We start from the raw sequence: 115,343 nt of genomic DNA, 5'->3' as shown, positions 1-115,343 counted from the left end.
CCAGTCCGACGTGCGCGTAACGCGAATCGGGCCGGGACCGGATGGCGGGTAGCCTCGGGACAGTGGGCGCCGACGACGACACCATCAAAGAACTGCTGGCCGACGCCGTGATGCCTACGGGGCTGAGCCTCGAGCTGTGAGCCAAGCGCATGCTGGGATCATTGGCAGATTGCCATCCACGGCCGAAAGAAACCGTAGATGGCAATCCCTGGTGCGTCCTAGACGCGGACTGGCTGATCGAAGCGCTGGCCAGCCGGGTTGGAGGGCAGAATAACGAGTACCAGCAGGGCCAGGCCGCCGGCGAATGGCACCAGCCCGAGAAGCAGGAGCCAGCCGCTAAAGTTGCCGTCGTGCAGACGGCGCACAGTCAGCGCCAGCGACGGAATGACGGTGGCCAGCGCAAAGATGACGAGCAGGATGGCTCCGATGATGGCTCCGGGGCCCATTTCCTGGCTGCTGCCGTAGCTTGAGGCCGCCGCCGATGCAGCGGAGCCTGCCGCGACGAAGATGTTTATGATGGCACTTACGGCGAAGGATACGAGGGCCCACCACCAGTATTCGCTGCGGCCGGCCCGACCCGAGAAGGTGGCGTACTTCTTGAAGAAGCGTGTCACGGCTGCCGGGAATGGGGCACCGTAATACGGGGCCCAGAGCGGCGGTTCGCCGCTATGGAAGGCCGGCGGCTGTGTCTGTGTCTGTGGGTATTGCGGATAGCTCAAGGTTTCCCCCATGGTTTCGGAATGACGAAACAGCTCATCGTATGGGCCGCACGGCCAATTAGCGCATTCGATGGATAAAGTCCCGTCTACTTCTTCTTGCGCCTCTTGGATCCGTGGCGCTGCCGGCGTGAGTAGACGGCAGCGCCCGCAATCACGAGAACACCGAGGCTGCCGGCGATGAATCCAAGTGCCGTCCCGTTGTCGCCCTTAGTGGTCAACTCGGTCTCGTCGAGCGGGTGGTTTGGGACCGGCTCCGCCGAAGCGGTCCTTGGCGGCGTGGGGGTGGCTGACGGCGAAGGGCTGGCGGTCGCGGCCGGTGTGATGGCGACGGGCGGCTCTGCGCTGGCAGTTTGGGGCGGGGGCTGGCGCGGACGGGGAGTCCACCGTGGCCGGGAACTCCAAAACCACAGGTCGGAAGGCGTCGTCACGGCAGACAACTGAACCGGTCGCGGGATCGGTCGCACAGACCTCGACGGCGTTGGCCGGCCTGGCGGCAAGGAGTACCCCGACCATGACGGTGCAGCCCTGTGCCGCCCTGAAAATTATGCGCATTGTTCCCCCGCTGCTGAGCCGGAGCTCACCGGCTCCGTCTCCGGGGTCCGAAGGCGGCCGGGTTGTCCGGCCGCCCTGGGTGACGCGCGCTACTTGGTGTTCAGCACATTCCAAAGGATCAGGTCATGGGCGTGCCTGGCCTTGTCATCACCGCGGAAGTCGGCTTCCTTAACTCCGCCACCGGTGTCGATACCGATGGTGGAGGTGGATGCGAACCGCCCCATCATCGACTTGTTGGACAGCATGGAGACGGACCGGATGTTCTTGTAAGGAATTGAGACCACAGCGAGTTTGTTGCCCACGAAACTCTTGTCCTGCAGGATGACTCGCATGCTCGTGATGCCGACGAAGCCGGTGCCGACACCTATGCAGTCATAGACCGCATAAACGATTTCGCCCTGCAGCAGGCCCGCGTTTATCTGTTCGAGTTGCTCTGTCTTGTCGTGAATGATCTGGGTCAAAGTCTCCCCTTGGTGTGTCGGTATTCGACTAATGGGCCGCCGGTCAGTCGCGCAGTGGGATGCCCTGGGCGTCGGTCCGGAAGTTGGCTGAGCCGGCGATGATCATGATCCCCTCGATGATCCCCCACAGGCCGACCAGGCCGAAGGTGAAGGCGCCCAGAACGATCGTGAGGACAAGCTGGATGACCGCGATCTTGGTGAAGCCCAAGTAGAAGCGGTGGATACCGAGCGGGCCCAGGAAGATACCCAGGAGACCGGCAACGACCTTGGATTTGGGCTGCGGGTAGCCGTAGACCGGGTTCGGCATCGGGGGCGGCGACTGATACTGCGGCTGCATCGGCGCCGTCGGGTGGGCCTGGTACTGCGGCTGCCCCGCGTACGGCTGGGCGGGACCGGCGGGGTAGCCCGGCTGCTGCCCCGCGGACGGCTGCGCGGGACCGGCCGGGTAGCCCGGCTGCTGCTGGGATCCAGGTGGGAACTGCTGCCCCGCGTACGGCTGCGGCTGCTGCGGGATGGGTTGCTGCTGGGACGCGGGCTGGAACTGCTGCCCCTGGTGCGGTGCAGCGGCAGGCTGGTCGTAGCCTTCGGGCGGAACCGCGTTCGGATCCGGGAGGGTCGGTGTCATGGGCATGCCTTTCGATGAGTGCTGATGCAGCCCACGGCTGACCGGGCGGCAGCACCGTCAAAGACGGCATTTCCCCCATGAGTCCATGTGCCGCTATCAGTCTGGCGCAACATTTCTAAAATTGCGCTGATTCACGAAATTAAGTCACACCCGAACGCCCCACAGCATTGGCGGCGGAACCCGTGATTGGAGCCCGCCGTGTGGGATGTTCGTCCTCGTGGGCGGCCAGCGGACCCTCCAAATACGAGTACTCGACGCGTGAAGGCGTGCCGTGCGGCGCCGTGGATTCCGCTAGGAGAAAAGCCCCCGCGGCGGTTACCGCGGGCACTTTTGCATTAAGATCCGGGCATGCCCGAGACGGCCGGACGCGCCCGCGTAACGCGAATCGGGCGGGCGGGCCGCTGGCGGGTAGCATCGGGGCCATGAGCGCCGACGACGACGACATCACCGAAGAACTCCTGGCCGAAGCCGACAAGCTGACCGGGCTGAGCCTGGAACTGCTGGGCCTCGACCCCCACCCGGAGGACATGACCCCGGAGCAGCGGCTCCAGTTCGATCCGGAAGACCTGGAAGACATGGCCGCGGTCTCACCGGAGGACCGGGAAAAAGCCGTGCGCCAGACCCGCCTGCTGGCCGGTCTGCTGTGGAATTCGTCCAGCGTCCTCCTCGACCAGCTCTTCCGCGACCTGGGCACGCTTAGCCAGCTGGCGGACATCACGACGTCCGACATCGCCGGATCCTCGGTGCTGTCCTCCCTGCCGCCGCAGTTTGCGTCCAACTACGACGCGAAGTTCACCCAGAAATTCATCGTGGTCGCCGCCGACGTCACGGCGTGCCTGGTCCGCGGGTGGACCGCCCCCGGATGCCTCGCCGCCGAACTCGCCGTCCGCTGCCTGCTCGATCAGGCGGAAATCACCGAGGACATCTACGAACTCGACCTCCCGGAGGACTGGCGGGACCAGGTCGGGGAAGTCCTGATGGAGGACGCGGACAGTGAAGCCCTCTACTCGGACCGTCTCGACGTCCTTGAGGACGACGCCGACAGGCTGGGCTTCGAGTACTGGTTCAAGCCCTACAACGCCTGGAAAACAGTTCCGCCCTACGCCTGCTCCTGAGTCCGAACCCAATACTTCGTACTGCAAACTCCCTAGCCTGCCGGGGCGGCAAGTCCCGCCAGGAAATCCTCGGTGAACTGCTTCACGCCATCCCACTCCGTGTAGACGTAGTCCCGGGATGTATCCAGGTCCGGGGACCCCTTGTCCTTGGTGATTTTCTTCATCATCTGGCGTTTGAGGAAGTTGTACTGGGTATAGAGCAGGGCGCCGCTGAAGATCCCGACATGGGCGGGATGCCAGCCGGTCTCCTCCTCGAATTTTGTCACGTACCCCTCGGCGTATTCCTCGTCCCCGTGGGCTGCCAGGCTGACCGAGATCAACGCGGACGGCAGACGCTCGAGTTCACCCCGGTTCTTCCGGACAAAATCGGTCACATACCCTTCGTGTTTGCCGATATGCACCGACGCCGCCACAATCACCCCGTCGTATCCGCCCGGAAGGGTGCCGCCGGAATGCTTGAGGTCGACCATTTCCGCTTCGTGCCCGTGCGCCTGGATCAACTCGGCGATGTACTCCGTAATCCGGGCTGTCTGTCCTTCGACGCTCCCGTAGGGGAGATAGATTTTGGCCATGATCCACTGTGTCGGCGCGGGTCCCTGACGAAGTAGTGCCAAACGTCCCCGTCGTCCCGAAAGCGCACCACGCCCTTGACGGCGACGGCCCGGCGGCATGTGATGTACGAAGGCCCCGGCCCCATTTACAGCGGACCGCCCGGTTCGGTTCGACGCATCCACACGAAAGGACAGGACATGTCCCTGCTCGACGCCTCTCTCTGGGAGGGCAAGATCTACCTCAACGGCTGGCGCCCGGGAGGCGGCGGAACTGCCGACGCCGTCGAGCCCGCCACCGGCGAAACGCTGGGCAGCTACGGCCTCGCCTCGGTGGACGATGTCCGTGCCGCCGCGACGGCGGCTGCGGCCGCCCAGAAGGCCTGGGCGAAACTCAATCCCGAGGACCGTGCCGCCGTGCTCCGCCGCGCCGGGATGCTCTGGGAGGAACACGCCGGCGAGATCCAGGGCTGGATTGTGCGCGAGTCCGGCGGCATTCCGCCCAAGGCGGGCCTGGAAACGCACATCGCCGCCAACGAATGCTACGACGCCTCGGCGCTGCCCTCGCTCCCGGCCGGGGACGTGCTGACGTCGAACGAAAACCGCTGGTCCTTCGCCCGGCGGAGGCCGGTCGGGGTGGTATCCGTGATCGCGCCGTTCAACTTCCCGCTGATCCTCTCAATCCGTGCCGTCGCCCCGGCGCTGGCCCTCGGCAACGCCGTGCTACTCAAGCCGGACCCGCGCACCGCGGTCTGCGGCGGCGTCACGCTGATGCGGATCTTCGAGGAGGCCGGGCTGCCGCCCGGGCTCCTGTCATTGCTGCCCGGCGGGGCAGACATCGGAGCCGCCGTCGTCGAGGCACCCGAGGTCAGCGTCATTGCCTTCACCGGCTCGACGGCGGCCGGGCGGAAGATCGGCGAGACCGCCGGGCGCCTGCTCAAGCGCGCGCACCTGGAACTCGGCGGGAACAACGCGCTCATCGCGCTGCCCGGCGCGGACCTGCCCAAGGCTGCCTCCGCCGCGGCGTTCGGGTCCTTTATGCACCAGGGCCAGATTTGCATGGCCGCCGGACGCCACATCGTCCACGAGGACATCTACGAGGACTATGTCAGCGCCCTCGCGGAGAAGGCCACGCATCTCCCGGTCGGGGATCCCAAGAGCGGGACGGTGGCGCTGGGTCCGATCATCGACGGGAAGCAACTGCACCGGATCGACGCAATCGTCCAGGACGCGGTACAGGGCGGGGCGCGGCTGGCCGCCGGCGGCACCCACGACGGCAGGTTCTACCGGCCCACCGTCCTCGCCGATCTGGACGTGGCCAGCCCGGCGTGGAAGGACGAGATCTTCGGCCCGGTGGCCCCGGTGATGAAGTTCTCCACCGTGGAGGAAGCCGTGGCGCTGGCCAACGGCAATGAATACGGACTCTCGATCGGCATCCTGGGCGACGTCGGCATGGCGATGACCATCGCGGACCAGCTGGACTCCGGCAAGGTCCACATCAACGAACAGACAGTGTCCGACGAGGCAAACTCACCGTTCGGCGGCGTGAAGAACTCGGGCAACGGCTCGCGGATCGGCGGACACCACGCGAACATGGAGTCCTTCACCGAAATCCAGTGGCTCACGGTCCGGCCGGACATCGCGCCCTACCCGTTCTGAGGTTCAGCGCCCCGCGGCGAGGTGCGTGGCGGGGTCGAAGGGCTCGAACACGGACGAGCCGATCATAAAGATGCCGCGCTGCGGAATCCAGAAGTCCCCGAGCCGGTCCTGGACGGGCAGCGCCGAGGCCTGTCCCAGGCTGTGCCCCTTCAGGGTCGCCATGCTCTCGCGGACAAACCACATCCGCCGCGGCCGCGCCCCAAAGACCTGGCCGTTGGGCACCCGGCCGGTCAGCCCGATGTGCCCGGCGCCGAGCACCGGTCCCGCGACCGTCCCCATGGTGCGCAGGAACGTCGGGTTGCGCCACAGCCGCACCGGGACCACCCCGGACACCGCCGACAGAAGCCGGGTGACCGGCGTGGCGGCCAGGGTCAGGTCCCAGCCCAGGTCCACCCCGTCTCCGACCTCCACGCTGAAGGAGTAGTCGTTCCGCCAGCGGATGGAGATCGCCCCCGTCGAGGCCGATCCGAGGGCGCTGCCGAAGTAGCGGGGGCAGGAGGACTCCGGAGCGGTGGTGCTGTGCATCGTCCAGGCGCCGGCAGGGTCGCGGATCCAGACCGAGCTGTAGCCCGGCCCCACCGACGAAGCCGGAAAATGCCGCAGGGCCAGGACGTAGCCGGAACTGAATGGCACACCCATCACGCCGTAGCCGGCGAAGCGTTCTTCGGGGCCGGAGGGCAGCGCCGGGTTGCGTTCCATGGACTCAACCAAGGTGCGGGGACTCTGCATGGCTACTGCCTCCGTTGTGGTTACATGTGGACGTGCAGCCTCCGGGCCGCTTCGGAAATTGAACCGCTCAGGGACGGGTACACCGTGAAGGTGCTGGCGACGTCGTCGACGTGCAGTTTCTGGGTGACCGCGAGGGAGATCGCGAAGATCAGCTCCGAGGCGTTCGGACCCACCACAACGCCGCCGATCACGGTTCCGGAACCCTTGCGGGCGAAGATCTTGACGAAGCCGTCGCGGTGGTTGCGCATCTTGGCGCGGGCGTTGCTGCGCAGCGAAAGCTTCACGACGTCGGCCTGGTACTTGCCGGAATCGATCTCGGCCTCGGAGACGCCCACGTTCGCGATCTCGGGCGAGGTGAAGATGTTGGACGCGACCTGGTGCAGCTTCAGCGGCATGACACTGTCGCCCAGGAAGTGCGCGATCGCGATCCGGCCCTGCATCGCGGCGACCGACGCGAGCGCCAGCACACCGGTGCAGTCGCCGGCGGCGTAGATGTTCGGTGCGGTGGTGCGGGACACGCCGTCGACCTTGATGTGGCCGCTCTCGGTGAGCGCCACGCCGGCCTCCTCGAGGCCGATCCCCGCGGTGTTCGGGATTGAACCGACGGCGACGAGGCAGTGGCTGCCGGTGACCTGGGAGCCATCGCCGAGGGTCACAATGACCCCGTCCTCGGTGCGCTCCACCGTCTCGGCACGGGCACGGGAGAGCACCTTGACGCCGCGGCGTTCGAAGACGCCCTCGAGGACCTCGGCGGCGTCGGCGTCCGAGCCGGGCAGCACGCGGTCGCGGCTGGAAATCAGGGTGACCCGGGAGCCGAGACCGTTGTAGGCGGAGGCGAACTCGGCGCCGGTCACGCCGGAACCCACCACGATCAGGTCCTCGGGCAGCTCGTCCAGGTTGTAGATCTGCGCCCAGTTCAGGATCCGGACGCCGTCCGGGCGGGCGGTGGGCAGCTCGCGCGGGTGGGCGCCGACGGCCAGCAGGATCGCGTCCGCTTCGATGATTTCGGTGCCGCCGGCGGTGACGACCTCGATCGTGTGGCTGTCCAGCATCCTGCCGGAGCCGAGCAGAATCCGGACGTCCTGGTTCTCCAGGCCCTTCTGGATGTCCGTGGACTGCTGCCGGGCCAGCCGGAGCAGACGGTCGTTGATGTGCTTCAGGTCAGCTCGCATCGTCGGGGTGCAGTCGCCGCCGTCGAGGTCGAACTTCACGCCGAGCTCGCCGGCTTCGCCGACGCGGGTCATCAGGTCAGCGGTCGCAATCAGGGTCTTGGAGGGGACGACGTCGGTCAGCACCGCGGAGCCGCCGAGCCCCGCCCGTTCGATGATGGTGACCGTCGCTCCCAGCGAGGCGGCGACCATGGCAGCTTCGTAGCCGCCGGGCCCTCCGCCCAGGATTGCGATGCGGGGTGAGCTGAAATCCGGATGCGTAGTCACAATGAGCCATTGTCCACCATCCGGACGGCACCGCCAAGAATTAGGGCCTGCACCACACAGCCTTCGGCGCTGGGCAGCACGCCGCCGGCAGGATAACTTGTACCGGTGAGTACAACAGATTCCCTGACCACGGACCCCTTCGACGCCGCCCGCGCCGCGGCCGCCTACATTGCCGCGCAGACCGGCGTCGACACGCACGACGTCGCCCTGGTTCTCGGCTCGGGCTGGGCCGACGCCGCCGACCTGATCGGTGAGACCACGGCCACCCTCTCCGCGGACGAGGTCCCCGGCTTCTCCTCCCCCTCGGTGGTGGGCCACGTCGGCACCATCCGCTCCGTGCTGACCCGGGAGGGCAAGCGCGCCCTCGTCCTGGGCGCCAGGACGCACTATTACGAGGGCAAGGGCGTCCGCGCCGTCGTCCACGGCGTGCGCACCGCGGCGGCCGCCGGCTGCAAGACCCTGGTCCTGACCAACGGCTGCGGCGGCCTCAACGAGGACTGGACGCCCGGCACCCCAGTGCTGATCAGCGACCACATTAACCTCACCGCCACCTCACCGCTCGAAGGGGCCACCTTCGTCGACCTCACCGACCTGTACTCAGCGCGCATCCGCGGCCTCGCCCGCGAAGTCGACCCCTCGCTGGCGGAAGGCATCTACGCCCAGTTCACCGGGCCGCACTACGAAACCCCCGCCGAGGTGCAGTACGCCAAGCGGATCGGCGCGAGCCTGGTGGGCATGTCCACCGCCCTCGAGGCCATCGCCGGGCGCCACGCGGGCATGGAGGTCTTCGGCATTTCGCTTGTGACCAACCTTGCCGCGGGCATCAGCCCGGTGCCGCTGAGCCATGAGGAAGTCCTCGAATCCGGCCAGGCCGCGGCCCCGCGCATCTCCAGGCTGCTTGCGGGGATCGTCGCAAAGCTCTGACCCCGCGGGCTCCGGCAGGCTCGGGCTCCCAGGCTCAGGCTCAGCGCCCGGGCGCGAGGTAGCGCACGGCCTTCACGCGGTCCTGCGGGAACCGCCGTTCCATCGAATCGGCGATCCCGGCAACGGTCTGCCGGGCCAGGGCCTGCCGCCAGGCGAGTTCGGCCTGCCGCATGGTCTGGGAAATCAGGCAGGTCCGGACGTAGTTCTGCTCGGTGTCGGCATCCGGGACGTTGCCCAGGATGCCTTCGCAGCGAAACACCGGGTCGGGGCCTTCCAGGGCCAGGACGATGTCGAGCACGGTGACGTGCTCCGGCCGGCGCGCCAGATGGAAACCGCCGCGCGGACCGGACACGGAGCCCAGGATCCCGGCACGGACCAGCGCCTGGAGCTGCTTGTTCAGATAGGCGCCCGGGAGCTTGTAGTACTCCGCAAGCCGGGCGCTGTTGACCGCTTCCCCGGCCGGCGTCCACGCCATGTTGACGCAACAGTGCACGGCCCACTCCACGCCACGGCCCAACTTCATATTCCAGACGCTACGTGTCCGGAAAATTGCCTGTCAAGGGTGGGAGGTCAGGACGGCCCTGCCCGACTCTAAAGCCGCGCTCCCGCTCGTCGGGGCAGGGATCCGCGGTGAATGGCACTAGTTTGGTTCCTATGACGTCTTCCGATGCCGAACTCACCCGCCTGCTGAGCGATGCCCGGGCCTGGGCCGCGCAGGATCCGGATCCCGCCACCGCCGCCGCCCTGACCGAGCTGGTCCGGCTCGCCGGCGACGGCTCCGCAGCGGCCCGCCAGGAGCTTGCCGACAGCTTCAGCGGCACCCTGCAGTTCGGCACCGCAGGCCTGCGGGCGGCCCTGGGCCCCGGCCCGAACCGGATGAACCGCGTCGTGGTGCGCCGCGCCGCCGCGGGGTTCACCGCCTTCCTGACCGGCGCCGTTGCCAAGGCCGCCCCCGGCACCCGGCCGCGCGCCGTCGTCGGCTATGACGCCCGGCACAATTCGGCCATTTTCGCGGAAGAGACCGCGGCAATCCTCACCGCCGCAGGCGTCGAGACCTTCCTGATGCCGGCCGCCCTGCCCACCCCGCTGCTCGCCTACGCGGTGCGCGCCCTGGCGTGCGACGGCGGTGTGATGGTCACCGCCAGCCACAACCCGCCGCAGGACAACGGGTACAAGGTCTACCTGGGCCGGCACGCCGTCGAGGAAAGCGGACGCGGCACGCAGATCGTGGCACCGTTCGATGCCCTGATCGCGGCGGAAATCGCCGCCGTCGGTGAGCTCTCCGGCGTGGCCCTGGCCACCGAGGGCTGGACCGTGCTGGAGCCGTCCATCGCCGGCGACTACGCGGCCGCCGTCGCGGCCCTGGCCCTCCCGGAGCGATTCCCGGCCCGCGACCTCAAGATTGTCCTGACCCCCATGCACGGCGTGGGCGGCGGGACCGCGGTGGCGGTCCTGCACGCAGCCGGCTTCGCGGACGTCACCTTGGTGGCCGAGCAGGCCGAACCGGACCCCGATTTCCCCACCGTGAACTTCCCGAACCCCGAAGAGCCCGGCGCCCTGGACCTGGCCCTCGAAACCGCCGCCCGGGTCGAGGCGGACATCGTGATCGCCAACGACCCCGACGCCGACCGCGCCGCGGTTGCCGCGAAGGATCCGGACACGGGCAACTGGCGGATGCTGCGCGGCGACGAGGTCGGCGCCCTGCTTGGCGCGCACATCGTGGCGCGGCTGGCGGCCGGCGGCAGCAGCAGCGGAGAAACAGGGGTGTTCGCGAATTCGATTGTGTCCTCGCGGCTGCTGGCCCGGATCGCCGCGGCGGCGGGCTATGCCCATGAGGAAACGTTGACCGGCTTCAAGTGGATCGCCCGGGTCCCCGGGCTGCTGTACGGCTACGAGGAGGCACTGGGCTATTGCGTCGCGCCCTCCCTGGTCCGGGACAAGGACGGGATCTCCGCGGCCGTGCTGATCGCGGAATTCGCCGCTGCGGCGAAGGCGGAGGGCAAGACCATCTTCGACACGCTCGACGAGTTGTCCCTGGTGCACGGGCTGCACGCAGGCGACCAGCTCAGCATCCGGGTCGCGGACCTGGGTCTGCTGGATGCCATGATGAACCGGCTGCGCGTCAGCCCGCCGGAATCCTTTGGCGGCTCCGCCGTCGAAACCGTCACGGACCTCGCCGCGGGCAGCGCGGCGCTGCCGCCCACCGACGGCATGCTGTACCTGACCAAGGATCTCAGCCGCATCATCATCCGCCCCAGCGGCACCGAGCCCAAGCTCAAGTGTTACCTGGAGGTCATCCGCAGCGTCGGCTCCGCTGCCGAACTTCCGGCCGCGCGGCAGGAAGCAAGGGCCGCGCTCGACGGCGTCCTCGCGGACGTCCGCGAGGCGCTGGGGCTCTAGCTTCCGGGAGCTTCCGGGCGTAGGCCGCTAGAGCTCAACCTCAATGTATCCGCCCACAATCCGGGTGCCGAAGGTCGGGAGGCGAAGTCCCGGCGAGCCCAGGCATTCCCCCGTCGCCAGGTCATAGACCTCCTTGTGCAGCGGCGAGGCAAGCGTCGGACGCGGGCCGCGGGAGCCGGTGATACCCCGGGCCATCACGTGCGCCCCGGTGGCCGGATCCTCCTGGGCGACGGCAAAAACGTCACCGGACACCGTGCGGAACAGCGCCACCTGGCGTCCGGCAATCAGCGCGACCTCGCCCCAGGCCGGCTCCAGGTCCGCCACGGCGCACACGCGGTGCCAGCCGGTCCCATAGCTCGGGTGTTCAACAAAGCTCCGTGCTGCGCTCTCAAGTACGGCAGTCATTTCGGCCCCTCTCTGATCCATCTGTTCCGGGCTCAACCGCTGCTGCGGCCACATACCCAAGCTAGGCGGGGGGTGTTTCGGCAGCGTGCAATGAATGTGTCCGGCGGGTAAAAGAGACCTCACGCCGCCGGAAACGCGTTCGTGATGCAGAAGTTAAGATCACGAAACATAAGGGAAACTGAAGCGAAACTGCGGCTGCCTAGTCTGGATGGACACCTCGATTGAGAAGGGCGCAGAGCAACCGACTGCGGCCATTGCGAAAGGCCCACCGTGACCGGACAGACTTCAAGCCCCCAGAACCAGGACGCAGCGCGCCGCACAGCACCGCGCCGCATCGTGGTTGCCGGCGGCGGCCCTGCCGCCCACCGTTTCGCCGACGCCATGCACGCCCGGGGCCTTGAGGGCTGGAACGTCACCGTCCTCACCGAGGAAGCGCACCTCCCCTACGACCGAGTCGCGCTGAGCAAGGCGCTCACCGATTCCGAGGTCGACCTCACCCTGGGCTCCGCCGCGATGTGGGACCACGAGGCGCTCACATTGCAGACCGGCGAGCGCGTCACCGGCATCGACATCGCCGGCAAAGCGGTGACCACCGCGGCCGGCACCGTGTATCCGTACGACGAGCTGGTCATCGCCACCGGCTCCGACGCCGCCCGCCTGCCGATCCCGGGATCCGAGCTCACGCACGTCTACCGCACGCTGGAAGATGTCCGGGCCATCAACAAGGCGATCGTCGCCCTGACGGAGAAACTGGGCCGCAAGGTCAACGCGGTCACCATCGGCGGCGGTCTGCTCGGCCTGGAATCCGCCGCCGGCACGGAGCAGCTCGGCGCCACCCCGATCGTCATCAACGGCTCCCCCTGGCTGATGAACACCCAGCTCGACGAGGGCGCCGGGCAGGCCCTGGGACGCCTGATCGAAGCCAAGGGTTTCACTGTTCACGGCGGGGTGTTCCCCTCCGAAGTTTTGTCCGACAACGACGGCCAGGTCACCGGGGTGCTGATGGCCGACGGCCGCACCGTCGACGCCGACCTGGTGATCGTCGCGATCGGCGTCAAGCCCCGCGACGAGCTGTTCCGCGGCGCCAACGGCGCGGCGGTTGAAGGCACGGCGGTTGAGGACACCGCTCCGCTGTTCCAGCTCGGTGCGCGCGGCGGCGTCGTCATCTCCGACGGCTGTGAGACGCAGGTTCCCGGCATCTGGGCGATCGGCGAGGTCGCCAACTTCGGCGGCATGTGCCTGGGCCTCGTGGCACCCGCCAACACCATGGCGGAGATCGTCGCGGACCGGCTGCACGGCGGCGACGCGACCTTCCCGGGCTTCGACACCGCCACCAAGCTCAAGCTCTCCGGCGTCGACGTTGCCAGCTTCGGTGACGCCTTCGCCCGGACCGAGCACGCGCTGGAAATCGTCTACGCCGACCCGGCACGCGGGGTGTACCAGAAGATCGTCACCACGGACGATGCCAAGACCCTGCTGGGCGGCATCTTCGTCGGGGACGCCACCCCGTACACCTCGCTGCGGCCCATGCTGGGCCGCGAACTGGCCGCCGAACCCGGCGCCTACCTCACCGCGGCCGGCGGCGGCGACGCACCGGAAACGGAACTCCCGGACGACGCCATCCTGTGCTCCTGCAACAACGTGTCCGCCGGAACCATCCGCGACACCGTCAACGGCTGCGGGGCCTGCGACGGCAACGCCCCCGTCCGGGAGCTCGGCGAGCTGAAGGGCTGCACCCGCGCCGGGACCAGCTGCGGTTCCTGTGTGCCGATGCTCAAGAAGCTGCTGGAAACCGAACTGACCAAGTCCGGCGTCGAGGTCTCCAAGGCCCTCTGCGAGCACATCGAACTGTCCCGCCAGGAACTCTTCGAGACCATCCGGGTCCTGGAGCTGGCCTCCTTCGAGGAGGTCATGGCCAAGTACGGAACCGGCGACGGCTGCGACATCTGCAAACCCACCATCGCCAACATCCTGGCCAGCCAGAACAGCGCCTACGTGCTCGACGCCGGCCGCGGCACCCTGCAGGACACCAACGACCGCGCCCTGGCCAACATGCAGAAGGACGGCACCTACTCCGTGGTCCCGCGGATCGCCGGCGGCGAGATCACGCCCAAGAAGCTCGGCGTCATTGCCGCGGTCGCCGGGAAGTACAACCTCTACACGAAGATCACCGGCGGCCAGCGGATCGACATGTTCGGCGCCCGGCTGGAGCAGCTCCCGGAAATCTGGAAGGAACTGGTCGACGCCGGGTTCGAGTCCGGCCAGGCCTACGGGAAGTCCCTGCGCACCGTGAAGTCCTGCGTCGGCTCCACCTGGTGCCGCTTTGGAGTCCAGGACGCCGTCGCCATGGCCATCGCGCTGGAGCTGCGCTACCGCGGCCTCCGCAGCCCGCACAAGCTGAAGATGGGCGTCTCCGGCTGCGCCCGCGAATGCGCCGAAGCCCGCGGCAAGGACGTCGGCGTCATCGCCACCGCGGACGGCTGGAACCTTTACGTCGGCGGCAACGGCGGCGCCACCCCGGCACATGCCCAGCTGCTGGCCAAGGACCTCGACGACGAAACGTTGATCAAGTACATCGACCGCTACTTCATGTACTACATCCGCACCGCCGACCGCCTGCAGCGCACGGCGCGGTGGCAGGAGGAACTCGCCGGCGGCATCAAGCACGTCGAGGATGTGGTGGTCCGTGACACCCTGGGCATCGCCGCGGACCTCGAAGCCGCGATGGCAAAGCACGTTGACACCTACGTGGACGAGTGGGCAGACACGCTGAAGGATCCCGAGCGGCTGCGGCGCTTCCGCTCCTTTGTCAACGCCCCGGACCAGAAGGACGATTCCATCACCTTCGTGCCCGACGAGCGCGGCCAGATGCGCCCCGCCACCGCAGAAGAAAAGGCCCAGCAGCCAGTCCTGATCGGTTCTTCCATCCCGGTCCGTGCCACCACCCCGGAACTGCTTGACGAGAACGAGGTATAGCCATGCAGCTCAACATTGATCTCACCGGCCGCGAGGTGCTCGTCACCGGCTCGGACGCCGCCGCACACCAGGCAGTCCGCCGCTACCGGGCCGCCGGCGCCGTCGTCTCGCGGCTCAGCGGCCCGGGCGGCGCCCGCCATGACGGGCCCCTGCCGGAGCGCCCCTTCCTGGTCGCCGCCGTCGACGACGGCCAGCCGGGCTGGGAGCCGCTGCTGGACCGCTGCCGGGAAACCGGCATCCCGGTCGCGGCCGAACCCGCAGCCGGCCCCGCCGGCCACGTCACCCTGGTCGGCGGCGGACCGGGAACCACCGAGCTGCTGACCGTCGCCGCCATCCAGGCCCTGCGGGACGCCGACGTGATCTTCTTCGACCGGCTGGCACCGCACCAGGAGCTGCCCGCACTGAGTACCGCCGAACTGGTGGATGTGGGCAAGCGCCCCGGCCACCACCCGGTCAGCCAGTCCGGCATCGAGGCACTTATGGTGGAGGCCGCGCTGGCCGGGAAGAACGTGGTCCGGCTCAAGGGCGGCGACCCGTACGTGTTCGGCCGCGGCGGCGAGGAAGTGGCCGCCTGTGTCAAGGCCGGCGTTCCGGTCCGGGTAATCTCCGGGGTGACCAGTGCAATTTCCGTCCCGGCCGCGGCCGGGATCCCGGTCACGCACCGCGAGGTCAGCCACCTGTTCACCGTCGTTTCGGGCCATGCCCCGCTGACCGAGAAGGAACACACCCATCTCGCCGGGCTGGGCGGGACCATCGTGGTGCTGATGGGCATCGGCACGCTGCACCAGCTCGCCGCCGGGCTGCGCCGGGCCGGGATGCGCGAGGACATGCCGATGGCCGTCGTCGAGCGCGGTTATCTGCCCGGCCAGCGGACCACCATCGCCGAGCTGGGCACCATCACGACGGCGGCCGCTGAGTGCAGCAATCCGGCCGTGCTGGTAATCGGCGACGTCGTCCGGGTGGCCGAGGCCAACCGGGGCTGCGCGGACGCGGAAGCCGAACTGGGCCGCCTGGCCGCCTCGCTGATGGGGGCGTGAGGGCCGTGAGCGCACTGAACGCCGCCGCTCCGGCGGCACCGCCCGCGGCCGGTCCCGCTTTTAGGGCCGCGGCGGAGTCGGTGGCTGCCACCATTGCGGGGGCTGCCCCGGACGCCATGCCGGAGACTGCGGAACTGCCGCTGGAGGGCTTCCGGATCGGCGTGACCTCGCACCGCCGTTCCCAGGACCTGATCGAGGCCCTGGAGCGGCGCGGCGCCGAGGTGCTGCACGCGCCGGCGCTCAAGATCGCCCCCGTGCAGGAGGACCTGACCCTGATCGAGGACACCCGCGCCATCATCGCCGCGCGCCCGGAGCTGTGCATCGCCACCACCGCCTACGGCATGCGCCGCTGGTGCGAGGCCGCGGACACGTTCGGGATCGGCGAGCAGCTGCTGGAAACCCTCGGCGCCACCCGGATGTTCGTCCGCGGGCCCAAGGCCCGCGGCGCGGTCCGCGCGGCCGGACTGGCCGACGTCGGGATCAGCTCCGACGAGACCACCGCCACGCTGGTGGACATGCTGCTGGCCGAAGGGGTGCGCGGCAAGACCGTCGCCGTGCAGCTGCATGGCTACACCGATGTCCGCCAGCTGGAGCGCCTCCGGATGTCCGGGGCCACGGTCCTGACGGTCACCCCGTACCGCTGGGTCAAGCCCGACGGCGCGGACCGGCTGCCGCGGCTGATCGAGGCCGCATGCAGCGGCAACCTGGACGTGCTGACGTTCACCAGCGCCCCCGCGGTGGATGCGATGTGGAGCACCGCGCACGAGATGGGACTGTACAAGGAGCTCGTGGCGAGCCTCAAGACCAACGTCGCCACCGCCGTCGTCGGCCCCATCACGGCGCAGCCGCTGATCGATGCCGGGCTGCAGCCGCTGGTCCCGGAGCGGTTCCGGATGGGCGCCCTGATCCGGCTCGTCGTCGAACACCTTGCCCTCAACCACGTCCGCCGCCTGGACACCGTGTCGGGCCGGGTGGAACTGCGTGGCCGCTCGCTGCGGATCGACGGCGGGGCGGTGGAGCTGGCGCCCGCCCCGCTGCTGCTGCTGCGGGCGCTGCTGGGCGCCGGCGGCGCCGTGCTGTCCCGCGAGGCACTGTCCGAACTGCTGGAACTCCGCGGCTCCGTGCATGCGCTGGACATGACGGTCAGCAGGCTGCGTTCCGCCCTGCCGGACGGCCGTCTGGTGGAAACCGTGGTGAAACGCGGCTACCGGATCCGCGTCTAACAAGACAACGCGGGGTCACTCCGCGCCCATCCCCAGGTGTTTTCTGGGCGCGGAGTGCCCCCGCGTTGGTTGGTGTTTGTTACCGGGGGGTAAACATTGGCGAACGGGCGGCCAAAATTTAGCAACACCGGGGAAACCTGCCGGAAAGATCACCCGCCTACGCTGGGGAACATCAAGCAGTCAGGCCACACCACGGGCCACCAGCGAAAGGGCTCACCATGTCCGCCACCCCCACCGTCCCCGCCGACTCCCAGACCCGGCCCCGGATCGTCATCGCCGGGGCCGGCCCGGCCGCGCAGGCCCTCGTCCGCCAGCTCGCCCGGACCCCGTTCGCGGGTGGCATCACGGTCCTCAGCAACCGGGACGACGCGCCCGCCGGGCTCCTGGAACTCGCCGCCCTCCCGCAGGTCTCGATCCGTTTCGGCCAGCCGGCCAGCTACATCGACCCCGACAGCCGTTGTGTCACGACCGCGGACGGCCTGGAATTCAGCTACGACCAGCTGGTCATCGCGACCGGCTCCACCCCCGCCGGCGCGCCGCTCGCCGGGGAAGGCCGGTGCCTGAGCTACTCCACGATCGACGACGCCGCCGGGCTGGGCGACGCGGTCAAGGACGTCACCCGGGTCCTTGGCCGGCGGCCGCTGGGGATCCTGGTCGGCACCGGGACCGCCGCCGGACAGGCCGAGGCTGTGCTGCGCGCCCGCGGTGTCCGCCCGATCCGCACCACGCAGCGGCCGGCCGCCGTCGTTCCCTCATTGGCCGGGTCCGCCCTCCCGGCCGCCGGGATTGTGTTCGAGGACGGCTCGAGCATGGCCGGGGACCTCGTCGTGCTGGCCGAGGAACCGATTGCCCGCGACGCGCTCGCGGTCAGCGCCGGGCTGAAGACGGCGCGCCAGGGCGGGATCGTGATCGGACGTGACTTCCGCACGTCCGTCCCGGGAATCTGGGCGATCGGGGACGCCGCCGTGTTCGACGGCGTCCGCCTCGGACTGCTCGTGGCCGCGTCCTCGGCTGCCTCCGTCTGCGCCTCCCAGTTGCTCCAGGCCGGCATCGCGGAGTCCCTCGCGGACGCCGCCTGACCCCCTGCCCGGTACCTCTCCGGCGGCCGGTCCGTTGTGGCAAGATGGACACCTGAGAAGCCACGAAGGGACCACCATGAGCAACGAAGCCGCCGCGACTGCCGGCACCGCCACCCCTGCCGCGCCGGACTCCGGGATCTCCCGCAGCTCCGAACATTCGGCAGACATTGCCTCCTACATCGACCACACGCTGCTCAAGCCGGAGGCCAGCGAGGCCGAGATCCTCAAGGTCTGCGCCGAGGCCGCCGAGTACCGGTTCAAGTCGGTGTGCGTCAACCCGCTCTGGGTCAAGACGGTCAAGACGGCCCTGAAGGGCTCCGGCGTGCTGACGTGCTCGGTGGTCGGTTTCCCGCTGGGTGCCACACCGAGCGACGTCAAGGCCTTCGAAGCCCGCGGCGCAGTGCTGGACGGCGCCGAGGAGGTCGACATGGTGATCAACATTGCCGCGGCCCGGGCCAACGACAAGGGCGCCCTCATCGATGACATCACAGCCGTCGCGGACGCCGTCCACGACGGCGGCGCCATCCTGAAGGTGATCATCGAAACGGCGCTGCTGGATGACGCCCAGAAAGTGCTGGCCTGCGAGGCCGCAGTGGCGGCGGGGGCCGATTTTGTGAAGACTTCCACCGGCTTCAACGGCGGCGGGGCGACCGCCGCGGACGTGGCGCTGATGCGCCGCACGGTGGGCCCGGACCTGGGCGTCAAAGCCTCGGGTGGCGTGCGTTCCCTCGCCGACGCACAGGCTATGATAGCTGCAGGTGCAACACGTATTGGCGCCAGTTCCGGCATCGCGATCGTCAAGGGTGAACAGGGTTCCTCCGCGTACTGATCCGCTCCGGCAGCCGCCACAGTTTTGAGCCCCACGGGGCCGAGGAGGAACGAATGTCCAGCAACAACACCACCACCGCCACGACGCCGCAGAACGAGAACAGCCGCGGCTCGAGCATCATCCTGTTCGCCCTGATGATGGTCCTGTTCTTCGCTTCCCTCTACTCGCTGAGCTTTCTGACGCTGGGTAACCCGTGGCCGATGGCCGCCTGCCTCGTCCTGTTCGCCCTGGCCTTCTGGATTCCGCAGACCGTCACCGGCCGCTCCGATTCCGCCGGCGAAGTCTAAGCACCAGTACTTCCCGAACTGAAGCTCCGGATCTCCGGAGCTTCAGTCATTTAACCGGCGGCCATTTAACCGACGAAGACGCCGGCGAGCAGCCCGTAGAGGCTGTGGACCCAACCGGCGCCGAGGGCGGCGGCGGCCGGCCAGTGCACCTCGGCCAGGGCAAGCACCGCACCGAACATGCCGATCATCGCGTAGGCACTGACCGGGATCAGCACGAACCACTCCCGTCGTGATCCGGCGCGGCCCAGCAGCGGGATGGAGAACGCCCCGTTGGCCCGCCAGACGTTCTTCAGCAGCGGCAGTTTCCGCAGGAACCTCGGCGGCTTGATCACCACCGGCCAGAGCAGCGGCACTCCCCCGGTGGTGATCATGTCCCCGACAATGTGCACCAGCACGCCGGTCAGCATGGAGACCGGCAGCCAGGTCCACTGGTGCGGCGCGAACCAGGTCACCAGCCCGGCCATGCTCAGGGCGAAGACCCAGTTGCTGACCCAGCCGTACTTCGGGAAAAGCTTGAGGGCCTTCGCGGCGATGTTGATCATGAACATGCACAGCAGCCCGGCGCCCACCGACAGCAGCCCCCAGTCGGTCTGCAGCTGAAGCTGCCCGGCCAGCGCCGCGAGCAGCACAAAGCAGGCCGCACCAACCAGCGAATGCGTCCCCTGCCGGTGCCCGCCCGAGACGTTCTCGATGCCGACGGCGATCACGTTCGACAGCGGCGGCAGCGAGTGCGCCACGGTGCTGGAGCGGTGGTCCCAGTCGCAGACCAGTGCCGTCCCCGCCGTCGCCATCCCGCCGATCACAATCCCGGTCGCGTCCAGCGGGTACCATCCGAGCGTGTACGGACCGGTCGAGGCAATAGCCACCCACGCCGCGGCTCCCGACGCGGCGTGGTGTCCGCCCATCATTCTTTATTTCACCGCCGGTGCGGCAGCCACCGCGGCGTCGGAGAAGATATTGCGGATGACGCCGTTGGCCCACTCGAGGATCTCGGCGTCCTGCAGGTCGCGGCCGCCGATCCGGGCGGTCTTCGGCTTCGGAATGAGTACCGCGTCCAGGGCGGGCTTGGACTGAGATCCGGGATACATCCGGGTGAGCCGCATGAGCTTGGACTCGGGCAGCTGCGCCGGGGAGAACTTGATGAAGTTGCCCTGCAGGGCAACGTCGCTGAGCCCGGCCTCGCGGGCGCCGACGCGGAAACGCGCGACGTCGATCAGGTTCTTCGCGGGCAGCGGCAGCTCGCCGTAGCGGTCCACGAGCTCGGCCAGGACCTCATCAATCGCCTCGTAGGTGACGGCCGAGGCAAGCTTGCGGTACGCCTCGAGGCGCAGCCGTTCGCCCGGCACGTAATCGTGCGGCAGATGGGCGTTGACCGGCAGCTCGATCTTCATCTCGGCGGCCTTCTCCTCCGCCTCGCCCCGGTACTCTGCCACGGCCTCGCCGACCAGCCGGATGTAGAGGTCGAAACCGACGCCCTGGATGTGGCCGGACTGCTCCCCGCCGAGCAGGTTGCCGGCGCCGCGGATCTCGAGGTCCTTCATGGCAAGCTGCATGCCCGCACCGAGCTCGTTGTGCGTGGCGACGGCCTTGAGCCGTTCCAGCGCCACTTCGCCCAGCGGCTTCTCGGACGGGTAAAGGAAGTAGGCGTACGCGCGTTCGCGGCCGCGACCCACCCGCCCGCGCAGCTGGTGCAGCTGGGAGAGCCCGTACTTCTCCGCACCGTCCACGATCAGCGTGTTGGCGTTTGAGATATCCAGCCCGGTCTCAATGATGGTGGTGCAGACCAGCACGTCGAAGCGCTTCTCCCAGAAGTCCACGATGATCTGCTCGAGCCGGCTCTCGGACATCTGCCCGTGCGCCACTTCCACCCGGGCCTCCGGGACGAGCTCGCGGATCTTCGCGGCGGTGCGGTCGATCGTGGAGACCCGGTTGTGCACGAAGAACACCTGGCCCTCGCGCATCAGTTCCCGGCGGATCGCCGCGGAAGTCTGCTTGTCGGTGTACGGGCCGACGTAGGTCAGCACCGGGTGGCGTTCCTCCGGCGGGGTCGCCAGCGTGGAGGTCTCGCGGATGCCGGTCAGCGACATTTCCAGGGTCCGCGGAATCGGGGTGGCGCTCATCGCGAGGACGTCCACGTTGGTGCGCATCTTCTTCAGCGCTTCCTTGTGTTCGACGCCGAAGCGCTGCTCCTCGTCCACGATCACCAGGCCGAGGTCCTTGAACGCGAAGTCCTTGGACAGCAGCCGGTGCGTGCCGATCACGACGTCGACGGAGCCGGCTTTGACCCCGGCGGCCGTCTCCTTCGCTTCCTTGGTGGCCTGGAAGCGGGACAGCGGCTTGACCACCAGCGGGAAGCCGGAGAACCGTTCGGTGAAGGTTTCGTAGTGCTGCTGGGCGAGCAGCGTGGTGGGCACCAGCACGGCGACCTGTTTGCCGTCCTGGACGGCTTTGAAGGCCGCCCGGACCGCGATCTCGGTCTTGCCGTAGCCGACGTCACCGGAAATCAGCCGGTCCATCGGGATCTCCCGCTCCATGTCCGCCTTGACCTCGTTGATGGTGGTCAGCTGGTCGGGGGTCTCCACATAGGGGAACGCCTCCTCCAGCTCGCGCTGCCAGGGTGTGTCGGGGCCGAAGGCGTAGCCGCGGGAGGCCATCCGGGCCGAGTACAGCCGGATCAGCTCCCCGGCGATTTCCTTGACGGCCTTCCGGGCTTTGGACTTGGTGCTTGACCAGTCCGCGCCGCCCATCTTGCTCAGCGCGGGGGTGTCGCCGCCGACGTACCGGGTCACCTGGTCCAGCTGGTCGGTGGGGACAAACAGCCGGTCGCCCGGGGCGCCGCGCTTGGACGGCGCGTACTCCAGCACGAGGTATTCGCGGACACCGTCCCCTCCCCCTGCCACCTTGCGCTGGATCAGTTCCACGAACCGGCCGATGCCGTGCTGTTCGTGCACCACAGAGTCGCCCGCGATGAGCTGCAGCGGATCCACGGCGTTCCGGCGCTTGGACGGCATCCGGCGCATGTCCTTGGTGGAGCCGGCGGAAGTCCGTCCCAGCAGGTCCGCCTCGGTCAGCAGGGCGAGCTTGAGCGGCTCCAGCACAAAACCCCGTCCCAGCGCGGCCGTGGTGATCTCGATCAGCCCGGCCTGCGGCGCGTCGTCGAGAGTGTCAACCCGGGCGCAGGGGATGTCGTTGTCGTGGAACAGCTCGGCCAGCCGCTGGGCCGGGCCGGGACCTCCGGTGACGACGACGATCCGCCACTGCTCCCTGACGTGGGACCCGATGAACGCCATCATCTCGGCGACGTCGCCCTGGTAGCCGCGGGGTTCCCGGGCATGCAGGTTCAGGACATCGACGTCGGGAAGCAGTTCCTCGTCGGTGGCCAGCGAGGTGATCGACCACCAGGACACCTCGTGCTCGAGGGCAGCGGTGCGGGTTTCAGTCAGCGAGCGGAAGCTGGCCGAGTGCAGGGCCGCCGACGCTGCGGAACTCAGGTCCAGCGGCGCGGTCCCGCCGTCGGACGCCGTGGACCAGGCCGCTTCGAGGAATTCCTCGTTCGTGGCGGCGAGGTCGTGCGCGCGGGTCCGGACCTTTTCCGGTTCGATGACGACTGCCATCGAGCCGGCCGGGAACTGGTCCAGGAACGGCACCATGGAATCCACCAGCACCGGGGCGAGGGACTCCATGCCCTCGACGGCGATGCCGCCGGCGATCTTCTCCAGCATGTCCGCGGCGGCCGGCAGCTGGGATTTCAGCGTCGCGGCGCGGGACATCACGGAGGGTGTGATCAGGATTTCGCGGCACGGCGGGGCGTGCAGTTCGGTGGGGTGGTGCACACCCGGCGCACTCAGCGAGCGCTGGTCCGCGACGGCGAACCAGCGCATCTGGTCCACTTCATCGCCAAAGAACTCGACCCGGATGGGGTGGTCCTCGGTCGGCGGGAAGACATCAAGCATCCCGCCGCGGACGGCGAATTCACCGCGGCGCGTGACCATGTCCACGCGGGCGTAGGCGGCGTCGGCGAGGCTTCTCACGACGTTGCTGAACGGGGCCTCCTGGCCGACCTTCAAGGTGACGGGGACGAGCTCGCCGAGTCCGGCGACGATCGGCTGCACGACGGCCCGGACCGGGGCGACGACGACGCGGAGCGCGCCGCTGGCGGATGTTTCGGGGTGGGCCAGCCGGCGCAGCACGGACAGCCGCCGGCCCACCGTGTCCGAGCGCGGTGACAGCCGCTCGTGCGGGAGCGTCTCCCAACTGGGGAACTCGGCGACTGAGTCGGCCGGGAGGAAGGCGCGCAGCGCTTCGGTCAGGTCCTCGGCTTCCCGGCCGGTGGCGGTGATGGCCAGCACGACCGGCGCCAGGCCGTTGCCGTTGGCCGTCTTTTCCACTGCGGCGGCTGCCCCTGCCGCGGCTCCGGCTGAGGCTGCCCCCGCTGCTCCGGCTGAGGCGGCTTCCGCTGTTTCCGCTGTTTCCGCGGCCAGCGTTGCCAGCCCGTCAGCCATTTCCGCGAGCAGCGCGGAGCGCAGCCCGGCGGGGGCGCTGATCTGGTAGTCCTCGCTGCGGTCGGCGAAACCGCGCGAGGCCGCGGCCCGGACACGGGCGTAATTCCGGTCGCCGGCGAGGACACGGCGCAAACCGGTAAGAGAGGGGCCGTTGAGGCTCATGGCTGAAGCTCCTGAAAGGGATCACGGGATGCAGGCAACACGAATAGCCGGAATTCGCGAGAATCCCGGGTCCCCCAAGCCTACCGCGCAGCCTGGACCCGGGGCCGCACAAGGGCCCCGGGTCTAGGCTGGCAGGATACGCGGCCCGTCCAAATGTCAAGGCGCTCCGAATGCCTGATAGACGATAAGGAGTCACCATGCCCAGCACCCCCGAGACCCCCCAGCCCACGCCCGCGCAGACCACCCCCGCGGCGACCGGTAGGCCGAAAACGGTGCTGGTCACCGGTGCCACCGGCTACATCGGCGGCCGGCTGGTGCCCCGGCTGCTGGAGGCAGGGCAAAAGGTCAAGGTCGTGGTCCGCACCCCGGCGAAGATCGCCGGCGTTCCGTGGCTGGCCGACGTCGAGGTCGTCCAGAGCAGCCTTGACGACGGCGATGCCCTGCGCGCCGCCCTGGACGGCGTCGACGTCCTGTATTACCTCGTCCACTCCATGGCCACCGGGGCGGGTTTCGAGTCCAAGGAAAAGACCATGGCCGAGACCGTCGCGCGGGCCGCGGCCGGCGCCGGCGTGGACCGGATCGTCTACCTGGGCGGGCTGCATCCCACGGACACCGAATTGTCCACCCATATGCGGTCCCGCGAGGCCGTGGGTAAGGTCTTCCTCGGCAGCCAGGTGGACGCAATCGTCTTCCAGGCCGGCGTTGTGATCGGCTCGGGGTCGGCGTCGTTCGAGATGATCAGGCACCTGTCCGAGACGCTCCCGGTGATGCCGGCCCCCAGCTGGGTGCGCAACAAGATCGAGGCGATTGCAGTGCGCGATGTGTTGCACTACCTCGTCGGGGCCGCCTCGCTGGAAGGCCCGATCAACCGCACCTTCGACATCGGTTGCCGCCAGGTCCTCAGCTACGCAGGAATGATGCAGGAATACGCTGCGGAGGCCGGGCTCCCGCACCGCGTGGTGCTGGCTCTCCCCGTTCCGGCGCCCAAGCTCGCGGGCATGTGGGTAGCATTGACCACCCCGATTCCGCTCTCGATGTCGCTGCCCCTGGTCGAGTCCCTGCAGCACGACGCGGTCTCGCGCGAACATGACATTGATTCCTACATCCCCCAGCCCGACGGCGGGCTCACCCCGTACCGCCGGGCCGTGGCGCTTGCCCTGGGCAAAGAGCGCGACGGCCAGGTCGAGACGACCTGGGCCAGTGCAGGGGCCGACGCCGATCCGCTGCCCAGCGACCCCGAGTGGGCCGGGCACCGGGTGTACGTCGACGAGCGAACCTACTCCAGCCAGGTGGACCCGAAGCACGTCTGGACCATCATCGAAGGGATCGGCGGCCGCAACGGATGGTATTCCCTCCCGCTTGCCTGGCGCGTCCGCGGCTGGCTGGACAAGCTCACGGGCGGGGCCGGGCTGCTGCGCGGCCGGCGGCACCCCCACCTGCTGGCCGAAGGGGAAGTGGTGGACTGGTGGCGGGCCGAGCGGATCGACCGCGGCCGGCTGCTCCGGTTGCGGGCCGAGATGCGGGCGCCGGGCCGGGCCTGGCTGGAGCTGTCGGTGGAGCCGGAGGGGACGGGCAGCCGTTACCGCCAGCGCGCGATCTTCTTCCCGAAGGGTCTCAGCGGGCGACTCTACTGGCTGGCCGTGCTGCCATTCCACAGCCTGATCTTTCCCGCCATGTCACGGAACATCACGGCCGCGGCCAAGAGTCTCCAGGACCTCGAATCGGATCCGGCCCGGCACACCACGTAGGATGTTTGGAGCCCAAAACGACCAGTTCCACCCACGGAGGACCCCCAATGGCATTGAGTGCATCCACCAACCTTCCGCACAGCGTCGACCGCGTCACCGCAGTCTTCGTGAACGAGGACTTCCTGCGCCACACCAGTGAACTCGTTGGCGGCACCCTGGAGTCCTTCACCGTCGACGGCGACACGGCCGGCGCTTTCAGCACCACCACGGTGCGGACCATCCCGACCAACCGGATGCCCGAAATGGCCCGGAAGTTCGTCGGCGAAAGCCTGAAGGTGACGCAGCTTGAGAACTGGGACGCCCCTGCCGCCGACGGCTCGCGGCAGAGCAACATCACCCTGAAGGTGTCCGGCGCGCCCCTGGATGTCAACGCCGTCCAGCGGCTGGTCTCCGATGGCGGCAGCACCCGGATCGAGCTTGAGGGCACCGTCACCTCCTCCGTGCCGTTCCTGGGCGGAAAGATCGCCGAAGCTGCCGAGCCGATGGTGGGCAAGGCCCTGAATATCCAGTCCACCCAGGCCCAGGCCTGGCTCGAAAGCCACTAGCACATGGAAATGCCGGCAATCCTGGCCGTCGTCCTGATCGTGGCCGGCGTCTGGTCCCTCGCCGTCTGGCCGCAGTTCCTGCGCCGGGTGATGAAGGACCCGCGGGCCCGCGACGGGAACGGCAAGGCCACGCGTTTCTTCACGGTCCACGTCGTCCTGGTCAGCATTTCCATGCTGCTGGGCGCGGCGACGGCGGCCATCGGAATCGCCGGGCTGTTCGCGTAGGCGGGCCGGTCGGCCAGGCCGGCCGCGTCCCGGCGCGCGGATCCCGGGTGCACCAACGGCGGCCAGGTCCCCGGGTCGCCAGCGAACCCGCGCGGCTGCCCCGGGTCCCGGGTGCGCTAATGGGCCGGCGTTCCCGGTGCCAGGGCCTGGGCCTGGGCCTGGGCCAGGGCGTCTTCGGCCGCCACCCAGGAGATCATGGCGCACTTGACCCGGGCAGCGTATTTGGACACGCCTTCGAAGGCCGAGGCGTCGCCCAGGATTTCGGGGTCGGCGGCGAGCTTCCCCCGGGACCGCAGGACCTCACGGAAGTTGTCGATGACGTGGGTGAAGCCGTCCACGTCCATGCCTTCGGCGAGGTCGGCGAGCACCGAGGCCGAGGCCATGGAAATCGAACAGCCAGCCCCGTCCCAGCGCAACTGGGAGACCTTGCCGTCAGCAACCGCGACCCGAACGGTGATCTCATCGCCGCAGACCGGGTTGAGCTGGTGGGACTGCCCCGACGAGGCCCCGTCCGGAACCGGGGTCTCCGTCAGTCCGCTGCCGGTCCGCAGTTTGGCGTGTTCCAGGATGATCTGCTGGTACAGCTGTTCAAGGCTCATGCGGGAATATCCTTAGGCTCCAAAGTAGGCGCGGACCCCGGTGACAGCAGCGAGGAAAGCGTCGACGTCGGATGTTGTGTTGTACAGGTAGGTACTGGCCCGGGTGCTGGCCGTCAGGCCCAGACGGCGGTGCAGCGGCTGCGCGCAGTGGTGGCCGACCCGGACCGCGATTCCCTTGCTGTCCAGGAACTGGCCGACGTCGTGTGCGTGCACCCCGGCGACGTCGAAGGAGGCGAGGCCGATCCGCTCCTGGCCGGCCGCCGGCCCGAGGACCCGGACGCCGGGAATCGATGCGAGGCCTTCGACGAGGCGCTGGCCGAGCAGGGACTCCCAGGCATGGACGCGGCCCATCCCCGTTTCGGTGAGGTAGTTTGCCGCCGCGGCAAGGGCGATGGCCTGTGAGACTTTCTGGGTGCCCGCTTCGAAGCGCTGCGGGGCCGGCAGGAACGCGGCGCGTTCCATCGTCACCGTGGTGATCATCGATCCCCCGGTGAGGAACGGCGGCAGCGCGTTCAGCAGTTCGGACCGGCCGTACAGCACGCCGATGCCGGTGGGCCCGAGCATCTTGTGTCCGGACAGCACCGCGAAGTCCACACCGAGGTCCTGCACATCCAGCGGCAGGTGCGGCGCGGACTGGCAGGCGTCCAGCACGGTCAGTGCCCCCGCTGCGCGGGCCATCGCCACCAGCGTCTTGACCGGGTTGATGGTGCCGAGGACATTTGAGGCGTGGCTGAAGGCGAGGACCCGGGTGGCCCCGGTGATGATGCCGGCGGCCGCCTGGAGGTCCAGGACGCCCGCGTCGTCGACGGGGATGTACCGCAGCGTCGCACCGGTCCGCTGCGCGAGCTGCTGCCACGGGATCAGGTTCGCGTGGTGCTCCATCTCGGTGACCACAATCTCGTCGCCGGCCCGGAGGGCGAAGCGATCCGCTTCCGCCCCAGCGCCCGGCAGGGACGAGTTGAGGAAGGCGTAGCTGAGCAGGTTCAGGCCCTCGGTGGCGTTGGAGGTCCAGATGATCTCATCGGCCCCGGCGCCCAGGAAGGCAGCGAGAGTCTCGCGGGCGTCCTCGAAGGACTCCGTGGCCTCGACAGCCAGCAGGTGGGCTCCGCGGTGGACCGCGGCGTTGCGCTGTTCGTAGAACTCCTGCTCGGCCTCGATGACGCTGATCGGGTTCTGCGAGGTCGCGCCGGAATCCAGATAGATCAGCGGGTGCCCGCCCATGGACCTGGCGAGGATGGGAAAGTCGTTGCGGATCCGCAACACCTCGTCGTCGCCCAGTGCGGGCAAGGTCCGGGACTCTGACGTCGCCGCAAAAGCCACGCTGGCCTCCTCAAATCGGATTAGATGGACTACAGTCCATCATCCCACGGAACGGCAGCCCCCGGTTTGGCCCTCAGGGCCGGTGCGAATCGCCGCCCGTGTCGATGAGATCCACCCGCCGGCTGACGCCGAGCTTGGCAAAGACCCGGTAGAGGTGTCCTTCCACGGTCCGCTGCGATACGCAGAGTCTGCTGGCGATCTCGGCGTTCGTGGCACCGCCGGACACCAGGTCCAGGATTTCGGTTTCCCGGGCAGTCAGTTCCGCGTCCTGCTCGGGTCGGACCAGGTCAATGTGCGCTGCCATCCCGGCGGCCGTCATCCGGTTCTGGATCTTGCGCTGGACGGCCAGCAGCTTCCGTTTGTCGGTCGTCTCGGCCAGGCAGCGTTCCGCCTGCTGCGCCGCTTCGAGGGCCAGCAACACGTAGCCGGCCCGCAGCGCCTTATCACTGATGTGGACGAGTTCGGCGTCGTCTGCATGCAGCACCGCGACCGCATAGTCGTGCAGCATGCCCGCTTCGCGCCCCTCGACCGCGAGGCTGCTGCGGGCGAGGCCGTCAGCGGCCTCGGTGTCCCCGCGGCGCACCGCAATCCGTCTGATGTCGGTCTCGACGCCCCGCAGTCCCTGCCGTTTGGCTTCCGCGGCGAGGCCGGTGAGCCTCCGGCTGACATCCCCGGCCCCGCCCGGGCCGCCGCCGGCCGCGGTTGAGTAGGCGTCGGCGAGCAGCGGAACCGCCCCCGGCCCGCGGTACCGGAAGAGCCGGAAAGCGGCCGCATGCTGCTCAGCCTCCTGACCGTGACCCAGCACGGAGTCGGCGTAGGCCGCGACCGCGTGCGCAAAGGGCAATAGCTCCCAGGGATCGGCAATGGTGAGTTCCTCGACGCCGAGAACGAGTTCGGCAATGCCCTCGGGCATGCGCCCCTGACGGACGCGGGCGAGGCCCCGCATCAGGTGCAGGATTCCGCCGCTGAGCAACAGCCTCGAGGGGTAGTGTGCTTCGTACTCATCGAGGGCGGCGGCGAGCGCCTCCCACTCCCCGGCCCAGTTCAGGCTCAGGCTGTAGCGCACCAGGAGGTCCTCATAGACGAGCGGCAAGGCCATGTCCCAGCCTTGCGCCCCCTGCCAGGCATCGCGGGCCAGCCCAACGCCCTCCGCCACCCTGCCCTGGGCGCAGAGCAGTTCGGCGAGCAGGGAGGCCGCCGGAAGTCTAAGCTCGGGCCGCTCCCCGGCCGCCACCACCAGCCTGCTTAGCCTTCCCACACTGTCTGTCGGGCTGGCCTGGCTGCCGGCGGTCCCCGTTGCAGCCGCGATCGGGGTCAGATCCAACCACGACGGCGTCACCGCCGCGTCCAGCCGGGAGGCCGGCTGGCCGTTCCGCAGCCGGCCGGACAACAGCGCCGCCAGATAGCGGGATCTTTCGTTTGTGAGCGGCTCTGCGAGCTGGAGGAATTTCGCGGACTGTTCGTGGTGGCCCAACAGATACCGGGCATAAGCGATCTGCAGCCGGGCCTCGGGAATCATCGCATCGTCCGTCACCGCCTCAGCGGTCATCAGCGCGGCCGGGGCGTCGAGTGCGGCATTTGCCGCGTACGCCGCCTTCAGCAGCTGATCCGCCGGGACGACGGCTCCGCAATCCAGTGCCCATCTGACCCGGTTCAGGAAGGCATCCGGCGGCACAGCCGCTCCCGACGGCAAGGACACGAAGCTGTTACGGAGTCCCGCGCTTCTGCCCGCCGGAACCCACCGGCGGATGATCTCGCCGATCAGGGGGCTTGCGGGGCGCACCGTGCGGTCGGCGCCTCGAGACACGCTGATAATCCCGGCCCGTTCCAGCGCGTCGACAGCCTTCGGACCACCAAACCCCAGCAGTTGGCCGAGCGGAAGCGGTCCCGCCAGGGCAACAATGCCGGCAGCGGTCCGTTCCTCGGGTGACATCGTGCGCAGTTCGTGGCCTATCAGGTCAGCGCCCGGGATCTCGGACAGGGCGGGACGCGAGAGCAGGAACCAGATCCCGTGGCGAAGCCCCAGGTCCCCGGATTTCCTGGCGTGTTCGATCAGGGACAGCAACATAAAGGGGTTCCCGGCGGAGGCGTCGGCAAGCACCGCGCTGGCCCAGGGCGACACGTCGGCCCGGAGTACTTGCTCGCAGAGCTGGTGCACTTCGGCCCGGGTCAGCGGCTCCAGGTCGAACTTCGCCAGGATCCCGTCATCCCAGAGGGCCAGGAATTCCTCGGGGATAAGCAAACCCGGCCGGCAGGTGGCCAGGACGTTGGCGGCACCGGTGGCTACTGCCTGCGCCACGAGCTGCGTCGTCCCGCGGTCCAGGCACTGGGCGTCGTCGATGACGAAGAGCGGTTTGCTGGGCTGCGCCTTGATGTTGTCCGTCACGGTCTTCACGACGGCGGAAAATGAGTCCAGATCCTGTGCGGGCAGCTGACCAAGATAGGGCGACAGGGCCCCGAATGGCACGGCCGAGAGTGCAGGAGTTGCGGCGAGGCGGATCACGGCCGCGCTCGGCCGGAGTTCCCGGAGCACCGCCCTGGAAACGGCAGTCTTCCCGGTGCCCGGGTTGCCGACGATGAGGGCGCCGGATTTCCCGCCGTCGCGCAGACATCTGACAATGTCCTTGACGATGGCAGTCCGGCCGACCAGTGCAGCAGACTCAGTCAGACTTTCCACCCCGGACCTCCCTGCGCCGGCAAAGCGGTACGCGGACTGGCCCGGAGAATAGCGGGCCAGGTCGGTCAGCCCAAGCGGGCGTGTTCCACTGGTCCGGAGATGACATCTTTGAGTTCCGACCTGCTCGCTACGTGGAGCTTCGCATACACCTGGTAGAGATGCCCCTCCACCGTGCGGACCGAAACGTGCATCTCGTCGGCGATCTTCCGATTGGAAGTACCGGCAGCAGCCCTCACCGCCACCTCGGATTCCCGGGCTGTCAGCGTCGAGGTCAGCAGCGAGAGCACGCCGTTTCTGGGGTTCCCGAACCGGTCCTCAAGGGATTGCTGCGTCCGCTGGGCCATCCTCAGGGAGATGCGGTTCCCGGCGTCGTTGGCGCAGCTCACGGCTTTTCTGGTGACGTCCCTGGCGAAGATTCCGTGGCCGGCCGCGTCTGCTTCCTTGGACGTTGCGAGCAATTCCTCACTGTCGGCATCCTTCAGCCCTTCGGCGAGCCGCGAGCACAGGCCGGCAAAGTGCCCCGTGACCTGGCCCGCAAGATCGCTGAGTTTCTGGCTGGCCTGACGGTCCCCCAGCCGGGCCACCGCTGAAAGAAACTGAAGCCCGGTAGCAAGCGCTGAGGCATCGGTGTCGATGTCGGCCTCGAGCTTCAGCGCGCGGAGGGCCTCGGTCTTCTGGCCGATCTCCGCCTTGGCGGACAGCTCGAAGTACCGCGTGATCCGGTTCACCAGCCACGATGCCCGGGGCATCGGCTCCTCGACGTTCATCAGCAAAGCCGCTGCTTTGTCCTCATCGCCCTGGATCGCGAAGGCATAGGCGCAGGCTGCGGCGGCGAGGCCGGCGACGGCATCCGGGTCATGCACGCTGAGCTGCCAGACCCCGGACTCCAGCCGCTCCAGGGCCTGGGTGAGCTGACCGCGGTGCAGGTCGACGATACCCTGGCCGATCTCAAACATGCCGCCAAGCCTGGCCTGTTCGTCCCAGGCCTCCGACGTGCCCGCAATGAAGTCAGCGGCCTCCCGGAACTTTGCCGAGAGCAGCAGGAGCAGCAGGAACCGGCCCCTGATTTCGCGGATCGCGGCGTCGGACAGATCCAGGCCGGCAGCGGCGAGAATCACTTGCCTGCCCAGCCCCACAGCGCCAAGGATCTCGCCGCTGACGGCCTTGGCTTCGCACAGCAGGCTCGCCGCCATGATTGTGGCTTCGCTGCTCAGGTCAAGGGAGTCCGCCTGCTGGAACATCTGCAGGACATCGCCGTACCGGCCTTCGAAAACGGCGAACTCGGCGTAGGCCAGGCGCACCCGCTCGGCCACGGCACCCAGCTCCGGGCCGGTGTCCCCGGACATCGCGAGTCGCAGTTCCACCTCCTGCAGCCTGGCCAGTGCACCGGCCGCCGCCGCGGGGCTGCGCCTGTCCAGCTCCGCCCACAGCAGTTGAAGTGAGGCCCACTCATCCAGTGCCAGAGCGTCACCGGCCCGCTGTTCAACGTCGGTCAGGATGCGGCGGGCTGCTTCGTCGTTGTGCTGGGAGATGAATGCCCTGGCAGATTCGACGGCCACTTCCGCCTGCTTCTGTCCGCCGGCAATTTCCCTGGTGAACCTCAGCGCGGACTGCGGATCGGATCCCTTGTTCGCAAGGCGGGCGGCTGCCAGGGCAAGCCGCGGATCCACCTCTTCGCCGCAGTCCAACGCCCAGGCGACCGCGGTGGAACCGGTGTATTCGTCCAGGTCCTGATCCTGGAGCACGGCCCCGAGCCGGCGTCGAAGCTCCGCACTGCGGCCTGGCGGTACAACGCTGGCGACGATTCCGGCAGTCACCGGGTTGGCGATGCTCACCAGGGGCGGATGCTCATGGCTCACATGGATGAGGGCCCGCTCCTGCAGGGTGTCGATGTCCTGCGCCTTGGACACGTTCATCAGGGTCTGCAGGGGCAGTGCTCCGGCAAGCGACAAGAGCTCAAACACATCCCGCTGGCCGGGGCTGAGCCGGTTGAGCCGTGCCTTCAGCACATCCCGGATCTCTCCGGCCAGAGCCACCGGGCGGTCCCCCAAAACCCAGGAATCCTCGTGGCGGACAATCGTCCCCAGCTTGATCTGCTCCCGCGCCAGGGAGTGCAGGAAGAGTGCGTTGCCGCCGCTGGCGTTCCAGAGGGCGCGCGCCGCCGCGTGGGAGAAGTGGCCACCGTACTCCTGGGCCAGGCTGTCCGCCGTCTCGCTGAAATCAAAGGGGCCGATGTCTACCCGGCGTAGAAGGTCGTCCTTCCACAGACCCATGATGTCGCTGCCCAGGTTGGGAAGGTCAACACAGGCCGCGAGCAGCAGGACGTGACCGCCGGCACAGAGCTGGGCAACCATCATCGTGGAAAGCTCATCCAGGTCATGGGCATTGTCGACAAAAAGTACGACGCTGCGGCCCTGGGCCCGGGTATGGAGCAGTTGGGTCAGGCCGCGCAGTACCATCAGCGGATGCTCGAGGTGGGAGGCATCGAGTTCGTTGAGCAGCACGCTGAGGGCGCCGTAGGGGAGCTTCGAGGAGATGGAACTGCCCCGGACCTGCACTACCAGGAACTCGTCACCAAGCTGTTCAAGTGCCCGTTGGGCAATAAAGGACTTTCCGGCGCCGTGTTCCCCCACAATCACCGCCCCGCAGCCCGATCCCGAGGTCAGGGCCGCGACGACGTCTTCGACGGTCTGGTGCCGGGTGTAGTGCTTTTCGTGCCACGCCTTCCCCAGATGGTGGGCTGGTGAAATCACATCTGTTCTGCCGCTGCCCGCAGACAGGCCGGCTTCTTGCTGAAACATGAGAGAGACCTTCGCAATCAAAGTATTGACTACCGATATGTCCAACCTAGGGAAAAGGTGAATTTTCGGGATGCGTAAGCGCTACTCGATTACGGCCGCAGTAGCGGACCCTGGGCTACGTAGGTGTACTCAGAATTTGACGGGCCCCATATCCCATAACCAAGTAGTGGGGATTGGCGGGCCGCGCAGGCGGCGGGATGCTGTTTCACGCCGGCGCGTCGGGGCTTTCGCGAGCCCTGGCGGGCCGCCGGTGCCGGACGAATGTTGCTCACCGGCGAAACAGTCCTGGCACGGCCGCCCGACCCGCGGGCGGCCGAGCCAGGACTGCGGCCACTGAAGCTTAGGGAGCCGACGGCGGCTGGGGGGAGGAACCTCGGTCTCAGAAGGTTCCGACGCCGTCGGCTCCGTCAAGGGGGTTCACGCACTCAGCGCGAACCATTCGGGAGACCATTTCAGACTGGAATTAGTATCTATGGCACCAGAGTGAGCCATCGTTCCCCACACCGGCGATCCTGGCAGCTTCAGCGGAGGGCCTGGGCCGTATCCGCGTTGATGGCTCCACGTTCACAATCCTTTGTCGGGTAGTTCCTGGTGCTGACTACAATCTAGCGAACCGGACGGCAACGGCGCACCGGTAGTCCATACTCGACTTCGTGGCGGGTTCCGGCCGGAACGCTGATCGAGGGTACTTGCCACTGCGGCGGGCATCCGACGCTGGCGCGGTCCGGCTACGCGTTCCCCATACCCGTCCGGCTGGGGGCCTACTTGCCGCACCCCGGGAGCTACGCACTCGGGCGGTGTGATGGGGCGCTGATTCCGCAGGGTGGCGGGACAATGTACGCGCGGGGCCAGCAGAAGGCTGGCCACTCGACGCGTACATCAGCTGCCGTTTCAGCTAGGAGGGGGACACACCGGGCAGCTGGTCCCGGCCTTTAATGTTGAGTTTCGCGTAGCTGCGGTACAGGTGGCCCTCGACCGTCCGAATGGATACCTGGAGTTCGGCGGCGATCTGGCGGTCGCTGAGGCCTCGCACCGCGAGCGCCACGATGTCGCGCTCCCGGCGGGTCAGCAAACCAAGGGAGTCGCTCGCGGTGTCCGGCTCCTGGCCATCGACACTGTCGGCGTGGTCCAGGCACCGTTTCCGCTGCGACATCGCCATCCGCTCCCGCAGCGTGTCCCCGGCAAGCCGGTATCCAGCAGCGGCCGCATCGTAGGCAAGGGCGGCGAAGCCCCAGAGTTCGGCATCCTCGCAGCTCCTGCCCGCTTCGAGGTGATCCGCGGGCAGGTCGGTGCTGACCGCAGCCGCATAGCGACAGATCGCCGCCGCCCGGGGACCCTCCAGCCCGTCCCGCAACTGCAGCAGTCGGGCAGCGGCGTCCCGGTCTCCCAGCGCGAGGCAGAAGGACAGCGAGTCAAACTCCAGACCGGGCGTGGAACCGTCGCCAATGGGCCGGCCAAGCGTCCGGAGCTCGCCGATGGCACCTGGGTAATTGCCTAGCCGGGCTTTCCCGTAGGTGACTGCCATCTTCGAGAGGGTGCGCAGGTAGCGTGATACCGACGGGGGGGCTGCGTTGTAGTCGGCAAGGAACGCCGCGGCCGCATCCTTGGCACCGACTTCGGCGGCGGCGGCGAAAGCCATCGAGGCTGTCAGGGCGAAGAGCTGTTGGGGGTCCGCGAGCCGCAGTGACTCCAGCGCCGCACTAAGTGTGGTCAGGGCCTGGGCAGCCTTGCCCTGGTAGGTCAGGATGATGCCGTGCGCGGCGTGGACTCCCCCGCCGAAGGCGGTGAGGGTTGGTCCGGGCCCGGCGGCGGCCTCGGACAGCAGTGCCTCCGCTGCGTCCCACTCGCCACTGTGAATCGCTGCCGCTGCCGCCCGAGCCACGAGGAATTCAGCAAGGTAATACAGTTCGTCGTGTCCAGTGCCCGCACTTGCCAGGCCTTGGGTCGCCGCCGCGAACGCCTGGACTGCTTTGCCCTGCACGAGGAGCCGTTCGGATTCCAGGGCAAGCCTGAACGCTGCCTCAAGGGAGTTGGCCGGCGGACGGGACGGGCCGGCCGGCGTGGCAGCCTCCGTGCCGGCATCATCAGGGTATTCGCCCGCCAGCGCGAAAACCATGGCCTGCAGGGTGGCGTACCGTTCCCGGACGGCTGCCAGGATCTCCTCGGCTTCTTCCGGGCTTTCCTTGGCCAGGCGGTCCCCTGCCTCCAGTAGGGCCCCGGCGCGGTCCATGATCTCAGTCGGCGTACGGCCGAGAGCGGCCTGTACCGCGGCCCACATCAACGTTCCCGTGAGGAGGACAGCGACACTGCGTCCCTTGGCGAAGTCGGCCTCCAGGATGTCACGGGCGGCGGCATAGTCGGAGGTGTTGAAGTAGGTCCGGGCCGCTACGGAGCGCGCAGCCACCTGCAATTCAGGGTCCTTGACCAGTGCGGCCGCCCTGCGTGCCAGCTCGTCCTGGTGGAGCCGGCTGGCCAGGACGGCCGCCCGCAGCAGTTGCCGGTCGTCTACCTCTGCGCCGCATTCCAACGACCAGCTCACCTGGCGCAGCAGGCCTTCCGCCGACGTCTGCTCGCTGTCCATGAGCTGCAGGAGGCTCTGCCGGAGTTGGAGGCTGCGCGCCGGCGAAATCAGGTTGCGCAGCGTGTCGGCGTAGATCGAATGCCACAGCCGCAGTTGCGGGTGGGGTGCGGGTGTGACCTTGATCAGCTCGTGTTCGATCAGGGCGGCCACCGGGACCTCGCCCACCGTTGCCTCAATTAACTCCCGTGACACCGGCTCGGCCAGGGCGATCAGGTTCAGTGCCTGTCGTTCTTCCGGCGAGCGCCGGAGCAACTGCCGGCGCACCAGGTCGGTCAACCGGTCCCCGTGGCTGTTGAGGGGGCGCGCAAGCAGCCACACCCCGTTGCGGTGCTGCAGTGAGCCGTCCCGCCGCGCGTCGTCGATCAGCCCGTGGAGCAGCAGCGGGTTGCCCTCTGACGCTTCCCAAAGGATTTCGGCGACGGACGGAAGGACCTGCCGTCCCAGCGTTTGTTCCAAAATCTCGGTCGTTTGCTGCTGGGTCAGTGGACGGAGGTCGAGGCGTTCCGCAATGCCTTCAAACCACAACTGCAGCAGCGGCTCCGGCAGGCCGGGCCGGGAGGCTGAGGCCACCAGCAGTTTCGCCCAACCAGCCGCCGCGAGCTCCACCAGGATCCCGGCGGTCGGCTCATCAAGGTCGTGGGCGTCGTCAACGATCAGCAGGAGGGGCTTCTGCGAAGCGCTTCGCTCCTCCTCCAACCGGGACCAGAACGTCCTGAGTACCGCCAGCTGCGAGGTGGCTTCATGCACAGGCAGCCCGACAATGAAAGGACCCAAAACGCCGTACGGGACGTTCGCCAGCGACGGGCTGCCGTGGATGCGGATGGGCGTGACCGCTGACTCCAGTTCGGACACTACGGCTTCGAGCAGCGTGGATTTCCCGATCCCGCTATCCCCAAGAAGGAGGACCGCCACGTGGGTACTTCCCTGGATGGTCTCCACTGCCGACTGCAGGTCCTCCATTCGGCCGGTCAGTATTCCGGATCCTTCTCCCGCGTCGGCTGCGGCTGTGCCGTTCCTAGATAAGTCCAAGCAGATCACTTCGCGACGAAACTCCCAGCTTCGTGAAGACCTGGTACAGGTGCCCTTCCACTGTTCTCACCGAAATACCGATGGACAGGGCAATGTCCTTGTTGGACACGCCGTTGCCGGCAAGGGCGGCAATCTGCCGCTCCCTGTCAGTGAGCAGCGGCCCCTTGTTCCTCGGCATGATCGGCAGGGCAGGCACGGCGTCCGAGAGGCTCTCGAGGATGGCGTGGGCGGCGCTGGCCTTACCGCTCAGACCCGCAGCCTTCGCAAAATCGAAGGCGAGGGCGGCGCATCGGGCCTGGACCGCGTCCAGCTCCATGGCCGCCGCCTGGGCGGCTGCCTCCAGCATGGTGCCAGCATCCTTCCTGCGGCTGCCGACGGCGACGGTCCGGGACAGCTCCGCAAGTGGCCCTTGCCGCAAGTTCGCGATGTCTTCCATGAACTGGAAGTCCTTGGTGGTGCCGTTGACGGTTGCACCGAACATGAAGATACCGGCGAGGGTATAGCGGCCGGCCCGGTAATGTTCCTCGGCTGTGTGCACCAACCGGTCTTTGGCCTCCGGGTCGCCGAGCCAGCGCGAGGCCATGTCCATGCAGAAGTCCGCGGAGCTGCTGACCGTGAAGCGGGCCGGGCCATCCGCTGACCGTGCCCGGTCCAGGTAGATGGAGGCCTGCACGGAGTTGCCGGTCTGCGCGTAGGCAAAGGCGGTGGCTGCGTAGGCCTGCCGCAGCGAATGCAGGCTCGCCCGGACTTCGAGCTGCGCAATCGCGGCCAGGAGTGGGTCGAGGGCCATGTAGCCGCGGCCCGCGTATACGTAGGCGAGGCCAACGGCCAGATCGGTGGCCGCGCTCCCGGAATGCAGGCCGTGGCCTGCCCTGCCGCTGGCGTCCTTGAGCATGTCGATGCTCTGCCGCCATTGTCCGGACAACAGCAGCACGTTGAAAGATCGCCACGCGAAATTTTCGCGGATCCGCGGAACGTTTGACCACTCACCCAGCTGACCGCCAATGTCGCGCATCAGCTTTCGGGCATCGATTTCCTTGCCCGTCATGCAAAGGGCTTCCATCAGGATGATGCCGGATCGGAGCCGGTGTACCGGGTTGTCATTCAGGTCCGGCGCCGCCGCAGCCCTGAGCTGGTCCATCATCGGCTCGTAGTCACCGATGAAGGACAGGTAGTTGAATTCGCACAGGTCCAGGCACAGACCGGCCCGGGTCAGCTCCTGCGCCGGTGCCGCCGGCCGCGCCTCACCGAGTTCGTGGAGCCGCAGCCGGGCCTGCCGGATCAGCTCCGGGACCTGGCCGGTGCGGTCCTCGAGCCACGACATGCCGTCCGCCTTCGCGGCGATCAGCTCGGCGTACGCCTCCGCGCCGAGGCTGCTGAGCTGGGCCGGAGAAACATCATCCAGGGCCGCCATGGCCTGGAGTGGCAGACCCAGCTGAAGGTAGGCGGCAGATTTCTGCAGCTGCCCCTCGCTCCATTCCGGGTCCTCAGGGCTCAGGCTGCCAGCGCACTTGAGCGCGAACTTCGGGTCGAAGAGTTTGACAGCGGCGGCGGCGGCCGCCACGGCGTGGGCGGGTGCCAGCGGGGCGTCGCAGTCGTGGGTCCAGGCTGCGTAGGCCAGCAGGTCCTCCACTGTCAGCTCATTCAATTCGTCCTGCTGGTGGCCCGGTACCTTGTCCCGAAGCTCCAGCCGGCGTTCCACACTGAGCCAGCCGCGGACGATGTCGCCCAGGTAGCGGTCCCCGAGCGACACCTGGTGCCGGTCGGTCCGGTCGATGACAATCTGGCCCGCGTCTTCCATGTCCGCTATCACTCCGGGACTGTACATCCGCGCAAGCCGGGCCAGAGGCAGGGTACGTGCGCAGGAAAGCACCTCGATGAGCTCCCGGGCCACCGGTGTTTCCCGGGCATAACGCGCCCGGACGATGTCTTCCAGCGCGGTGCGCCCGTCCAGCACCACCTCGTCCAGCAGAGTCCATACGGAGCCGGACAGCACCAGGTTGCCTCGTTCGATCTGCTCCGCAACCACGGCCTGCAGCAAGGTCGGGCTGCCGCCGACGAGCTGGTGCAGCTGACTTGCCAGCGCACTGGAAACCCTGCGCCCGAGCGCTGCCTTGAGCACCTCGAGCGTTTCGACTTCCGTGAGATTGGCGAGCCGGACCTCGGCGAGCTGCCCGGACGTGATGAGCCAGTAAAAGTCCGGCGGAAGGTCGGTTGTGCGCTGGGCGGTGGCGATGAGGCGTGCGGTTCGGGTCTGCAGAAGGTTGAGCAGGACGCCGGTGCTCAGTTCGTCCAAGGCTCCGGCGTTGTCCAGCAGGATGACACACTGGCGTCCGGCGGCGTCGTCGCGGATCAGGGAGGTGATGCCGTGCAGGATGGCCGTGGGCGATCCCAGGGAACTCTGTGGCAGGCGGGCGAGCGTGAATGCCAGGCATCCGTAGGGCGTCGCCGAGCCCGGACCCGAGCTGCGGAGCTGAAGGGTGTAAACATCGGGTCCGAAGCCCGCGATCGCAGTGCGGCCTACCTGGGTCTTGCCCACGCCACGGTCACCGGTGATGACCACACCCATCCGGTCCGCCGCGAGCAGGGCGCTGCGGACCCGGTCGGCGTCGGCATTGCGCGCGAGACCAGACCACCTGTGCCGGTCCAGCGGTCCGGTTGCAGGTTCTTCTGCGGCGGGTGGCAATGTTGTGGAAACATGCCCCCAGCCCAGCGATTCCCTCGACATCTTGTTTCCTTCGTACCGCTTAGCGGGCGGCAAAACCAAGACCGTCCGCCTAGAAGTAGCGTATCCCTATCCCCCGACATGAGAGTAGAGCGATCATATCCGCATTTCAGGGACCTTGAAAACAATTGGGCGGCGCGGGTCGCGGCGCGTCGCGCGTCACGCGGGCGGCTGACGGAGCTGATCTGTGACGACCATCTTGGCGCGGAGCGGACGTGTCGCCACCAGGCCCTCGGCGCGGTTAGGGTGCCTTGGCCGGGTGGAACTCTTGCTGGGCTGCCTGCAGGCCGTCGCGGACCAGGGCTTCCACGGCGTCGGCTGCGCTGTCGATCAGGAACGGCAATTCCTTTTTCTCGGGTCCGGAGAAATCCTTGAGGACATAGTCCGCGGTATCCATCCGGCCGGGCGGGCGGCCGACGCCGACCCGCACCCGCAGGTAATCCTTGGTTGCGAGGGCCTTGGAGATATCCCGCAGCCCGTTGTGGCCCCCCTCGCCGCCGCCGAGCTTTAGTTTCACCGTATTAAAGGGAATGTCGATTTCATCGTGCACGGCGATGACGTGGCCCGGCTCGATGTCATAAAACCTGGCCAGCGCCGAGACCGGACCGCCGGACACATTCATGTAGCCCAGCGGCTTGGCCAGCACCACCCGGGGTCCGCCAATGCCAAACCGGCCTTCCAGTACCTGGGACCGGGACTTGTGGGACTTGAATCCGCTGCCGATCCGCCCCGCAAGTTCGTCGAGGACCATCTGTCCGACGTTGTGCCGGTTGTGGGCGTACTCGGCGCCGGGGTTCCCGAGGCCTACGATCAGCCAGGTGTCAGTCATGGATCAGTCCTTTGGTGGGCAGTCCGGCCCGGGCGGCAGGATGGCAGGCTGGGCAGACGACGGCGGCCGGGCCCCACTGGGACCCGGCCACCGAAAATCGAGGGAACTACGCGGTTGCTTCCGCGACCGAAGAACCTTCGGTGACGTCGGCGGATGCTTCTTCCTCGGAGACCTCGGTGGCCTCGGAGATGTGCACGACGAGGGCCTCGGCGTCGGCCAGCAGGACGGCGCCCTTGGGCAGAACCAGGTCGGAAGCGTGGATGTGCTCGCCGGCCGTGCGGCCCTCGATGCTGACCTCAATGGCGGTCGGCAGGTGGGTTGCCTCGGCCTCGAGGGAGACGGTGGTCATTTCCTGGTTGAACACGTTGCCGGGGGCCAGCTCGCCGGTGAGGTGTACGGGAACGTCCACGGTGACCTTCTCGCCCAAACGGACGGTCAGGAGGTCGAGGTGCTCGATGATCTGCTTGATCGGGTTGCGCTGGATGTCCTTGACCAGGGCAAGGTGCTGTTCGCCGTTGATGTCAAGGGTCAGCAGCGCGTTGGCAACGCGGACAGCCAGGGTGGTGGCCTTGGACGGCAGGGTGATGTGGATCGGCTCGGCGCCGTGGCCGTAGATGACGGCCGGGATCAGGCCCTCCATGCGGGCGCGGCGGGCGAAGCCCTTGCCGAATTCGGTGCGTACTTCTGCTGCGAGCTTCTGCTCAGCCATGGTATCTCCTCGTGGGATTGCGGTGGATCAGCAAGGGCGGAGGTCTGTTTGCGACCTTCAACGCCGGGTGGCCGTGGGGCCGCCCTTCCGAAGGGAGATTCAGACCCAGTCGATAACGGAGACCAGCAACGGTTAGCCGTGAATACGGATTACCGGTGCTCTCCCTCGCCAAGGTTTCGGTTCAAGGCTACCAGTGCGGGGCCGGATTTCTGAAAACGGTCCCGCACTGGCGGACGGTTGAGCAGGCTCAACCGCGGGTTGGGCAGGTTAGGCGTTGCCGTCAAACAGGCTGGTGACGGAGCCGTCGTCGAAAACTTCGCGGATGGCGCGGGCGATCAGCGGTGCGATCGACAGCACGGTGAGCTGCGGGAAACGCTTGCTGGGGTCAATCGGCAGGGTGTTGGTCACGACGACCTCGCGGGCGCCGGATTCCGCCAGCCGCTGGGCCGCCGGGTCGGAGAAGACGGCGTGCGTTGCGGCGATGATGACATCCTTGGCGCCGGCGTTCATAAGCACCTGGACCGCGCCGGAAATAGTTCCACCGGTGTCGATCATGTCATCGATCAGGACGCAGGTGCGGCCCTCGATCTGGCCGACGACCGTCTTGGACATGGCCTGGTTCGGAACGGTCAGGTCGCGGCTCTTGTGCACGAAGGCCAGCGGAGCGCCGCCGAGGCGCTCGGCCCACTGCTCCGCGACCCGGACCCGGCCGGTGTCCGGGGAGACCACCGTGATGTTGTCTGCCGCCACGCGGGTGCGGATGTACTCGGCCAGCAGCGGGATGGCCATCAGGTGGTCCACGGGACCGTCGAAGAAGCCCTGGATCTGCGAGGTGTGCAGGTCAACGCTCATGATGCGGTCGGCGCCGGCGGTCTTGTACAGGTCGGCGATCAGGCGGGCGGAGATGGGCTCGCGGCCGCGGCCCTTCTTGTCCTGCCGGGCGTACGGGTAGAACGGCGACACGACGGTGATGCGCTTGGCGGAGGCCCGCTTGAGCGAATCGATCATGATGAGCTGTTCCATCAGCCAGTTGTTCAGCGGGGCCGGGTGCGCCTGGATGACGAAAGCGTCGGTACCCCGCACGCTCTCACCGGCCCGGACGTAAATCTCGCCGTTGGCGAAGTCGTAGGCGTCCAAGGGCAGCAGCTCGGTTCCGAGCTCCTTGGCGATTTCCTTCGCCAGCTCAGGATGCGCGCGCCCAGCGGCGAGCACCAGCTTCTTCTCGCCGCGTGCCGTAATTTCGCTCATATTTGCTAGCCCTCTTCTGTGGATGCCGGAGTACTGGAGGAAGTTGTGGTGGCGCCGGCGGCCTGGGCCAGGGACGCGGAAATCGAGCCGGGGCGGTTCGCGAGGACCCAGCCCTCGGAGTTCTGCTGCTGGGCCAGGGACAGGACCAGGGCACCCGGCGGCACATCGCGCCGGATCACGGCACCGGCACCGCTGTAGGCGCCGTCACCGACCTGGACGGGCGCGACGAAAACGGTGTTGGAGCCGGTACGGACGCCCGAGCCGATGACCGTGCGGTGCTTCTTCTCGCCGTCGTAGTTCGCAGTGATGTTGCCGCAGCCGATGTTGGTGTCTTCGCCGATCTCGGCGTCGCCCGCGTAGCCAAGGTGGGACAGCTTCGAGCCCCGGCCGATGGTGACGTTCTTGGTTTCGTAGAAGGCGCCGATCTTGCCGGTCTCGCCGAGGACGGTGCCTGGGCGCAGGTAGGTGAACGGCCCGACGCTCGCTTTGGCCCCGATCACGGCTCCGGAACCGTGCGTTCGGATAACCTTGGCGCCCTCGCCGACCCGGACATCCGTCAGGGTCGTGTCGGGGCCCACGACGGCGTCGCGCGCAACCGTCGTCGTCCCGTGCAGCTGGATATTGGGCAGCAGCCGCACGTCCTCGTCGAGGGTTACGGTGGCGTCGATCCACGTGGTTGCCGGGTCGACGACGGTGACGCCGGCGCGCATCCAGGCCTCGACGGTGCGCCGGTTGAGCTCGGCACCGAGAGCCGAGAGCTGGACTCTGTCGTTGGCGCCTTCGACCTGCCAGCGGTCTTCCGTAACGACGGCGGCGACGTGGCCGCCGGCGGCCCGGGCCAGGCCCAGCACGTCGGTGAGGTATTTTTCGCCCTGGGCGTTGTCGGTCGTGACGTGGGACAGCGAGTCGCGGAGCACGGCGGCGTCGAAGGCGTAGATGCCGGAGTTGATCTCGCGGATGGCCCGCTCGGTGTCGGTGGCGTCCTTGTGCTCGCGGATGCCGGTGACCGAACCGTCCGCAGCCCGGAGGATGCGGCCGTAGCCGGTGGCATCGTCGAGGACGGCCGTCAGGACGGTCACGGCGTGGTGTCCGGCCTCGTGGCTGGCGACAAGTTCGCCGAGCAGCTCGCCGGTGAGCAGCGGCACGTCGCCGTAGGTGACGACGACGGTTCCGCTGAGCTGCCGCTGGGGGTGGCGGGCGTCAAGTGCCTCGAGGGCGGCTTCGACGGCGCGGCCGGTGCCGGGAACATCGTCCTGGTCGACGATCAGGGCGTCCGGGTCGACGTCGGCGATGTGGGCGGCCACGAGGTCGCGTTCGTGGCGGACGACGAGGGCCAGTTCCTGCGGCCGGATCGTGCGCGCGGCGTGCAGGGCGTGGCCCACGAGGGAGCGGCCACCGATTTCATGGAGAATCTTGGGGGTACGGGACTTCATCCGGGTACCGGCACCTGCAGCTAGGACGATGACGGCGGCTGGGCCGGACTTCTCGGGGCTCACGTACGGGCTCTCCTTGCTCAGTGGCTTAGCTCATGCCGCTGTTCGGTGGATCTGGGTGGCCGGCGGCTGGGCCGACTGGTGCGGTACCGCGGTTGCCGGATCCGCGCGGCCGGGCCGGACAAGACTCCGGTAACGGCGCCAGATTCATCTTACTGGACTCACACGGAGCCACGCCCGCCGGGTACCGTTCCGGCGCCTCGACGCCAAGCTGTTCCGCCCATAGGACTCGAACCTATACTCCACGGCTCCAAAGGCCGGGGTGCTGCCATTACACCAGGGCGGACCATACCAAGGCGGTGAGCCTGTGGCACGAGAGTCAATTCTGCCACACTGCGTTGCCCCCGGGCGGCGACCCCGAAGTCAGGGCGCGGCCGCGCGCCCCGGTGGGAGAACTGGGGCATGATGGTGCTGTGAGCAACAGCACAGGGGCGCCCGGAGGTGCGGAGAGCCGCGCCGGCAGGCCGCTACGGCCCGCAGGCTACGTTCCCCGGATCCGGATGACGGGGCCCCAGCGCCGCAGCCAGCTGATCGGCATTGGCCGGGGGCTCTTCGCGCTCCGCGGACTGGACGGGACCACGATCGAGGAGATCGCCGCTGCCGCAGGCGTCTCGAAACCGGTGATCTATGAGCACTTCGGCTCGAAGGAAGGCCTGTACACGCAGGTCGTCGAATTCGAGTTCCGGATCCTGCTGGGCTCCATCAACGACGCCCTGTCCGAGGAAGCCAAGCCGCGTGTCCTGGTCGAGCGGGCCGCCCTGGCACTGCTGAGCTACATCGAGGACCGCGCCGAGGGATTCCGCATCCTCATGCGCGATGCCCCGCCGACGCAACCCGAAGGCGCCTTCTCCACCCTGCTCTCCCACGTCACTGCGCGGGTGGAGTACATCCTGGCCGACGAGTTCGCCCGCCGCGGCTTCACGTCCGCCGACGGCGCCATGTACGCGCAGATGCTGGTGGGAATGGTGGCAATGACGGGCCAGTGGTGGCAGGACAGCCGCAGCCCGGACAAACGCGAAGTGGCCGCCCACCTGGTCAACCTCGCCTGGAACGGCCTCACCGGCCTCCAAAAAGACCCCGAACTCCGCACCGGCGACTAGACCCCGTGCGCACCAGCTGCCCGGCCGGCCCGTTCTTGCTCTGAGCCCCCACCCAAGGGACATGCCCTCCCCTGGACTCAGAGAATGGACATAACACCAATATGTCCAACCGTCGCCAGCCCCGTGGGACATGTGCACAGGGATCGGAGTGGCCCAAGGGACATGTCCAGCCAGGGCCGGGAACTGTGGACAAACGAACCCGGCCCGGCGACGAAGTAACTCAGCGCCCCGCGGGACATGCCCTCTCCTGGTCTCGAAGACCCGCGGGACATGCCCTCCCACGGTCTCGAAGACCCGCGGGACATGCCCCCCCTGGTCTCAAGGGATGGGCATAACACCAACATGTCCAACCGTCGCCTGCTCCATGGGACATGTCCTGAGGGATTGGAGGCCACCATGGGACATGTCCTGAGGGATTGGAGGCCACCATGGGACATGTCCTGAGGGATTGGAGGCCACCGAGGGACATGTCCGGCCGTGCTGCAACACACTGGGCATGTCCCCCGGGTCCGCTGGACTACTCGCCGAGGACTTCGAGGGCTCCAAGCCACTCGAGCTCGAGGGCTTCGCGTTCGACCGCGAGGTCCTTGAGGTTTTTGTTGAGCTCGCCGAGTTTGCCGGCGCCGGAAGCGTCCGCGGCTGCGGCGGTCATCTGGGCGTGGATCTTGTCTTCCTGCTGCTTGAGCTTGCCCAGCTGGCGGTCGATCCGGTTCTTGGCCTTGCGGGCGTCCCGCTTTTCGCCCTCCGAGGCGCCGGCCGCGGCTGGTGCGGAACTGCCGCTGGCAGCGATGACTGGGTTGCCGCCACCGGTGATCGTTGACCCGGCCAGAGCCGCTTCGCGCAGTTCCAGATACTGGTCCACGCCTCGCGGCAGGGCACGGATCTTGCCGTCGCCGAGCAGGGCCATCTGGTGGTCCGTGACGCGCTCCAACAGGTAGCGGTCGTGGCTGACGACGATGAGGGTGCCCGGCCAGCCGTCCAGCACGTCCTCGACGGCGGCCAGCGTGTCGGTGTCCAGGTCGTTGGTGGGCTCATCGAGCATCAGCACGTTGGGTTCCCCCACCAGCAGGCGCAGGAGCTGGAGGCGACGGCGTTCGCCACCGGAAAGGTCCTTGACCGGGGTCCACTGCTTCTCGTTCGTGAAGCCAAGCTGCTCCACGAGCTGTCCGGCGGTGAATTCCTTGCCGCCGACATTGAAGGAACGCTTCTCCCGCTCGATCACTTCGATCACGCGCAGGTCCGAAACGTCGTCGAGCTCCTTGACTTCCTGGGACAGCACGGCGGTGACGACCGTCTTGCCGCGCTTGACCTTCCCGGAGCTGGGCTCGATCTGGCCGTTGAGGAGCTTCAGCAGGGTGGTCTTGCCGGCGCCGTTGACGCCGACCAGGCCCAGCCGTTCACCGGGCGCGAGCCGCAGGGTGATGTTGTCGAAGAGCTTCTGGCCGGGCTCGCCGCCGAGGAAGTCGAGGGAGACGTTCTCGAGGTCGAGAACGTCCTTGCCGAGCCGGGCAGCGGCCATCTTGCTCAGCGCCGTCGAGTCACGCGGCTCGGGGACGTCGGCGATCAGGGCGTTGGCTGCCTCGATCCGGAACTTCGGCTTGGCGGTGCGGGCCGGGGCGCCGCGGCGCAGCCAGGCGAGCTCCTTCTTGACGAGCATCTGGCGCTTGCTTTCCACCACGGAAGCAGAGCGGTCACGCTCGGCGCGGGCCAGCACGTACGCGGCATAGCCGCCGTCGAACGGGTCCATGATGCCGTCGTGGATTTCCCAGGTCTTGTTGCAGACTTCATCAAGGAACCAGCGGTCGTGGGTGACCACGAGGAAGGCGCCCTGGTTGGGCCGCCAGCGGGTCTTCAGGTGCCGGGACAACCAGGCGACGCCTTCGACGTCGAGGTGGTTGGTGGGCTCGTCGAGCATGATGACGTCGTGGTCCTCGATCAGCAGTTTGGCGAGCGCCACGCGCCGTTTCTGCCCGCCGGAGAGCGCGTGCACGTTGGCGTGCCAGTCGACGTCGGAGACGAGTCCGCCCATGACCTCGCGGATCTGGGGATTGCGGGCCCATTCATAGTCGGCCTGGTCACCGACGATTGCGGCGCCGACGGTGAGGTCGCCGTCGAGCACATCGCTCTGGTCAAGGTAGCCGATGTTGACCTCGCTGCGCTTGGTCACCCGGCCGGTGTCCGGGGTGGAGCGCATTGCCAGCAGGCGCATAAGGGTCGACTTGCCGTCGCCGTTGCGGCCGACCATGCCGATCCGGTCGCCCTCTTCAAGGCCGAGGGTGATGCCATCGAGGACGGTGCGGGTTGCATACGAGACCGTGAGGTTCTCGCCGCCGAGCAGGTGTGCCACTGGGAACTGCTTTCCTGGAGAAAATAAAGTCGGGCGAATTGGTCAGGCCGGATCGATCCGGGCCTGATACGTCGTGCGGACGACGACAATCCTATTAAAGGAGGGTATCGGAGATGATGCGCGCGCCGTGAACCGGGCCGTGGACCGCCATGGCATCGAGGCCGTGGTGCCGGAGGTCTTCGGCCAGTCCCTCAGCCGCCGCCGGGCTGTGGGCCAGCAGCGCCACGGTGGGTCCGGAGCCGGAGACGATGCCGGCGATGGCGCCCAGTGATTCACCGAGTCCGAGCGTGTCCCGGAGGCTGGGGGCCAGCTCAATCGAAGCGCGCTGGAGGTCGTTGACCAGCACCCTGCTCAAGGCATCGGCATCGCCGCTGCGCAGGGCCTGCAGAATCATCGGATCCACCGCAGCGGGCTCCTCGACCACCGCCCCTTCGGCCGCGCGCAGCCGGTCCAGGGTCCGGTAGACCTCGGGGGTGGGCAGGCCGAAGTCCGCGGCCACCAGGACCCAGTCGGTCTGGGCCTTGACGAGGGCCGGGGAAAGTTCGTCGCCCAGGCCGAGCCCGACGGCGGTTCCGCCCAGCAGGGAGAACGGCACGTCGGCGCCCAGTTCCGCGGCCAGATGGGCGAGTTCGTCGCGCGACAGCCCGCTGTTCCACAGCGCGTCGCAGGCAAGGAGCGTGGCTGCCGCGTCGGCCGAGCCGCCGCCCATACCGCCGGCCACGGGCACCCGCTTCGTGATCTCGAGGTGGACGCCGGTGGAGTGCTCCGAGACATCCGCCATGATGGCGGCGGCCTTGTAGGCCAGGTTTCTCTCGTCCAGGGGGATGTCGACGCCGTCGAGGTCGAGGGTGCTTGCCGGGCTGATACTGACGGTGATTTCACCGGTGTCCGTGCTGGTGGCGGCGACTTCTTCATAGAGGGAGACCGCGAGGTAGACGCTGGCCACCGAGTGGTAGCCGTCCGGGCGCAGCGGACCGACATCAAGTGAGACGTTAACCTTGCCGGGAGCCTTGACCCGGACAGTCCTCGCGGCAAAGCGCCCTCTCACTGCGTTCATGGCTCCACGCTATGGCATGGCATGGGCAGGCTCCAAGCAATGTGCCGGTCCGGCTCCGCGTTTTCCGTAACTGCCGCCGGGCTCAAGGATTCGGCTGCTCGTGGGCTTCTGCGATCCGGGAAAAGTCGGCAATGTCGATCACTTCGCCGCGCGCGGTGGGGTCAATACCGGCGGCCCGCAGGCAACGCTCAGCCTCCGCGGCGCTGCCGGCCCACCCTGCCAGGGCCGCGCGAAGCGTCTTGCGGCGCTGGGCGAACGCGGCATCGATAACGGCAAACACCTGTTCCCGGGTGGCCGTGGTGACGGGTGCTTCCCGCCGGGTGAACGCCACCAGGCCGGAGTGGATCTTGGGCGCGGGCCAGAAGACGTTCATGCCGATCACCCCGGCTTTGCGCATGCTGCTGTACCAGGCCGCCTTGACCGAGGGAACGCCGTAGGTCTTGGACCCGGGCCCGGCGGCAAGCCGGTCGGCTACCTCGTCCTGGACCATGACCAGGCCGTGGCGGAGGCTCGGGAAGTGCTGCAGCAGGTGCAGGACCACCGGGACGGCGACGTTGTAGGGCAGATTCGCCACCAGCGCGGTCGGCTCCACCGGAAGCTCGGTGACCCGCATCGCGTCGGCGAGGACCAGATGGAAATTTTCGACGGCGTCCGGCCGCCACTGGGCGACGGTGGCGGGAAGCTTGGCGGCGAGGACCGGATCGATCTCGACGGCGACGACCGAGCGGGCGGCGTCCAGCAGCCCGAGGGTGAGGGAGCCCAGACCGGGCCCCACCTCCAGGACCGTCTCCTCCGGGTGGATGTCCGCGGCGGCGACAATTCTGCGGATGGTGTTTCCGTCGATGACGAAGTTCTGGCCGAGGGTCTTCGTGGGACGGATCCCGATCTCCTCGGCCAGCCTGCGGATGTCGGAGGCGCCCATCAGGGATGGGGGCGCGCTTGCTGGCGTGCTGGCAGGGGCAGTCGCCGGCGTACTGCCCGGCGCGGAGGGGGTCGGTTCTGTCACCTAGGTATCCTATCCCGGCGCCCGGGCCGGCCATGGCACAGGCCGGGCCCGTGAACCGGACCGGGTCCGGAAACCGGGCCGGGCATGGCACCAGGCGGGGTCGAACCCAGACCCCCCCCTTGCCGGGGCCTCCGCCGCCGTGGTCAGCCGCTGCGGAAGCCGTACAAGTGAATTCGACCCTCAGGTCCCTTTGACGGGGACGGATGGCCTGGCGTGGCTGCCTAGCTTGAGGCTGCCCAGCCGCAGCCCCAGGGCTGCAGCCCGCGCTGTGCGTAAACGCGGTTCGCGATGTCGATCTGCTGGGCCTTGGTGGCCAGGCTGGCGTTCGGGGCGTAGGCGCCGCCGCCGGAACCGAGCCAGGTCCGAATGTCGAACTGCAGTCCGCCGTAGTAGCCGTTGCCGTTGTTGATCGACCAGTTGCCGGTGGACTCGCACTGCGCGATCTTGTCCCACATGGCTTCGTTCATCATGGCCGGGGCGCCGGCGCCGGTGTTGGCTCCGGCGGCCTGGGCTGCCGGTTTCGGCTTTTCCTTGGTGCCAACCGTGACCTTTTCGGTTACCGGCTGGGTGCTGACGGACTGCGACACCAGGGTGCGGGCGGCTTCGCGGCCGTCGACAAGGACCAGCCTGAAGCTCTTGTTGAGCGTGCCGGCCACCCCTGCCTGGGTCACTTTCTTCTCGCCCTTGGCCAGTGCGGCGTCCTCGGTGGTCAGGGTTTCGAAGGCCACGGTCTCGGTCGACTCGGCGGTCTGGCTGGCGTCAACGCGGGAAACCTTGATCACCATGTCGTTGACCACCGGGGCGTTGCCCGGCTGCGAGAGGCGGTCACCGGTACCCAGGGCGATGCCGGCGTCGGAAAGGAGCTGGGCGACGTTGGCGGCCGTCGTGGTGGTCTTGTCGGCCTTGCCGTCAGCGACGATGCTTACGGTCTTCGGCGTCGAGATGGAGACGAAGGAACCGGAAACCGCGAGCTGCGCGTGCTTGGGAACGGAGAGTTCCGAGGCGCCGGCCACGCCGAGTTCCGTCACGAGGCCCTCAACGGTGGGCGCGGTGGTGCTGATGGTGCGCTCCGCGCCGTCCAGGCTGACCGTGACGGCCTTGGCGAGGTTGACGTTGATGACGGAGCCGTCCTGTACATGGGAGTCAGCGGCAGGCGTGACCCGGTCGGAGGACTGGAGTTCAAGGCTGGCGCCCTTCACGACCTGGCCGACGGTACCGCCGAAGGTCTGGACCGAACTCACCTTGCCGTCCACGTTCAGGGTGACTGTCTTGTTGTTGCCGACGAAGGCGACCAGACCCAGCACGAGGGCCACGAGCACCACAAACTGTGTGCCGACCTTGACGAAGCTGAACTTGCCATCCGATGTAAAGAACTTGACCACGATTGCCCGTATCTTTTGGACCATCCGGGCACGGGGAAAAGTGCACAGATCCCTGCCGCAGACAGCCCTGAGGCAGCACCCGCAGGGGCGCGCGATGTCCGCGGCAGCTGGGTGCACTGCCACACTCACAAACGAGAGCGCGCCCATGGTTCGTTGGCCACGATGCGCGCCCTGCAGGAGTGAAATTATCCGAAGGCCTTCCCCGACCCCGGCTAATAGTTTTCCACTGTAACCGGAGCGTTATAAAGCAGCCAACAAATCGTGCATACGGGGTATCTATGCGGCGGGGTCGATTTTTGTCACATCAGTCCCAGGATCCGTACGCCTGCACCGAATTTCCGGCAATCCGGGCACACAGTTCCGAGAGTTCCCATCCAGTCAATTCGGCCATCGCCCGGACGGTATAAGGGACCATGTAGCTGGCGTTCGGACGCCCCCGGTGCGGGTGCGGCGTGAGGAACGGCGCGTCGGTCTCCACGAGGATCCGTTCCGGCTCCGCGATGGCCAGGGCCGCGCGAAGGTTAGCGGCGTTTTTGAAGGTCAGCGTCCCCGCGAAGGACATGTACCAGCCCGCCGCGTTGCAGATCCGGGCCAGCTCCTCCCCGCCGGAGAAACAGTGGAACACCACCTTCTCGGGGGCGCCTTCTTCCCGGAGCACCTGCACGACGTCGTCGTGGGCGTCGCGGTCATGGATTTGCAGCGTCAGCCCAAGGCGTTTGGCAATATCGATGTGGCGCCGGAAGGAATAGCGCTGATGGGCCAGGCCCTCTCCCTCGGTGCGGAAGAAGTCCAGCCCGGTTTCGCCGATGGCCCGGATTCTCGGGTGCGCCGCGAGGGCCTCGATCTCGGCCAGGGCGTCCTCCAGTTCGCCGCGGGCGGCGTAACCGGGGGCGTCATTGGGGTGCAGGGCAACGGCACCCAGCAGCCGCGGATCCTGCTCCACGGCCAGCACGGTGAATCTGGAGGATTCGAGGTCACATCCGACCTGGACGGCGCCCTGGACCCCCACGGACTCGGCGGCGTCGAGGGCGTCGGCGATGCTGACCTTCGGATCCTGGCTGGCGAAATCGAGATGCGTGTGGTTGTCCATTACCGGCACCGGAAGCGGTTCCGGTGCCGGCGGGTAGCCCTGCCGGCCGGTGCCATCAGTGCCGGGCGCGCGGAACGGAACGGGAGTCAGCGGGTTGATCATCTGTCAACCTTAACCGCGGTCCCCCGTCTGCCTGAACCGGAGGCCCGGGATTTAACCTGCCCGCGCCATCTCGTGGCTGCGGCGTGGCCCGCAGCGGAGCCACCGCCCGACGGGCGGCACGTCCCGCTAGCCGGCCTATCGGGCCGGACAGCGCGGCCGGGTGGCGCGGCCGGCAGTCGGGCCAGGTAGCGCGGCCGGACAGCCTGGCCGGGTAGCGCGGCCGGCTGTGTGCGCAGGAATTACCGGGAACTCTCTGTCAGGGCCGGCAGTTGTGTTAGTACTCTGATATCAACACCGGCTGCAGGACAACGGAACGTCGGGAACCCACCAGGGCTGAGAGGCTACCGATGGACTACCACCGCATCTCCCGAGACGACACTCTCCCCCAGGACCAGGGCCTCGGGGAAGATTCCGCCATGGCCGGGCTCCCGGCGACCCGGCGCCCCGCCCAGCCGCCCGCCGCTATGACCGCGGCGGAGTTCCGCTCCGCGAGCGAGCGCATCCTGGCGGCCATCAACACCGTGATCGACGGCAAAGCCGAAGCCGCGAAGCTGGCCCTCACCGTGCTGCTGGCCCAGGGCCATTTGCTCCTCGAGGACGTCCCCGGGGTCGGCAAGACCCTGCTCGCGAAGACTCTGGCCCGGACCATCGACTGTTCGGTGAGCCGAATCCAGTTCACCCCTGATTTGCTCCCCTCCGACGTCACCGGGGTGTCTGTCTACAACCAGGCCTCGAGGACCTTTCAGTTCCGGCCCGGCGCGGTGTTCGCCAACATCGTCATCGGAGACGAAATTAACCGCGCCTCGGCCAAGACACAGTCGGCCCTGCTGGAGTGCATGGAGGAACACCAGGTGACCGTGGATGGCACGTCCTACAAGCTGGACGAGCCCTTTATGGTGGTGGCCACGCAGAACCCGATCGAAATGGAGGGCACGTACCCGCTCCCGGAGGCTCAGCGCGACCGTTTTATGGCGCGGATCTCGATGGGGTATCCGGACAAGGAGGCCGAGATGGAAATGCTGGAGACCCACCAGTCGACGTCGCCGCTAACCAGGATCACCGCCGTCGTCACCGCAGCAGAGGTCGCCGCCATGATCGCCACGGTCCGGCAGGTCTACGTCTCCCAGTCGATCAAGGAATATACGGTGTCGCTGGGCCGGGCGACGCGGGACAGCGGGATGCTGCGGCTCGGCGCCAGCCCCCGGTCGATGCTCCAGCTGCTGCGGGCGGCCAAGGCCACGGCGGCCCTGGAGGGACGGGACTTCGTCCTCCCGGACGACGTCGTCAGCGTGGCTGAATCCGTCCTTGCGCACCGGATCATTCTGGACCGCAAGGCGGCGGGCACCGGCGAAACCGCCCAGAGCGTTATCCGCGGCATCCTGGCCAGGATCCCGGTCAGCCCGGACATGGCCGCGGCACCGGCCGCCACACTGCCGGACCGCCGCTAGGGGTGGCGCGGCCATGGCGCTGACTTCCCGGATCCCGCGGCACCTGTTCACCAGCCGCGGCTGGGGACTGCTGGGCGCCGGAGCGGTTTGCCTGCTGGCGGCCCAGGTGATGGGACGCCGTGATCTGCTGGCGCTCGCCATCCTGCTGTTGGTCCTGCCGCTGCTCTCCCTGACCGGCACCCGCATGCTCAAGCCGAATTTCCAGGTCTACCGCGAGTTCCACCCCGGCAGCGTCGAAACGTCGGCGACGACGACCGTCCGCCTGGCCGTCGCCAGGACCGGAACCGGCTCGGGCCACGCGCTGATGGAGGAGGGCCTGCCCGCCCGGTTCGGGGAATCCCCCGTGTTCCGGTTCCCGGCACGCTCGGCCACCGGCGGGACGAGCCGCTACGAATACCATTTGCGCTCTGCCAAGCGCGGGCAGTTCCTGATCGGGCCGGTCACCGCCGAGTTCAGTGACCCCTTCGGGCTGTCCCTGCACCGCCATGCCATCGACGACGGCGACCTCCTCACCGTGACACCCGCCGCCGTCGAGCTTCCCGCCACCGGGCTGGCCGGCGCCCGGGGGCACGACGGCGTGACCTCCACCCGCATCCGTGCCAACCCGAGCGACGACGAAGTGATGACCCGGGAGTACCGCCACGGCGACCCGATGCGCCGGGTGCACTGGGCGGCGACGGCACGGCACGGGGAGCTGATGGTCCGCCAGGAGGAGTCCGTCACCACTCCGGAGGCGACCATTGTCCTGGACCAGCGGTTCTCGGCCTTCACCCGCGGAGGCTTTGCCGCCGGCGCCAATGCGCGCTCCCTGCACGGCGCCGGCCCGCGCAGGACGGATGACGGCGGAACCGGCCACCGCGGCAGCTCGGGCCCGGACCACGAGCCCCTGACGAGCGACACCTTCGAGTGGGCCGTGACGGCCGCCATGTCCATCGGCACGCATCTCGCCGAGCGGAATTACGCGTTGCGTTTCCTCGATGCCGCCGGCGAGCCGGCGTTCCAGCATTCACCGTCCGCGCCCGAGCCGGACGCTGAAGAGTACGCCGGCGCGGCCGGGCTGCAGTCCGTCGCGGAGAGCCTGGCGGCGATCCAGCTGACCGGGTCACACCAGGGCCGCCGTGACCCGAAGGAGCCCGGGTCCCCCCGGACGCCTGGCCGTCACCCCTCCGTCGGCGAGGCCGGACAGCAGCCGTTTGACGACCGGCTCATGGACAAGCTGGCCGCCCACCGGCTGCGGGGGCCGGTCGTGGCGATCCTCGGCAACCTCACGCCGGCCGAGGCCCGGGCACTGTCCCCGGCTGCCGCTTTTGCCGCCAACGCGTTTGCCCTGGTCATTACGGAGCGGGCCCGGGACCTCGATGATGTGCTCGAGGCGCTGCGGCGCGGAGGCTGGCGGGCGGAGGCAGTCTCCCCCTCAACACCGCTGCCCGCAGCGTGGACGGCGTTCGACGAGGCCGGGACCGCGCCGCTGGCAGCCGCCGCCGACGTGCGGCGCGGGGCGGGGGTCCGGCGATGACGCTGACACCCCAGCGCCGCTCGGGCGTTCACTTAGGCCAGGCCGGTCCGGGCGAGGGTGCTGGCCCAGCCGTTCCTGCCACGGGCCCTGCCCCGGGCGGGCGGAAGGCCCGGGACAAGGCCGGCGCGCAGCCGTGGCTGATGGCGCTCGCGGTGGCGGTCGCCGTCGCCGGCGCGGCACTGAGCCTCAACGGCGTGCTGCGGGGATGGGCGTGGTACTCCCCCGTTCTCTCGACGGTCCTCACGGTGGCCTTCACCATGGCAGGGCTCCGGGCGCTCCGGTGGCGCAGTATCTTCGTGACTGCCGGTGCGTTTGCGGCGCTGGTGCTGATTCTGACCTTCACGTTCTTCCGCCCGCAAAGCATCCTGGGCTTCATTCCCTCCGGGGCCACCATGACGCAGCTGGGCCGGTTCCTGCGGCGGGCCAGTGAGACTGTGCTCGCGGAAAGCGCCCCGGTGGCCCCCAATGCGGGGATCGTCCTGCTGGTCTGCGCTGCCCTCGGGCTGCTGGTGATCCTCGTCGATGCGCTCGCCTATCCGCTGGCCCTGCCGGCGACGAGCGGCCTGGGGATCCTGGCCATCCTCATCGTTCCCGCCATGATCAAACCGCAGAGCGTCGGGGTGCTGGCCTTCGCGGTGGCCACCGCCGGCTACCTCCTGATCCTCGGCTGCAGCCACTGGTTCGCGCCCGATGCGCGGACCGGAGCGGACACCGCACGCAATCCGGGCCAGTTCCGCCGCGGCGCCCTGACGTGTGGCGCGGCCCTGACCCTCACTCTGTTGCTCCAGCTGGTGATCCCGGGATTTGACCAGGGAACCTTCCCGCAGGGCTCGCGGCTGAACCCCTTCGGCCCCGCCACGGGGCTCAACCCGATGATCAGCCTGGGCAACAGCCTGCGCAGCCCCACGGGGGACGGCCGGATCACCTTTGCCACCAACGCCGCCAGCACCCCTTACCTGCGCTCGGTGACCGTGGACAGTTTCAACGGCGACACCTGGGCGCCGGATGACCGCGACGGCACCCGCCGGCTGGGTACGGGCCGGATAGATCCCGGCTTCGAGTCCGCCGCCGCAGAAGTCCGGGTGGTCACCGCGGTCGACACCGGCCAGTTCACCAGCCCCTACCTGCCGGTTCCCTTCGCCCCGGAGGCCGTGAACGGCCTGACCGGCCGATGGAGCTGGGACCCGGCGACGCTAAGCATCAAGGGGGTTGACTCCAACTCCCGAAACCAGCAGTACGTTGTGCTTTCCGTGGCCCCGCAGCTCACTCCGGACCTGCTGGCTCAGGCCGCAGGACCGGTGCAGGGCGTCCCGGAACAGTTCACCCGGACGCCGGACAACGTCCCGGAGATCGTGCGCACCACTGCCGAGGCCGTGACCGCGGGCAGCGCCACCCCGTACGCGCGGGCCATGGCGATCCAGCGGTACCTGCGTTCCATCGAGTTCAGCTATTCGCTGCAGTCACCGGTGCAGGGAGGCTACGACGGCAACGGACTGTCCGTGCTGGCAGACTTCCTGAACCAGAAGAGCGGATACTGCATCCACTTCGCCTCGGCCATGGCCGTCATGGCCCGGCTCGAAGGCATTCCCAGCCGCATCGCCGTTGGCTACGCCCCCGGCCGACCCACCGGCGCCACGGTCTCGATCGGGGGCCAGGGGGCCCTGCCGGAATATGAGGTCGATGCCCGTGACGCCCATGCCTGGCCGGAACTGTATTTTCAGGGCCTGGGCTGGATTCCTTTCGAGCCCACCCCGTCGCGCGGGGTGGTGCCGTCCTACGCCACCGACGCCGTCACATCCGGCGGGGTGAGCACCAACGAAAACAACGATGGCCTCATTCCCAGTACCAGCCCCACCGTGCCGGTCCCCTCCGGTGCGCCGCTGCCGCTGCCGGGCACTGCCGTTCCGGTGGATCCGGCGGGCCGGTTGCTGCCCGTGCTGTCCGGCATCGGCGTCCTGCTGCTGCTCGGGCTGCTGCTGGCGTCACCGCACCTGGCGCGCAGCGCGCTGCGCCGCCGCCGGCTGAATTCCCCGGCCGGCGGGTCCGCTGCCTTGCAGGCCTGGGCGGAATTGCGCGACCTTGCCACCGATTTCGGTGTGGCGCCGCGGTCCAGCGAGACCTCCCGTCACTTCTCCGAACGGCTGCGCCATTCCGGCGCGCTCGGAGAGCCGGGGGGCATGGACGCGGTCGCCCACGGGGCTGTCCGGTCACTGACCGCGGATTTCGAACGGCGGCAATACGGCCGCCCTCCGGCCGGGCCCGAGGACGACGGCGTCGCTGACCGCGACAGCAGTTCCGCCGGCCGGATCGCGGCGGTCCGCAACTCGCTGCGCACCCACGCCGGGCCGGTCAGCCGGTTCCGCGCGGCATGGCTCCCGGCTTCCATCCTGGCCGCCTGGCGGCGTGCCGCCACGGCACCGTTCCGCGCCGCCGCCCGGGCAGCCGGGCGCGCCCGGCACACCCTCGCCGGGGCGCGGGCCAGTGCCCGCGGCGTGCTGCGCCGGCTGCGCCGCGGGCACTGGCTGCGCCGGAGCTGAGGTCAGCCGGCGTACGGGTCCGCGATGCCGATGTACTGCGTGTAGAGGTATTCCTCGATGCCTTCGAGACCGCCCTCCCGGCCCAGGCCGGACTGCTTGACCCCACCAAAGGGTGCCGCTGCGTTGGAGACCACGCCGGCGTTCAGGCCCAGCATGCCGGTTTCCAGTCGTTCTCCCATCCGGATGCCGCGGTTGAGATCCCTGGTGAACACGTAGGCCACCAGACCGTACTCGGTGTTGTTCGCCAGCCGGACCGCCTCGTCCTCGGAGGAGAAGGTGATAATCGGGGCGACCGGTCCGAAGATTTCCTCGGACAGGATCCGGGTGCCCTCGGTGACGCCCTTGAGGATCGTGGGCTGGTAGAAGTAGCCCGGGCCCTCGACGGCGGCGCCGCCGATCACCGCGACCGCACCGGCGGACACGGCATCGGACACCAGCTCGTGGACCTTGTCCCGGCTCTTCGCATCAATCAGCGGGCCGACCTTGGACTCGGCCTCGGTGCCGCGGGCGGTCGTCATGTCCGCCATTTTCGCGGCGAACTTTTCCGCGAATTCGTCCGCGACGGACTCGTGCACAATAAACCGGTTCGCGGCCGTGCAGGCCTCGCCCATGTTACGCAGCTTCGCGAGCATCGCCCCGGCGACGGCGGCATCGACGTCGGCGTCCTCAAACACCACAAACGGGGCGTTGCCGCCCAGTTCCATCGAGGTCCGCAGCACGTTTTCCGAGGCATCGGCGAGCAGCCTGCGGCCGACCTCGGTGGAACCGGTGAAGGAGAGCTTGCGGAGCCGGGAGTCCTTGATCAGCGGACCCGTGGTGGCCCCCGCGGTGGAGGTCGGGATTACGTTCAGGACGCCGGCCGGCAGCCCGGCCTCCATCATCACGGCGGCGAACAGCTGGGAGGTCAGCGGCGTCAGGTTCGCGGACTTCAGCACCATCGTGCAGCCCGCGGCGACGGCGGGGGCGACTTTGCGGGTGGCCATGGCCAGTGGGAAGTTCCACGGCGTGATCAGCAGGCACGGACCCACCGGCTTTTTCGTCACCAGCAGCCGGGACTTCCCGTCCGGGGACACCGAGTAACGGCCGAAAGCGCGGACGGCCTCCTCGGAGAACCAGCGCAGGAACTCCGCGCCGTAGGTGACCTCGCCACGGGCCTCGGCCAACGGTTTGCCCATTTCCAGCGTCATCAGCAACGCGAAATCCTCGGCCCGCCCGGTCACCAGTTCAAACGCCCGGCGCAGGATCTCACCGCGTTCCCGGGCCGGGACCTTCGCCCAGGACTCCTGCGCGGCGGCGGCCGCGTCCAGGGCCGCTGCCCCGTCAACAGGACCGGCGTCGGCGATGCTCAGCAGGACTTTGCCCGTCGAGGGGTCCTCCACGTCGAAGGTCTTGCCGGACGCGGCCGGCCGCCACTGGCCGCCGATCAGCAGGCCGGTGGGAACGGAGGCCAGCAGGGCGCTCTCGCGCTCCGCGGTAACAATGGGCTGGGCAGTTACAGTCACGGTTGACTCCCTCGTCAGCGATGGGGATGGGCAGGATCGGTACAGCGCTGTCCGCGTGACGATGCGAAGGCGCCGGATTTACTGCCACGGTACTGCCGTATTCTCCGGACTGTCTACGCATGTCCGCACTACGTCGAGCGGGGTCTGTTGTGCAGCTGCACAGCAAAGGATGATGGCGTGGCGGTGCCGGCTACCGGGCGGCGAGCACTGCCGAGTAGAGTTCCCGCTTGCTGACCTTGGCGTCCTCCGCCACGGCCGCGACGGCCTCCTTGAGCCGGATTCCCTGCGCCATGAGCGCGTTGACGTCGGCGACGTGGTCTTCCGGCTTGCCCGGCTCCCGTTCCGGGGCGCCGCCCACGACGACGGCGATCTCGCCGCGCACCTCGTTGGCCTCGGCCCATTCCAGCAGCTCGCGGAGGCTGCCGCGGATGACCTCTTCGTAGGTCTTCGTCAGCTCCCGGCAGATGGCGGCGCGCCGGTCGGCGCCGAACCGCTCACGCAGCGCACGGAGCATCGGTTCCAGCCGGTGCGGTGCCTCGAAGAACACCATGGTGCGTCGTTCCGCGTCGAGCTCGGCGAGCCGGGAGGACCGCTCGCCGGCCTTGCGGGGCAGGAAGCCCTCAAAGCAGAACCGGTCGGTCGGCAGGCCGGAGAGCGCGAGCGCGGTGAGGACGGCGGAAGGCCCGGGGGCGGCCGTGACGGTCAACCCGGCGGCCACTGCCCCCTCGACCAGACGGAAGCCGGGGTCCGAGACGGAGGGCATCCCGGCGTCGGTGACCATTACGAGGGTCTTGCCGGCGCGGACCTGGTCCAGGAGTTCACCGGTCTTCGCGGCCTCGTTGTGCTCGTGGTAGCTGATGATGCGGCCGGCCACGGTGATGCCGAGGTTCTGGACCAGGCGGTGCAGCCGGCGGGTGTCCTCGGCGGCGACGATGTCCGCCGTCGTGAGCAGTTCGATCAGCCGGTGGGTGGCGTCCCCGACGTTGCCGATCGGGGTTGCCGCCAGCACGATCCGGCCGGGTCCGCCGCTTGGCGCAGCCGCCGCCGTCCCGGGGCTCTCGCCGGGCCCGGGACCGGTGCCCTCCGCGACGTCGTCCGGCATGCCATCGCTTGGAAGATTCGGGGAAGTGCTGAGTTTAGGGTCCACCTAACCAGCCTACTGCCGGCGCGGCGCGCGGGCAGACGGACCGGGCTTGCGAAGCAGACCGCACACCAGCGAACCGGCAGCCAACCGGGCCGGCCTGGCGGATGGCGTTGCCGATGGTTTCGTCGATGGCGTGGCCTAAGGTTTGGTCGATGGCGTGACCAATCACCTGGTCGCCAGCCTGGCCGACGAGCACAGCCGCAAAAGGTAGCATGGGCAACGTGACGCAGACCCCCGCGCGGCCTGTCGAGGCCGGTTCCCCCGGCCCGGCGCCCGCAGCCACCAGCACCGGACGCAACCTGGCGGGACACCGCTGGGTCAGCCGCCCGGCGGAGGCGTTCACCCCCGAAGCCCTCGCCCGCCGTCTGATCGGCGGCATCCAGAGCTGGCGCGACTATCCACCCTCGCTCCGGCTGTGGTTCTGGCTCATTCCCGTCCTCACCGCGGCGCTGGGCGGAGTCCTCCGCTTCGTCCGGCTGGACACGCCCCACGGCCTGGTGTTCGACGAAACGTACTACGTCAAGGACGGCTACTCGTTTCTGGTCAGCGGCTACGAACGCGCCTGGCCGGACAAGGCCAACGACGCGTTTACCGCCGGCAATCCCGGGGTGCTGCTTCCCGGCCCCGAGTACGTCGTCCACCCCCCGGTCGGGAAGTGGATGATCGCCGGCGGGATGTGGCTCTTCGGTGCGGACAATCCGTTTGGCTGGCGGTTCGGAGCGGCCCTGACCGGCACGCTGTCCATTTTCCTGCTGGCCCTGATCGCCCAGAAGCTGTTCCGCTCCCTGACCCTCGGCGCGGTCGCCGGTCTGCTGCTGGCGGTGGACGGCCACCATCTGGTGATGTCCCGGACCTCCCTGCTCGACATCTTCCTGATGTTCTGGGTCCTGGCCGCGTTCGGCGCCCTGTTGATGGACCGCGACGACGGACGCCGCCGGCTGGCCCGCCGGCTCGGCCGGCGCGCGGCAGCTTCCCCGCACGGACGTCCCGGCCTGCTCCAGCTCGCCTCCGGTCCCTGGCTTGGGATCCGCTGGTGGCGGCTCGCAGCCGGCGTCTGCCTGGGGCTGGCCGTCGGCACAAAGTGGTCCGGACTGTTCTTTCTGGCCGGCTTCGGGCTGCTGACGGTCTTCTGGGACCTGAGCGCACGCCGGATCGCCGGCATCCACGGCTGGATCAGCGGCGGGATCCTCAAGGACGGAATTCCGGCCTTCCTCAGCATCGTTCCGGTCGCCGCCCTGGTGTATGCCGCGACCTGGACCGGCTGGTTCCGCTCCACGGACGCCTACTTCCGGAACTGGGCAGAGACGGTGCCCTCGGCGGACTGGGGCTGGCTGCCGAACGCCGTCCGGTCGCTGGCGCACTACCACCTGGAGGCCTACAAGTTCCACCAGGGACTCAGCTCGGAGCACCCGTACGAGGCCAGTGCCTGGAGCTGGCTGGTGCTCGGCAGGCCGACATCGTTCTTCTACGAATCGCCAAAGCAGGGCAGCCCGGGGTGCGATACGGCCAGCTGCACTACGGCGATCCTCTCCGTCGGGAACCCGCTGATCTGGTGGGCCGCAGCCGCCAGCCTTGGCATCCTGCTCTTCTGGTGGGCCGGACGGCGCGACTGGCGTGCCGGCGCAATCCTTGCCGCCGTGGCCGCCGGTTACCTCCCCTGGTTCCTGTACCCGGAACGCACCATGTTTTTCTTCTACGCCGTGTCCTTCGAGCCCTTCCTCGTGCTGGCCCTCGTGTACTGCCTGGGCCTCGTGCTGGGGCAGCGTTCCGATCCGCTGTGGCGGCGGCGGTCCGGAATTTACCTCGTGGCGCTCTTTGTGGTTACGGCCGTCGTGGTGTCCGCGTTCTTCTATCCGGTCTGGACCGCCGAGATCATTAGCTATCAGGATTGGCGGTTCCGGATGTGGATGCCGTCCTGGATCTAGGGCAGGATTGCAGGGGACGTCCGCCACCATGGCGCGGCCCGGAACGGAGAACGGCTGTGAGAGAAGCAAGCACCGGACTGCTCATCGGGCTCGACCCGGGCAGCAACGTGACGGACCTGCTCCTGGAGCAGCACGCCAAGGATCCCGTGCATGCGATCTACTCCCGGAAAGGCCCGGCCGGCTGGGCTGATGTGCCCGCACAGCTGTTCCTGGACCAGGTCCGGGCGCTCGCCAAGGGCCTGATTGCCGGCGGTATCTCCCCCGGTGAAACGGTCGCGGTCATGTCCGGCACCCGCTACGAGTGGACAGTGGTCGACTTTGCCATCTGGTTCGCCGGCGGAGTCCCGGTCCCCATCTATGAAACGTCCTCAGCCAGCCAGGTCGAATGGATCCTGCAGGACTCGGGGGCCCGGCGCATTTTCGCCGAGAACGAGGCCAAGGCGGCCCTGGTCCAGGAGGTCCTGGACGGCTCCGCTTTGCTCGGCGACGCCGCGCTTCCGGTCGTGCGGATGGATTACGCCGGGGCGGCACCCAACCTCACCAGCCTGGCCGCGGCGGGTGCCGGGGTCGGCGACGCCGAACTGGAACGGCACCGGTCCGCGGCCGGACTGGCGGACGTGGCCTCGCTTGTCTACACCTCGGGCACCACCGGCCGGCCCAAGGGCTGCGAAATCACGCACGGGAACTTCGCCCTGGTCGCCAAAAATGTGGTGCTGTTCCTGCCCGAGATCCTGCTGCAGCCCCGCTCCCGGACCCTGATGTTCCTCCCGCTGGCCCACGTCCTCGCCCGCGCCGTCCAGGTGATCTGCCTGAGCGCCGGGACCACCCTGGGCCACACGGCCAGTGCCAAGGAACTGTTGGAGGACCTGGCCAGCTTCAAGCCCACCTTCCTGCTCGCGGTGCCCCGGATCTTCGAGAAGGTTTACGCTGGCGCCGCCCACAAGGCGGCCCTGACCGGGAAGCGGCGTCTGTTCGAATCCGCCGCCGCAGTGGCCATCGCCTATTCGAAGGACGTCGACGCCGCCTCCCGGGGCGAAGGGACCGGCCCCGGACTGGCCACGCGCACCAAGCACGCCCTCTTCGACCGGCTGCTGTATCCCAAGTTGCGGCAGGCCTTCGGCGGCCAGCTGGGCTACGCGGTCTCCGGGGCGAGCCCGCTGAGCGCCCATGACGCGCACTTCTTCCGCGGCGCCGGGATCCCCGTCCTCGAAGGCTACGGCCTCACCGAAACCACGGCGCCCTGCACGGCCAACACCCCCACCCGGACCAGGGTCGGGACGGTCGGCATCCCTGTCCCCGGCACCACTGTTAGGGTCGCCGAGGACGGCGAGATTCTGGTCAAGGGCATCGGCGTATTCAAGGGGTACCACAACAACGCCGCGGCCAACGCCGGGGCGTTCGTGGACGGGTTCTTCCGCACCGGCGACCTGGGTTCCCTGGACCGGGACGGCTTCCTGACCATCACCGGACGGAAGAAGGACCTGCTCGTCACCGCCGGGGGCAAGAATGTCGCCCCAGGACCGCTCGAGGAAAAGATCCGGGAGCACGAACTCGTGCTGCAGGCTGTGGTGGTCGGCGACGGCAGGCCGTTCGTTTCGGCGCTGATCAACCTGGATCCCGAAGGCCTGGAGAACTGGTGCGGCGCGCACAAGGTTCCCGCGATGAGCCCGGCCGAAGCCGCCAGCCATGAGCTGGTCCGCAAGGCCCTGCAGGGCGCCGTGGACGGTGCCAACGCCCTCGTGTCCCAGGCCGAGTCAATCCGCAGCTTCGTGGTGCTGAACGCCGACTTCTCGGTGGAATCCGGGCATCTGACGCCGTCGCTCAAACTCAAGCGCGCCGCCGTCGTGCGTGACTTCGAGGCGCAGATCAACCGGATCTACGGCTGATCAACGGCTGACGCCGCTAGACCGGACTGGAGTAGCCGCGCGATTCGGTGCCGGCTGACCCGGTCCCGGGCGATCGCGGGTCCGCTGGTGCGGTGTTGTTGGTGTCAGTTGCGGCCGCGTCAGTTGCGCCTGCGTCAGTTGCGGCACCGTCAGCTGTGCCTGTGTGAGTTGCGCCGGGGCCCGCGGACCCGGAGCGCTCTGCGGCGGACGATCGTGGTGCGGGGCCCCCGACAGCGGGATCCGTGTCGGACCCGCCGCCGGCAGCCGCCTCGTTCGCCGTGTTCTCGCGGGCCCGCCGGAAGCGGGAACGCTTGGCCGGAACCGCGTCCGGGGTTTCGTTGGCCGGGACGGCGAGCCCGGCGTCGTCCCCGGCAGGAACAGCGCCGGCGGCTTCGTCGGCCGGGTCAGCTGCCGCGGCGCCGCGTTTCGGCAGCCCGCGCCGCTTGCGCGTCGGCCAGGTCAGAATAAGGGTCAGGAGCGAGGACAGCAGTACCAGGCCGGCGATCACGATCCCGCCGTCGACCCAGAACTGGGCTGGGAAGAGGCGGATCAGGGTGTCCTGCAGCGAGAACGTCCAGGTGCCGCTGGCGAAGAAGACGCTGTGGAACTGGGCGAAGAACCGTTCCCAGCCCAGCACGGCCAGCGCGCCGAGACTCAGGATGATGGTCAGGGCGATGATGGACCCGGCAAACAGTCCCCGCCGCACTCCCCCCGTACTGCGGCGGCGCAGGTAGATGACGGCGGTCAGGCTCAGCAGGATCAGCAGGACGCCCGCGCCGAAGGCGGACAGGATGACGAGCTTGACGTCGGCCATGTGGCTGACCTCGCCGGCCCCGAACAGCTTGTCTCCGTTGCGGTTGACGAGTTCGCCGAGGTACCGCGGTCCGGACCAGTTGCTGAGGTAGTCCACTGCATAGGAACCGTAGGTCATCCGGTCATCGGTGCTGAAACCGTAACCGTCGCCGGGAAATCCGGGGCGGTTGTACTCCACCCAGAGGAACAGGGGGCTGGCGACGGCCCGGACGGCGAGCACCAGCAGGATGACCGGGAAGCACACGGCCAGCAGGACCTGCATCACTCGCGGGGCCACCGGTTTGGCGTTCAGGGCGTGCTCACGCTCGGCGTTCCGGCGCTGCACCTCCTCCTCCGGAGGCCGGAGCTGCAGTGCGGAGGTGGGCAGCGGCTCGCTGTAGTGGGTGCCGGCGTCCCGGGAGGCCGGTTCGACGGCGGCTTCCGCAGCCTTGCGGTCGGCGCGCGACCGGGGTTCGGCACTGCTGCCGGCATGTGGTTCGGCACTGTTGCCGGCATCAGGTTCGGCTGACCAGTCGGACGCCGGGGCGGACTTCTCCGCGGAGCCCGGCCTCATCCAATCGAAGGCGGGTTCCTCGGCGTCGTCGGGCGGATCCAGCTGCGGATCCCGTCGGTTCGGAGGGGTGGGACTTGAGTCAGTCACTGCGGCTTCGCTTCCGTAGGCGTCTGCGCCGCCGGCCTGGGGCCTGGCAACGCTCCATATCTGCTTTCGAGCCTACCGTCAGAGCCTCGGGGTGGGCGAGATGCCACGCTCCAAAGGCACGGAGATACGGCACCGGGGATCAGGACCGGGAATCCGCCGACTGATTTCCGGCCGGTGTCGTGCGGCAGGCGGCCACGGGTCCCAGCCGGCTGGGACGGTCAGCGTTTGGCGTACTGGGCCCAGGGGATGTTCCAGTCGCCGTAGCCCTCGAGCGGTTCCACGGCGGGGGCTCCGGTGTTGAGTGTCTGGACAACGTCCCCGGTTCTCATGTTGTTGAAGAACCAGGCGGCGTCCGCCGGGAGCAGCCCGACGCAGCCGTGCGAGACGTTGACCCGGCCCACCGCACCCCACGCCGATTCCAGCGCCTGGTGGACGTACACTCCGGAGCTGGTCAGGCGGTTGGCGTATTCCACGGTCAGCGGCGGGTAGTAGCCCTTGTCGCCGGGCTTCAGCCCGATGCTGCCGGCGTTGAAGTCGGAGTGGCGTTCCTGCTCCATGATGACGGCGAAGCCGGTGGGCGAGAGCCACTCTTTGTTGCCCAGAGTGACCTTCGCGGTTTTGACCAGCTGGCCGTCGAAGTACACGTTCATGGTCTTGGTGATGTCGTCAACGACGGCGAGGCGCTGAGGTCCGACCTTGAAGGAGACCTTCGTATCGGAGTTGCCGATCATCTTGTTGCCGAAGTCGACCCCGAAAAGTTTCAGGTCCACGGTGATCTCGCTGTTGGAGGCCCAGAAGGCTTCGGGGCGGATCCGGACCCGGCGGTCCGAATACCAGCGCCACGCCACGGCCTGTCCGGACGACGCCGTGACGGTGACGGCTTTCTCCAGGGCCTCCTTGTTCAGTACCGGTTCGCTGAAGACAATCTCGATGGGCTGGCCGGCGCCGACAGTGGTGCCGGTGAGCGGATACACGGCGGCGTCTGCTTCGTTGGCCTTTGCCACGGTGGCGAAGGTCTGGGCTTTTTTGGTCTCGCGTCCGGCCTCATCAAGGATGGTGAAGCTGTACTTGTACCTCGTGTCGAAGTCCAGGGGATCCACGGCCGTCCAGGTCGAGCCGTCAGGGCTCGTGGTGCCCGGGACGGGGTCGCCTCCGGCGGCCGGGACCAGCACAACGTTCTTCACCACGCCGTTGACGGCCTTGACCGAAGGCGGCGCAGCCGGGTTGACCCCCTGGGCGCCGTCGGTCGGGGTCACTCCGAGTTCGACGAGTTTCACGACGGGAGCGGCGAGCCCGGACACGTTCCGCATCGGAGCCGAGGCCTCGGACGGCATTTCGGCTTCGGCCCGGCCTGGCGCCGTGGCGATGCCGATTCCGCCGGCACCGACTGCAGCGCAGAGAGCCAGCACCGCCAGCATCTTCCCGCTTCTCCTACGGCCCTTACGTCGTGGCGGTCGGCCTGCGGGAGCGCCGCCCCGGCCCCCCGTGCCGGGTTCCGTCATCGTGTCGTCCATTTTTCCCCCAAGTGAATGTTCCGCGCGTCGCGGAACTGTCCGCGGCCTAAGCTTAGTTGGCGTACTGCGCCCAGGGGATATTCCAGTCCCCGTAGCCGTCGTCCACTGCGGCGTAATCGCCTTCGGTGTTGACCACCTGGACCACGTCACCGCTCGTCATGTTCTCGAAGACCCATTTCGCCCCGTCCGGCCCCAGGCCAATGCAGCCGTGGGAGAGGTTTGCCCTGCCCAGATACGGCATCGCGGAGTCCGTTGCCTGGTGGATGAACTCCCCGCTCGGGGTCAAACGCGTGGCGTAATTGACATCGAGCTGGCCGTAGTAAGCCGGGTCACCCGGCTTGAGCCCGATCGTGGAGGCGTCCATATGTTCCACACGGTATTTTTCCATGAAGACGAGATACCCGCGGGCGGAGGGAAAGCGGGTGTCGCCCATGGTCGCCGGCCACTGGCCGACCTGCTGGTCGTTGACACTGGCCGTGAAGGTGTGCGCCGCCGCATCCGCGATGGCGACCTTTTTGTCGCCGATGTGGATGGTGACCTTTTTGTTGAAGTTGCCGATCTGCCCGTCACCAAGGTCGACTCCAAAGAGCTGAAGGTCCATGGTGATACTGCTGTTGGCCGTCCAGAAACTTTCAGGACGATACCTGACCATGGTGTCGCTGAACCAGTGGAAGTCGCCGGCCTGCCCGGCGCTGGAGCTGATCTTGATGGCCTTCTCGACGGCCTCCCGGTTCAGGACGGGCTCGCTGAAGGTGATCTGCAGCGGCTGCGCCACGCCGACCTTCATGCTGTCCAGCGGGTAGATGGCCGCGTCGGCTTCGTTGGCGGTGGAGACAGTAGTGAAGCTCCGGGTGGCACTGCTCTCGCGGCCGGCAGCGTCCAGCACTGCGAAGGTGAAGCTGTAGCGGGTGTTGAACTTCAGTGGTGCAGCCGCCGTCCAGCTGGAGGAATCAGCGCTGAGGGTTCCGTCCACGGAGTCACCGGAACCGCTGGTGAGCGCCACCCGGTCGATGCGGCCGTCCCTGGCCTTCAGGATGACGGGTCCGGCCGGGTTGACCTGGATGGAGCCGTCCGCCGGGACGACGTCGAGCTGAACCGGGGGCACCACCGGGAAGGCGAGTCCCGGCGTCGAGCGTTCCGGGGTGGTGGCCTCGGATGCGAACGAGGCGTGGGCCGTTCCGGGGCCCGCTGCGAACACTCCGCCGGCCGCGGCCAGGGCGCAGACCGCCCAGAGCAGGGCGGGTTTGCGGCCGCTGCGCTGGCTTTTCGGGGCGTTCACGATACTCAGGTCCTTTCAGACGTCACCTTGAAATCATAATTCAATTTCAGTGGGGGCCCGCTCCCTGGCCGACCACGGTCAGGTCACAAAGCGGGCCCCGGACCGGAGTCCGGGGCCCTATTCACTGCGGGAACGGCGGGAGCAGCGGCGGACGGGCCGCCGCGTACAGCGGCTCGTGGCGTCGGTCGTTCCTAGTAGCGGTAGTGGTCCGGCTTGTACGGGCCGGAGACCTCGAGGTCCAGGTACTGAGCCTGCTCCTTCGACAGCTCGGTCAGGTCGACGCCCAGGGCGTCGAGGTGCAGCCGGGCAACCTTCTCGTCGAGGATCTTCGGCAGCACGTAGACCTGCTTCTCGTACTCCCGCTCCCCTTCCGGCTGGTCGCGCTTGGTGAAGAGCTCAATCTGCGCGATCGTCTGGTTGGCGAAGGAGTTGCTCATGACGAAGGACGGGTGTCCGGTCGCGTTGCCGAGGTTCAGCAGGCGGCCTTCGGACAGCACGATGATGGACCGGCTGCCCTCACCCGTGGCCGGATCCGCTGCGAAGACCCATTCGTGCACCTGGGGCTTGATCTCGACCTTCTCGATGCCGGCGATCCGGGCCAGTCCGGCCATGTCGATCTCGTTGTCGAAGTGGCCGATGTTGCCCACAATCGCCTTGTCGCGCATCCCGGCCATGTGCTCGGCCATGATGACGTCCTTGTTGCCGGTGGTGGTGATGAAGATGTGGCCTTCACTGAGGACCGACTCCAGCTTCGCGACCTGGTAGCCGTCCATGGCTGCCTGCAGCGCGCAAATGGGGTCGATTTCGGTGACGATGACCCGCGAGCCCTGGCCGCGGAAGGCCTCCGCTGCGCCCTTGCCCACGTCTCCGTAGCCGCAGACGACGGCGACCTTGCCGCCCATCAGGACGTCGGTGGCGCGGTTGATCCCGTCCGGCAGGGAGTGGCGGATGCCGTACTTATTGTCGAACTTGCTCTTGGTGACGGAGTCGTTGACGTTGATGGCCGGGAACAGCAGCTTGCCCTGCTCCGCGAGCTGGTACAGCCGGTGCACGCCGGTGGTGGTTTCCTCGGTGACGCCCAGCAGGCGGGAGCCGATCCGGGTCCACTTCTGCGGATCCGCCTGCAGCGAGGCGCGCAGCACCTCGAGGAAGACCGTGCCTTCCTCGGACTCGTCATCGGAGGTGGCCGGAACCGAGCCCAGGGCCTCGAATTCCACGCCTTTGTGGACCAGCATGGTGGCATCGCCGCCGTCGTCGAGGATCATGTTCGGGCCGAGATCCGGGTTGCTGTCCGCACCGGGCCAGGTCAGGATCTGCTCGGCGGTCCACCAGTATTCCGCCAGCGTCTCGCCCTTCCAGGCGAACACGGGAACACCCTGGGGGTCCTCGACGGTGCCCGTCCCGACCACAACGGCCGCGGCCGCCTCGTCCTGGGTGGAGAAGATGTTGCAGGAGGCCCAGCGGACCTCGGCGCCCAGTGCCGTGAGCGTCTCGATCAGCACCGCGGTCTGCACCGTCATGTGCAGGGAGCCAGCGATCCGGGCGCCCTTGAGCGGCTGGCTGGGGCCAAACTCCTCGCGCAGGGACATCAGTCCGGGCATTTCGTGCTCGGCGAGGCGGATCTGGTGTCGGCCCGCCTCGGCCAGGGAGAGGTCCGCAATCTTGTAGTCGAGAGTCATCAGAATCCTTTGCTGTGGCCGGCGGGCAGGTCCGGGACCCGGTTGCCTGGAACGCCGGTAAACGTGCTTATCGGTGGCTGGAAAGTACTTCGGTGCCGATCGGCGAAGCGATGGGCCGGCAGCCTAGCCGGCGGTGTGCCCGGCGCTGGCACCGTCGGAGTGCTGGCCCGAATCCGGCTCCCCGGCGTCGTGCTGGAAAGCGGGCGCCGCGGCGGCGGCGGGCAGGAGCTCCGGCGGCAGCAGCAGCGGGATACCGTCCTCGATGGGGTAGCGCAGCTTCACGCCGGCGGGGCCGGCCGCGGTGGTGACGAGTTCCTCGCCGTCCTGCACCAGCGGCAAACCGGTCACGGGGCATCTCAGGACAGACAACAGTTCGGGACTGATCTTCGGCATGGTGAACGCTCCCTGGTGGACGCCGCAGCAGGCGCCGGTGGCTTACGGATTTTTTCAGTTCCCAGCCTACCGCCAGTTGCCGCTTAGGACGGTTCGCGCAGGACGCGCAGGTGCCCCCGCCGGGTGCCCTCGGCCGCGGCCGGTGCTGCCAGCGACGGATGGACCCCGCGTTGGCCCTGTCCGGAGTCCGGTGCGGCGGGCCTTACCGCCGCCTCGCGGACAGCGTCGGCAAGGGCGACGAGGTCATCGGGCCCGGGACCAGCGGGGGTGGCCGGCATGGCCAGCCGCAGCACTTCCCAGCCGCGCGGGACGGTCAGGGATCCGGCGTGCTGCTCACATAGGTCGTAACAGTGCGGCTCGGCGTAGGTCGCCAGCGGGCCCAGGACTGCGGTGGAGTCTGCGTAGACGTACGTCAAAGTCGCCACCGCCGAATTGCGGCAGGCTGACCTTGAACAAAGACGAATGGCACCCACGACACCACAGACTACTCCTCCGGGCCGCCCCCCGCTGCCCGACGCGCTGGCGGCGGGTCGCGCGGCCCGTATCGCGTTAACCTTTCGCCGGGTTTAGAGTCGAGTTATGCAGTCACCGCACCTCGATCCGGGTTTTACGGTCCGCTTGGCTGACGCCGATGCCGGACGCGACGACGCCGGTGCCGCTCCGGCCGGTCCCGAACGCGCCGCGGCACCCCGGGGCTTCCGCCAGAGGCGGCGGAACCGTCACGGCCGCGGACTCCGCGGCGAGCTGATGCTGCCCACGCTGCCGGGTTATCGCACCCGCTCGGATCGCTTCGACGATTTTGTGCTGGACTCTGCTGAGCGGCTGCACGATATTTGGGGCAAGACGCTGGACGGCGTCCGGTTCGCCGTCGACGAAATCCCGCCCGGGCTCGAGCAGCTCGTGGCTGACCGCGGTGCCGCCCCAATGGGCTCCTACTCCCCCGCGACGCCGGGCGAGGGACCCGTGATCACGCTGTACCGACGCGTCGTCGAGCAGGCCTGCGGTAGCCGCGAGGAACTCCAGGATCTGGTCCATGACGTTGTGGTCGAATACACGGCCGAGATGCTCGGTGTGCCGCCCGAGTCACTGGACCCGGTCTACCGCCGCCGCTACTAGGGCTGCGTCAGTATCCGAGCGTGACCGGGACCCGTTCCTGGCCCGCTGCCCCGGGGGCAACCGCCATGGTCGCGACGTCCGACCTGCCGTCCTGCTGCAGCAGGACCGCGCCGTACGCCTGATCCCCGGCGGCGGATACCAGGTAGCCGACGAGCGGTGAGCCGTCAACGTCGCCCGGCACCTTAATGGAGGCTGTGGTACCGCCAGCGATGTCGGCGGCCGCGGCCGCGCGGACCTTGCCGTCTGCCGTGATCGGCGTGTAGGAAATAGTGGCCCGGCCCTCGGGCGCACCGAAAACAAGGTAGCGGTCCCCCGAGCCGGGGACCGGAACGACGTGCTGGCTGCCCAGCCTCGATGAGGCCGCCGACCAGGCGAAGTCGGAGGCCTCGTCGGCCTTGAGCCCGCGCGTCACGCGGGCCGCGGCCGTGAGGGAAACGTCCGAACTGACAGCCACGGTGTAGAGGCCGGCCGGCACGCCGTCGAGGGGGACCTGGGTGACGGATCCTGCCTTCGCCGTGACCACGCCACCGCCGGGCAGGGCCTTCTCGCCGTCCCGCCCGTACAGCTTGATCGCCACGACGGCGTCGGCGGGCCCGGGCACGGTGATCTGCAGGGCCGGTCCGGCGTCGCCGAAACCGGATTGCCGGGTGAGATCCGCCAGCGGGGAAGGATCCTGGGTATCGACGCCGGTGATCACCTGGCGGAGGGCCGGTGCCGCGGCGGGGGCGATGAACTCCACGCCGCCGGGGGTCAGGCCACGCAGCACACTCTGCTGGATGACCGCGGCGACCGGCCCGCCGGCGCTGCGCACCCGGACGCTGAGCCGCTCCTGTCCGGGGGCGAGGCCGGCCAGGATGACGGAGCGGGTGGTGCCGGGCGCGACGAGGAGCCCGCGGCTGCCGGGGGCCTGGATCTGTCCCTCGGCCCCGAAAAGTTCGAGGCTGACCGTGGCCGGGCTGCTGGAGGCGTTGCTGAGGTTCAGCACGGCGGTCCGGCCCAGTGCGGTATTCGCACCGACGAGCCACAGATCGTTGCCGGGCTGCTGGCAGGCTGCGGCCGCCGAACCACGGAGGTCCCCGTCCTCGGCCTGGTAGTGCAGAACTGCCGCTGCGGAGGCCTGGCGGTCCGCCCGCGCATCGGCGCTCAGGACGGATACGGCGTCGACGCCGCGCTGGGAGACCACGCCTGCCTGCGGGGCGGCGTTTGCGGGTGCGGTGCCGGGGCTCTCGGACGCGGGGGCAGCCGGGGCAATGTCGACCAGGGTGCCGCCGGTGAGCGCGGCCAGCCTGCTGCCGGGCAGGACCCCGGCGGTGGAGCCCAGTACGAGCGCTGTGACGTCGCTCCGGGCGGACGCGGACTCCGGGCTGAATTGCGGATCGGTGCCGACGGGGGAACCTTCGAGCAGCCGGGCCGGTCCCGGGCAGACGCCAACGCTGCTGCCCGCGGGGACAGCCGCCAGCGGGGCTGCGATGGGACGGCTGCTGCCGGGGCCCTGTGGAGTGAGTGCGGTGGCGGCTGCGAGTCCGCCGCCGGCCGCGACGAGGACGACGGCCGCCAGGACGCCGGCCAGCCGCCGGGTTCGCGGATGGGACGCCGGGCGCGGCGGCAGCTCCCCGGCGCCGTCGCCGGTCACGGGGCCGTCGCCGGGCGCGGGGCCGCCGCCGGTCACGTCGCCGGGCGCAGCGTCGTCGGGCACGGCACTCTCGCCGGGCAGTACGCCGTCGTGGTCGTTGGCGGGGGTGTCGTCCCTAGGCATGTTGATGTTCCTTACGCAGGGAGCCCTCGTCCCGGGAGAGGCCGGTGTTCGGCCGGCGGGCGGGCATGGGGATGGCAAGCAGGGCGGTCAGGCCAATAATGACTGCCTGGGCAACGCCCGCCCAGATGGCCCAGTGCGCTTCGTACCGCAGGCTGAGCTGTCCGCCCTCCGCGGGCAGGGTGAAGGCCTGCGCCCAGCCGGAGGTGGTGGCGGTGAGGCGGCGGCCGTCGAGCCAGGCGCTCCAGCCCGGATCGGCGCGCTCGGCGAGCACGACGAGCCGCCCGTCCGGTCCGGCGGGCACCGCGGCATCGGCGGAAACCGCCTGCGACGGGACGAGCCCGACGGTGGCGCCAGCGCCGTCGACGATCCGGACGCGGTGCGCGACGTCGGCGGCCTGGATAACCGGTTGGTTGAGCGGGCTGATCCGCCAGAGCCAGCCGACGTCGGTCTTGCCGACGGCGACGAGGCCGGGGACGGCGTCCATCCGGCTCGCTGTCAGCTGCGCCGCCGTGTCGGCGGACCGCAGGACCACGAACCCGACGCCGAGACGCTCGAGTTCGGTGCGGGGATCAACGCCCTGGCCGGCCACGATGGTGGCCACGACGCTGCGCAGGGATGCCACGACGGCGTCATCGTCACGGACCGTTTCCTCCCCCGGCCCGCCCATGATTGGCCGGGCGGCGGCAATGGTGGACAGGGCGTCCAGGGTGGTCCCGGCGCCGCGCATCAGCGAGGCGTCAAAGGTTCCGTTGTCGCCGGTGGCGATGACGAGCGTGCGGGCCTGTTCCGGCCCCTCACCGCGGTCGATGGCGGTGGCCGGGAGAGTCCGGGCCTCGACCGGCTGCACAAGTTTCCGGGCACCGAGGGAACCGGTGCCGGCAGCATCGGGCCCGGAAGGCCCGGCGCCGGTCACTGCGGTGCCGGCTGGTTCGGTGACCGCCATGTCGGCGGCGGGTGCGGGCTGCAGGATATTGTGCGCAGCCCACACGGTCAGACCGGCAAACGGCCCGGCCAGCAGGAGGATCACGGCCGTGACGGCGGTGCCGCGGAGCAGGATCCTGCGGCCCAACGCTGCTGCGGACGCCCGGTCGGCGGAGTCCAGCAGGCCAGCGGCGCCGATCAGGGCTGCCGCCAGGATGGCGAAGGCCGCGGCCGACACTGCGGGTCCGGTGAAGGGGGTGACCAGGACGTTGGCACTGACCCCGGTGGCGACCTGGCTGCCGAGCCAGCCGCCCGCCAGCAGCAGCAGTGCCGCGGCCCAGAGGGCACGGGCCGTCCGTGGCGGCCGGCCGGGCAGGAACAGTGCAACTGCCGCCAGGAGCAGGACGGGCAGTCCGACCAGCAGGGCCAGCAGCAGCGCCCAGGGCACCACCGTGTCCGTGCCAAACACCGGCAGGCCGGTGAGGCCGCCGTCGGCCGCGAAGCGCAGCGGCTGGCCCAGGGCCTGCTGCCACAGCGGTGCGGCGTCGAAGCCCAGCGGCAGGCCGGGGTCTGCGAGCAGGGCGCGGGGCCGGTCAAGAGTGGAAGCCAGGAAGGGCACGAACAGCGCAAGGCTGGGCAGCAGCGCCCACCAGACGGTGCGGCCCCGGCGGCCCAGGAGTGTCCCGCACAGGGCCACAAGGACGATGGCGGGGAGCAGCAGCGAGGGCGCCGCCGCGGTCACGACGGCGAGGGCGAGGCCGGCCGCCGCGGCAGCGGTCCAGGAGGCTGTGCCGTTGACGCCGGGCTTGACCGGGGGCGCCGCGGTGAAGCGGCGTTCCCCGGGGGCGGGAATGGCGTAGCGCCCGCGTCCGGCGGCGGTTCCGGTGGCCCGCAGCAGGGCGAGCACGAGCAGCGGCATCATGACGTGGACCAGCAGCGCACCGACCCGGCCCTGGTTGAGCGCCACCTGCAGGGCCGGCGCGCCGGCCCAGACGAAGGCGGCGGCCAGGCGCAGCAGCCGGCGCTGCGTCAGCGCCCCGGCGGCGAACCAGGCGCCGAGGGCGGCAAGGGGCATGGCCAGAATCAGCAGCCAGCCGACGGCACCGTTGGCGTTCCCGGCACCGAGCACACCGAGCACCCACAGCACGTAGCCGAAGGGGTCCCCGTGGCCGGGAAGGCCCGCCCCGAGGGTGATCCACCAGCTCGAGGCATGATTCCAGATCTCCCCGAGCCCCAGCGAGGCCGGAATCGTTGCGCCGCCGGAGACAGCTTCGGCGCCCACCAGGTTCAGCAGGCCAATCAGGGAGGCCGCCGAGGTGACCAGGATGGCCAGGAGCGCGCCGTTGCCGACCCAGCCCCGCTCGGAGGTGGTGAGGGCGGCGAAATCGTCGTCCGAGTCGCCGGTGGGCTGGTCGGCCAGCGCGTCGTTCCCGGGCACGCTGTCCCCGGAGTCGTCCGCCCCGAGGGCTTCCATCAGGGACCGGCGGTGGGCCCAGACCTCCCGCCGCGGGGTCTGCAGCCCCTTGATGACGGACCGCCGGATGCGGCGAGTCCGGGCGGCGCTCCGCCGCCCCCGGGCCACGGCCACGGGACGCCCAAGGGCGCCAAAGGTTGCCAGCAGCTGCGAGAAGCCGTGCCCCGGATCTTTCACGGCAATGCTCAGGACCAGTTTGAAGATGCTGCCCAGCAGGGCGCCGGCCGCGTGCAGCGGGACGCTCCAGGCAGGGGCGTGCTTGAGCCGCAGGTGAACCTGGGCCTTCCGGGCCGCGGTCGCGTTGCCCAGCGCGTGCGGACGGTGCGGGACGTGGAACATCCTGGCTCCGGGGACCACCACCACGCGGTGGCCGGCCAGCCGGTTCCGCCAGCAGAAATCAACGTCGTCGCCGCTGCCCGGCAGGGCCGGGTCGAAACCGCGGAGCTCCTCCCAGACGTCACGACGGATAAGCATGCCGGCAGAGTTGACGGCGAAGATGTCGCTCCGGCCGTCGTATTGTCCCTGGTCGAGTTCGTCGGCCTCGATGAGGGTCAGCCGCTCGGCCCAGCGGCTCGTGGAGAGCCCGACGTCGATCAGCCGGCGCCCGGAATGCCAGTCCAGCTGCTTGCAGCCGGCCACGGTGACCGACGGCGCGCGTTCCACGGCCTGAAGCAGCTCGGCAAGTGCTTCGGGAGCGGGGGCGGCGTCGTCGTGCAGCAGCCAGATCCATTCCCGGGCGGGTCCGGCAGCAGCGCCGCTGCCCGGGATGCCGCCGTCGCCCCAGGGGGCGAGGGCATTGAGGCCGGCCTGCACCGCACCGCCCATGCCGCTGCGGGTCTGCTGGAAGTCGGTGACGTTGGCGGTGCCGAAGGCCTGTTCGAGCAGCGCCGCGGAATCGTCGCGGGAACCGGTGTCAACCCCGATGCAGGTGTCCGGTTGCCGGGTCTGAACCGCCAGCGCAGCGAGGGTCCTGGGGAGAAAATCACCGCCGTCGTGGGAAACCACGACGGCGGTGACTCGTACTTCCTGAAGAATTAGATAGCTCGCTTCCTAAGCCGGCGCCGCTCGCGCTCGGAGAGGCCACCCCAAATTCCGAAACGCTCGTCGTTCGACAGGGCGTATTCGAGGCACTGCGAGCGCACGTTGCACGCGCCGCAGACCTTCTTGGCGTCGCGGGTGGAGCCACCCTTCTCGGGGAAGAATGCCTCCGGGTCAGTCTGTGCACACAGGGCGTCCGTCTGCCAGCCCAGCTCGCCTTCATCGTCGAAGTCCTGCTGGAAGGGCAGCCCGATCCATACCGGCTGCGTGGTGGTGCCCGAATGGAGCGTCTGCAGCTCCATCGGCGGGTCGTGCAGATCGTTTTCCTGGTCCGGACCGGACAGAAGTTCGTCGTGGGCCGCGAGGAAAGCGGTCGCCTGGTCCTGCAGTGAGTCCTTGGTGTGTTCGTTAAAGCGTTCTGCTGCGTCCGGGTCGGCCGGATCTACATACCAGTCGCTCGGCACCCCGCGTGAACGGTATTTGGCCGTGGCCTGCCCAGCAACGACGGCCTCTTCATGGATACGCTCTGCTAGCCCCATTGGCGTTTCCTCTCTGATTTTGCAGCCTTTGACTGACCCTTGGACACTCGGTTGTGTGCCGGTTTCTGCGCATTGGCTTTCGATACCTAATTACACGTGTGTAAGTATCCGCGAGTCAAGCCACGGCGGGATAATAATCAACTTCAGGGCCGAAGCCGGGGCACGCCACGCCCGCGATTTTTCGTCCGGAACCCAGAGAACCCGCGGAATAATCAGGGTACTGAGCACTTCGGAGAAGTTTTTGTTGAATTCACGGGGAACTTCCCAACTCGCCCGGCGATCCGCGCCGGCCGCTCCGGCCTGGCCTATGACGGAGATCACACCGGATGCCCCGTGACAAGATGAACCCATGAGCATCCCGGCAATCGAACTGATGACAGCCCTGCGATCCGGGCAGTCCACCTCCCCCCGACTCACCTGGTACGGACCCGATTCCGAGCGGGTGGAGCTCTCCGGACGCGTGCTGGACAACTGGGTGGCCAAGACCAGCAACCTGTTGCAGGACGAGCTCGACGCCGAACCCGGGACCCGGCTGCGGCTGGACCTCCCGGCCCATTGGAAGTCGCTGATCCTGGCCCTCGCCGCCTGGCAGCTCGGCATGGAGGTCGTCCTCGACGACGCCGAAGCGGAGCTGCTGGCCACCGGCGATCCCGGCCGGGGTGCCGCGCAGGGGGCGTTCGACGCCGTCCTGGCCGTGGCACTGCCGGCGCTGGCCATGCGGTGGCCGGGCGAGCTGCCAACCGGCGTCGTGGATTATGCCGCCGAAGTGCGCTCCCACGGTGACGTTTTTATGGCTCATGTGGATCCGGAGCCGTCGCGGCGGGCGGTGCTGGGCGCCGCGGGGGCCGCGCACACGCACGGCAAACTGCTGGACGGCTTCGCCGCTCCGCACGCCGACGGCGTGCGGCTGCTGGTTCCGGCCGGCGACGGACTCGAGACCGCCCTCGCCGAGGCACTGGGCGCCTGGACAAGCGGCGGATCGGTGGTGCTGGTGCACCCCGCCGTGTCGGTGACGGAAAAGCTGCTCGCGGACGAGCGCGTCAACGGCAGCTGAGCATCAGCGGCGGCGGAGCGTCAGCGGCGGCTGAGCGTCAGTGGCGGCTGAGCGTCAGTGGCGGCGGACCGCCGCCCCGCGGACGCGCCCCGGGGTTCGCGGTACCTGAGTGGGGAACCCGGTGGCGGGAACCGGAGTCGCCGGCTACCGCTAAGCGGACGGGCCCGGCACGTCCGGATCCCTGACGGAGCGGCTCTCAACAGCGCCGCTCTCGACCGGGCGGCGCTCTTGAGTGCGGGCCTCTTGAGTGCGGCTCTCAGCAGTGCGGGTTCCGGCCGGGCTCCCGACAACGGGGCCGGGATGGGTGTGCGGATGCCGCTCGATGATCTCGTGGTCATGGGAGAACTCGGGCTCTTCATCGAGTTCCTTGTTGAAGACCAGGAACCGGTAGGCGAAGAAGCGCACGACCGTGGCCACCAGGATGCCCATCACACCGGCGGCGAACAGCATGTTCTTGTCCGTGACGCCGAGGCTGTACTTGGCCAGGGCGGTGAAACCGGTGGAGATGCCGATGCCGATGCCGTTGATCAGGATGAACATCGCGAATTCGCGGAGCACGTTGTCCTGGCGCCGGTGGCGGAAGGTCCAGAACCGGTTCGCGATCCAGGAGAAGACGGTGGCGATGCTGGCCCCGACGAAGCGTGCCTTGGCTTCGCTGTCGGTCATGGGGCCGTGCATCAGGTAATACGTGAATCCGTTGTCAATGATGAACGCAACACCGCCCACCGCCCCGAACTTGGCCACTTCGCGCCAGAAGAGCGAAGCGAGCCCGCGCAAGCGCTCGGTAAGTGTAGTAATCATGACCCTCCGTGGCCTTCTTGATTTTTCGGCCATTGGGCCAACGGCCAATTTTAGCGCCGATTCCCGGGAACCAGCGCGCGCCGAGCCCTTTGAACCCGCACCGGGAGGTCCAAAAGCCGGGATATTGCGAGGTTTTCGGTAGGCTGGTCCTTGTGACTTTTCCTGTGATCGGTGTGGTTGGCGGCGGCCAACTCGCCCGAATGATGGCCCCTGCGGCCACTGCCCTGGGCTTCGAGCTCCGCGTCCTTGCCGAAGGTGAGGACGTTTCAGCCGTCGCGGCCGTGGCCAATGCCCCGGTCGGTGATTACACCGATCTGGATCATCTGCTGGAGTTTTCCCGCGGCCTGGATGTCCTGACGTTCGACCATGAGCACGTTCCCACCGGGCATCTCCGCGCCCTGCAGCGGGCCGGCGTTAACGTCCACCCCGGACCGGACGCGCTGGTCAACGCCCAGGACAAGCTGGTGATGCGGGCGGCCATCGACAGGCTCGAACTTCCCAATCCGCGCTGGTCCGCCGTCGACGACGTCGCCGGGCTGGTGGCGTTCGGCGAGGACATCGGCTGGCCGGTCGTGCTGAAGACACCGCGCGGCGGCTACGACGGCAAGGGCGTGCGGATCGTTGACTCCGCGGCGGACGCGGCGGACACCGCGGGCTGGTTCGAGGCGATGTCGCCGCTGCTGGCGGAAGCCAAAGTGGAATTCAGCCGCGAACTCTCCGCCCTCGTGGCCCGGACCCCGGATGGCGAAGCGCGGGCCTGGCCCGTGGTCCACACCATCCAGGTCGATGGTGTCTGCGACGAAGTCATCGCCCCGGCCCTGGACATCCCGTTGGAAGTTGCGGCCGCGGCGGAGAACGCCGCCCTCCGGATCGCCAGCGAACTCGGCGTCACCGGCGTCATGGCGGTGGAATTGTTCGAGACCCCGGGGGTGGGCACCGGCTTCCTGATCAACGAGCTCGCCATGCGCCCGCACAATACCGGCCACTGGACACAGGACGGCTCGGTGACGAGCCAGTTTGAGCAGCACCTCCGGGCGATCCTCAACCTGCCCCTTGGGGCGACGGACCTGCTGGGCCCCGTCGTGGTGATGAAGAACTTCCTGGGCGGCGAGAACCAGAACCTGTTCTCCGCCTACCCCGCAGCCCTGGCCAGCGAACCCGCGGCGAAGGTCCACTGTTACGGCAAGGCCGTCCGGCCCGGCCGGAAGATCGGACACGTCAACCTCGTTGGCGGTTCCGTGGCCGACGTCGGCTCCGTCCGGGAACGCGCCACGACCGTCGCCAACATCATCCGGAACGGACGGACACCGTCCGGCACCGGAGCGGCAGCCCTCGAGGAGACCCCATGAACGCGAGCAGCAGGCGCAGCAGCCGGATCAGCACAAAACAGGCCACGGACACGGGGATCACAACAGCCCAGGACGCCGACGCGCCGATCGTCGGTCTCGTGATGGGCTCGGACTCCGACTGGCCCGTGATGGAGGCCGCCGCCGAGGCCCTCGCCGAATTCGGCATCCCGTTCGAGGCGGACGTCGTCTCCGCTCACCGGATGCCGCTGGAAATGATCAGCTACGGCCAGACGGCCCACGGCCGCGGGCTGCGTGTCATCATCGCCGGCGCCGGCGGCGCAGCCCACCTGCCGGGCATGCTCGCCTCCGTCACCCCGCTGCCCGTCATCGGGGTGCCGGTGCCGCTGAAGACCCTCGACGGCATGGACTCCCTGCTGTCCATCGTCCAGATGCCTGCCGGGGTTCCGGTCGCGACCGTTTCCATCGGCGGGGCCCGGAACGCCGGACTGCTGGCGGTCCGGATGCTGGCCTCGGGCACCGATCCGATGGCCGCCCGGCTGCGCGCCGACCTGCTCGATTTTGCCCAGGAACTCAATGACGTCGCCACCCGGAAGGGTGCCAGCCTGCGGCACAAGGTGAGCGAAGTGTTCGCCGACGCAAACGTCGTCACCCGGGGCAGCCGTTAGGGATCGCCAGATGACCAACAGTTACGCCCCCTCCCGCCAGCCCGGGCCGCGAAACACAACGGCCGCGCCGTCCCTCACGGATCCCGTCCGTTATCCCTCGGGAGCGGCCGCCCCGGTCCTGACCAAACGCGCCTTCCTGCTGGTCCTGCTGACCCTGTTCGTGCCCGGCAGCGCCCAGATCGTCGCCGGAAACCGGCGGCTCGGACGGATGGCGCTGCGCGTCACCCTGACGGTCTGGCTGCTGGCGGTCCTGGCCGTAGTGCTCCTCCTGGCATCCCGGTCGACGCTGATCAACCTGCTCACCAACTCGGTCACCTCGCTGTTGCTGATCATCGTCCTCGCCGCGCTGGCCATCGGCTGGGCGGCCCTGTTCATCAACACCCTGCGGCTGATCCGTCCGGTGCTGCTGGCACCCCGGGTGCGCCCCGCCGTCGTGGGCGCCCTGGTGCTGGCAATGGTGCTCAGCAGCGGGTCGCTCGGGTACGCCGCGTACCTGCTCAACGTCAGCCGCGACGCCATCGGCAACATCTTCTCCAGCGGGCCGGCGATGGAACCCTCGGAGGGCCGGTACAACTTCCTGATGATGGGCGGCGACGCCGGCGCGGACCGCACCGGCCGCCGCCCGGACAGCCTCTCGGTGATCAGCGTGGACGCCAAGACCGGCAAGACCGCGATCATCTCGGTGCCGCGCAACCTGCAGAACGCGCAGTTCAGCGAAGACTCCCCGATGCGCACCATCTACCCTGACGGCTACGACTGCGGCAACGAATGCCTCATCAACGCCATCAACACCGAGGTCACGAACGAGCACAAGGACCTGTACCCCGGTGTCGCGGATCCGGGCGCGCAGGCCACCCTGGAGGCGGTGTCCGGAACGCTGGGCATCAAGGTCCAGGCCTACGTGCTGGTGGACATGGACGGCTTCGCCAAGCTCATCGATGCCATGGGCGGCATCAAGATCAGGGCCGGCGGCTGGGTCCCGATCAGCGGCGAGACCGTTGACGAAGCCAACGGCATCCACGGTATGCCGCTGGGCTGGATCCCGGCCGGCGACAATACGCTGGACGGCTACCACGCCCTCTGGTACGGCCGCTCGCGCGAATTCGTGGACGACTACGCCCGCATCGCCCGCCAGCAGTGCGTCCAGCAGGCCATGCTGAAACAGCTGGATCCGGCCACCCTGCTTTCCAAGTTCGAGGACATCGTCAAGGCCGGCACCAAGGTGGTTGACTCCAACATCTCCGCCGGCCAGCTCGGCAGCTTTGTGGACCTCGCGATGAAAGCGAAGGGCCAGGACATGAGCCGGCTGACCATCGGTCCGCCCGACTTCGACGCATCCTTCTCGACGGTCCCGGACTTCAACGAGATCCACCGGAAGGTCGACGCCCTGCTCGCGCCGGCCGCCGCGGCAGGCGCCTCAGGCCAAACAGCTGACGGCACCGGCCTCGACGGCATCCGGCAGCAGGTCGCGGCGCCCGGTCCGCTCTCGGCGGCCGGCGCGGCGCCTCGGATCCAGCCCGGCACCCAGCCCGTGCCGTCGCCGTCGGACTTCACGCCGGTGACCACGACGCCGGACGGTGAGCCGATCACCGAGGAGATGCTGAACCAATTCAAGCTCGACGGCGATGAACAGTCGATCCGCGACCTGGTAGCCACCAACGGCCAGTGCATGCCGCTCTAGCCCCAGCACCCGCTCTTTCCAGCCCAGAATTCCTGAACAGATAAGGGACACCCCCGGCCGTGTACGAACTTGAGAATGTCCTTCGGCCCTATGCCTGGGGCTCCACGACTGCCATTGCCGTGCTCCTCGGCAGGGAGGCTTCCGGCGGCCCCGAGGCGGAGCTGTGGCTCGGCGCGCACCCGGACTCCCCGTCGGTGGCGCTCAGCCCGGGCGGTGCCGGGTCGGCCGGTACGCACGCTGCGGTCGCGGACGACGGCGGACGCCGGGGCCTGGACGAGTTGATCGCGGACGACCCGGAGCACCATCTGGGCAGCGACAGCGTTGCCGAATTCGGTCCCCGGCTGCCGTTCCTGCTCAAGGTGCTGGCGGCCGACAGCCCCCTCTCGCTGCAGGTGCATCCGACGCTCGAGCAGGCCAGGGCGGGGTTCGCCCGTGAGGAGGCCGCCGGCGTCGACCGCGCCGCCGCGGAGCGGAACTACAAGGACGACAACCACAAGCCGGAGATGATCCTCGCGCTGACCCCGTTCGAGGCGCTGTGCGGTTTCCGGCCGGCGGCGGACGCGCGCGCCGTCTTCCAGCTGCTCGCCGCGGACTTTGAGCTCGCCGGCCTGGAGCTTCCCCCGCTCGTTCCGATGCTGCTGCAGGATCTCGCCCAGCCCGGGGAGCAGGTGGCCCTGCGCTCAGCTTTCGAGCGGCTGATCGCCGGCGGCGGCGACGTGACGGAGGCGACGGCCGCGATTGTGGCCGCACTGGTTTCCGGTGCCCCGATGGCGCCGTACCAGGCCGAGCTCTCCACCGTCGTCAACCTGAATGCGCGGTACCCGGGCGATCCGGGCGTGCTGATTTCACTGCTGCTCAACCGCGTCTCGCTGGCGCCGGGCGAGGCCGTCTACCTGCCGGCCGGAAATGTCCACGCCTACCTGCACGGCCTCGGTATCGAGGTGATGGCCTCCTCGGACAATGTGCTGCGCGGCGGCCTGACCCCGAAGTTCGTGGACGTGCCCGAACTGCTCCGCACCATCGCCTTCGAGCCCGCCGGCGTGCCGATGCTCCCGGCCGAGACCACGATGCTGGGACAGGAGGTCTTCCGGCCCCCGTTCCGCGAATTCCAGCTGCAGCGCGTCGAGCTGGCGCCCGGCGCGGAGCCCGTTCCGCTGGCACAGGCCGGAGCCGCGGTCATCCTCGTCGTGTCCGGATCCCTGATCCTCGACTCGCCCAAGGGTGAGCTGCGCCTGGGCCGCGGCGGGAGTGCCTTCCTGCCCGCCGCGGAGGCGCCGGTGAATGCCCACGCGGCGTCCGGTGCCACCGGAACGGCCCTGGCCTTTGCCGTCACCACCGGACTGGAAGCCTGAGACCGTGGACCACTTCCTGCAGAGCCCCCCGTGGGCCGATTTCCAGCGCGGACTGGGCCGGACTGTGCACGAACGCTCCGGGCCCGGCTGGAGCTTTCTGGCCATCGAGGAAAGCAACCCGGCGGGGAAGCTCCTCTACGCACCCTACGGCCCGGTGGCCGGTTCGCTCGCCGCGTTCGACGCCGCCCTGGCGGCCCTGACCGAGCTGGCCCGCAGCTGCGGGGCCGTGTTTGTCCGGATTGAACCTGTCGACGCCGGCTTCACCGCCGCGGACGCCGATGCCGTGCTGCGCCCACGCGGGCTGCGCCCGGCCCCGGCCAACCAGCAGCCCGAACTGAGCTGGATCGTGGACCTGGACCGGGACTTCAAGGACGTCCTCGCGGAGATGAAGCCGGTGAACCGCAACCTGTACCGGAACATCCACAAGAAGGGCGTGACGTTCCGGGCCAGCCAGGACCCGGCCGAGATCTCCATTCTGCTGGGATTCCTGCACCTGACGGCGGCGCGCAACGGGTTCAAGCCGCAGAGCGACGAATACCTGACGCAGGTCGCCCGCTCGCTGATGCCGGCCGGCGCCGCGACGCTCTTTCTCGCCGAGCTCGAGGGCGAGCCGATTGCCGCCGCCCTGGCCTACGACTCCGCGGACACCCGCACCTACGCCCATGCCGCCCTGGATGATGCGCACCGGAAGCTCAGCGCCGGGATCCCGCTGCTGGTCACGCTGATGGCGGACGCCAAGGACAAGGGCCTGAAACACGTGGACCTGTGGGGGGTGGCACCGGCGGACCAGCCCGACCACAAGTGGGCGGGGTTCACGGCCTTCAAGAAGTCCTTCGGCGGGCGCGAGGTCGCCTACCCCGGAACCTGGGACCTGCCGGTGCGGGCGGTGCGCTACAACGCGTACCAGCTCGCACGGAAGGCCGCCCAGGCCGCCCGCGCCGCCGTCGTGGTGGCCCGGAAACTGCCCTCCCGGCTGCGCGGGGCGCTCCGCCGCTAGCCCGCCGCCGCGGCTGGGCCTGGCCTGCGGAGGCAGCACGAACCCGGGCCCCACCGCTGGACATGCCCCGCGTCAGCCGCGGCGGGTGGACATAAGCCCACTCTGTCCACTCCTGGGCCTGCACACCGGACATGCCCCCCGGAGGCAGCCCGCCCGTGGGCCTCAGCACCGAGCATGTCCTCCCGTCGCAGCACAAACCTGGGCCCCACCGCTGGACATGCCCCGCGCCCGCCGCGCCGGGTGGACATAAACCCACTATGTCCACTCCTGGGCCTGCACACTGGACATGCCCCCCGGAGGCAGCCCGCCCGTGGGCCTCAGCACCGAGCATGTCCTCCTGTCGCAGCACAAACCTGGGCCCCACCGCTGGACATGCCCCGCGCCAGCCGCGCCGGGTGGACATCAACCCACTATGTCCATTGCTGGGCGCGAGCACTGGACATGTCCCCCGGGGCAGAGTGCTGCGTCTGCAATGCCGGCGAAGGTGCCGCGAGCGGCGCCCCCTCCCGCGGTATTCCGAGCAGAATTTCGCACGTATTGCCGTCCAGGGGCAGACGCACACCTAACACTTAGCCCTTGAGCTAAGTGTCTGCGCCCGATAGCCTAACCGGATGACCCAGTATTCATCCCAACTCGACGGCGTATTCCAGGCCCTCGCGGACCCCACCCGCCGCGCGGTGTTGGGCCGGCTGGGGACGGGACCGGCGAGCATCGGCGAACTGGCGGCGCCATTCGAGATGGCGCTGCCGTCGTTCATGAAGCACATCCGCTACCTCGAAAACACGGGCTGGATCAAGACCCGCAAAACCGGCCGCCTGCGAACCTGCACGCTCGAGAAGAAATCGTTCGACGTGATCGATACCTGGCTCGGCGAACAGCGAAGCATCTGGACGGATCGCACCGACCGGCTGGAGCGCTTCGTCTCAACAACTCACGAAAGGAACGACCCGAATGACCAACTCCCCTGACCCCGAACTCGACCTGACCGTCTCCCGCATCATCAAGTCCCCGCGCTCGGCGGTCTGGAGGGCCTGGACCGACCCCGCGAGTTTCCAGCAATGGTGGGTTCCCGCGCCGGAGATCTGTCGCGTGCAGGAGATGGACCTGCGTCCCGGCGGGTCCTTCCGAACCGAGATCAGCCAGGACGGTCTCGCGTTCGCCCGTCACATCACAGGCTGTTTCCTCGCCGTCGATGAACTTGAGCGGATCGTCTTCACCGATGCGCTTGTTGCCGGCTGGCGCCCCGCCGAGGCGTCATTCGTGACCGCCGTCATCACCATGAAGGATCACCCGGACGGCACTGAGTACACCGCCACAGCGATGCACCGCAATGTCACGGACCGCGACCAGCATGAACAACTTGGTTTCCACGACGGTTGGGGTACCGTGACCAAGCAGCTCGCCGAACTGGTCGAGTCCACGGCATAGGCACGCAAGAAGAAGGTCATGAAGCTGACATTGACCGAGTTCGTGAGCCTCGACGGCGTGTCGCAGGGTCCCGGATCACCCGAGGAGGACACCAGCGACGAGTTCACACAGGGCGGATGGCTCGTCCCCCATATGGACAAAGCATTCATCCTCCAGGCCGCTGAATGGCTCGGCGCGGCTGACGCACTCCTGCTCGGCCGCCGCACCTACGAAGCCTTCGCGAGGGACTGGCCGCGGATCACCGACCCGGACGATCCTTTCACCGTACTGATGAACCGGCTGCCGAAGTACGTCGCTTCGCACACATTGACAGCGGGCACCTGGAATCCGACAACGGTCCTTTCCGGGGACGTCGCCGAGCAGGTCGCGGAACTCAAAAAGCAGCCCGGACGGGACCTCCAGATCCATGGAAGCGCCCGGCTCGCCCAATTCCTGATTGCTGCAGGGCTGATCGAAGAACTACGGCTCGTGGTCGCTCCCGTCATCGTCGGTCACGGCCGCCGCCTCTTCCCCGACGGCGGCGCACCGGCGGGACTGCGCCTTGTCAGCAGTCAGACCACTCCAGGCGGGCTCACCCTCCAGGTCTACGAATGGGCTGGACGCCCCGACTACGCGACGTATACGGGCGTTTCAAATCTGACCTAAGTTGCAGACCAAGCACGAACCTGGGCCGCACCGCTGGACATGCCCCCTGTGGCAGCACGAACCCGGGCCGCACCGCTGGACATGTCCCGCTGTGGCAGCACGGACCCGGGCCGCACCGCTGGACATGTCCCCCTGTGGCAGCACGAACCCGGGCCGCACCGCTGGACATGTCCCGCGTCGGCAATGGCGGAGGGACATGAATACACTGTGCCCATTCCTCGGCGTGAGCACTGGGCATGTCCCCCCGGGAGCGGCAGAGGGCGTGCGGCAGAAAGCGGGCGGCGGAGCCCCTAGATTCCGGCGGAGGCAGCTTTCTTCTGCGCTTCGTAGGCGCTGGCGACCATGTCCTCGACGGAGTGCCGCATTTTCCAGTCCAGGTCGCGCGCGGCGAGGCTGCCGTCGGCCACGATCCGGTCCGGGTCTCCGGCCCGGCGGGGGCCGATCTCCGGCTCGAAGTCGATGCCGGTGACCTTGGCCATCGCCGTCATGATCTGCCGGACGGAGAGCCCGTCGCCTGACCCGAGGTTGTAGACGCGTTCCAGCGGCGTTCCGGCGGCGAGGGCGCGCGCCGCCGCGACATGGGACGTGGCAAGGTCGGACACGTGCACGTAGTCGCGCACGCAGGTGCCGTCGGCGGTGTTGTAGTCGATGCCGTTGATGCGCGGGGTCTTGCCGGCTGTCAGCGCCCGGAGCACGATCGGGAAGAGGTTGTGCGGGCTCGTGTCGTACAGCTCGGGCGCGCCGGAGCCGACGACGTTGAAGTAGCGCAGCGAGGTGTGTTTCAGTCCGCGGGCCCGGCCCTGGTCCCGGATCAGCCATTCGCCGATCAGTTTGCTCTCCCCGTAAGGGGATTCCGGCTGCGTCGGGGTGTCTTCGGTGACGATGTCCCCGGCGGGGGTGCCGTAGGTGGCGGCGGAGGAGGAGAAGACCAGCTTGTCCACCTCGGCGAGTTCCATTGCCTTAAGCAGCTCGGCCGTGCCGGTGACGTTCTGCTCGTAGGTGAGCAGCGGTTCCTGCACGGACACCCCGGCGTATTTGAAACCGGCCAGGTGAATCACTCCGGTGACGGCATGATCCAGCATGATGCGCGCCACGAGCTCGGAGTCGAGGATCGTACCGTGCACGAACGGCACCTCCTGCGGGACGAACTCGCGGTGCCCGCTTGAGAGCGAGTCGACCACCACCGCCTGCATCCCGGCTCCGCGTAAAGCGGAAACCACGTGAGAACCGATATATCCTGCGCCACCTGTTACGAGCCATGTCATGGGTTCCACCCTACCCAACGCCGGCAGCCCGCGGCCTCCCGGCCCGCCCGGAAACGGCGGATCCCGGGGCGCGAAAAGCGCCCCGGGATCCGGGTGTTCTGTTTGTGGCAGGTGCTAGCTCTTGCGGGCGTAGCCTTCCCACTTGCTGGCCTGGTGCTCGCCATCAACGAACCGGATGGTTCCGGACTTCGAACGCATCACGATGGACTGCGTGAGGACCTTGTCCTTGGAGTAACGCACGCCCTTGAGCAGGTCGCCGTCGGTGATGCCGGTGGCTGCGAAGTAGCAGTTGTCGCTGGAGACGAGGTCGTTGGTGGACAGCACCCGGTCCAGGTCGTGGCCGGCGTCGATCGCCTTCTGCTTCTCCTCGTCGCTGGTCGGCCACAGCCGGCCCTGGATGACACCGCCGAGGGACTTGATGGCGCAGGCCGAGACGATGCCTTCCGGGGTTCCGCCGATGCCCATAAGGGCATCAACTCCGGTGCCGGCGCGCGCGGCAGCAATGGCGCCGGCGACGTCGCCGTCCATGATGAATTTGGTGCGGGCACCGGCTTCGCGGATTTCCTCCACGAGCCCACGGTGGCGGTCCCGGTCCAGGATCATGACGTTGAGCTGGTTGACCTTGACGCCCTTGGCCTTGGCGATCAGGTGCAGGTTCTGCTTGACCGGCAGGCGAAGGTCAACCATGTCGGCGGCTTCCGGGCCGGTGACGAGCTTCTCCATGTAGAACACCGCGGAGGGGTCGAACATGGAACCGCGCTCGGCGACAGCGAGGACGGCGAGGGCGTTGTTGATGCCAAGGGCGGCCAGGCGCGTTCCATCGATCGGGTCGACGGCGACGTCGCACTCGGGGCCGGTGCCGTCGCCGACGTTCTCGCCGTTGAAGAGCATCGGGGCTTCGTCTTTTTCACCTTCTCCGATGACAACAACACCGTTGAAGTGGACGGTCTGCAGGAAAGAGCGCATGGCGTCGACGGCGGCACCGTCGGCCTTGTTCTTGTCCCCGAAACCGACCCAGTGGCCGCCGGCGATGGCGGCGGCTTCCGTGACGCGGACCAGTTCCAGAGCAAGGTTGCGGTCCGGCTCGTCGATGCCGACGGCAAGGGACGGGGAAAGCGTGGAGTACTTCTGGGTCATTGGCGCTGATGTCACGTGAACCTCTTCTTCGAGTGGCGATCATTGAAGCCGAACGGACAGGGTCGATCCGTCGCGGCGATTCGTCTGGTTGTGATCTCGTCTACACCTGATCATAGTCGCGGTGGAAAGATGCGCCTGAAAATGACCAGTCCGTGAAATGTGCCGCCCCGGCTTTACCCGTCCTGCCCGACACCTCCGAATGTGAGATCAGCCCGGAATGGGCGACTATAGGGGGGTGAGTGAATTGCAGGAAACGCCCCCCGCAGCCCCAGCGTCCCCCGCCGGCGTCGCCGGTCAGGACACGCCTACCGCGGCCGGCGAGCCGCCCGTCAAGCCCGTTCTGGCCGCCGGGGCGGCCAAACGGGCCAACGCGTCGGTGATCGGCATGATCACCGCCCTGGTCGTCAGCATTGCCGCTTTCCTGCCGATCGTCCTGATGAACCCGGCGCCCAAGACGGATGGCTACCGGCCGGACATCAACGTCAGCGAAGTGGCGCAGAACGCTGCCGGTGTGGCGGGATTCACACCGGCCGCGCCTGATACTTCCGACACATTCCGCGCAAATTACGCCCGTTGGGAATCCGGCACCGGCAGCGGCGTCCCGACCTGGGAGGTCGGCTACCTCACCCCCAAGGAATCCTTCATCGCCCTGGTGCAGACCCGGCAGTCCAACCCCACCTGGCTGCTGCAGCAAGTGAAGAGCGCCCCCGTCACCGGCACCCGCAGCGCCGGCGGTCGGGACTGGGAGCTCCGCGACACCGGCAAGGGCGAAAAGAGCATGGTGCTTCTCGACGCCGGCGGCACCACCGTCATCCTGACCGGATCCGCGCAGCTGGACGAATTCACCTCACTGGCAACCGCCGTGGTCAAGGACCTCGAGACCGGCCCCCGCACCCCGGGCAGCGCGTCACCCGAGGGCAGCGCCGCAGCAACAGTTTCACCCTCCCCCGCCCCATCACCGTAAGCTAGAGGCCGTGGCCACCTATCTCACTCCCGCCCTAGCCTGGCGCCGTCTCCGCGAGGGCAACGAACGCTTTGTCTCCGGCAAGTCGTCCCATCCCAACCAGGACGCCTCGCGCCGGTCCTCCCTGGTGGAGAACCAGCACCCCTTCGCGGTAATCTTCGGCTGCTCCGATTCGCGGCTGGCCGCCGAAATCATCTTCGACCTGGGCCTGGGGGACGCCTTCGTGGTCCGCACTGCCGGCCACGTGATCGACGACGCCGTGCTCGGCTCGCTCGAATACAGCGTCAGCGTCCTCTCGGTGCCGCTGATCGTCGTCCTGGGACACGACAGTTGCGGCGCGGTCACGGCCACCAAAAAAGCCATGGAAACCGGACAGATGCCCGTCGGCTTTATGCGCAGCCTCGTGGAACGCATCACCCCCGCGGTGCTGACCTCGCTGCGTAACAACCAGCATGAGGTCAACGAGATGGTGGTCGAGAACGTCAAACAGACCTCACAGCGGCTCGTGGACAGCTCGCGGGTCATTTCCGAGGCGGTGGAGGGCGGCCGGGCCGCCGTGATCGGTCTCGCCTACAGCCTGTCCGACGGCCGGGCGGACCTCGTTTCCGGAATCGGCAAGCTCTAGGTCCCCGCAACGGCCAAGTAGCAAGCCCTTCACGGTTTTCGATGCAACGCCTCCGCCCAATAAGCTAGCCCCATGACTTCCACAGAAGAGTTGAACACCGAAGAGTTCCGCATTGAACACGACACGATGGGCGAGGTCCGCGTCCCCGTGAACGCGCTCTACCGTGCCCAGACGCAGCGTGCGGTTGAAAACTTCCCGATCTCAGGCAAAACCCTGGAACGCACCCACATCGAAGCCCTCGCCCGGGTCAAGAAGGCCGCAGCCCAGGCCAACGCCGAACTGGGAGTGCTCGACGGCGAGCTCGCCCAGGCGATCGCCGACGCTGCCGACGAGGTCGCGACCGGCAAGTACGACGGCGACTTCCCGATCGACGTCTTCCAGACCGGCTCGGGCACGTCCTCCAACATGAACACCAACGAGGTCATCGCCGAGCTCGCCACCCGCGCGCTCAAGGCCGGCGGCAGCGACAAGGTGGTCCACCCGAACGACCACGTCAACGCCTCACAGTCCTCCAACGACGTGTTCCCGACGTCCGTCCACGTTGCCGCCACCTCCGCGCTGATCAACGACCTGATCCCCGCGCTGGGTTACCTTGCCGACTCGCTGGAACGCAAGGCCGTCGAGTTCAAGGACGTCGTCAAGTCCGGCCGCACCCACCTGATGGACGCCACTCCGGTGACCCTGGGCCAGGAGTTCGGCGGCTACGCCGCCCAGGTCCGCTACGGCGTCGAACGCATCAACGCATCGCTTCCCCGCGTCGCCGAGGTGCCGCTCGGCGGCACCGCCGTCGGCACCGGCATCAACACCCCCGCCGGTTTCCCGGAGCGGGTCATCGAACTGCTCGCGGCCGACACCGGCCTGCCGCTGACCGAGGCCCGCGACCACTTCGAGGCACAGGCCAACCGTGACGGCCTGATCGAAGCCTCCAGCCAGCTGCGCAACATTGCGATCTCCTTTATGAAGATCAACAACGACCTGCGCTGGATGGGCTCCGGCCCCAACACCGGCCTCGGCGAAATCGCGATCCCGGACCTGCAGCCGGGCTCCTCGATCATGCCCGGCAAGGTCAACCCGGTGATCTGCGAAGCCTCGATCATGGTCTGCGCCCAGGTCATCGGCAACGACACCACCATCGCCTGGTCCGGCACCAACGGCGCGTTCGAGCTCAACGTCGGCATCCCCGTGATGGCCGCCAACCTGCTCGAATCCGTGCGCCTGCTGGCCAACACCAGCCGCGTTATGGCGGACAAGATGATCGACGGCATTACCGCCAACGTCGAGCGGGCCCGCTTCCTCGCCGAAGCCTCACCGTCGATCGTCACTCCGCTGAACAAGTTCATCGGCTACGAGAACGCTGCAAAGATCGCCAAGAAGGCCGTGGCCGAGGGCCTGACCATCCGCGAAACCGTCGTCGCGATGGGCTTCCTGGAGCGCGGCGAACTCACCGAAGAGCAGCTGGACACCGCCCTGGACGTTATGTCCATGACGCGTCCGCCGCACAAGGCCTAGCACTCGCCCCGCCGCGCCCCGCCGGCACGGCAAAGCGCGACGGCGGCCGGCACCTTTCCCGAGAAAGGCGCCGGCCGCCGTTCTTGTCTAACCCATCGGATCTCGCGGCGATGAGGGCTTGGGCCTCGCGCGTACGTGCATCCGCTCGCCCTGCTGCCCAAAAAGACTGATGAATTCGACGGGTCTGCCGTCAGCGCTGGCGAACCAGTGCGGTGTGTGGGTGTCGAATTCCGCGGCTTCGCCAGCGCGAAGTTCAAAGTCCTTGTCGCCCAGCACCAGCCGCAGTCGTCCGTTGAGGATGTAAAGCCATTCGTAGCCCTCGTGCACGCGCGGGTCGGGCTCCGTCCCGCGGGCATCACCGGTGAGCACCATCTTGAAGGCCTGTAAGCCGCCTGGGCGGCGCGTGAGAGGGACAGCCGTCATGCCGGCATGGGTGATTGGCTGCAGGTGAATTCTCGGATCCCCGGTGGGCGGCGCGCCGACCAGGTCATCGAGGGGAACTCCGTACAACCTCGCGAGGGGAAGCAGGATTTCGAGGTTTGGCCTGCGTTGGCCGGATTCAAGGCGGGACAGGGTGCTCACCGACACTCCGGATGCGGAGGACACATCCCCGAGGGTGAGGTTCCGTTCCGTGCGGAGTGCCCGAAGCCGGGGGCCTACCGCCCCGAGAACATCGTCTAGCTCATTTGTCATACTCCGCAGTTTGCCATAACAGCAATCATGTTTGTCAAACCTCGTTCATGCGATACAAGCTGGTGTAACCGCCCCATGACGCCGGCGGCGAACTCTCAGGACGCGATGAAGGACACATCAGCATGGACACCACAAGGTTTGACGTAGTAGTTGTTGGCGGCGGCGCGGCGGGACTCAGCGCGGCCACGACGCTGGTCCGGGCGCTGCGCTCGGTGCTGGTCATCGATTCCGGAACTCCACGCAACGGACCCGCGGCGGGTGTGCACGGCTATCTTTCGAGGGACGGCATGAGCCCCCGGGAACTCCTGTCCATCGGACGCAGCGAAGTGCTTTCCTACGGCGGAACGGTCATCGACGGCGAAACCGTTTCGGCACGGCGAACCCCCGATGGATTCGACGTGATTCTCGGAGATGCCCGCCGGTTCGCCGGCAGGCGCCTCCTCGTCACCACTGGCTTGACCGACGAATTGCCTCCCATCGACGGGCTGCGGGAGCAGTGGGGAAAGGGCGTTGTGCACTGCCCCTACTGCCATGGCTGGGAAATCCGCGGGCAGCGGATTGGAGTGCTGGGCACAGGCCCGCTGTCCGTCCATCAGGCACTGTTGTTCAGGCAGTGGTCCCCGGATATCACCCTCTTCCTCAACGACACCGTGGAACCGGCCGACGAGGAATGGGAAAAGCTCGCCGCCCGGTCCGTGACGGTCGTTGACGGCGCCGTGGCGTCTGTTGACGCTGTCGATGGAGTCCTCACGGGGCTCACTCTCCGCCAGGGCTCCTCGTTCGGCGTACAGGCCCTGGCTGTCGGAACCCGGATGGAGGCCAGATCCGCGCTTCTGGAATCACTCGGGCTACGTTCCCATGCGCACCCGTCCGGGGCCGGACGGTTTATCGAGACTGACGCCACGGGGGCGACGGCCGTCCGCGGCGTGTACGCGGCGGGCAATGTCTCCAACCTAATGGCCCAGGTGATCACCGCGGCGGCCGAGGGTGTTATGACCGGCGCAAGGATCAACGCCGACCTCATCGAAGAGGAAACCCGGTGGGCCGTTGAGGGGCGCTTCGGTCCCTTCTCGGCCGAGTCGGAAGCAGCCGTCTCCCAGATGGTGCTGGGTCACCGACGCCATGGCCTTGCGGATGGGCAGAAATCCGCCGACATGGGCCGTGCGGCCACAGTAGAAAGATGATGACCATGGATCACCAGCCCCACCGGACGCCGGACAACGGCCACCAGACACACCAGCGATCCAGCAGCCATGACCAGCACCGCGTCCTCGACCTCGATGCCGAAGTGTTCGGCGATTCCCTCACAGCCGTCCTGGACCTGGCCGGGGTGAAAGCTGCGCGCAGCGTCGTTGACCTCGGCGCCGGCACCGGCGCAGGTGGCCGGCTGCTGCGCAAGCGGTACCCCGGTGCCGCGGTAACGTGCGTCGACAACGACCCGCAGATGCTCGAGCTGCTGCGCGAGCAGGGCTTCGCCGTGGTCCGGGCCGACCTCAACGACGGCTTCCCTGCGCTGGCCGGCTCCCCGATGACGGCGGCTGCAGTGGCCGGGGCGCCGGTTGACCTGGTGTGGGCATCGTCCTCGCTACACCATGTTGCCCACCCCGCCCGGCTCCTGGCCGGGGCCCGCCGGGCGCTGGCGCCGGGTGGGGCCCTGGTGGTCGTCGAGCTCGCCGCCCTGCCCCGCTTCCTGAGCCATCCGCGCGGAGCGCTGCTGGAGCAGCGCTGCCACGCAGCTGCGGCAGCCGAGGGGTGGAACCACCACCCGAACTGGACGCCGGTCATCGAGGCCGCCGGGTTCAGCGTCACCCGGTCCGAGGTGACGACCACCGCACCCGCGACCCCGGCCGCGCGGGAGTACGCCCGGCAGTGGTTCGCGCGTTTTTCGCACCTGGCGGCCCTGACCGAGGGCGACCGCGACGCCATGCGAGACCTGCTGGAGCGGTTCTCCGACGACATCGAACTGGAACCCCGCACCACCCGGACCGTCTGGGTGGCCGCCCCCACTGGAACCAGAAGCAGCCCACCAGCACTGTGACTGCGGACGGGCGCCTGCCCGCTCAGCCCGGCGGAACCCCTCCCCCGGCGGCGCGGCGTTCCTCGGCCGTGTACGCCGCAGCCGCGGCGGCCTCCACCATGCTGGCGCCGGCCAGGCGGGCTTCGCGCAGCCTGCGGGTCTTGGCCGATTGCCCGGAGAAGGCCGCGTCAACGTTGCCGGCCGCGTAGGTCAGCGCGTCCTCGGCCCGGATCCCGAGCCCGTGCGCCGTCAGCACGGCATCCTGGTTGGCGCCCAGATAGGTGAACTGCCAGCCGTACTGGTTCTGCTGCCGCTCCACGAGGGCCTTCACCATTGGGCCCGTCGCCTCGCGCGAGGCGTTCTCGTGGCCGTCGGTCAGCACAGCCACGAGGACGGTTCCCGGTCGCTGGTCCTCCGGCAGGGCGGACAGCTCCGCGCCGGCCTCCCCGATCAGGCGGACCATGGCATCGTGCAGGGCGGTGCTGCCGCGCGGCGCCAGGACCAGCGGGGGCACCTGCTGGATGTCCACCGCGGAATAGACCCGCTCGTAGCTGTCGTCGAACTGGGCGAGGGACAGCCGGCAGCGGCCGGCCACGGAACGCTGCTCGCGCACGAAGGCCGCGAAGCCGCCCACCGTGTCGTCGGCGATGGCACTCATGGACCCCGATCGGTCCAGGAGTACGTAGATCTGTGTCAGTGCAGCGTCAGTCATGCTTCCCCATTTCTCCGGTCCGGGAGCGCCCGGACCACCGCTGCCCGGCGGCTGGCCGGACAGGAGCAGACTATGGCGGGGCACTGACAAAAAAGACCCACAGCCCCGGCCCGGCCATTCGTCCGTGCGTTTCCGTGCGTTTCCGTGCCGCAAGAGATATCAGCGCGGGCGGTCAGCACGGCGGGTCGACGCCGGCCGGTCAGGCCGCCTGCAGCAAGAGCTGGAGCCAGCGCTGGAGTCAGTGCTGGAAGTGCGCAGCCCCGTCGGCCTGCCCTGCACGTTCAATGCTCTCCAGATGCCCCGGCATCAGTTCAGGGAAGTCCGCCGGCCGGAACCAGCCCACGGCGAGGGACTCGTCGTCGTTGACCCGCGCCTCCCCGGAGACGTACCGGCAGCGGAACACGAGCGTCAGGAAATGGCAGACGTCGCCGTTCGGATACGTGGTGGGCCCGACGGCGTCCACCGAGACGAGCCGTTCGGCGGCGGCAACGACGCCGGTCTCCTCCAGGACTTCCCGCAGCAGGCCCGCCGCCGGTTCCTCCCCGGGCTCCAGAATCCCCGTGATCAGGCCCCATTTGCCGTTGTCGGCCCGCTGGCCGAGCAGGACCCGGCCGGCCCCGTCGAACACGACGGCCCGGGCGCCGGGGATCCAGAGGGTCTCGTGGCCAATCTTGGCGCGGAGTTTGAGAATGAAGTCGGGGGTTGCCATCCCGCCAGCCTAGCCAAAGGGCCCGGGGATCTCCGCCGTCACGCCGGCAGCAGCACCATGGCGGCGGCCGTTCCGGCGAGCATAAAGGGCCCAAACGGGATGCTCGATTGCAGGCTGCCGTGCCGCGAGACCAGCAGGGCCACGCTCCACAGACCGCCGAACAGGAAAGCGGCGAAGGTCCCGGCAAAGACGTGCGGCCAGCCGAGGAAACCCAGGTACATTCCGAGCACCCCTGCCAGCTTGACGTCGCCAAAGCCCATCCCGGGCGGATAGACGGCCCGGAGCAGGAAGTAGAAGAGCCACAGCGCCGCTCCCCCGGCCACCACCCGCAGCCCGGGTACTCCGAACAGGCCGGCTCCGCCGTCGGGTACGGCTGCCGCGGCGGGGGAACCCGAGACAGCGTGGACCGCCACGGCACCGAGCAGCAGCACCCCGGCGACGGCGTAGGACGGAAAGACGATCCGGTCCGGCAGCAGATGGTGCCGGATGTCGATGACCGTGAGCCGCGCGGCCACAACCGCAAAATAAGCGCATGCCAGAAGAACCAGCCAGAAGGCCAGCGGGGTCGCTTCGCCCAGGCCGCCGAGTCGTTGGATCACCCTCGGATGCTACTGGAAATCCCGGCTGCCGGGGCCGGGCCCGCGCGTACACTGTGGATATGGCCGGATGGGACACCTCGAACCCGCGCGAGCGGCGCACGTCCGGGGACCCCGCGGAACAGGCGGCCGCTTTCCGGAATCTGTGCCGCTCATCGCCGTGGAAGTGGCAGTCACTGCGGTTCGAGTACCTGGACCGGCCCCTCGCAGGCGATCCCGGCGATCCCGGCGACGCTGACACCGCACCCGCTCCGGATCTGGTCCGCGCGTGGCTGCGCCGCCCGGGAGCACTGCGGCTGGAGTCCGCCGACGGGCTGGTCCTGCACAGCACTACCGGAATCAACGATTCCCGTGACGTGTTCTACGTCAGCTCCACGAGGAAGACCTGGCTCCTGCCGCCCCAGCTGGTCACTCCGGTCTACGACGACCGCGGCCTGGTCCGGCGCCGCCCCGAAGCGGCGTACGGCGAGCCCGGCTTCGGCAACGGCCGCTTCGCCGCCGCCCTGGACCCGGTGGAACTCGCCGGCAACTCCCCCGTGCCGCTGGAATTCCCCAATTCCAACGCCGTGGAGCTGGGCACCATCACCGAAGTGCGCCACGAAGGCCGCCCGGCCCTGGAAGCCACCGTGACCCCGAATCCCGGGTACCGGCCGAGCGACCCCAGCGCGCCGCTGTGCCCGCCGGGCCGCACGCTGGTGAGGATCGACGCCGGCACGGGCGTCTGCGTCGCGAGCCGCTGGCTGGACGGCGGACCGGAAGGATCCGGGCCGGAGCAGTATGGGCACTGGATCCGGATTCTTGCCGTGGACGAGTACATGCTGGATGACCTGTTCCTCGCCGAGTCGATGAACCTCACGGATGTCCGCCGGCACATCAGCTGGGAACTCCCGGCGGGCTGACCGGACGTGTGACTGGCCGGCAGCCGGCTGCGCCGTTAGGCTTCCCGGATGACTGAACTCGACCGCTACTGGCCGCCTTTTGGCCTCACCCTGGCCACGCCCCGCCTGACGCTGCGCCCCATCCGCGACGAGGAGATCCCGGCGGCGGCGGAGGCGGCCCTGAGCGGTATCCACCAACCCGGCCGCAGCCCGTTCAGCAAACCGTGGGCTGAGGCCCCGGCCGAGGAGCTCGGCCGGAACATGGCGCAGTGGTACTGGCGGTGCCGCGGCACCATGTCGCCGGAGCAGTGGACCCTGCTGCTGGGCATCTGGCACGAGGGCGAGTTCATCGGTTGCCAGGACATCGAGGCCAAGGACTTCGCCACCCTCAGGACCGTCGGCACGGGCTCCTGGCTCCGGCAGAGCATGCACGGCCGGGGATTCGGCAAGGAGATGCGCGCCGCCGTCGCGCTCTATGCCTTCGACTGGCTCGGCGCGGACGTCGCGGAGTCCGAGGCGGCTGTCTGGAACCAGCAGTCCCTCGGCGTTTCCCGTTCCCTCGGCTACGAATTCAACGGCATCACCCGCGTCAACTGGGGCGGCCAACGCCAGGAAGCGCAGAAAGTCCGTCTCACCCCCGCCACCTTCAAACGCCCGGACTGGCAACTCCACGTCGAAGGCCACGAACCCACCGCCAACTACCTGGGAATCGAGCCGCAGTAACGACTTCCGGAAAGGTGACCGGCGCACCCGCCGGGAATCGGGCCGCACGGAAGGTGACCGACGCATCCGCCGTAGCGCGGTCCTTCGCAAAGGGGCGCATCGCGGCGCATCGGGTCCCGAAGGTCGCCCAGCGACCGGAGCGGGCCCGATGCGCCGTGTCTAAGCGACGGCGAAGGGCCGTGGCCCGGCGAACCCGGCCACGGCCTCAAGCGGAACGAGACCTAAATCTCCGCCCCCTCCAGCAGCTCAGTCACCAGGGCCGCGATCGGCGAGCGCTCCGAGCGGGTGAGGGTGACGTGGCCAAAGAGCGGATGCCCCTTGAGCGTCTCGACGACGGCGGCGACACCGTCGTGCCGGCCAACGCGGAGGTTGTCGCGCTGGGCGACGTCGTGGGTTAGGACGATCTTGGAGTTCTGCCCGATCCGGCTCATCACAGTCAGCAATACGTTCTTCTCGAGCGACTGGGCCTCGTCCACGATCACGAACGCATCATGCAGCGAGCGCCCGCGGATGTGGGTCAGCGGCATCACCTCAAGCATGCCGCGGTCCATCACTTCCTCCACGACCTCCTGGCTGACCAGGGCACCGAGCGTGTCGAAGACGGCCTGCGCCCACGGGTTCATTTTCTCCGCCTCGGAGCCGGGCAGGTAGCCCAGCTCCTGGCCGCCCACAGCGTAGAGCGGCCGGAAGACAATCACCTTGCGATGTTCCTGGCGTTCCAGGACGGCTTCGAGGCCCGCGCACAGGGCCAGCGCGGACTTGCCCGTGCCGGCCCGCCCGCCGAGGGACACAATGCCCACGGAGGGGTCCATCAGCAGGTCGATCGCCAGCCGCTGTTCGGCCGACCGGCCGTGCAGCCCGAACACGTCGCGGTCCCCCTTCACGAGCCGGACCTGCTTGTCCGCCCCGACCCGGCCGAGTGCGGAACCCCGCGAGGACAGCAGCACCAGGCCGGTGTTCGTCGGCATCTCGGCCGCTTCCGGGATGAAGACCGGCTCATGGCCGTAGAGCGTGGAGACTTCCTCCTCGCTCGCATCCACCTCCGCCACTCCGGTCCAGCCCGAGTCCTTGACGAGTTCGTTGCGGTATTCGTCGGCCTGCAGGCCCATGGCCGAGGCCTTCACCCGCATCGGGAGGTCCTTGGACACCACCGTGACGTCGCGGCCCTCGTTGGCCAGGTTCTTGGCGACGGCGAGGATCCGGCTGTCATTGTCGCCGCCGCGGAAGCCTGCGGGAAGCACCTCGGCGGAGACGTGGTTCAGCTCCACCATGAGCGTGCCGCCGTCGTGGCCGAGTGGAATGGGACGGTCCAGGCCGCCGTGCTCCACCCGGAGATCGTCCAGGAGCCGGAGCGCCTTGCGGGCGAAATAGCCGAGTTCGGGGTCGTGGCGCTTGCCTTCGAGCTCGGTGATGACAACGATCGGCAGGATCACTTCGTGCTCCGCGAAGCGCAGCAGGGCACGCGGGTCCGAGAGCAGCACCGAGGTGTCGATCACGAAGCTGCGGGCCGGTTCCATGGTTGCTGTCCCTTCCCCGGAAACAGCAGGACCGGCCGCGGCATCAATCTCCGCCGCACCGGTCATTGAGGTGGCTCGCTTGGCGCGAGAGGTAGCTTTCTGTCCCTGGTCGGTCACGACGGCGGGCAGTTGTTCAGAAATAGCCACATCGACTCCAGCCCCGGGGCGCATGCCCGGAATTGTTATTGGTGAGGCGGTTCGGCCCGAAGGCCGGACGCGGCCTCCCGTACACCCGGTGCGAACTTCCGCTCCATGTATTGGCCTCCCCGATCAGCCGGCGGTTTGCCTGCCGATGGGATTAACGTACGTCCGGGCTGTGTCATTTCGGTGCCAATTTTCCGGCGATTCTTGTTGCCAGCGTGTGAACACCGGATGACGGCTCAGGCCCCGTAGCGGCGCTGCCTGCCCGCGTAGTCGCGGAGGGCGCGGAGGAAGTCCACTTTCCGGAACGCGGGCCACAGGGCCTCGCAGAAATAGAACTCGCTGTACGCGCTCTGCCACATCAGGAAACCGGAGAGACGCTGCTCCCCGGAGGTCCGGATCACGAGGTCCGGATCAGGCTGGCCGCGGGTGTAGAGGAAACGTGAGATGTCGTCGACGCTGAGTTCGTCGGCCAGTTTCCCGATGTCCGCGCCGCTGTCGACGGCGTCGTGCAGCAGCTCGCGCACGGCGTCGACGATTTCCCGGCGTCCGCCATAGCCGACGGCGACATTGACGTGGAGTTTCTCGCGCGCCGGGGTACGGGCCGTGAGACGGTTGAGCCGGGCGGCGAGGTAGTCGGGCAGCAGTTCCGGGGCCCCCATCGCGTGGACCGAGATTTCGGCGTCCTCATCCAGCCGGTCCAGGGTGTTGGCAATGATGCCCATCAGCAGGTCGAGTTCCTCGCCGGAACGGTTCATATTGTCCGTGGAGAGCATGTAGAGGGTGACCACTTTGATGCCGAGTTCCTGGCACCAGCCAAGGAACTCGTGGATCTTGTCGGCGCCGGCCTGGTGCCCCTGGCTGGTCGGGGCATTGAATTGCCTGGCCCAGCGGCGGTTGCCGTCCACCATGACGCCGATGTGCCGGGGGATGCGTTCCGGGTCCAGGGACCGCTGCAGTTTCCGCTCGTAGAAGCCATAGAGGAACCCGGGCAATTCCATCCGGAGTTTCACCTGGCTTCCTTGAGGTACGACTGCTCTGCACATCCTAGGCTACCCGCCGGAGCGCAGGGCACAGCGCACGGACGTTACGACGTTGCCCACAAAACCTTATTACCCGGCGGTAACTTACCGGCCAGTCGGTTATTATGGCGGCATGGAAAGCTACACCCCCGAGCCCCGGCCGGAGCAGCCTGCAGACCGTAAACCGGGTCCGATGGACGATGCCGCCGTCCGGCTGGCCGAACTCCTGATGATCAAGCCAAAGTGGCGCGGCTGGATCCACACCGTGACGGCTCCGCTGGCGCTGGCCTCCGGCCTGGTCCTGGTGATTCTGGCCCCGACCCCGGACCTGAAGATCGCCTGCGCCATCTACGCCTTCACCGGGGTCCTGCTGTTCGGGATCAGCGCTGTCTACCACCGCGGCAACTGGTCCCCGCGGGTCAAGATGGTGCTGAAGCGGCTGGACCACACCAACATCATGCTGGTGATCGCCGGCAGCTACACACCGTTGGCCTGGGCCCTGCTGGACCGGCCCAAAGCCGAGCTGCTGCTGTGGGTGATCTGGGCCGGCGCCATCCTGGGCGTGCTGTTCCGCCTGCTGTGGACCGAGGCCCCGCGCTGGCTCTACGTGCCGATCTACATCGCCCTGGGCTGCGGCGCGTTGTTCTTCCTGCCGGAGTTTTTTGCCGCAAATGTCGCCTCCGCCGTGCTGATCTGTGTCGGCGGCGCCCTCTATATCACCGGGGCCGTCTTCTACGCGCTGAAGAAGCCGAACTTCAGCTACAAACACTTCGGTTTCCACGAACTGTTCCACGCCCTCACAGTCTTTGCCTTCGCTGCGCACTACATTTCGATTGCCGTCGCAGTCCTGAGCTGACCTCCGTTCGGCCCGTCGCCCCGGGTCCGGCGCGTCCCGGGTCCGGCGCGTCCCGGGTCCGACGCGTCCCGGGTCCGGCGCGTCCCGGGTCCGGCGCGTCCCGGCGCTTCCCGCCGGGACGCACCTCAGGGCCGTCCGGCCTCGATCAGGGCGGGCAGCTCCCGCATGTCGTGGAACACGGTGGTGCCCGGACCGGCCAGCCGGTCCGCCGGGGTCACACCGCCGGCATAGGCAAAGACGTGCATCCCGGCCGCGCGGGCCGCCTGGACGCCGTGGGCGCTGTCCTCGACGACGGCGCAGTGCCCCGGTGCCGTGCCGAGCATGCCGGCGGCGTGCAGAAACAGATCGGGCGCCGGTTTTCCGTTGGCGACCTCCGAGGCGCTGAAGATCCGCCCCTCGAAGCGGTGCCACAGTCCGGTCTGGCCGAGCGTCCGCCGCATCTTGGCGTGGCTCCCGCTGGAGGCGACGCAGTGCGGGAGCCGCAGCCCGTCGAGTGCTTCCTCGACTCCGTCGACGGCCACGAGTCCGCGCTCGAACGCGCTCCGGTACCAGGGGTCGTACTTCCGGTCCCAGCCCGCGCCCAGTTTGATGCCCAAGTGCTCCTCCACCGCGGCCACGAAGTCGGCCTCGGACCTGCCCACGAAGCGCTCCACGATTTCCTCCCGCTCCAGCGCCCAGCCAAGGTCAGCGTGGACCAGCTGATCCACCCGGACCGCGATCACTTCGGAATCCACCAGGACACCGTCACAGTCGAAAACCACGAGTTCGAAGCCGTCGGAAAAAGTCATTCCGCCATCGTAGCCAGTCGCTCCCGCAGCTCAACGGGAGAACGAACCGGAAGCCCGCAGACCATGTCCCGGCACAGATAAACCAGGGGTGCACCGTCGTGGCCCGTGCTGCGGCCACGGAGCAGCGGCACGCCGAGGTCGCCGTCCGGGTCTCTTCCGTCCGGCGCTGCGCCAGCTGCAGGGGTGTCGTCCTGCAGGGCGATCACCAGTCCGGGGCTTGGCGAGAGCAGCAGCTCGCGGTGCAGTGCTGCCCGCTCCGGGGAATCCGGTCCGACGACGGCGGCCTCCACCGGCCCGGCGAGGGCCGCCTGCGCCGTTGCAAGCAGCCAGCCTGCCGCCCGCGGCGCGCGGGTGGCCAGTGGCGGCAGCAGTGAGAGGATGCTGCCGGCGAGGGCTCGGTATTCGGAGGTGCCGGAGAGCGCGGCGCAGGAGAGCAGCGCGCCGGCGAAGGCCGCCGCCCCGCTGGGCGTGGCGTTGTCGAAGGGCTCCAGCGACGCGCGTCCGCCCTGGGCGTTGGCGAGCTGTTCCGGCTCCCCCGCGGTGTCCCTGAGTGTTCCGTCTGCCGTGAACAGGGTCCTGGCTGCGGCCAGGAGGTCTCCGGCCAGCCGGTACCAGCGGGACTGTCCGGAGACGGCGTAGAGCGCGAGCAGGCCGTCGGCGCAGAAGGCGTAGTCCTCCAGCAGCCCGCCGATTCCCCGCGCGGCGCCCTGATGGGAGACCCGGCTCAGCGTGCCGGGTCCGCCGGCGGCGCCGGGCCGCCAGTGCACGCGCTCCAGGTACGCAGCGATGCGTTCCGCCGCGGCCACCAGCCGGGGCTGCCCCAGCACGGCGCCGGCCTCGGCCAGGGCCGCGACGGCCAGCCCGTTCCAGCCGGCGACCACTTTGTCGTCGCGGGCGGGCTGGGGCCGGCGGGAGCGCTCGGCAAGCAGCACCGGCCGGACCCGCCGCCACAGGTCGGCCTCGTCGGCGCTGAAGGCACGGCCGGGGTGCAGCGGGGAGCCGTCCGCGGAGACGGTCCCGCGGGCGCGGACGTTCATCAGGCCCGCGACGGCGGCGCCGTCGCCGGGACCCAGGACGGCCGACAGCCCGGCGGGAGTCCAGAGATAGCTGGCACCCTCGGCGTGGACACCGTCCACGACGGTGTCGGCGTCGAGGGAGGAGGCCAGCGCCACGGGAAGGTCTCCGGGAGAACCATGCAGTGCGTCCGTGCCGGCGTCCTCGGTGCCAAGTCCCAGGGCAGCGAGCAGCCAGCCGGCGGTTCGGCCGGCGATGTCGGCCGCTTCCGCTGCCGGGTACTCCGGGGTGCCGCCCAGCTTTACCCAGTGGACGTAGACGCGCAGCAGCTGGGCGTTGTCGTAGAGCATTTTCTCGAAGTGCGGGACGGACCAGTCGCGGGTCACCGAATAGCGGGCAAAGCCGCCGTCGAGCTGGTCGAAGAGGGCTGAGCGGGACATCGCGGCGAGGGTCCGGCCGGCCAGGTCGCGGGCCATGGCTGGCGTGCCGGAGGGGGCAGGCCGGCCGGGGGCGGCGGCGTGCCGGATCAGGAATTCCAGGACCGCGGAGGGCGGGAACTTCGGTGCGGCGCCGAAGCCGCCGCCGGAAGGGTCTTCGGCGTCCGCCAGCGCCAGCACGGCCTCCGCGGGCAGTTCCGGATCGAGCGGCTCCGGCACACCGTCCAGCCGAACGGCGGCGGCGGGCAGCGAAGCGGCGAGGCCCCGGGCCAGCGCGTCGGCGTTCTGTTCCACGGCATCGCGCCGCTCCCGCCAGGCGTCGACCACGGCCTCCAGCACCTGGCGGAAGGACGGCCTGCCCGGCAGCGGCCGGGGCGGATAGTAGGTGCCGGCGTGGAACGCGCGGCCGTCGGGGAGCAGGAAGACGGACATGGGCCAGCCGCCTTCGCCGCTGATCGCCTGCGTCGCGGCCATGTAGACGGCGTCCACGTCGGGCCGTTCTTCACGGTCGACCTTCACGGCGACGAAGTTGGCGTTCAGGAAGTCGGCGGTGTCCCGGTCCTCAAAGGATTCGCGGGCCATAACGTGGCACCAGTGGCAGGCGGCGTAGCCGATCGAGAGGAACACCGGCACGTCGCGGGCGGCGGCGAAGCCGAAAGCGTCGTCACCGAACGGCCGCCAGTGCACGGGGTTGCCGGCGTGCTGCCGGAGATAGGCAGAGGGCTCTCCGCCCAGGGCGTTGGCGGCCTCGGGGAAGCGTGGGGGCGTGCCGCCGTCAGCGGTTTCCCGGTCCTGCATCGCCGTCGGTGTCCGGTCGGTCGGCGGGCTCGCGGGACGGATCCCACGTCGGAGTCCCCGGTCCGGCGTCGCCGGCCTGCGGGGAGCCTTCAACGGTGCCCCCGGAAGCGGCAGCCCACTCGGCGGCGCGTTCCTCCTCCACCTGGGCGCGGTAGCGGACACGGCGGATGCGCCGGACCATGTCCACAATCAGCAGGGCCGTCAGCACAACGATGAAGGCGGTCAGGAGGAAGCCCAGCAGGCCGGGCGTCACCTGGTCCTGGGACAGTCCGGGGCGCAGCGACGGCGTTGGGGTGGGCGCCGGGGTTGTGGCCAGGACAAGGAGCGAGGAATACACGGTGAGGACCTTCTGTGGGGACTGAATGGCAGCCCACGCTGGGGCCGGCTGTCGGGCTGGAACTCTTTCCACGACGTCTTCTACGCGTCATAGAAAAGGCCTGATGGGTCTATCTTAGCCCGGCGAAGAAGTCTTTTTCAGGCAGGTCAGTGGGGATCCTGGCCTGGACCAGCGAGTAGTCCTCCCAGGGCCAGACGCGGCGCTGCATCGCCGGCGAGACAGCGAAGAAGAACCCCTCCGGATCCACCTGGGTGCGGTGCGCGCGCAGCGCGTCATCCCGTGCTTCGAAGAAGTCGCCGCACTCGATCTGGGTCGTCGTGGGGTGGGTCGGCGCGGGCGGGGTGTGGCCCTCGGCGTCGGCTTCCAGCCAGGCGGCGAGCCGTTCGGCGTAGGGCGACTGGAGCCCCGATTCCTCCAGCGCGAAATGCAGGGCCCGGAAACGTTCGGGGCTGAACGCGCGGTCGTAGTAGAGCTTGCTCGGCGCCCACGCCGCGCCGGTTCCCGGGTATTGGGCCGGGTCCCCGGCGGTTTCGAAGGCCTCCACGGCGACGCGGTGCGCCATGATGTGGTCCGGGTGCGGGTACCCCCCGTTTTCGTCGTAGCTCAGGATGACGTGGGGTTTGAACCTGCGGACCAGCCGGACCAGCGGCGCGGCCGCGCGCTGCAGCGGCAGGGTGGCGAAGGAGCCGGTCGGCAGCGGCGGCAGCGGGTCGCCTTCCGGCAGCCCCGAATCCACGAAGCCGAGCCACCGCTGGCGGACGCCCAGGATTTTGGCCGCCTGCTCCATCTCCAGCATGCGCGCACCGGCCATGTCACGTTTGGGGTGCGGTTCGCCGGCGAGTGCCGGGTTCTGGATGTCACCCCGGGAGCCGTCGGTGCAGGTGGCCACCAGGACGTCGACGCCGGCCGCGGCATACATCGCCATCGTGGCGGCACCCTTGCTGGATTCGTCGTCGGGATGTGCGTGGACGGCCAACAGTCGAAGCGGCTCTGACGGGCTGGTGGACGCTGTCATCGTGGGACGGCTCCTCTTTCATCTAATGGTCTGCTGCTGCGGGCGTGCTGCGGGGTGTCCGGGGCGGCGGACATTTCCCCGCCGGAACCACACTAAACTGGACGAGTGACTTCCCAGGATCAGCCAGCCGCGACTGCGCCGGCATCTCCCAGCCTAGCCAATCGCTACGGCGGCCAAAAGCGAGCGCTCAGCGGCAAGGCGAAACGCACCATCCTGATCGTCGCCGTCGCCGCCGGAATGGCCTTTATGGCCTGGATCTCGACGTCGAACGCCACCGCCTCGGTCACTTTCAAGGACATCGGCTACAGCACGCCGGACGGCACACTCACCGAGGTCGACTTCCAGGTCACCAAGGAACCGGCCACTGCGGCCAAGTGCTCGGTCAAGGCGCTGGATTCCAAATTCGCCGTGGTGGGCTGGAAAGTCGTCGACATCGCCCCCAACGCCGCCGATGCCGGCTCCGACGGCGGGCGCACCACTGCGCACCGGGCCACGGTGCGCACGGAGTCCCCGGCGGTGTCCGGCCTCGTCGACAGCTGCTGGATTCCCGACGCCGGCAAGTAGACCCTGCCGCGCGAGGCCCGGCCTGACCTCCCGGCGGGCAGCCCTCCAGACGCAGCCGCGCGGCGGCCGGGCGCGGCGGCGGTAACACGGTGTGATCCACGCCCCAGCCTTCTTTGGTATATCCGCAGGATTGACTACAATGGACCAATACCTTTCCCCCGCTGAGCTGGTTGCTGAGTCCTATAAGTGGCCACCGTGGCGGGGTCTTTGCTTGTTTGACCATAAGGAGAAGTCCGTGTCTACCACCAACAGCGCAACTGCAGCTTGGCTCACCCAGGAAGCTTTTGACCGCCTGAAGGCAGAGCTGGACCACCTCTCCGGCCCCGGCCGGGCGGAAATCGTCCAAAAGATCGAGGCGGCGCGCCAGGAAGGCGACCTGAAGGAGAATGGCGGCTACCACGCAGCCAAGGAGGAGCAGGGCAAGATCGAAGCCCGTATCCGCCAGCTGACCGCGCTGCTCCGGGACGCCCACGTGGGCGAATCGCCCGCCGACGACGGCATTGTCGAGGCCGGCATGATCGTAGTCGCCCGGATCGCCGGCGACGAGGAAACCTTCCTGCTCGGCTCCCGGGAAATCGCCGGCGACTCGGACCTGGACGTCTTCAGCGAGAAGTCTCCCCTCGGCGCGGCCATCGTCGGCCACAAGGAGGGCGAGAAGCTCAGCTACACCGCCCCGAACGGCAAGGACATCACGGTGGAGATCATCTCCGCCAAGCCGTACGTTGGCTAATACGACTGGCACACTGCCTTAGGCCTGCACCGCAGGCAAAACGACGCCGGCCCTCCCCCCTTGGGGAAGGGCCGGCGTCGTTTGTGGCGTCTGCTGGTTGGCGCGACTGCTGGCTGTCGCCCCTGCCTGTTGTGGCATCTGCTGGTTGGCGCGGCCGTCACTTTGTGGCTGCTGGCGGGACTGTCGCTACCGCGGGGTTCGCAGCGTTCCGGCCCGCGGCACGCTCAGGAGCAGCGCCGCCAGCACCCCGCCGATCGCTCCCCCCAGATGCGCCTGCCAGGAAACGAAGCTCGCCACCGTGGGCAGGATTCCGAACAGGATCCCGCCGTACGTCAGGAACAGCACCACGGAGAGCAGGATCTGCCACCAGTTGCGGTTCACGAAGCCCCGCACCAGCAGGAACGCGAAGAGCCCGAAGACCAGGCCGGAGGCTCCGACGGTGACGTTGAAGCCGCCGATCAGCCACACCACCACCCCGGAAGCCAGCCAGCTGAGGGCCAGAGTGGTGAAGAAGACCCGCGCCCCGGACAGCAGCACCAGGAAACCGAAGACGATCAGTGGAAGCGTGTTGGAGAACAGATGCGCCAGGTTGGCGTGCAGCAGCGGGAACGTCAGGATGTCCAGGATCCCGTCGAGGCTGCGCGGGCGCAGGCCAAACGTGCCGTTGAGCGAACGGAACATCAGCGCGTTGATGATCTCGATAACGTAGAGCACCAGCACAAACGACCCCACCACCAGCAGTCCCCTGCGGGCGCGTCCAGCGGCGGTGCTCCCGAAGCGCGGCCGGCCGTTGCGGGTGGAGTCCAGCGTCATGGTCCTAGTGCACCACAATCGGCTGGAAGCCTTCGGCCCGGAGCGCCGCGAGAACCTGCTCGCAGTGTTCGTGGCCCTTCGTCTCCAGGTTCACCGTGATGGACACATCGCCCATGCTGATCGAGCCGCCCACCCGGGTGTGGTCCAGGCCGGTCACGTTGGCGTCGTTCTCGGCGATGATCCGGGCGATGGTTGCCAGCGAACCCGGACGGTCGTCCAGCATCATCCGCACGGTCATGTACCGGCCGGCGGCGGAGAGGCCGCGCTGGATGACCTTAAGCATCAGCATCGGGTCGATGTTGCCGCCGGAGAGCACCACGGCTACCGTGCCGGGGTTTTCGATCTTGCCTTCCATCAGCGCCGCGACGCCCACCGCTCCGGCGGGTTCGACGACCATTTTGGCGCGTTCCAGCAGGAAGATGAGCGCCCGGGCCAGGGCGTCCTCGCTGACCGTGACAACGTCGTCGACGAGTTCCCGGATGATGCTGAACGGCAGTTGGCCCGGCCGGCCGACGGCGATGCCGTCGGCCATGGTGGAGACACGTTTGAGCGGCACGAGGGCGTCCGCGGCCAGTGAGGGCGGGTAGGCGGCGGCGTTTTCGGCCTGGACCCCGATGATCCGGATCTCCCGGCCGAGTTCCTTGGCCCTGGCCTTCACGGCCACGGCGACGCCGGCCAGGAGTCCGCCGCCGCCAACGCCCATCAGGATGGTGTCGACGTCGGGGATCTGTTCCAGAATTTCAAGTCCGACGGTGCCCTGGCCTGCGACGATGTCGACGTCGTCGAAGGGGTGGACGAACACGGCGCCGCTTTCATCCGCGTAGCGCTTCGCTTCGGCGAGGGCCTCGTCGACGTTGTGGCCGTGCAACACCACCTCGGCTCCGTGGCTGCGGGTGGCGGCGAGCTTGGGCAGGGCAACACCCAGCGGCATGTAGATCCGGGCCTTGATGCCCAGGCTCTTGGCAGCAACAGCCACTCCCTGGGCGTGGTTGCCGGCCGAGGCCGCCACGACGCCGCGCTTCTTTTCCGCCGGCGAGAGTTTGGCCATCCGGACGTAGGCGCCACGGACTTTGAAGGAACCGGCCCGCTGCAGGTTCTCGCACTTAAGGAAGACCTCGCCGCCGACCATGCTGCCGAGGGCGCGGGAGGATTCAACCGGGGTCCGCGTGATAATCCCGTCGAGCAGCTTCTGCGCCTCCAGGACATCGTCCAGCGTGACGGGCAGGCTCTCAAGGGTGTTCACGAACTAGTCTCCTTCGTAGGATCTTTCTTCGGCCAGCCGTCGGCTCTGGGTGTTTATCCGGCGCCGCTGCCCCGCCCGGAGTCACGGCCGGGGGAACCATCGCCGGGTGCGGCATCATCGCTGCGGCCGGAGGCGACGCCCGGTAGCCGGGCGTCCCGCTCAGTACTGTCGGCGCCGGACGCAGGGGCAGGGATGCCCTGCTGACCCGCGGTAGCCAGCGCACTTTCATGTTCCCACGTTCTGCCGGCAATGTAGCGAATCGACGAGTTTGCTACGGCGAGGATGGGCACAGAGAACAGCGCTCCGGGAATTCCGGCGAGGTAGGAGCCGGCGGCCACGGCCAGGATGACGGCGACCGGGTGCAGCGAGACGGCCTTGCCCATCACCAGCGGCTGCAGGATGTGGCTCTCCAGCTGCTGGACCAGCAGGACGATCCCCAGCATCACCAGGGCGTTCACCCAGCCGTTGGCGACGAGGGCCAGCAGCACGGCGACGGCGCCGGTTACGAGGGCACCGACGATCGGGATGAAGGAGCCGAGGAACACCAGCACACCCAGCGGTAGCGCCAGGGGCACGCCGATAATCGCCGCGCCCGCCCCGATCCCGACCGCGTCCACGAAGGCAACGAACATCTGGATCCGGGCGTAGCTGACCATCGATTCCCAGCCCTTGCGGCCGGCCCCGTCCGTCGCTGCGCGGGCCTTCCTGGGCAGCAGCCGCACGAGGAAGGACCAGATGCGCCCTCCTTCCAGCAGGAAGAAGATCAGGATGAACAGCGCCAGGACCATTCCGGCGGCGAAATGCCCGGCAGTGCTGCCGAACGAGAGGGCGCCGCTGAGGATGCTGCTGGAGTTGTTCTGCAGCGCTTCGGTGCCGTCCTTGAGGTACTGGTCGATCTGGGCCGCACTCAGATGCAGCGGTCCGTCCGCGAGCCAGGCCTGGATTTTCTGGATCCCGGCCAGCGCCTCGCTCCACAGCTCGGCGAAGCCGGTGGCGAGCTGACGGCCCACGAGGGCCAGGGCCCCGCCAATCAAGGCGATGAAGCCCAGGACGGTGACGGCGACGGCGAGTCCGTTGGGCACCCGGTCCCGCCGGAGCCAGTTCTTGACCGGCGCCAGCAGCCCGGCCAGCAGCGCGGCAACCATCACCGGAATCAGCAGGAAGCTGACGCGGCTGAGCAGCCACACGATGACGCCTGCCATCAGGATGATCAGTCCGAGGCGCCAGGACCAGGAAGCGGCGATCCGCACGCCGTAGGGGATGTCCTGGTCGATTTCCCGGTCGGTGACGACGCGCAGCGGTGCGGAGGCCGGTGTGGAGGCGCTGTCCGATGCCTTGGCGGAGGCCGTGGCGGCGGCGCGGGCTGCGGCGGGGTGGTCTCGCGGGGCAAAATCGTCAGCTGGCGTCATAGCCCCATAATTCACCAGCACCGCCCGGAAAGGAAACCGGCCGTCGTTCACTACTCCAGGGTCGCGCTTATCCCCCAGGTCATGGCGAACCGCTCCCCCGGCGGCAGCCAGCGGAGTCCGTCGCCGCTGTTGTAGGCGTTGGCCGGGCCGGTCATTGGCTCGATCGCTACGGCCTTGGTCCGGCCCGGGAACTGGGTGGTGACGAAGACGTGGACGTAGCCGCAGTTCCCGTCCTGCCAGAGGCTCACGCTCCGGCCGTCCGGTGCGGTCAGCGTGTGGCGGGCGACGCCGGCGTCGAACTCCAGGTCCGTGTAGGCGGAATCGAGGCCGAGGTCGGCCACCAGGCGCCCGGCGCGGAGGTCGAAGTCGCCGTCCACCGGGGCGGTGCTGCGGGGGATCAGCCGCTCGTCGGTCACCAGCCGGGTGCGGGCGCGGACCGTGACCGTCAGGTCCTCGCTGGGCAGGTCCCCCAGCCGGAGGTAGGGGTGGGCGCCGAGGACGAACGGGGCTGGTTCCTGCGAATCGTTGATCAGCGTCTGCCGGACCACCAAACCCAGGTCCTCGGCAAGTTCGTACCGGACCTGGTGCCGCAGCAGGAAGGGGTAGCCGTGCTGCGGGAACATGGCCGCTTCGAGGGTGACCGAGAATTCCGATTCGTCGGCGAGTTCATAGGAGGCATTGCGCAGCAGCCCGTGGCTGGCGTTGTTGCGGGACACCTCGGTGATGTCCAGCTGCTGCTTCCTGCCGTTGAGGTACCAGACGCCGTCCTCCACCCGGTTCGCCCATGGCGCCAGGGTAATGCCGGCGGCACCGGGGGAAATCTCGTCGTCGCCGTAGCTTTCCGTCAGCTGCGTGCCGCCGCGGCTGTACAGCCTCAGCCCGGCGGCCAGTTCGGTGACGACGGCGAGCGCGTCGCCGCGCCGCAGCTCGTACTGCCGGCCCGTGGCATAGCGCCGGGCGGATGCGGGGGAAACGGGCGGAGGCAGGTTCATGGTCACCACCGTACCCAGCCGCACGCCGCGGCGTATACCGTGGAGCCATGATCCGCATTTCCCGTCCTGCCGGCGCCTGCGGCCCGGCATGAGCCTCGCGCTCGACGCCCGGCAACTGGCAGCCCGGTTCGAATCCGTCTTCGGCCCCGCGCCGGACGGCGTGTGGCAGGCACCCGGCCGCGTCAACCTGATCGGCGAGCACACTGACTACAACGAGGGCTTTGTGCTGCCGTTCGCGATCGACCGGACGGCACGCGTGGCGGTCCGGCTGCGCCCGGACTCCGCCATCCGGCTGCTGTCGACCTTCGGCAACCAGGGACTGACGACGGCGGACGCCGGATCCCTCGCCAGCGGCACGGCGCGGGGCTGGACAAAGTACCCGCTCGGAGTCCTGTGGGCGCTGCAGCAGCGCGGTCTTCCGGTGCGCGGGCTGGACCTGCTGCTGGACTCCGATGTGCCCCGCGGCGCCGGGCTGTCCTCCTCCCACGCGATCGAATGCGCGGTCATTTCAGCAGTCAACGAACTCACCGGGGCTGGGCTGGATACGCAGGACATGGTGCTGGCCACGCAGCGCGCAGAAAATGACTTCGTCGGGGCACCCACCGGCATCATGGACCAGTCCGCGTCGCTGCGCGGCGCTGCGGGGCACGCCCTCTTCCTGGACTGCCGCGACCAGAGCGTCCGGCTGGTGCCGTTCGACGCCGAAAGTGCCGGTCTGGTGATGCTGGTGATTGACACCAGGGTGTCGCATTCGCACGCCGCCGGCGGCTACGCCTCACGGCGCGCCTCGTGCGAACTGGGCGCCCGTCTCCTGGGCGTGCCGGCCCTGCGGGACGTTGGGCCCGGCGACCTGGCCGCGGCCGGCAGCCGCCTGGACCCGGTGACCTTCCGCCGCGTGCGGCACGTCGTGACGGAAAACGAGCGGGTCCGCCAGACGGTCGCGCTGCTTGAGCGAACCGGCCCGGCGGCGATCGGTCCGCTGCTGGACGCCTCGCATGCCTCGATGCGGGACGACTTCGAGATCTCCTGCGCCGAACTGGACCTCGCCGTGGAAACCGCCCGCGCTGCCGGTGCCACCGGGGCCCGGATGACCGGGGGCGGCTTCGGCGGCTCTGCCATCGCACTCGTCCCGGCCGAGGCGGAGCAGCGGGTGCGTGCCGCCGTCGAACGTGCCTTCGCGGAAACCGGGTACACGGCGCCGGACATCTTCCGCGTCCGCCCCGCGGCAGGTGCGATGCGCCTGTCATAGCCGGAGCGTAGGCTGGCCCCATGTCAGAAGCCGTCATCGTTTCCACTGCCAGAAGCCCGATCGGCCGCGCCTTCAAGGGCTCGCTGAAGGACGAACGGCCCGACGATCTCGCGGCGGCCATGGTGGCTGCGGCGCTGGCCCGGATCCCGTCCTTCGACGCGGCGGACACCGCCGGCCGCGGCCTGGACGACCTCTACCTGGGCTGCGCCGAGCCCAGCGGCGAAGCCGGCTCCAACATGGCTCGGGTCGTCACCATCCTGGCCGGGCTGGACAACGTCCCGGCCGCCACCATCAACCGGTTCTGCGCGTCCAGCCTGCAGACCCTCCGGATGGCCTTCCACGCCATCAAGGCCGGCGAGGGGCATGCGTTTGTCTCGGCGGGCGTGGAGGCCGTGTCCCGGTACCGGGACTGGGCAGGCGCCGGCGAGACGGACGCGAGCACCCACAATCCCCGTTTCGACGCCGCCCGGCAGCGCACCGCCGCCCGGGCCGCGTCCAATACTCCGTGGACTGACCCGCGGCTGGGCGGCCGGATGCCGGATATCTACATCGCCATGGGCCAGACCGCGGAGAACGTCGCGACCAGTTTCGGGATCAGCCGGGCAGACCAGGACGCCTGGGCGGTGTTGAGCCAGAACCGCACCGAAGCAGCCATCGCCGCCGGCTTCTATGCCCGCGAGATCACCCCCTACACCCGCAGGGACGGGACCGTGATCGCCAGGGACGACTCCCCGCGCGCCGGCGTCACCTTCGAGTCGGTGCGCAGCCTGCAGCCGGTGTTCCGGGCCGCAGGCACCGTCACGGCCGGCAACGCCTGCCCGCTGAACGACGGGGCCGCCGCTGTCATCGTGATGAGCGACTCGCGGGCCCGCGAACTCGGTCTGGAGCCGCTGGCACGGATCGTCTCCACCGGCGTCAGCGCCCTCTCCCCCGAACTCATGGGCATGGGTCCGGTCGAGGCGAGCCGCCGGGCCCTGAAGCTGGCGGGACTGGGGATCGGGGACATCGACCTCGTGGAACTCAACGAGGCCTTCGCGGTCCAGGTCGTCGCCAGCGCCAGGGAACTCGGGATCGACCAGGACAGGCTCAACGTGCACGGCGGCGCCATCGCGCTGGGACATCCCTTCGGCATGACGGGCGCCCGGATGACCACGACCCTGCTCAACGGCCTCCGGGAACGCGATGCCACGCTCGGTCTGGCGACGCTCTGCGTCGGCGGCGGCCAGGGCATGGCGGTGGTGCTGGAGCGGCTCAGC

Annotated in this window: 95 protein-coding genes and 1 tRNA gene; 41 read left to right on the top strand and 55 right to left on the bottom strand. The window is 68.5% G+C overall.

The annotated features are described in order from the left end of the window. Positions 1-218 precede the first annotated feature (218 nt). The 4 genes from AC50YM_RS07605 to AC50YM_RS07590 form a co-directional block, all read right to left on the bottom strand. Positions 219-719, bottom strand: a complete 501-nt coding sequence (locus AC50YM_RS07605) for a DUF805 domain-containing protein (RefSeq protein ID WP_494956356.1) — start codon at positions 717-719, stop codon at positions 219-221. Positions 720-805: 86 nt separating this feature from the next. Further along, a complete protein-coding gene (locus AC50YM_RS07600) occupies positions 806-937 on the bottom strand; it encodes a hypothetical protein (RefSeq protein WP_494956355.1) in 132 nt (43 codons plus the stop codon). 423 nt (positions 938-1,360) lie between these two features. Beyond that, entirely contained in the window at positions 1,361-1,732 is a 372-nt protein-coding gene (locus AC50YM_RS07595; RefSeq protein WP_494956354.1) for a PH domain-containing protein, read from the bottom strand. 43 nt (positions 1,733-1,775) lie between these two features. Further along, on the bottom strand, positions 1,776-2,357 hold the full coding sequence (locus tag AC50YM_RS07590; RefSeq protein WP_494956353.1) for a TM2 domain-containing protein: 582 nt from the start codon (positions 2,355-2,357) through the stop codon (positions 1,776-1,778). A gap of 422 nt (positions 2,358-2,779) precedes the next feature. On the opposite strand from AC50YM_RS07590, the gene AC50YM_RS07585 reads away from it, so the two are divergent. Further along, positions 2,780-3,472: a hypothetical protein gene (locus AC50YM_RS07585; protein WP_494956352.1), complete on the top strand. Its 693-nt coding sequence runs from the start codon at positions 2,780-2,782 to the stop codon at positions 3,470-3,472. A gap of 32 nt (positions 3,473-3,504) precedes the next feature. On the opposite strand, the gene AC50YM_RS07580 is transcribed toward AC50YM_RS07585, so the two are convergent. Next, complete coding sequence (locus tag AC50YM_RS07580; protein ID WP_494956351.1) at positions 3,505-4,044, bottom strand: flavodoxin domain-containing protein; 540 nt, start codon at positions 4,042-4,044, stop codon at positions 3,505-3,507. A gap of 177 nt (positions 4,045-4,221) precedes the next feature. On the opposite strand from AC50YM_RS07580, the gene AC50YM_RS07575 reads away from it, so the two are divergent. Further along, a complete protein-coding gene (locus AC50YM_RS07575; protein WP_494956350.1) occupies positions 4,222-5,679 on the top strand; it encodes an aldehyde dehydrogenase family protein in 1,458 nt (485 codons plus the stop codon). Positions 5,680-5,682: 3 nt separating this feature from the next. On the opposite strand, the gene AC50YM_RS07570 is transcribed toward AC50YM_RS07575, so the two are convergent. Together AC50YM_RS07570 and AC50YM_RS07565 are read right to left on the bottom strand one after the other, a co-directional pair. Then, positions 5,683-6,408: a hypothetical protein gene (locus AC50YM_RS07570; protein ID WP_494956349.1), complete on the bottom strand. Its 726-nt coding sequence runs from the start codon at positions 6,406-6,408 to the stop codon at positions 5,683-5,685. A 20-nt stretch (positions 6,409-6,428) separates the two neighbouring features. Continuing rightward, the gene (locus AC50YM_RS07565; RefSeq protein ID WP_494956348.1) at positions 6,429-7,844 is read right to left on the bottom strand and encodes an NAD(P)H-quinone dehydrogenase; all 1,416 of its coding nucleotides are present in this window, start codon (positions 7,842-7,844) and stop codon (positions 6,429-6,431) included. A 105-nt stretch (positions 7,845-7,949) separates the two neighbouring features. On the opposite strand from AC50YM_RS07565, the gene AC50YM_RS07560 reads away from it, so the two are divergent. Further along, positions 7,950-8,768 (top strand): purine-nucleoside phosphorylase, encoded by an 819-nt coding sequence (locus tag AC50YM_RS07560; RefSeq protein WP_494956347.1) that lies wholly within the window; start codon positions 7,950-7,952, stop codon positions 8,766-8,768. A gap of 40 nt (positions 8,769-8,808) precedes the next feature. On the opposite strand, the gene AC50YM_RS07555 is transcribed toward AC50YM_RS07560, so the two are convergent. Then, positions 8,809-9,291 carry an RrF2 family transcriptional regulator gene (locus AC50YM_RS07555; RefSeq protein ID WP_494956346.1) on the bottom strand — a complete coding sequence of 161 codons (483 nt, stop codon included), beginning with the start codon at positions 9,289-9,291 and terminating at the stop codon, positions 8,809-8,811. Between the two features lie 131 nt (positions 9,292-9,422). Between AC50YM_RS07555 and AC50YM_RS07550 the strand changes: the two genes are divergently transcribed. Continuing rightward, entirely contained in the window at positions 9,423-11,168 is a 1,746-nt protein-coding gene (locus AC50YM_RS07550; RefSeq protein ID WP_494956345.1) for a phospho-sugar mutase, read from the top strand. A 27-nt stretch (positions 11,169-11,195) separates the two neighbouring features. Here AC50YM_RS07550 and nirD read toward each other — a convergent pair whose 3' ends face one another. Then, positions 11,196-11,573 carry a nitrite reductase small subunit NirD gene (nirD, locus tag AC50YM_RS07545; RefSeq protein WP_494956344.1) on the bottom strand — a complete coding sequence of 126 codons (378 nt, stop codon included), beginning with the start codon at positions 11,571-11,573 and terminating at the stop codon, positions 11,196-11,198. Between the two features lie 270 nt (positions 11,574-11,843). On the opposite strand from nirD, the gene nirB reads away from it, so the two are divergent. The 6 genes from nirB to AC50YM_RS07515 all read left to right on the top strand — a co-directional run bounded on the left by nirB (position 11,844) and on the right by AC50YM_RS07515 (position 19,004). Continuing rightward, the gene (nirB, locus tag AC50YM_RS07540; RefSeq protein ID WP_494956343.1) at positions 11,844-14,549 is read left to right on the top strand and encodes a nitrite reductase large subunit NirB; all 2,706 of its coding nucleotides are present in this window, start codon (positions 11,844-11,846) and stop codon (positions 14,547-14,549) included. A 2-nt stretch (positions 14,550-14,551) separates the two neighbouring features. Continuing rightward, on the top strand, positions 14,552-15,586 hold the full coding sequence (gene cobA, locus AC50YM_RS07535) for a uroporphyrinogen-III C-methyltransferase (RefSeq protein ID WP_494956342.1): 1,035 nt from the start codon (positions 14,552-14,554) through the stop codon (positions 15,584-15,586). Between the two features lie 116 nt (positions 15,587-15,702). Beyond that, the gene (locus AC50YM_RS07530; RefSeq protein WP_494956390.1) at positions 15,703-16,809 is read left to right on the top strand and encodes a uroporphyrinogen-III synthase; all 1,107 of its coding nucleotides are present in this window, start codon (positions 15,703-15,705) and stop codon (positions 16,807-16,809) included. Between the two features lie 218 nt (positions 16,810-17,027). After that, positions 17,028-17,888, top strand: coding sequence for an FAD-dependent oxidoreductase (locus tag AC50YM_RS07525; RefSeq protein ID WP_494956341.1), 861 nt, complete (start codon positions 17,028-17,030; stop codon positions 17,886-17,888). Positions 17,889-17,964: 76 nt separating this feature from the next. Beyond that, a complete protein-coding gene (deoC, locus tag AC50YM_RS07520; protein ID WP_494956340.1) occupies positions 17,965-18,717 on the top strand; it encodes a deoxyribose-phosphate aldolase in 753 nt (250 codons plus the stop codon). 53 nt (positions 18,718-18,770) lie between these two features. Continuing rightward, a complete protein-coding gene (locus tag AC50YM_RS07515; RefSeq protein ID WP_494956339.1) occupies positions 18,771-19,004 on the top strand; it encodes a hypothetical protein in 234 nt (77 codons plus the stop codon). A 65-nt stretch (positions 19,005-19,069) separates the two neighbouring features. On the opposite strand, the gene AC50YM_RS07510 is transcribed toward AC50YM_RS07515, so the two are convergent. Both AC50YM_RS07510 and mfd read right to left on the bottom strand, forming a co-directional pair. Further along, on the bottom strand, positions 19,070-19,912 hold the full coding sequence (locus tag AC50YM_RS07510) for a metal-dependent hydrolase (RefSeq protein WP_494956338.1): 843 nt from the start codon (positions 19,910-19,912) through the stop codon (positions 19,070-19,072). A gap of 3 nt (positions 19,913-19,915) precedes the next feature. Continuing rightward, a complete protein-coding gene (gene mfd, locus AC50YM_RS07505; protein ID WP_494956337.1) occupies positions 19,916-23,668 on the bottom strand; it encodes a transcription-repair coupling factor in 3,753 nt (1,250 codons plus the stop codon). Between the two features lie 197 nt (positions 23,669-23,865). Here mfd and AC50YM_RS07500 point away from each other — a divergent pair, with 197 nt between their 5' ends. Genes AC50YM_RS07500 through AC50YM_RS07490 form a run of 3 tightly spaced genes read left to right on the top strand, consistent with a single transcriptional unit; the run spans position 23,866 to position 26,186 of the window. After that, positions 23,866-25,416 carry an SDR family oxidoreductase gene (locus AC50YM_RS07500; RefSeq protein ID WP_494956336.1) on the top strand — a complete coding sequence of 517 codons (1,551 nt, stop codon included), beginning with the start codon at positions 23,866-23,868 and terminating at the stop codon, positions 25,414-25,416. Between the two features lie 47 nt (positions 25,417-25,463). Continuing rightward, a complete protein-coding gene (locus AC50YM_RS07495) occupies positions 25,464-25,961 on the top strand; it encodes a DUF2505 domain-containing protein (protein WP_494956335.1) in 498 nt (165 codons plus the stop codon). Positions 25,962-25,964: 3 nt separating this feature from the next. Then, positions 25,965-26,186, top strand: coding sequence for an SCO4848 family membrane protein (locus AC50YM_RS07490; protein WP_494956334.1), 222 nt, complete (start codon positions 25,965-25,967; stop codon positions 26,184-26,186). 116 nt (positions 26,187-26,302) lie between these two features. On the opposite strand, the gene sufU is transcribed toward AC50YM_RS07490, so the two are convergent. The 11 genes from sufU to AC50YM_RS07435 all read right to left on the bottom strand — a co-directional run bounded on the left by sufU (position 26,303) and on the right by AC50YM_RS07435 (position 44,483). Continuing rightward, a complete protein-coding gene (sufU, locus tag AC50YM_RS07485) occupies positions 26,303-26,785 on the bottom strand; it encodes a Fe-S cluster assembly sulfur transfer protein SufU (protein ID WP_494956333.1) in 483 nt (160 codons plus the stop codon). Between the two features lie 12 nt (positions 26,786-26,797). Next, positions 26,798-28,105 carry a SufS family cysteine desulfurase gene (locus tag AC50YM_RS07480; RefSeq protein ID WP_494956332.1) on the bottom strand — a complete coding sequence of 436 codons (1,308 nt, stop codon included), beginning with the start codon at positions 28,103-28,105 and terminating at the stop codon, positions 26,798-26,800. A 73-nt stretch (positions 28,106-28,178) separates the two neighbouring features. Next, positions 28,179-30,782 (bottom strand): helix-turn-helix transcriptional regulator, encoded by a 2,604-nt coding sequence (locus tag AC50YM_RS07475; RefSeq protein WP_494956331.1) that lies wholly within the window; start codon positions 30,780-30,782, stop codon positions 28,179-28,181. A 65-nt stretch (positions 30,783-30,847) separates the two neighbouring features. Further along, entirely contained in the window at positions 30,848-33,583 is a 2,736-nt protein-coding gene (locus tag AC50YM_RS07470; RefSeq protein WP_494956330.1) for a helix-turn-helix transcriptional regulator, read from the bottom strand. Positions 33,584-34,478: 895 nt separating this feature from the next. Further along, a complete protein-coding gene (locus AC50YM_RS07465; RefSeq protein ID WP_494956329.1) occupies positions 34,479-37,124 on the bottom strand; it encodes a helix-turn-helix transcriptional regulator in 2,646 nt (881 codons plus the stop codon). 55 nt (positions 37,125-37,179) lie between these two features. Beyond that, positions 37,180-39,921 (bottom strand): helix-turn-helix transcriptional regulator, encoded by a 2,742-nt coding sequence (locus AC50YM_RS07460; protein ID WP_494956328.1) that lies wholly within the window; start codon positions 39,919-39,921, stop codon positions 37,180-37,182. 238 nt (positions 39,922-40,159) lie between these two features. Next, on the bottom strand, positions 40,160-40,747 hold the full coding sequence (pth, locus tag AC50YM_RS07455) for an aminoacyl-tRNA hydrolase (protein WP_494956327.1): 588 nt from the start codon (positions 40,745-40,747) through the stop codon (positions 40,160-40,162). Positions 40,748-40,853: 106 nt separating this feature from the next. Beyond that, positions 40,854-41,456 (bottom strand): 50S ribosomal protein L25/general stress protein Ctc, encoded by a 603-nt coding sequence (locus AC50YM_RS07450; RefSeq protein WP_494956326.1) that lies wholly within the window; start codon positions 41,454-41,456, stop codon positions 40,854-40,856. A 267-nt stretch (positions 41,457-41,723) separates the two neighbouring features. Further along, positions 41,724-42,704 carry a ribose-phosphate diphosphokinase gene (locus AC50YM_RS07445; RefSeq protein ID WP_494956325.1) on the bottom strand — a complete coding sequence of 327 codons (981 nt, stop codon included), beginning with the start codon at positions 42,702-42,704 and terminating at the stop codon, positions 41,724-41,726. 5 nt (positions 42,705-42,709) lie between these two features. After that, positions 42,710-44,200, bottom strand: a complete 1,491-nt coding sequence (gene glmU, locus AC50YM_RS07440) for a bifunctional UDP-N-acetylglucosamine diphosphorylase/glucosamine-1-phosphate N-acetyltransferase GlmU (RefSeq protein WP_494956324.1) — start codon at positions 44,198-44,200, stop codon at positions 42,710-42,712. A 211-nt stretch (positions 44,201-44,411) separates the two neighbouring features. Continuing rightward, a tRNA-Gln gene (locus AC50YM_RS07435) sits at positions 44,412-44,483 on the bottom strand. A gap of 214 nt (positions 44,484-44,697) precedes the next feature. Here AC50YM_RS07435 and AC50YM_RS07430 point away from each other — a divergent pair. Further along, complete coding sequence (locus tag AC50YM_RS07430) at positions 44,698-45,297, top strand: TetR/AcrR family transcriptional regulator (RefSeq protein ID WP_494890563.1); 600 nt, start codon at positions 44,698-44,700, stop codon at positions 45,295-45,297. 517 nt (positions 45,298-45,814) lie between these two features. Here the strand turns inward: AC50YM_RS07430 and AC50YM_RS07425 are convergent. The 5 genes from AC50YM_RS07425 to AC50YM_RS07405 form a co-directional block, all read right to left on the bottom strand. Further along, on the bottom strand, positions 45,815-47,644 hold the full coding sequence (locus AC50YM_RS07425) for an ABC-F family ATP-binding cassette domain-containing protein (protein ID WP_494956323.1): 1,830 nt from the start codon (positions 47,642-47,644) through the stop codon (positions 45,815-45,817). 94 nt (positions 47,645-47,738) lie between these two features. Continuing rightward, positions 47,739-48,701: a 4-(cytidine 5'-diphospho)-2-C-methyl-D-erythritol kinase gene (locus AC50YM_RS07420; RefSeq protein WP_494956322.1), complete on the bottom strand. Its 963-nt coding sequence runs from the start codon at positions 48,699-48,701 to the stop codon at positions 47,739-47,741. Between the two features lie 82 nt (positions 48,702-48,783). Continuing rightward, positions 48,784-49,623, bottom strand: coding sequence for a 16S rRNA (adenine(1518)-N(6)/adenine(1519)-N(6))-dimethyltransferase RsmA (gene rsmA, locus AC50YM_RS07415; protein ID WP_494956389.1), 840 nt, complete (start codon positions 49,621-49,623; stop codon positions 48,784-48,786). 305 nt (positions 49,624-49,928) lie between these two features. Further along, positions 49,929-51,113: a resuscitation-promoting factor gene (locus tag AC50YM_RS07410; RefSeq protein ID WP_494956321.1), complete on the bottom strand. Its 1,185-nt coding sequence runs from the start codon at positions 51,111-51,113 to the stop codon at positions 49,929-49,931. 280 nt (positions 51,114-51,393) lie between these two features. Beyond that, positions 51,394-52,281: a TatD family hydrolase gene (locus tag AC50YM_RS07405; protein ID WP_494956320.1), complete on the bottom strand. Its 888-nt coding sequence runs from the start codon at positions 52,279-52,281 to the stop codon at positions 51,394-51,396. A gap of 347 nt (positions 52,282-52,628) precedes the next feature. Between AC50YM_RS07405 and AC50YM_RS07400 the strand changes: the two genes are divergently transcribed. Genes AC50YM_RS07400 through AC50YM_RS07390 form a run of 3 tightly spaced genes read left to right on the top strand, consistent with a single transcriptional unit; the run spans position 52,629 to position 57,782 of the window. Further along, positions 52,629-53,729 (top strand): AAA family ATPase, encoded by a 1,101-nt coding sequence (locus tag AC50YM_RS07400; protein WP_494956319.1) that lies wholly within the window; start codon positions 52,629-52,631, stop codon positions 53,727-53,729. 13 nt (positions 53,730-53,742) lie between these two features. Next, positions 53,743-55,245 (top strand): DUF58 domain-containing protein, encoded by a 1,503-nt coding sequence (locus AC50YM_RS07395; RefSeq protein ID WP_494956318.1) that lies wholly within the window; start codon positions 53,743-53,745, stop codon positions 55,243-55,245. Then, the gene (locus tag AC50YM_RS07390) at positions 55,242-57,782 is read left to right on the top strand and encodes a transglutaminase TgpA family protein (RefSeq protein ID WP_494956317.1); all 2,541 of its coding nucleotides are present in this window, start codon (positions 55,242-55,244) and stop codon (positions 57,780-57,782) included. The genes AC50YM_RS07395 and AC50YM_RS07390 overlap by 4 nt, the downstream gene beginning before the upstream one ends. Positions 57,783-57,784: 2 nt before the next feature. On the opposite strand, the gene AC50YM_RS07385 is transcribed toward AC50YM_RS07390, so the two are convergent. Next, positions 57,785-59,284 (bottom strand): NAD-dependent succinate-semialdehyde dehydrogenase, encoded by a 1,500-nt coding sequence (locus tag AC50YM_RS07385; RefSeq protein WP_494956316.1) that lies wholly within the window; start codon positions 59,282-59,284, stop codon positions 57,785-57,787. A gap of 190 nt (positions 59,285-59,474) precedes the next feature. Continuing rightward, positions 59,475-60,386 carry a 16S rRNA (cytidine(1402)-2'-O)-methyltransferase gene (rsmI, locus tag AC50YM_RS07380; RefSeq protein WP_494956388.1) on the bottom strand — a complete coding sequence of 304 codons (912 nt, stop codon included), beginning with the start codon at positions 60,384-60,386 and terminating at the stop codon, positions 59,475-59,477. Between the two features lie 254 nt (positions 60,387-60,640). On the opposite strand from rsmI, the gene AC50YM_RS07375 reads away from it, so the two are divergent. Beyond that, positions 60,641-62,353, top strand: a complete 1,713-nt coding sequence (locus AC50YM_RS07375) for a dolichyl-phosphate-mannose--protein mannosyltransferase (RefSeq protein ID WP_494956315.1) — start codon at positions 60,641-60,643, stop codon at positions 62,351-62,353. A 56-nt stretch (positions 62,354-62,409) separates the two neighbouring features. Beyond that, a complete protein-coding gene (locus tag AC50YM_RS07370; RefSeq protein WP_494956314.1) occupies positions 62,410-64,239 on the top strand; it encodes an AMP-dependent synthetase/ligase in 1,830 nt (609 codons plus the stop codon). Positions 64,240-64,255: 16 nt separating this feature from the next. Here the strand turns inward: AC50YM_RS07370 and AC50YM_RS07365 are convergent, their stop codons facing one another. The 6 genes from AC50YM_RS07365 to AC50YM_RS07340 all read right to left on the bottom strand — a co-directional run bounded on the left by AC50YM_RS07365 (position 64,256) and on the right by AC50YM_RS07340 (position 71,030). Continuing rightward, positions 64,256-65,692: a TIGR01906 family membrane protein gene (locus tag AC50YM_RS07365; protein ID WP_494956313.1), complete on the bottom strand. Its 1,437-nt coding sequence runs from the start codon at positions 65,690-65,692 to the stop codon at positions 64,256-64,258. A 218-nt stretch (positions 65,693-65,910) separates the two neighbouring features. Then, positions 65,911-67,110 (bottom strand): L,D-transpeptidase, encoded by a 1,200-nt coding sequence (locus AC50YM_RS07360; protein WP_494956312.1) that lies wholly within the window; start codon positions 67,108-67,110, stop codon positions 65,911-65,913. A gap of 148 nt (positions 67,111-67,258) precedes the next feature. Then, positions 67,259-68,485 (bottom strand): L,D-transpeptidase, encoded by a 1,227-nt coding sequence (locus AC50YM_RS07355; protein ID WP_494956311.1) that lies wholly within the window; start codon positions 68,483-68,485, stop codon positions 67,259-67,261. A 191-nt stretch (positions 68,486-68,676) separates the two neighbouring features. Further along, the gene (gene ahcY, locus AC50YM_RS07350) at positions 68,677-70,164 is read right to left on the bottom strand and encodes an adenosylhomocysteinase (protein ID WP_494956310.1); all 1,488 of its coding nucleotides are present in this window, start codon (positions 70,162-70,164) and stop codon (positions 68,677-68,679) included. Between the two features lie 123 nt (positions 70,165-70,287). Further along, on the bottom strand, positions 70,288-70,557 hold the full coding sequence (locus AC50YM_RS07345) for a Trm112 family protein (protein ID WP_494956309.1): 270 nt from the start codon (positions 70,555-70,557) through the stop codon (positions 70,288-70,290). An 83-nt stretch (positions 70,558-70,640) separates the two neighbouring features. Continuing rightward, positions 70,641-71,030 (bottom strand): DUF3499 domain-containing protein, encoded by a 390-nt coding sequence (locus tag AC50YM_RS07340; protein WP_494956308.1) that lies wholly within the window; start codon positions 71,028-71,030, stop codon positions 70,641-70,643. A gap of 106 nt (positions 71,031-71,136) precedes the next feature. On the opposite strand from AC50YM_RS07340, the gene AC50YM_RS07335 reads away from it, so the two are divergent. Then, the gene (locus AC50YM_RS07335) at positions 71,137-71,673 is read left to right on the top strand and encodes a metallopeptidase family protein (protein ID WP_494956307.1); all 537 of its coding nucleotides are present in this window, start codon (positions 71,137-71,139) and stop codon (positions 71,671-71,673) included. A 7-nt stretch (positions 71,674-71,680) separates the two neighbouring features. Here AC50YM_RS07335 and AC50YM_RS07330 read toward each other — a convergent pair whose 3' ends face one another. Genes AC50YM_RS07330 through AC50YM_RS07320 form a run of 3 tightly spaced genes read right to left on the bottom strand, consistent with a single transcriptional unit; the run spans position 71,681 to position 77,401 of the window. Then, positions 71,681-73,429 (bottom strand): DUF5719 family protein, encoded by a 1,749-nt coding sequence (locus AC50YM_RS07330; protein ID WP_494956306.1) that lies wholly within the window; start codon positions 73,427-73,429, stop codon positions 71,681-71,683. After that, positions 73,422-76,829, bottom strand: a complete 3,408-nt coding sequence (locus AC50YM_RS07325; RefSeq protein ID WP_494956305.1) for a glycosyltransferase — start codon at positions 76,827-76,829, stop codon at positions 73,422-73,424. Before AC50YM_RS07325 ends, AC50YM_RS07330 begins: the two co-directional genes overlap by 8 nt. Positions 76,830-76,858: 29 nt before the next feature. Further along, positions 76,859-77,401: a WhiB family transcriptional regulator gene (locus AC50YM_RS07320; RefSeq protein WP_494890605.1), complete on the bottom strand. Its 543-nt coding sequence runs from the start codon at positions 77,399-77,401 to the stop codon at positions 76,859-76,861. A 349-nt stretch (positions 77,402-77,750) separates the two neighbouring features. Here AC50YM_RS07320 and AC50YM_RS07315 point away from each other — a divergent pair, with 349 nt between their 5' ends. Next, the gene (locus tag AC50YM_RS07315; protein WP_494956304.1) at positions 77,751-78,455 is read left to right on the top strand and encodes a TIGR03089 family protein; all 705 of its coding nucleotides are present in this window, start codon (positions 77,751-77,753) and stop codon (positions 78,453-78,455) included. Positions 78,456-78,605: 150 nt separating this feature from the next. Here the strand turns inward: AC50YM_RS07315 and AC50YM_RS07310 are convergent, their stop codons facing one another. Next, complete coding sequence (locus AC50YM_RS07310; protein ID WP_494956303.1) at positions 78,606-79,256, bottom strand: GtrA family protein; 651 nt, start codon at positions 79,254-79,256, stop codon at positions 78,606-78,608. 152 nt (positions 79,257-79,408) lie between these two features. Between AC50YM_RS07310 and AC50YM_RS07305 the strand changes: the two genes are divergently transcribed. The 8 genes from AC50YM_RS07305 (at position 79,409) to AC50YM_RS07270 (ending at position 87,334) form a co-directional block, all read left to right on the top strand. Beyond that, entirely contained in the window at positions 79,409-80,605 is a 1,197-nt protein-coding gene (locus AC50YM_RS07305; protein WP_494956302.1) for a 5-(carboxyamino)imidazole ribonucleotide synthase, read from the top strand. A 101-nt stretch (positions 80,606-80,706) separates the two neighbouring features. Continuing rightward, the gene (gene purE / locus AC50YM_RS07300) at positions 80,707-81,231 is read left to right on the top strand and encodes a 5-(carboxyamino)imidazole ribonucleotide mutase (protein WP_494956387.1); all 525 of its coding nucleotides are present in this window, start codon (positions 80,707-80,709) and stop codon (positions 81,229-81,231) included. A gap of 10 nt (positions 81,232-81,241) precedes the next feature. Further along, complete coding sequence (locus AC50YM_RS07295) at positions 81,242-82,912, top strand: LCP family protein (RefSeq protein ID WP_494956301.1); 1,671 nt, start codon at positions 81,242-81,244, stop codon at positions 82,910-82,912. 59 nt (positions 82,913-82,971) lie between these two features. Further along, a complete protein-coding gene (gene manA / locus AC50YM_RS07290) occupies positions 82,972-84,264 on the top strand; it encodes a mannose-6-phosphate isomerase, class I (protein ID WP_494956300.1) in 1,293 nt (430 codons plus the stop codon). Between the two features lie 4 nt (positions 84,265-84,268). After that, the gene (locus AC50YM_RS07285) at positions 84,269-85,261 is read left to right on the top strand and encodes a lipid II:glycine glycyltransferase FemX (protein ID WP_494956299.1); all 993 of its coding nucleotides are present in this window, start codon (positions 84,269-84,271) and stop codon (positions 85,259-85,261) included. A gap of 611 nt (positions 85,262-85,872) precedes the next feature. Continuing rightward, positions 85,873-86,229 (top strand): ArsR/SmtB family transcription factor, encoded by a 357-nt coding sequence (locus AC50YM_RS07280; protein WP_494956298.1) that lies wholly within the window; start codon positions 85,873-85,875, stop codon positions 86,227-86,229. Further along, a complete protein-coding gene (locus tag AC50YM_RS07275) occupies positions 86,213-86,689 on the top strand; it encodes an SRPBCC family protein (protein WP_494956297.1) in 477 nt (158 codons plus the stop codon). The genes AC50YM_RS07280 and AC50YM_RS07275 overlap by 17 nt, the downstream gene beginning before the upstream one ends. A gap of 18 nt (positions 86,690-86,707) precedes the next feature. Further along, complete coding sequence (locus AC50YM_RS07270; RefSeq protein ID WP_494956296.1) at positions 86,708-87,334, top strand: dihydrofolate reductase family protein; 627 nt, start codon at positions 86,708-86,710, stop codon at positions 87,332-87,334. A gap of 290 nt (positions 87,335-87,624) precedes the next feature. Here AC50YM_RS07270 and galE read toward each other — a convergent pair whose 3' ends face one another. Together galE and glpX are read right to left on the bottom strand one after the other, a co-directional pair. Next, positions 87,625-88,599, bottom strand: a complete 975-nt coding sequence (gene galE / locus AC50YM_RS07265) for a UDP-glucose 4-epimerase GalE (RefSeq protein ID WP_494956295.1) — start codon at positions 88,597-88,599, stop codon at positions 87,625-87,627. A gap of 114 nt (positions 88,600-88,713) precedes the next feature. Continuing rightward, the gene (gene glpX, locus AC50YM_RS07260; RefSeq protein ID WP_494956386.1) at positions 88,714-89,736 is read right to left on the bottom strand and encodes a class II fructose-bisphosphatase; all 1,023 of its coding nucleotides are present in this window, start codon (positions 89,734-89,736) and stop codon (positions 88,714-88,716) included. A gap of 217 nt (positions 89,737-89,953) precedes the next feature. Here glpX and AC50YM_RS07255 point away from each other — a divergent pair, with 217 nt between their 5' ends. The 3 genes from AC50YM_RS07255 (at position 89,954) to AC50YM_RS07245 (ending at position 92,834) form a co-directional block, all read left to right on the top strand. After that, positions 89,954-90,700, top strand: a complete 747-nt coding sequence (locus AC50YM_RS07255) for a DUF4245 domain-containing protein (protein ID WP_494956294.1) — start codon at positions 89,954-89,956, stop codon at positions 90,698-90,700. 10 nt (positions 90,701-90,710) lie between these two features. After that, positions 90,711-91,325 (top strand): carbonic anhydrase, encoded by a 615-nt coding sequence (locus AC50YM_RS07250; protein WP_494956293.1) that lies wholly within the window; start codon positions 90,711-90,713, stop codon positions 91,323-91,325. A 72-nt stretch (positions 91,326-91,397) separates the two neighbouring features. Next, positions 91,398-92,834 carry a class II fumarate hydratase gene (locus AC50YM_RS07245; RefSeq protein ID WP_494956292.1) on the top strand — a complete coding sequence of 479 codons (1,437 nt, stop codon included), beginning with the start codon at positions 91,398-91,400 and terminating at the stop codon, positions 92,832-92,834. A gap of 87 nt (positions 92,835-92,921) precedes the next feature. On the opposite strand, the gene AC50YM_RS07240 is transcribed toward AC50YM_RS07245, so the two are convergent. Beyond that, positions 92,922-93,527 carry a helix-turn-helix domain-containing protein gene (locus AC50YM_RS07240; RefSeq protein WP_494956291.1) on the bottom strand — a complete coding sequence of 202 codons (606 nt, stop codon included), beginning with the start codon at positions 93,525-93,527 and terminating at the stop codon, positions 92,922-92,924. Between the two features lie 122 nt (positions 93,528-93,649). On the opposite strand from AC50YM_RS07240, the gene AC50YM_RS07235 reads away from it, so the two are divergent. Both AC50YM_RS07235 and AC50YM_RS07230 read left to right on the top strand, forming a co-directional pair. After that, positions 93,650-94,711, top strand: coding sequence for an NAD(P)/FAD-dependent oxidoreductase (locus AC50YM_RS07235; RefSeq protein WP_494956290.1), 1,062 nt, complete (start codon positions 93,650-93,652; stop codon positions 94,709-94,711). Continuing rightward, the gene (locus AC50YM_RS07230) at positions 94,708-95,565 is read left to right on the top strand and encodes a class I SAM-dependent methyltransferase (RefSeq protein WP_494956289.1); all 858 of its coding nucleotides are present in this window, start codon (positions 94,708-94,710) and stop codon (positions 95,563-95,565) included. The genes AC50YM_RS07235 and AC50YM_RS07230 overlap by 4 nt, the downstream gene beginning before the upstream one ends. Positions 95,566-95,587: 22 nt before the next feature. On the opposite strand, the gene AC50YM_RS07225 is transcribed toward AC50YM_RS07230, so the two are convergent. From AC50YM_RS07225 to AC50YM_RS07215, 3 genes are all read right to left on the bottom strand, one after another. Beyond that, positions 95,588-96,256, bottom strand: coding sequence for a VWA domain-containing protein (locus tag AC50YM_RS07225; RefSeq protein WP_494956288.1), 669 nt, complete (start codon positions 96,254-96,256; stop codon positions 95,588-95,590). A 238-nt stretch (positions 96,257-96,494) separates the two neighbouring features. Beyond that, a complete protein-coding gene (locus AC50YM_RS07220; RefSeq protein WP_494956287.1) occupies positions 96,495-96,965 on the bottom strand; it encodes an NUDIX hydrolase in 471 nt (156 codons plus the stop codon). Positions 96,966-97,003: 38 nt separating this feature from the next. Beyond that, positions 97,004-97,564 carry a prepilin peptidase gene (locus AC50YM_RS07215; protein WP_494956286.1) on the bottom strand — a complete coding sequence of 187 codons (561 nt, stop codon included), beginning with the start codon at positions 97,562-97,564 and terminating at the stop codon, positions 97,004-97,006. Positions 97,565-97,623: 59 nt separating this feature from the next. Between AC50YM_RS07215 and AC50YM_RS07210 the strand changes: the two genes are divergently transcribed. After that, entirely contained in the window at positions 97,624-98,460 is an 837-nt protein-coding gene (locus AC50YM_RS07210) for a hypothetical protein (protein WP_494956285.1), read from the top strand. Positions 98,461-98,508: 48 nt separating this feature from the next. After that, entirely contained in the window at positions 98,509-99,162 is a 654-nt protein-coding gene (locus AC50YM_RS07205) for a GNAT family N-acetyltransferase (RefSeq protein ID WP_494956284.1), read from the top strand. 221 nt (positions 99,163-99,383) lie between these two features. On the opposite strand, the gene phoH2 is transcribed toward AC50YM_RS07205, so the two are convergent. Beyond that, on the bottom strand, positions 99,384-100,826 hold the full coding sequence (phoH2, locus tag AC50YM_RS07200; protein ID WP_494956283.1) for an RNA 5'-3' helicase PhoH2: 1,443 nt from the start codon (positions 100,824-100,826) through the stop codon (positions 99,384-99,386). 233 nt (positions 100,827-101,059) lie between these two features. After that, positions 101,060-101,821, bottom strand: a complete 762-nt coding sequence (locus AC50YM_RS07195; protein WP_494956385.1) for an isoprenyl transferase — start codon at positions 101,819-101,821, stop codon at positions 101,060-101,062. Between the two features lie 214 nt (positions 101,822-102,035). On the opposite strand from AC50YM_RS07195, the gene trhA reads away from it, so the two are divergent. After that, complete coding sequence (gene trhA, locus AC50YM_RS07190) at positions 102,036-102,698, top strand: PAQR family membrane homeostasis protein TrhA (protein WP_494956384.1); 663 nt, start codon at positions 102,036-102,038, stop codon at positions 102,696-102,698. 125 nt (positions 102,699-102,823) lie between these two features. Here trhA and AC50YM_RS07185 read toward each other — a convergent pair whose 3' ends face one another. The 4 genes from AC50YM_RS07185 to mca all read right to left on the bottom strand — a co-directional run bounded on the left by AC50YM_RS07185 (position 102,824) and on the right by mca (position 107,087). Continuing rightward, entirely contained in the window at positions 102,824-103,486 is a 663-nt protein-coding gene (locus AC50YM_RS07185; protein ID WP_494956282.1) for an HAD family hydrolase, read from the bottom strand. After that, the gene (locus AC50YM_RS07180) at positions 103,483-105,735 is read right to left on the bottom strand and encodes a thioredoxin domain-containing protein (RefSeq protein WP_494956281.1); all 2,253 of its coding nucleotides are present in this window, start codon (positions 105,733-105,735) and stop codon (positions 103,483-103,485) included. The genes AC50YM_RS07185 and AC50YM_RS07180 overlap by 4 nt, the downstream gene beginning before the upstream one ends. Further along, complete coding sequence (locus AC50YM_RS07175; protein ID WP_494956280.1) at positions 105,713-106,072, bottom strand: hypothetical protein; 360 nt, start codon at positions 106,070-106,072, stop codon at positions 105,713-105,715. Before AC50YM_RS07175 ends, AC50YM_RS07180 begins: the two co-directional genes overlap by 23 nt. Before the next feature lie 109 nt (positions 106,073-106,181). Next, positions 106,182-107,087, bottom strand: coding sequence for a mycothiol conjugate amidase Mca (mca, locus tag AC50YM_RS07170; protein WP_494956279.1), 906 nt, complete (start codon positions 107,085-107,087; stop codon positions 106,182-106,184). A 105-nt stretch (positions 107,088-107,192) separates the two neighbouring features. Between mca and AC50YM_RS07165 the strand changes: the two genes are divergently transcribed. Together AC50YM_RS07165 and greA are read left to right on the top strand one after the other, a co-directional pair. Beyond that, complete coding sequence (locus tag AC50YM_RS07165; protein ID WP_494956278.1) at positions 107,193-107,651, top strand: DUF4307 domain-containing protein; 459 nt, start codon at positions 107,193-107,195, stop codon at positions 107,649-107,651. Between the two features lie 235 nt (positions 107,652-107,886). Beyond that, the gene (gene greA / locus AC50YM_RS07160) at positions 107,887-108,381 is read left to right on the top strand and encodes a transcription elongation factor GreA (RefSeq protein ID WP_494956277.1); all 495 of its coding nucleotides are present in this window, start codon (positions 107,887-107,889) and stop codon (positions 108,379-108,381) included. A gap of 186 nt (positions 108,382-108,567) precedes the next feature. Here the strand turns inward: greA and AC50YM_RS07155 are convergent, their stop codons facing one another. Genes AC50YM_RS07155 through AC50YM_RS07140 form a run of 4 tightly spaced genes read right to left on the bottom strand, consistent with a single transcriptional unit; the run spans position 108,568 to position 112,838 of the window. Further along, entirely contained in the window at positions 108,568-109,194 is a 627-nt protein-coding gene (locus AC50YM_RS07155) for a rhomboid family intramembrane serine protease (protein ID WP_494956276.1), read from the bottom strand. A gap of 4 nt (positions 109,195-109,198) precedes the next feature. After that, positions 109,199-110,437, bottom strand: coding sequence for a threonine ammonia-lyase (gene ilvA / locus AC50YM_RS07150; RefSeq protein WP_494956275.1), 1,239 nt, complete (start codon positions 110,435-110,437; stop codon positions 109,199-109,201). A gap of 53 nt (positions 110,438-110,490) precedes the next feature. Then, positions 110,491-111,846, bottom strand: a complete 1,356-nt coding sequence (locus AC50YM_RS07145) for an AI-2E family transporter (RefSeq protein ID WP_494956274.1) — start codon at positions 111,844-111,846, stop codon at positions 110,491-110,493. Positions 111,847-111,896: 50 nt separating this feature from the next. Further along, positions 111,897-112,838 (bottom strand): aldose 1-epimerase family protein, encoded by a 942-nt coding sequence (locus AC50YM_RS07140; RefSeq protein ID WP_494956273.1) that lies wholly within the window; start codon positions 112,836-112,838, stop codon positions 111,897-111,899. A gap of 88 nt (positions 112,839-112,926) precedes the next feature. Between AC50YM_RS07140 and galK the strand changes: the two genes are divergently transcribed. Together galK and AC50YM_RS07130 are read left to right on the top strand one after the other, a co-directional pair. Next, a complete protein-coding gene (galK, locus tag AC50YM_RS07135) occupies positions 112,927-114,087 on the top strand; it encodes a galactokinase (RefSeq protein ID WP_494956383.1) in 1,161 nt (386 codons plus the stop codon). 20 nt (positions 114,088-114,107) lie between these two features. Then, positions 114,108-115,343 (top strand): acetyl-CoA C-acetyltransferase (locus AC50YM_RS07130; RefSeq protein WP_494956272.1); only part of this gene is annotated, 1,236 nt, incomplete at its 3' end.

Source organism: Pseudarthrobacter sp. RHLT1-30-1, from assembly GCF_059383415.1.
This window is presented reverse-complemented; position numbering and strand designations above follow the sequence as displayed.

Coding starts and splice junctions, on each gene's coding strand:
- AC50YM_RS07590 (WP_494956353.1), bottom strand. CDS start 2,357: ATGACACCGACCCTCCCGGATCCGAACGCGGTTCCGCCCGAAGGCTAC.
- AC50YM_RS07585 (WP_494956352.1), top strand. CDS start 2,780: ATGAGCGCCGACGACGACGACATCACCGAAGAACTCCTGGCCGAAGCC.
- AC50YM_RS07580 (WP_494956351.1), bottom strand. CDS start 4,044: ATGGCCAAAATCTATCTCCCCTACGGGAGCGTCGAAGGACAGACAGCC.
- AC50YM_RS07575 (WP_494956350.1), top strand. CDS start 4,222: ATGTCCCTGCTCGACGCCTCTCTCTGGGAGGGCAAGATCTACCTCAAC.
- AC50YM_RS07570 (WP_494956349.1), bottom strand. CDS start 6,408: ATGCAGAGTCCCCGCACCTTGGTTGAGTCCATGGAACGCAACCCGGCG.
- AC50YM_RS07555 (WP_494956346.1), bottom strand. CDS start 9,291: ATGAAGTTGGGCCGTGGCGTGGAGTGGGCCGTGCACTGTTGCGTCAAC.
- AC50YM_RS07550 (WP_494956345.1), top strand. CDS start 9,423: ATGACGTCTTCCGATGCCGAACTCACCCGCCTGCTGAGCGATGCCCGG.
- nirD (WP_494956344.1), bottom strand. CDS start 11,573: ATGACTGCCGTACTTGAGAGCGCAGCACGGAGCTTTGTTGAACACCCG.
- cobA (WP_494956342.1), top strand. CDS start 14,552: ATGCAGCTCAACATTGATCTCACCGGCCGCGAGGTGCTCGTCACCGGC.
- AC50YM_RS07530 (WP_494956390.1), top strand. CDS start 15,703: ATGCCGGAGACTGCGGAACTGCCGCTGGAGGGCTTCCGGATCGGCGTG.
- AC50YM_RS07525 (WP_494956341.1), top strand. CDS start 17,028: ATGTCCGCCACCCCCACCGTCCCCGCCGACTCCCAGACCCGGCCCCGG.
- deoC (WP_494956340.1), top strand. CDS start 17,965: ATGAGCAACGAAGCCGCCGCGACTGCCGGCACCGCCACCCCTGCCGCG.
- AC50YM_RS07515 (WP_494956339.1), top strand. CDS start 18,771: ATGTCCAGCAACAACACCACCACCGCCACGACGCCGCAGAACGAGAAC.
- AC50YM_RS07510 (WP_494956338.1), bottom strand. CDS start 19,912: ATGATGGGCGGACACCACGCCGCGTCGGGAGCCGCGGCGTGGGTGGCT.
- mfd (WP_494956337.1), bottom strand. CDS start 23,668: ATGAGCCTCAACGGCCCCTCTCTTACCGGTTTGCGCCGTGTCCTCGCC.
- AC50YM_RS07500 (WP_494956336.1), top strand. CDS start 23,866: ATGCCCAGCACCCCCGAGACCCCCCAGCCCACGCCCGCGCAGACCACC.
- AC50YM_RS07495 (WP_494956335.1), top strand. CDS start 25,464: ATGGCATTGAGTGCATCCACCAACCTTCCGCACAGCGTCGACCGCGTC.
- AC50YM_RS07490 (WP_494956334.1), top strand. CDS start 25,965: ATGGAAATGCCGGCAATCCTGGCCGTCGTCCTGATCGTGGCCGGCGTC.
- sufU (WP_494956333.1), bottom strand. CDS start 26,785: ATGAGCCTTGAACAGCTGTACCAGCAGATCATCCTGGAACACGCCAAA.
- AC50YM_RS07470 (WP_494956330.1), bottom strand. CDS start 33,583: ATGTTTCAGCAAGAAGCCGGCCTGTCTGCGGGCAGCGGCAGAACAGAT.
- AC50YM_RS07465 (WP_494956329.1), bottom strand. CDS start 37,124: ATGGAGGACCTGCAGTCGGCAGTGGAGACCATCCAGGGAAGTACCCAC.
- AC50YM_RS07460 (WP_494956328.1), bottom strand. CDS start 39,921: ATGTCGAGGGAATCGCTGGGCTGGGGGCATGTTTCCACAACATTGCCA.
- pth (WP_494956327.1), bottom strand. CDS start 40,747: ATGACTGACACCTGGCTGATCGTAGGCCTCGGGAACCCCGGCGCCGAG.
- AC50YM_RS07450 (WP_494956326.1), bottom strand. CDS start 41,456: ATGGCTGAGCAGAAGCTCGCAGCAGAAGTACGCACCGAATTCGGCAAG.
- AC50YM_RS07445 (WP_494956325.1), bottom strand. CDS start 42,704: ATGAGCGAAATTACGGCACGCGGCGAGAAGAAGCTGGTGCTCGCCGCT.
- AC50YM_RS07430 (WP_494890563.1), top strand. CDS start 44,698: ATGACGGGGCCCCAGCGCCGCAGCCAGCTGATCGGCATTGGCCGGGGG.
- AC50YM_RS07420 (WP_494956322.1), bottom strand. CDS start 48,701: ATGAACGCAGTGAGAGGGCGCTTTGCCGCGAGGACTGTCCGGGTCAAG.
- rsmA (WP_494956389.1), bottom strand. CDS start 49,623: ATGGGCGCCTCCGACATCCGCAGGCTGGCCGAGGAGATCGGGATCCGT.
- AC50YM_RS07410 (WP_494956321.1), bottom strand. CDS start 51,113: ATGGTCCAAAAGATACGGGCAATCGTGGTCAAGTTCTTTACATCGGAT.
- AC50YM_RS07405 (WP_494956320.1), bottom strand. CDS start 52,281: ATGATCAACCCGCTGACTCCCGTTCCGTTCCGCGCGCCCGGCACTGAT.
- AC50YM_RS07400 (WP_494956319.1), top strand. CDS start 52,629: ATGGACTACCACCGCATCTCCCGAGACGACACTCTCCCCCAGGACCAG.
- AC50YM_RS07395 (WP_494956318.1), top strand. CDS start 53,743: ATGGCGCTGACTTCCCGGATCCCGCGGCACCTGTTCACCAGCCGCGGC.
- AC50YM_RS07390 (WP_494956317.1), top strand. CDS start 55,242: ATGACGCTGACACCCCAGCGCCGCTCGGGCGTTCACTTAGGCCAGGCC.
- rsmI (WP_494956388.1), bottom strand. CDS start 60,386: ATGCCGGACGACGTCGCGGAGGGCACCGGTCCCGGGCCCGGCGAGAGC.
- AC50YM_RS07375 (WP_494956315.1), top strand. CDS start 60,641: ATGGGCAACGTGACGCAGACCCCCGCGCGGCCTGTCGAGGCCGGTTCC.
- AC50YM_RS07360 (WP_494956312.1), bottom strand. CDS start 67,110: ATGCTGGCGGTGCTGGCTCTCTGCGCTGCAGTCGGTGCCGGCGGAATC.
- ahcY (WP_494956310.1), bottom strand. CDS start 70,164: ATGACTCTCGACTACAAGATTGCGGACCTCTCCCTGGCCGAGGCGGGC.
- AC50YM_RS07345 (WP_494956309.1), bottom strand. CDS start 70,557: ATGCCGAAGATCAGTCCCGAACTGTTGTCTGTCCTGAGATGCCCCGTG.
- AC50YM_RS07335 (WP_494956307.1), top strand. CDS start 71,137: ATGCAGTCACCGCACCTCGATCCGGGTTTTACGGTCCGCTTGGCTGAC.
- AC50YM_RS07330 (WP_494956306.1), bottom strand. CDS start 73,429: ATGCCTAGGGACGACACCCCCGCCAACGACCACGACGGCGTACTGCCC.
- AC50YM_RS07320 (WP_494890605.1), bottom strand. CDS start 77,401: ATGGGGCTAGCAGAGCGTATCCATGAAGAGGCCGTCGTTGCTGGGCAG.
- AC50YM_RS07315 (WP_494956304.1), top strand. CDS start 77,751: ATGAGCATCCCGGCAATCGAACTGATGACAGCCCTGCGATCCGGGCAG.
- AC50YM_RS07310 (WP_494956303.1), bottom strand. CDS start 79,256: ATGATTACTACACTTACCGAGCGCTTGCGCGGGCTCGCTTCGCTCTTC.
- purE (WP_494956387.1), top strand. CDS start 80,707: ATGGGCTCGGACTCCGACTGGCCCGTGATGGAGGCCGCCGCCGAGGCC.
- AC50YM_RS07295 (WP_494956301.1), top strand. CDS start 81,242: ATGACCAACAGTTACGCCCCCTCCCGCCAGCCCGGGCCGCGAAACACA.
- AC50YM_RS07280 (WP_494956298.1), top strand. CDS start 85,873: ATGACCCAGTATTCATCCCAACTCGACGGCGTATTCCAGGCCCTCGCG.
- AC50YM_RS07275 (WP_494956297.1), top strand. CDS start 86,213: ATGACCAACTCCCCTGACCCCGAACTCGACCTGACCGTCTCCCGCATC.
- AC50YM_RS07270 (WP_494956296.1), top strand. CDS start 86,708: ATGAAGCTGACATTGACCGAGTTCGTGAGCCTCGACGGCGTGTCGCAG.
- galE (WP_494956295.1), bottom strand. CDS start 88,599: ATGACATGGCTCGTAACAGGTGGCGCAGGATATATCGGTTCTCACGTG.
- glpX (WP_494956386.1), bottom strand. CDS start 89,736: ATGACCCAGAAGTACTCCACGCTTTCCCCGTCCCTTGCCGTCGGCATC.
- AC50YM_RS07255 (WP_494956294.1), top strand. CDS start 89,954: ATGGGCGACTATAGGGGGGTGAGTGAATTGCAGGAAACGCCCCCCGCA.
- AC50YM_RS07245 (WP_494956292.1), top strand. CDS start 91,398: ATGACTTCCACAGAAGAGTTGAACACCGAAGAGTTCCGCATTGAACAC.
- AC50YM_RS07240 (WP_494956291.1), bottom strand. CDS start 93,527: ATGACAAATGAGCTAGACGATGTTCTCGGGGCGGTAGGCCCCCGGCTT.
- AC50YM_RS07235 (WP_494956290.1), top strand. CDS start 93,650: ATGGACACCACAAGGTTTGACGTAGTAGTTGTTGGCGGCGGCGCGGCG.
- AC50YM_RS07230 (WP_494956289.1), top strand. CDS start 94,708: ATGATGACCATGGATCACCAGCCCCACCGGACGCCGGACAACGGCCAC.
- AC50YM_RS07225 (WP_494956288.1), bottom strand. CDS start 96,256: ATGACTGACGCTGCACTGACACAGATCTACGTACTCCTGGACCGATCG.
- AC50YM_RS07220 (WP_494956287.1), bottom strand. CDS start 96,965: ATGGCAACCCCCGACTTCATTCTCAAACTCCGCGCCAAGATTGGCCAC.
- AC50YM_RS07210 (WP_494956285.1), top strand. CDS start 97,624: ATGGCCGGATGGGACACCTCGAACCCGCGCGAGCGGCGCACGTCCGGG.
- AC50YM_RS07205 (WP_494956284.1), top strand. CDS start 98,509: ATGACTGAACTCGACCGCTACTGGCCGCCTTTTGGCCTCACCCTGGCC.
- AC50YM_RS07195 (WP_494956385.1), bottom strand. CDS start 101,821: ATGGAATTGCCCGGGTTCCTCTATGGCTTCTACGAGCGGAAACTGCAG.
- trhA (WP_494956384.1), top strand. CDS start 102,036: ATGGACGATGCCGCCGTCCGGCTGGCCGAACTCCTGATGATCAAGCCA.
- AC50YM_RS07185 (WP_494956282.1), bottom strand. CDS start 103,486: ATGACTTTTTCCGACGGCTTCGAACTCGTGGTTTTCGACTGTGACGGT.
- AC50YM_RS07180 (WP_494956281.1), bottom strand. CDS start 105,735: ATGCAGGACCGGGAAACCGCTGACGGCGGCACGCCCCCACGCTTCCCC.
- mca (WP_494956279.1), bottom strand. CDS start 107,087: ATGACAGCGTCCACCAGCCCGTCAGAGCCGCTTCGACTGTTGGCCGTC.
- AC50YM_RS07155 (WP_494956276.1), bottom strand. CDS start 109,194: ATGACGCTGGACTCCACCCGCAACGGCCGGCCGCGCTTCGGGAGCACC.
- AC50YM_RS07145 (WP_494956274.1), bottom strand. CDS start 111,846: ATGACGCCAGCTGACGATTTTGCCCCGCGAGACCACCCCGCCGCAGCC.
- AC50YM_RS07140 (WP_494956273.1), bottom strand. CDS start 112,838: ATGAACCTGCCTCCGCCCGTTTCCCCCGCATCCGCCCGGCGCTATGCC.
- galK (WP_494956383.1), top strand. CDS start 112,927: ATGAGCCTCGCGCTCGACGCCCGGCAACTGGCAGCCCGGTTCGAATCC.